Source organism: Butyrivibrio sp. AD3002, assembly GCF_000420905.1.
Lineage (GTDB): Bacteria > Bacillota > Clostridia > Lachnospirales > Lachnospiraceae > Butyrivibrio.
This window is the reverse complement of sequence record NZ_ATVV01000017.1, coordinates 1-82,898: the sequence shown is the minus strand read 5'-3', so window position 1 is coordinate 82,898 and position 82,898 is coordinate 1. Positions and strand designations below refer to the sequence as shown.

The window sequence follows — 82,898 nt, the reverse complement described above, 5'->3', positions numbered from 1 at the left end:
GGCATGACCCTGGATAGGAGCAAAAGCGGCACCCCACTATGGGTAGGCTGGACGAAGGAATTTAGGACACTCCTACGGGAGAAAGATCCTGTTAGACATGAGAGGTTAGCAGCCATAGGGAAGAATGGGACACAGATTCGCCTTCATAAAAAGGATGACGTTATCTTTCGTGCACCCTTCTGACTGGAAACACATATGCATTGTACCTGAAATGACATGGTTTTCGCCCATTATTTAATGCTTATCATTGTTTGTAACTTATTAACCAATTGCACATAGGGCTTAAATACTGGTTCTTTTGTGCAAAATATATAAGAAAGTATAGAGAGACATATATGGACTTACTGAAAAAATTTATCCCATATTACAAACCATATATCGGAGTATTTTTGCTGGATTTAGTGGCGGCATCGATTTTGTCGCTGATCGATCTTGTCTTTCCGCAGCTGCTGAGGGTTCTTCGGCAGACGCTTTTTCTTGAGGCTCCTGAAAAGATAGTTGCCGGAGTGATTAAGCTGGCGGCAGTGTTGCTTATCATGTACATCGTGAGATTTCTGTGTAAGCACTATGTAACTTATCAGGGACACATGATGGGAGCCCGCATGGAATCGGGGATGAGAAGTGATCTCTTCGAGCAGTTCGAGAGATTCTCATTTTCCTACTATGATAAGAACAACACCGGCGAGATGATGAGTAAGCTCGTATCGGATCTTTTTGATATATCGGAGCTTGCACACCATGGTCCTGAAAATATCTTTATATCTACAGTTAAGCTCTTGGGCTCGTTTACTATTCTTATGACAATGAACGTGCCGATGACGCTGATCCTGGTTGCAATCGTAGCGTGTATGGCGATTTTTTCATATGTGCAGAACGGAATTATGCGAAGGACTTTTTTTGATAACAGGAAAAAGATTGCCGGCATAAATTCTTCTCTCCAGGACACTCTCGGCGGAATTCGCGTGGTGAAATCCTTCACCGGAGAAGACATAGAGAAAGCGAAATTTGAAAAGAGTAATGAGGCCTTTCTTGAATCAAAAAAGGCAAATTATAAGACGATGGCAATGTTCTTTGCAGGAAACAATTTCTTTGAAGGACTTATGTATATCGCGGTAATTGTTTTCGGCGGACTCTTCATTGCGAAGGGTACCTTGTCAGTAGAGGATCTGGCGGTCTATGCGCTGTATATAAACGTGTTCATAGGGCCGGTCATGATACTTATCGAGTTCACTGAGCAGCTTCAGAAGGGCGCTGCGGGATTCCAGAGATTTCGCGATGTAATGGATGTGATTCCGGAGATAGAGGATGCTCCCGATGCGGAAGTGCTGACAGACTGCAAGGGAGATGTGGATTATGAGGATGTATCCTTTGCTTACGATGATGACGAGGAGAGAGTTCTTGACCACATAAATCTTCATATTGATGCGGGAAAAAAGGTTGCCATAGTCGGTCCCTCCGGCGGAGGAAAATCCACGCTTTGCAGCCTGCTTCCGAGATTCTACGATGTTACCAAGGGTGCTGTGAAAATTGATGGCAAGGATGTAAGAAGTCTTACGCAAAAATCTTTAAGAGGTGTCATTGGTATCGTACAGCAAGAGGTGTATCTTTTTAACGGAACCATTCGTGAGAACATCGCCTACGGGCGGGAGGGAGCCAGTTTTGATGATATAATGGATGCAGCGAAAAAGGCTGACCTTGATGAGTTCATATCCTCTCTTCCCAACGGATATGACACTATGGTTGGCGAGCGCGGAGCAAGACTTTCCGGAGGACAGAAACAGCGAATTGCTATTGCAAGAGTATTTCTTAAGAATCCTCCGATACTGATCCTTGATGAAGCTACCAGTGCTCTGGACAATGAATCCGAGCGCTATATACAGGAGAGTCTCGACAGACTCGCAGCTGGCAGAACCACAATCACAATTGCCCACAGACTTTCTACTATTAGAAATGCAGACGAGATTATCGTTCTGGATTCCGAGGGTATTCAGGAGAGGGGCAACCACAGACAGCTTCTTGAAAAGGATGGAATCTACGCAAAGTATTTTTATATGCAGGTAGGGATTGCGTAAATAAGCCTTCTCCTAAGGAGAAGGTGGCACGAAGTGCCGGATGAGGTAATATACATGTCATTTGCACACTTACACGTACATACAGGCTATTCTCTGTTGGATGGATCCAACAAGGTTGCCGATTATGTAAAAAGAATAAAAGAGCTCGGAATGACTGCGGGAGCCATAACGGATCACGGAGTCATGTATGGCGTTATAGAATTTTATAAGCTGGCTAAGCAAGAGGGAATCAAGCCAATAATCGGATGCGAGGTATATGTTGCACCCGGCTCCCGTTTTGAGAAAGAGATGGGAGTTAATGAGAACAGATACTATCATCTGGTACTTCTTGCAGAGAATAATAAGGGATATGAGAATCTTTCCCACATTGTAAGCCGGGGATTTACTGAAGGATATTACTATAAGCCGAGAGTTGATCTTGAACTTTTAAGAGAGTTTCACGAGGGAATAATCTGCCTTTCCGCATGTCTTGCAGGTGAGGTTCCGAAGGCTATAACAAGAGGCGACCTCGAGGAAGCAAGGGCAGCAGCTCTTAGGTACGATGAGATATTCGGGCATGGCAATTTCTTCCTGGAGATGCAGGATCACGGAATTCCGGAGCAGCACACAGTGAATTCCGCTATTTTAACTCTGTCCAAAGAACTTGATATTCCCATGGTTGTGACAAATGACTGCCACTATACCAACGCGGAGGATGCTGAGGCTCATGATCTTCTGCTGTGCATCCAGACCGGTAAGAAGGTCACGGATGAGGACCGTATGCGCTACGAGGGCGGACAGTACTATGTGAAAAGCGAAGACGAAATGCGTCTTCTTTTCCCTTATGCACAGGAAGCAATTGAGAATACCCAGAAGATTGCGGACAGATGTAACGTGGAGATTGAGTTCGGCGTGACAAAACTCCCGCATTTTGATGTGCCTGAAGGATATAATTCCTGGACATATTTAAATAAGCTCTGCGATGACGGATTAAAAGAGAGATATCCGGACGATGACGGAACCATCAAGAAACAGCTTGACTATGAGCTTTCTGTAATCCAGAAGATGGGATATGTCGATTACTTCCTTATAGTATGGGATTACATCAACTTTTGCAGAGAGAGTGGGATAGCGGTAGGCCCCGGAAGAGGTTCGGCGGCGGGATCTGTAGTTTCTTACTGTATCCATATCACAAACATTGATCCTATTAAGTATGATCTGCTGTTTGAGCGTTTCCTTAATCCGGAACGTGTATCCATGCCCGATATAGACGTGGATTTCGAGTATGAGCGCAGGCAGGAGGTTATTGACTACGTCACAAGAAAATACGGCGCAGACAGAGTCATACAGATAATTACTTTCGGAACGCTTCAGGCCAAGGGTGTAATAAGGGATGTTGCCAGAGTGCTGGATCTTCCCTACAGCTTTGGCGATAACCTTGCTAAGATGATCCCGACCATTCCAAATGAAGCGATGGATTTGAAGAAGGCTCTTTCAATAAATCCCGAGCTTAAAAATATGTATGAAACGGATTCACAGGTACATCACCTGATTGATATGTGTATGAAACTGGAGGGATTGCCGAGGCATACTTCCATTCACGCCGCCGGAGTTGTAATCTGTCAGAGCCCCGCAGAGGATCTCATTCCTCTTTCAAGATCTGCGGAAGGAAATATAACAACCCAGTTTGATGCGCCTACGAGTGAGGAACTGGGACTTCTGAAGATGGACTTTTTGGGTCTTAGGACCCTCACCGTAATAAAGGATGCGGTCGCTTTTGCTAATGAATCGATAGGAGCAAAAGAGGGCGATCCTGATTTTATTGATATAGAGAAAATCGATTATGATGATCAGAATGCACTCGGAGCACTCGGACTTGGAAAAACCGAAGGCGTTTTCCAGCTTGAAAGTGCAGGAATGACATCGTTCATGAAGGAACTTAAACCACATTCCTTCGAGGATATTATTGCGGGTATTTCTCTTTACCGTCCGGGACCGATGGACTTTATACCTAAGTATATAGCCGGAAAAACGGACGTCCAGAATATCACGTATTCGACACCGCTCCTTGAGCCTATTTTGTCTCCGACCTACGGATGTATTGTGTATCAGGAGCAGGTTATGCAGATAGTTCAGCAGCTTGGTGGTTATACGCTCGGACGAGCTGATCTTGTACGCCGTGCCATGAGTAAAAAGAAGCAGCACGTCATGGAGGTTGAAAGGGAAAACTTTGTCCACGGCAATGCGGAAGAAAATGTTCCCGGCTGTGTATCCAAGGGAATCGGAGAGGATGTTGCAAATGAAATCTATGATTCAATGATGGATTTTGCAAAGTATGCGTTCAATAAATCCCATGCCGCCTGCTACGCAGTGGTTGCGCTTGAGACAGCATGGCTGAAATACTACTATCCGGTAGAGTTTATGGCTGCGCTTATGACTTCTGTTATAGATGTTCAGGCTAAGGTTTCCTATTATATTATGGCCTGCAGAAGTATGGGGATTGAGGTTCTGCCGCCTGATATAAACGAAGGCTATTCGGGATTCTCGGTTGCCAAAACATCGGATGATGATGAGAATAAGGATCCCAGACTTCGCGGAAAGGCAATAAGATATGCGCTTACCTCCATAAAGGGAGTAGGCCGTCCTGTTATCGAGTCTGTTGTCAGGGAGAGAGAAGCCGGAGGAAAATTCAAAAGCATTAACGACTTCCTTACAAGGATGGAGCCTTACGGAGATATAAACAAGAGAGCTGTCGAAAACTTCATCAAGGCCGGTGCACTTGATAGCCTTGGCGGAACAAGAAAACAGATGATGTGTGTCTTCGGACCGCTTCTTGATCAGCTTCACAACAAGAGCAAGAACACCTTCGCAGGACAGATGTCGCTCTTCGACCTCGCACCTCAGGAGGTGAAGGAACAGTTTGAGATAAAACTGCCGGATGTAGGTGAATACCCCAAAGATATGCTTCTCGAATTTGAGAGGGAAGTCCTTGATGTCTATGTCTCCGGACACCCGCTTGAGGAATACGAGGGATTTTGGAAAAAGCATATCACTGCAAAGACGACGGATTTCTATTTTGATGAGGAGACAGGCGAAACCGTTGTAAGGGATAACTCCACTGTAACCATCGGAGGAATTATTTCAGCCAAGACCACGAAGTACACTAAGAAGGATCAGCTTATGGCCTTTCTTACAATAGAAGATCTCGTGGGAAGTATAGAAGTAATCGTATTCCCCAAGACCTACGAGGGCAACCAGGGAAGGCTTAATGAAGATGGCAAGGTATTCATCCAGGGACGCGTCAGCGCTGAAGAAGAAAAGAATGCAAAACTCATTGCATCCAAAATTCAACTCTTTGATGAAGTGCCCCGCACCCTCTGGGTTCAGTTTTCCAATAAGGAGGACTACGAGACCAAAGCAAAACTCCTCGAAGACACCCTCCTCTCCACCGTCAAAGGCCCCGGCGCCAAAGACCAGGTAGCAGTCTACCTCAAGGACACCAAACAAATAAAGAAACTGCCTACTTCACTCAAAGTAAACGCAAATGAAGACACACTTGCTATACTAACGGCAGCATTTGGTCAAGACAATATTAGAGTGGTATAAGGATATCGTAAGATTTATGAAGGGAAGGTCCGTAGCCGTAAACATCCATTTCTCAACCACACCCCGGCGGCAGAACCCCTAACAAAAAATTATGAAAAATTGCTAAATTTATGGGGGAACGTAATTGCAGATTGCCGAAAATTGCGCTAATATATAAATCGTAAAAGTGACAAAGATTTATCAATAACGAGGTACAACCTGATATGGCAAAAGAAATTAAAACTATCGGAGTTCTTACAAGCGGTGGTGATGCGCCTGGAATGAATGCCGCTATTCGTGCGGTTGTTCGTAAGGCTCTTGCAAACGGACTTAAGGTTAAGGGTGTTAAGAAGGGCTACATGGGACTTCTTAATGAAGAAATTTTTGATATGGATCGTAGAAGCGTAGCTGATATCATTCAGCGAGGCGGTACAATCCTTGGAACTGCAAGATGTATGGAGTTCACAACTGAGGAAGGCCAGAAGAAAGGTGCTGAGATCTGCAGAAAGCATGGCATCGACGGAATGGTTGTAATCGGTGGTGACGGATCCTACAGAGGTGCACAGAAGCTTTCAGCTCAGGGAATCAACACAATCGGACTTCCCGGCACAATCGACCTTGATATTGCATGTACCGATTATACTATCGGTTTTGATACAGCTATTAACACAGCAATGGATGCTATCGACAAGATCAGAGATACATCCTCATCTCACGAGCGAGTAAGTATCGTTGAGGTTATGGGACGTCATGCAGGTTATATCGCACTTTGGTGCGCAATCGCTAACGGCGCTGATGACATCCTACTTCCTGAGAAATACGATTACAATGAGCAGAGAATCATTGATAACATCATTGATAACCGTAAGAAGGGTAAGACACACCACATCATCATCAATGCAGAGGGTATCGGACACTCAGCATCAATGGCACGTCGTATCGAGGCTGCTACAGGTCTTGAGACCAGAGCTTCTATCCTCGGTTACATGCAGCGTGGTGGTAGCCCGACCTGTAAAGACCGTGTATATGCTTCCATGATGGGATGCTACGCAGCAGACATTCTTACAGCAGGTAAGACAAACCGCGTAGTTGCATACAGAAACGGACAGTTCGTTGATTACGATATCGACGAGGCTCTTGCAATGAAGAAGTCCATTCCTGAGTATCAGTTCGAGATCAGTAAGATATTATAATAGAAACTTAAAGCCATACAGGCTTTGAAGAAATAAAAGCCTTCCCAACCCGGGAAGGCTTTTTGTTAAAAAATGAGGTCCCCATGCTTACAAGTACAAACAACACCCGTGTTAAACAGATAGCAGAATACAGCAAGAAATCAAAAGCCCGTCGCAAGGACGGCGTATTCTTAATAGAAGGAATCCGCATGCTCAGGGAAGTCCCTCTTGAAGCTATGAGAGAGGTGTACGTAACCGGGCATTTCCTGGAGAATCTTTCACCTGAAGATAAGACGCTCATCAGGAATATTCAGCAGGATGACGGAGTGAGCTTTGAAGAGGTTTCGGATGATGTCATGAGGAAGATGGCTGACACGCAGACTCCTCAGGGCGTACTTGCGGTTGTTAAGGAAAAAAGGTGGGAGCTTAAGGATCTCCTGGGAGAGACACCGCTTCTTCTTATTCTTGAGAATATTCAGGATCCCGGGAATCTTGGCAATATGTTCAGGACGGGTGAAGGGGCTGGCGTTACCGGAATAATAATGAGCAGCGACATGGCGGATGCCTATAATCCGAAGGTTGTCAGATCCACAATGGGTGCCATCCTGAGAGTCCCCTTTATATATGTGGATTCTATCCCGGACACAGTGAAGGAACTTCGGGAAAAGTACAACGTTACAAGTTATGCTGCTCATCTGAAGGGTACAAAGAACTATGATGAGATAAGCTACAAGGAAGCGTCCGCTTTTTTGATAGGAAATGAAGGTAACGGGCTTACAAAGGAAGCTGCAGATGCGGCATCTGAGTATGTTCTGATACCCATGCTGGGTAGGGTGGAATCGATGAATGCGGCAACCTCCGCAGCGATTCTGACTTTCGAAGCGGCAAGGCAGAGAAGACAGTAGGACTTTACAAAATAATAATTTACAGAAAAGAAATAGGAGGAGCAGTTATGGTATTAGGTTTTATCGGACTTGGAAACATGGCAAAGGCACTCATGGGCGGAATAATCTCCAAGGGAATCTTCGACCCTCAGGACATAATCGGATCAGATCCTATGGAGGCTGCAAGGGACAGCGCTGCCAGAAAATTCGGAATACAGACTAAGGACAACAATGCTGATGTCGCAAGGGAAGCGGATGTAATCCTTCTTGCCGTTAAACCGCAGTTTTTAAAGGTAGCAATTGCTGACATCATGGATGAGATTGATGAAAACAAGCTTATTATCAGTATAGCTGCGGGCAAAAGTCTTGAATGGATTGCAAAGGAATTTGAAAAACCCGTTAAGACAATAAGAGTTATGCCCAACACTCCCGCGCTTGTAGGTGAGGGGTGCGCCGCTGTATGTCCCAACAATTTGTGCAGTGATAGCGATTTAAATCTTGCTTTGGACCTTTTGAGAAGCTGCGGTACCGCAAACGTAGTAACAGAGAACCTTATGGATGTTGTGACCGGTGTAAGCGGCTCATCTCCTGCATATGTTTTCCTTTTCATAGAGGCAATGGCCGATGCAGCTGTACTTGGAGGTATGCCGAGGAAGCAAGCCTATGAATTTGCTGCACAGGCTGTACTTGGAAGTGCGAAGATGGTACTGGAGACTGGAAAGCATCCGGGTGAGCTCAAGGACATGGTGTGTTCACCTGCCGGTACAACCATAGAGGCAGTGAAAGTTATGGAAGAAATGGGCTTTCGCGGAATTGTCATGAACGCAGTCCAGGCAGCTACTGAGCGCAGCAAAGAATTGTAAATTGAATACGAAATTCGGATAATTAAGTGCTCGATAAAATATGAAATATTTATTAACATGAAGAATCCGCATGGACTCCCCGATTATTAGGGGAGTCTTTTTTTAGACAATTTGTGTAAAAATTTGACAAAATAACACTCATTTGTTACAATCGTGGAGTATTTTGTTTTAACAATTTGTAATAATTTTAAAAAGGAAGCAAAAATAACATGAAAAAAGCAGGCACGTTAATGCGTGGAATCCTGGCTGTCACAATGATGATCATCATGCTGGGAACTTCCAACTGCAAGACCGTACAGGCAAGGACTACAAATATATTGAACAGCAACGATGTGGGTGTTGGTAACTTACTCAATCCTACTGAAGTAGCTGAGGTTTCCGATGAGGAGAGAGCTAAGGCTCATGATGTCGCTGAGGATATAAATGATAAAGCGGCAGAAGATGCTGAGGACGAAGAGGAACAGGAACAGGAAGAAGAGGATTCCTCTAAACTTGTTATGGCAAATGTTAATCAGGTAATGAACATTCGCATTTCACCTGATGACAGCTCTGAGAAGGTCGGAGTTCTTTATAAGGACTGCGGCGGTAAGATTATCGAGCAAAAGGATGGATGGACTAAGCTTCAGTCAGGAGATCTTGTTGGCTGGGCTAATGACGAATATCTTCTATTTGACGAAGAAGCAGAGGAACTCGCAGAGGAAGTTGGTGTACAGCTTGTAACAAGTAACTGCGATGCACTTCGTATCCGCGCAGAGGCAGATGAAAATGCCGAAGTACTTGGTGTTATTACAAATAACAGTTTTGTGGATATGGTAGAAGATCTTGGCAATGGTTGGATTGCCGTTGACTACAACGATGAGACAGGCTATGTGCAGGCCGAATATGTTGATACTGATTTCAGAATCGACGAAGGTGAGACCATGGCCGCTATTCAGAAGAGGGAAGAAGAGGAAGCCAAGCGGAAGGCCGAAGAGGAGGCCAAGAAAGCGAAGGCGAAGCTTACACAGAATACGGGTGCTGTTTCTGCGGGGGCAGATGAAGCAAGACTTTTGGCAGCGCTTATATACTGTGAAGCGGGGAATCAATCTTATGAGGGTAAGGTTGCTGTAGGCGCAGTTGTTATGAACCGTGTAAAGAGCAGCGCATATGCGAGCACAATTTCCGGAGTTATATATGCTTCCGGTCAGTTTACACCGGCTCTTAACGGAACTGTAGACAGAGTTTACGCAGGAAATATTCCTGACAGCTGTGTACAGGCTGCGCAGGCGGCACTTGCAGGTGAGACTACCTGTGGTACTGCACTTCACTTCAGACGTGCGGGCGGACACGACGGACAGATTATCGGAGCTCACGTATTCTGGTAATCAGTACTCAATAATATGTTTTTATGATAAAATAAAGCCTGATTGTAGATTGATTCTGCAGTTGGGCTTTTCCTATGAAAAAGGAAAAGAAAATATATAGCAGGAGGAGTACATACCATGGCAGTGAATTTACACGGAAGAGATTTTCTAAAGTTACTTGATTTTGAACCCGAAGAGATAGAGTATCTTCTCGATCTTGCAGCTGACCTTAAGCGCAAGAAGAAAAACGGCGAGCTTCATGATGAATATCGTGGAAAAAACGTTGCTCTTATCTTTGAGAAGACCAGCACACGTACGAGATGTTCTTTTGAGGTTGCAGCTCACGATCTTGGTATGGGAACGACCTACCTTGATCCCACAGGTTCACAGATTGGTAAGAAGGAAAGCATCGCTGATACAGCGCGTGTTCTTGCGAGCATGTATGATGGAATAGAGTATCGCGGCTTCGAGCAGACAATCGTAGAAGAACTTGCAAAGTATTCCAAGGTACCGGTGTGGAACGGACTTACAAATGAATTCCATCCGACTCAGATGCTGGCAGATCTTTTGACGATCCGCGAACACTTCGGAAAGCTCAAAGGAATTCACATGGTATACCTCGGAGATGCGAGATATAACACAGGCAATTCTCTTATGGTTGCATGTGCAAAGATGGGTATGCACTTTACAACCTGTGCGCCTAAGAAATACTGGCAGAATGAAGAACTTGTTAAGATCTGCAAAGAGATTGCAGCTAAGACCGGCGCGGTTATAGAGCAGATTGAAGATCCGATGGAGGCAACCAAGGGTGCTGACGTCATCGCTACAGATGTCTGGGTATCAATGGGTGAGCCCGATGAGATCTGGGAAGAGAGAATAAATGATCTTAGGGCCTATGCTGTTACAAGCGACATTATGAAAAATGCGGGCGAGCAGGCAGTATTCATGCACTGTCTTCCTGCTTTCCATGATCTTGGTACAGGTATCGGCAAAAAGATTAAGGAGCGCTTCGGCCTTGATGAGATGGAAGTAACGGATGAAGTTTTCGAGTCCTCACAGTCCATAGTTTTTGAGGAAGCCGAGAACCGCATGCACACTATCAAGGCGGTAATGTACGCTACAATATAACAGGCAGAATCGAGAGTTAATATATGAATTTGGAACGAATTCGTGGTTCCTTAAATACAGAGTGGATAGCAAGGGATGCGGAATTTTTTCCTGTGATTGATTCCACAAATAACGTTGCCAAGGCAGCAGGAATGGAAGGGCGTGAGTCAGGATTTGTTGCGGTGGCCGACAGACAGGACGCCGGGCGAGGAAGCCGCGGCAGAAGCTGGGTCAGTCCCGAGGGCTACAACATTTTCATGAGCCTTATGATAAGACCCGGGATTCCGATGGATAAGGCAGCAGGGCTTACGCTGGTTATGGCGCTTTCCATATCGGAAGCGATTGATAAGCTTGTCAGTGATGGCGGAATTAGCGAGGATGCGAAACGCACCTTTATAAAGTGGCCTAATGATATCGTGCTTAATAAGAGGAAGATCTGCGGCATTCTTACGGAACTTCACCAGATGCCGGATCAGAAGGACTATTTTGTTGTAATAGGTGTGGGAATAAATGTTAATCAGCCCATAGAGCTTTTCCCGGAGGAGATAAGGGATACCGCCGGCTCGATTTTTTCAGAGACAGGAAAAGAGACGGACAGGTCCAAGCTTGTTGCCTGTTGTATGAAGTGCTTTGAGGACAATTATGAGAAGTATGTGGAAAGACAGAACCTCTCGGCACTTAAGGACAGCTACGAAAAACGACTTATAAATATTGGCAAGGAAGTAAAGATACTTGATCCAAAGGGTGAGTATGAAGCTGTGGCAGAAGGGATTACCGATGACGGGTCTCTTTTGATAAGTCTGGCAGATGGAAGAAGAGAAACGATAAATGCCGGGGAAGTCAGTGTTCGCGGCCTTTATGGATATGTATAAATTCCATTGTGCAAGAAACTATAGAAGTATAAAGTATTGGCAGCTGATGCTGAGGAGGTGCAGATGCTTTTAGCGGTTGATGTAGGAAATACAAATATTGCATTCGGTGTTTTAAAAGGAAAGAAAATCGTAGGATCTTTTCGAATGATGTCCCAGACGGCGCATACTTCGGATGAGTACGGTAACAACATCATAGCGATGCTTAGAAATAACGGGATAAATAAAGAAGAGATCAGCGGAGTAATTGTTTCCAGCGTAGTTCCTAATGTGATGCATGCGCTGGTGAATGCCATGATCAAATATCTGGGAAAGCAGCCGTATATTGTGGGTCCCGGAATCAAGACAGGCATTAAAATACTTACAAAGAATCCTGCAGAGATAGGACCCGATCTGGTGGTAGGCGCGGTTGCCGCGTATGAGATGTATGGCGGACCAGCAATTGTTGTGGATTTCGGAACAGCCACCACTTACGTGCTTATTACGGAAAATGGCGATTTTATCGCAGGTGTCGTAAGTCCCGGAATAAGAATCTCCGCCAAGGCACTCTGGCAGGATACAGCTAAGCTTCCCGAGATTGAGATCAAGAAGCCTGACAGTATCCTGGCGCAGGAGACTATCAGTTCCATGCAGGCAGGACTTGTTTACGGACAGATAGGACAGGCCAAGTATATTATTAATGAGATGAAGCGCGAGTCAAAACTGGAAAACGTCAAGGTTGTCGCAACAGGCGGACTTGGACGACTCATTTCCGAGGAATGTGACGAGATCGATATTTACGATCCGAACCTTCTGATCCAGGGACTTCGCATCATCTATGAAAAGAACAAGAGAGTAAAGCCGAAACTTGAGGAGTTTGAGGGCGGAGAATAAAGAATAGCCTTCCCCCCACAGGTGGAAGGTGTCTGCGAAGCAGACGGATGAGGGAAATATGGATAACAAAAAAGAAACAAGAAACATATACAACGACGAGGCGCGCCCCGGTGATGAGGAGAAACTTCATTCCGATACTTTGAATGCCGATAAAACAAAAGGCAGACGCCTTATCATAAATAAGGAAACAGGAAAAATCACAAATGCCGAAACAGGTGAAGAGGTTTCCGACATCCAGGTTGTGACTGAGGACGGATCACTTGGAAGCGTATCAGCGGGAGGAAGGATTATCCTTTGCGGAGCAAACGCGTACGAGATGAAGTATTACTTTAATCCGCTTTTCAAAAAGATCCCCGAGAGCATCCAGAAGGAACTCCATATCATTAGCGTCCTGTTTGCACAGGAAGCCGGTGGAATTTTCACAATAGAATTCGAGGATGACGGAATGATCACCATGGAGACCACGAGAAGTGAGGAGGATATCACTTATGATGAGGTAAGTGCGGGACTCCTTATCGGCGAGGTCAGAAGACAGAGGCAGGACCTTTTCGAGGCGCTGCAGATGTACTACAGAGCAATGATTCTGCATGAAGACATGAGTGATATTTTAAGTGAAGAAGAGTAAACTGTGGTCAATTGTTAATAGTAGAAATTTCCGCAGTGATTGGAAGGAAATAAGAAATGTACAGGCCTTCGAGTGGTTTTAATAGTGAAGGAATAAGATATAACGATTACCTGCATCCCTTGAGAATAGGAGATGTGGAGCTGAAAAATAATATAATACTCGGACCTATGGCAGGTGTATCCGACCTGCCATTTCGTCTGCTCTGCCATGAAAACGGAGCGGGACTTGTGTGTATGGAGATGGTGAGCGCCAAGGCGATTACCTACCGCAACCGCAACACCAATAATATGATGGAGATTCATCCGGAGGAGAGGCCCGTATCGCTGCAGCTTTTCGGAAGTGAGCCGGAGATTATGGCGGAGGCTACAAGAATGATAGCGGATAAGCCCTATGACATTCTGGATGTGAACATGGGATGCCCGGTGCCTAAGGTCGTTGGTAACGGAGAGGGCTCAGCCCTTATGAAAAATCCTGAGCTTATAGAAAAAATCGTGAGAGCGATGGTAGCTGAGACAGACAGACCGGTCACTGTGAAAATAAGGAAGGGCTTCAATGAATCAAGCGTAAATGCTGTGGAGTGTGCACAGGCAGCAGAACAGGGTGGCGCCGCGGCAATAGCAGTTCACGGCAGAACCAGGGAGCAGTATTACAGCGGGGAAGCCGACTGGTCCATAATCAGAAAGGTCAAGGAGGCAGTCAGAATTCCTGTAATAGGAAACGGAGATGTCAAAGACGGCGCCAGTGCGAAGGCCCTTATGCAGGAAACCGGCTGCGACGGCGTTATGATAGCAAGAGCTGCAGAGGGGAATCCCTGGATTTTCAGAGAGGTGATAGCTTATCTGGAAAAAGGAGAGATATCGGAACGCCCAACAATGCAGCAGATGTATGAGATGGTGATAAGGCATGCGGATCTTCAGCTCAAGTACAAAGGTGAGTACATCGGAATAAGAGAGATGAGAAAGCATGTATCCTGGTATACCACCGGACTTCCGGGTTCTGCAAAATTCAGGGCACTCATAAATACCATGGAGGACATGGATTCTCTCAAAGCCGCTTGCGCCGTGGTTTTCGGAATAAAGGATTGAGTTATAATACATAGAGCAATAAGAAAATAATAAAATTTTGACTTTATACCATTATTCATATATAATTCTATGGATTGTAAACACATATAACATTGACACAATTTATTTGCAGTGCAGGACATGCGTGCAAAATTCTATTTTTATAGAAAGGATATATATAAAATGGAAGAAAAGAAGAACTTATTAACCTATGAAGGACTCAAGGCTTACGAGGATGAGCTCCATGATCTCAAGGTTGTAAAGAGAGCAGAGGTTGCTGAGAGAATCAAGGAAGCTCGTGAGCAGGGAGATCTTTCAGAGAACGCTGAGTACGATGCAGCCAAGGATGAGCAGCGTGACATCGAGGCTCGTATCGAGGAGCTTGAGAAGATCCTCAAGAATGCAGAAGTTGTAGTTGATGAGGATGTTGATCTCGGTAAGGTCAGCGTTGGTGCCAAGGTAAAGCTTCTTGACATCGAGGCAGGTGAAGAGGTGCAGTACAGCATCGTTGGTTCATCAGAGGCTAACAGCCTTAAGGGCAAGATCAGTAACGAATCACCTGTAGGTAAGGCTCTTATCGGAGCTAAGGTTGGCGAGGAAGTTACCGTTGAGACACAGATGGGTGACTTCAAGTACAAGGTTCTTGAGATCGTTCGTAAATAAGAAATAACAGATACTTAAGAGCGGGGGTGATTTTTTTACCCCCATTACTTTTTTATAGGAAAGAGGAGAAAAAGTGGCAGAGAATCAGAATCAGCAAAAGAATCAGCAGAAGACAGAAGACATTAACCAGCTCAAGAAGGTTCGCCGTGAGAAGCTTGCAAACCTTCAGGCAGAGGGCAAGGATCCTTTTCAGATTGTAAAGTATGATCAGACACATCACGCACAGGAGATCAGAGACAACTTCGAGACATTAGAGGTTGTTCCCGAGACAGACGCAGAGGGTAAGCAGATCACTCCTGAGCTTTCAGAGATCCCCGCAGAGAAGGTTGTATCTCTTGCAGGTCGTATGATGAGCAAGCGTGTAATGGGTAAGGCATCTTTTGCTAACCTTCAGGATAAGTCAGGACGCATGCAGCTCTATGTTTCAAGAAATGATCTTGGCGAGGAGTCTTATGCAGCCTTCAAGAAGATGGACATCGGCGATATCATAGGTGTTAAGGGATTCGCATTCAGAACAAAGACAGGCGAGATTTCTGTTCATGTAAAAGAGCTGACACTTTTATCCAAGTCACTTCAGCCTCTTCCGGAGAAGTTCCATGGACTTACAGATACAGAGATCCGTTTTAGACAGAGATACGTAGACCTTATCATGAACGAAGAGGTTAAGGATACATTCATCAAGAGATCTCAGATAATCCAGGAGATCCGTAACTTCCTGTCAGCAAGAGACTTCATGGAAGTTGAGACACCTATGCTGGTTGAGAATGCAGGCGGTGCTGCAGCAAGACCTTTCCTTACTCATTACAATGCACTTGATGAGGAGAGAAAGCTTCGTATCTCACTTGAGCTCTACCTTAAGAGACTTATCGTTGGTGGTCTTGAGAGAGTATACGAGATCGGCCGCGTATTCAGAAATGAAGGTACAGATACAAGACACAACCCTGAGTTCACACTTATGGAGCTGTATCAGGCATATACAGATTATGAAGGAATGATGGAGCTCACAGAGAGCATGTTCAGATACCTTGCTGAAAAGGTATGCGGTACAACACAGGTTCCTTATGGTGATCACATCATCGACCTTGGCAAGCCCTTCGAGCGTCTTACCATGAACGATGCTATCAAGAAGTATGCAGGCATTGACTTCGATGCTGTTAAGACAGATGAGGAAGCTAAGGCTATCGCTAAGGAGCACCACGTTGAGTTTGAGGATCGCCACACCAAGGGCGACATCATCAACCTCTTCTTCGAGGAGTTCTGCGAGGAGAAGCTGATCCAGCCTACATTTATCATGGATCATCCTATCGCAATTTCACCTCTTACAAAGAAGAAGCCCTCAGATCCTGAGAAGGTTGAGCGTTTCGAGCTCTTCATCAACACATGGGAGATGTGCAACGCATACTCAGAGCTTAACGATCCTATCGACCAGAGAGAGCGTTTCGCAGCGCAGGATGCCAATGCGGCAGCAGGCGATGACGAAGCAGAGCATACAGATGAGGACTTCCTTAACGCACTTGAGATCGGTATGCCGCCCACTGGTGGTATTGGCTACGGTATCGACAGATTGTGTATGCTTCTCACGAACAGTGCTAACATAAGAGAAGTTTTGCTCTTCCCGACACTTAAGTCCATGAAGCAGTAAATCCAGTATTTATGCGGGTTTTAGAGACACAAAGTCATGTTTTGACAAACTCCTGACAAACGGGAGATGAATTTAGAGGTTTGTAGATGCGCTCAGAGGCGCACCGTTAAAAACAGAAAACTTTTTTTCGATAACTTTACAAAAGGTTATAAGAGCTACTTTTTAGAAAACAAAATTCTAAGAAGTAGCTCTTTTTTGTTGGCTAATTCATGGATGGTTCTTCAGCACATAAAAAATAAGGAGGACATCATACATGAAAAGAAAAAAAGAAGACAGACCGTATTTTGATGAGAACCGTGATTACGTTGGCGAACTTGAAAATGAGAATGAGAAAAACAGTCCATTTAACCGGGAAGTTATAGTCCAGGAAAAAGTAGTGATGCGTACTTTGAGGAAAAAGTGGCTCAGATATAGGGATGCAGAAATTGTTTACAGCCTTGAGCACAAGAAAATCCTTGAGATGGCAGACCAGGCAGGAGCGATTTACAGGAGAGAAGGAACTGTTCTGATCAACAGAGACATCTTTGATGAGTACCTTGAGAGATTCCACCAGCCTGCAGGAATGTATCAAACAAATGGTAATCGGGAGAAAAAAGTTTTGGAAGAGAGGGAGGGCTGAATATGTTCGGAACAATATGGATGTTCTCTGATCAGATTGATGATGAAGATATTCTGTTTGCCCAGAGAAGTTTTATCACCTACAACATGGCCATCGATTACTACAAGATGAGCTACAGGGCAGTTACTCGTGTGGCAGACAGGTCCGGTGCCTTTTACAAACTTCATAAAAAGGTTCTCATAAACAGGGCAATCTTTGAGGACTACTTAAGAAAAAATGGAAAAGATGGGAGGAAAAAAGTATGTGCAAAGTAATCGCAATCGCAAATCAGAAAGGTGGCGTAGCTAAAACCACAACTGCAATGAATCTTGGAATAGGACTTGCTAACAAGGGGCATAAGGTACTTTTAATTGATAACGATCCACAAGGGAGCCTTTCTATCTGCATGGGATATAAGGATCCTGACAGCCTTGAACTCACTATTGTTGATGTTATCGAGAAGATTGTTAATGAGGAAGATATTCCGGAAGGTTTCGCTATCATGCACCACAGCGAGAACGTAGATCTTCTTCCTTCAAATATTGGATTATCCGCTGCAGAGGTATCACTTGTAAACGTAATGAGCAGAGAACTGGTACTTAGGGATTATGTGGAACAGATAAAGGACCAGTATTCATACATCATTATTGATTGCATGCCATCTCTGGGTGTTATGACTGTAAATGCACTTGCTTGTGCTGACACTTGCCTCATACCCTGTGCCGCAGCGTTTCTTCCTGTAAAGGGTCTTCAGGCACTGCTTAAGACCATCTATACAGTAAAGCGCAGGCTTAATTCAAAGCTTGAGATTGAGGGAATCCTATTAACAATGGTTGATAAGAGAACCAACTATGCTAAGGAAATTATTGCAGAGGTTAATGAAGTATATGGTAAAAGCCTTCGAGTCCTTCCTACAGAGATTCCGCTATCAATCAGAGCAAGTGAAACATCTGCTATGAGTAAAAGCATATATGAATATGATCCAAAAGGCAAGGTGGCAAGTGCCTACAGTGAACTTACAGATTTTGTCGCAGATAATTCATGAAGGGGGTAATTAGATATGGCTGCTAAAAGAGAAAAGATACATTTTGAATCAGTAGATGAGCTTCTTGGAGCTCCTTCAATTAAAGATGGTACAGAAGAAATAAGGATTGATAAGATACATCCATTTAAAGATCACCCTTTTAAGGTGGTTGATGATGATAAGATGGCGGAACTTGTAGAGAGCATCAAGGCTAATGGTATTTTGTCTCCGGTTCTTGTAAGACCAGACAACCAGGGCGGTTATGAAATGGTTTCAGGTCACAGAAGGATGCATGCCGCTAAATTAGCGGGGCTTGAGGTTGTGCCGGCAATTGTAAAGGAAATGACAGATGATGAATCGGTAATAGTTATGGTTGATTCCAATGTACAAAGAGAAGAGATTTTGCCTAGTGAGAGAGCATACTCACTGAAAATGAAGATGGATGTTGTTAAGCGACAGGGAAGAAGAACTGACCTCGAAGATACTTCTGGTACTGAGTGCCGAAAGTTGACTGGCGATGCCGTTGGTGAAGAATTTGGTCTTAGAGATAGGCAGGTCAGAAAATATGTAAAGCTCACAGATCTGATTCCTGAACTTATGCAGATGGTTGATGAAAAAGTTATTTCAATAGGAATGGGCTATGATATTTCTTTCTTTGATAAGGAAGTCCAGCAATGGATTTATGAATACAGAAAAGAAAATGGCATTCTCAGACCAGAACAGATAGAAGCACTTAAGGCGCAGAAGAATCTTGAAAATATGCAACAGTACCCAGTTATACAGGTTTTGAACAGTGCATTGCCTGAGCCTAAAACAAACGGAAAGGTCTCATTGTCAGAAAGAAAACTAAATAAGTATTTCCCTTCCCATATGCCTTCAAGGGAGCGTGAAAAAGTTATCCTTGAGCTTCTTGCAAAGTGGAAGGAAGAACAGGAGGAAATGGCAGATGAAACTTGATTATCATTACGGACGACAGGCATTCCAGTATGCCATGGTAGAAATTCCACTGCTTATGTTTATTGACGATGCGTTTGAACCACTGTCTATAGAAGCAAAGGTTGTATATGGAATCCTACTACAAAGGATAAGGCTGGCAAATAGAAATGGCTGGCGGGATGAAGAAGGCAGGCTTTACGTGGTATATCCGCTTGAACAGATGCATAAAGATATAGGACTTTCAACAAGAACAATCAGCACAGCACTGAAGCAATTGGAAGATATCGGAATTATTGATATCTGTATAAGAGGTCAGGGAAAACCAAATCTGTACTACGTGAAGAACTTTATTTACAAGGATGAGGAAAACTGTTCCAGAGGTGCAAAAATTGCATCTCTGGAATAAGGAAGGGGGAGAATAAATAAAATGAAATTTGAGTATTTTAATGGGAGGGAACCGATATCAAACAGTTATATGGCACTTCCCAAATGTTTTCACAGTGATCCTGTGCTGAACAAGGTATCGGTCAATGCAAGATATCTGTATGCGTTACTATTGGACAGAATGAAACTTTCTGCCATCAATAACATGGTTGATAAGGAAGGAAAAACCTATGTTTTCTACGATTGGGAAGATGTTCATGAGGCAACAGGCTTAAGTAAGAATACAGTATATAAGCTTTTTGACGAACTGGATTCTGAAAAAGGGATTGGTTTAATAGAGCGTGTGAAGATGGGGCAGGGCAAACCATCACGAATATATGTCATGAGGATTGTTGAGGCAGAACATAACGTGGATGCAAATGAGTCTGAAAACCAAAAATTGGAAAAAGCCCAGAAGTTCACAATTTGTGATTCAAGCAAAAAAGAGGATGTTTCTGAATACCAGGAATTGAACCGCCGAGGTCAGAATCGGGACTTGGAAGTCACTGATCTTGGTTCTCCAGAGTACCAGGAATTGGGACGTAATAAAAATAATATTAATAAAAATAATTATAATAATAATCTTATCCGTATCTATCCCAGTAACAGTATGGCTTCGCAGATGGATGGGATGGAATCAGAGGATGAAGAAAAGGCAACAAGAGCTTATGTCAGAGAGGATATTGGGACTGATGTACTGTGTGAGAGATTCCCTGACGATGAAGGGATAATAAGGGGCATAGAGGACCTTTTGGTTGACGTTCTCACTTCAAACCGCCCAAAGATATGGGTTGGAAGTGAAGAAAGGGAAACCAACTCGGTAAAGGGGAGGCTCATGAAGCTTGATAATATGCTTCTCGAGGACGTTGTGGCAAGCTGGAAAAGCCTTACCGAAGTGCCAAAGAATCCAAGGGCATATATGCTGACAATGCTGTATAACGTGTCCACAACACACGTTGCTCAGATAACAGCGGAGGTCAATCATGGCATGAAATATGGCTTCGGTGTAACTGAAAATCAAGAATTGATGGAGGGTTGATTATGTTTATCTTAAAGCTTTTAGTGAAAATTGTATTGTTTCCGGTATTTTTGATCATGTGCTTTATCAAGAGTTGGGTAGGTCTTCTGTCCAAGATTGGCTGTTTGATTCTTGGTCTGTTTTACTTGCTGATGCTGGGAATAATCGTGATGTACATTAGTATGAAAATGTGGGATGCAGTGTTTATGGGAGTTGCATTCTCTTTTGCGGCATTCCTTGTGACTTTTGGTGCAGTTGCAGTGGGTGTTGCGATAGAAGATATTACAGACAAACTCAGCAATATACTAGCGTCTTGAAGAAGAGGGGGAGATAGCGATGAATTTATGGGATGTTAAGGGAGTACCGCACAAAGGATGGAAGTGTGAAGGAGTAATTGATGTTGGGGATGGAACTTCGTCCAGCGATGAAATCGAATATGAGCAGTGTGAGATGTGCGGAAATGAGAAAATCCGCTATGTGCACATCATGAAGCATGATAACTATTTCAGGGAACTGAGGGTTGGCTGCGTGTGCGCAGAAAAGATGTCTGGGGATTATGAGAATCCAAGAAAGGCTGAGAATGTTTTGAAAAACAAGCTTCTCCGCAAGAAGAATTATCTGAGAAAGCCCTGGAAATATAATCCACTAAAGGGAACATACAGTAAGAAATACAAAGGGGTCTACATAACGCTTGTGAAGGGGAGATATGACAGTTGGGGGATATATTGTGATAAATACAGATTATGGCAGGTCAGAGGACAGAAGATAAAAGACTTTAAAGCTGCAGAGGAACTGGCATTTGAACTGTACGAGCTTTGCCATAAGAGGCAGGAACCAATAGCAGCTTAAAAATATAATAAATTTCCCAAACTTGCGCCAAACGCAAATTGAAAATGATAGCATGGAATTATCAAAGACATTCGGAGGATAATGATGAAAAACACAAATGATAATTCTGATCTTATGCTATTGAAGATGGTGGCAGTGAAAGAGCCCGATATTACAAAGGCATGGGCAAAGGCTCTGGCTAACTATATGTTTAGAGAAATAATTGAAGATGCACATGTTAAGTATGGAATCTCGCAGGAAGATATGAAAGAAATGAACAAGAAAGCTGCAAACAGAGCAAGGGCTTTCCTGGATGTTATTGTCCAGGATCCGAAGATGTTCCAGGCATTTGCTTCTTACGCAGCTCTTGTTTTGGATTGGGATGCTCCTGAGATAACTGAGGATGAGCAATACATAATTGAGATGCTTGGCAATATGGCAGATTTATTATAAGATTTTGATACTTTTTGCGGGGCGGACTAGTTATGTCCACCTCGTTTTTTATTATATGCATATAAGTAGTTGGGGGCTGATACTGTAAGCGTGGATTGAAAGGAAAAGGAAAGAGATATGAAACGATTACTGTTTTGGATTAACAACTGTCTATTATCAAATAAAAGAGGCTGTAAGCAGTGCTGTCTTACTTGCGAATACTACGATATTTGTAGGCATGACGGAGAGTGATAATTCGGGAGGCAATTATGTACGGAGCAATATTAGGAGATATCATTGGATCTCCATATGAATTTGCACATTGGGAACGAAATAAGAACTTTGAACTATTTAGCAAGTACGCTAGTTTTACAGATGATACTGTTATGACGATAGCAATTGCTGAAGCATTATTGTATTGCGGCAAAGAATCAGATGAGACCACTTATGAAAAAGCATTTGTTGAATCAATGCAGAAATGGGGACTTGAGTACATTGATGCCGGCTATGGAGGATTATTCTACAGATGGATTTTAAGTAAGAATCCACAACCATATGGTAGTTTTGGTAATGGATCTGCTATGAGGGTTTCACCAGTAGGATGGATGTTTGACTCTATAGAAAGGACTAGAAATGTTGCAAAGTGGTCTGCAGTGGTTACGCATAATCATCCTGAGGGTATTAAGGGAGCTGAGGCTACGGCCTCTGTAATATGGATGGCTCGGAATAATGCGACTAAGAAGAAAATCAGAGAATATATAGAAAAAGAATTCCACTATGATCTATCACGAAGTTGTAATGATATTAGACCGGGCTATGAATTCAATGCAACGTGTCAAGGAAGCGTACCAGAAGCTATAATTTCATTTTTGGAGTCAACTGATTACGAGGATTGTCTAAGAAACGCTGTGTCTCTAGGTGGAGATACAGATACCTTGGCTTGTATTGCTGGCGGAATGGCAGAGGCGTTCTATGGTATACCAGAGGAAGTGCTTCTTGAAGGGAAGAAAAGACTTAAGCCTGATCTTATAGAGATAATGGATAAATACTATGATTACACAGTAAATAATAAGTAATGAGGTGAGGCTTGTGAAGCTAAAGAGTACGTATGATGACTACTTTCTGCGAGCAGTCAAACGTTTTGATTCAGATATCTTAGGGCAGAGAACAAAAGCTTTTGAAATGTTTAAAGAACTTGAGAAAGTTGGTCATATCGGAAGCATAAAGTATTTGGGGAAATGCTATTACGACGGACGTGGGTGTGAAAAGAATCTGGATAAGGCTCGGGAATACTATCTGATGTCGATTGCATTTGGGTATTATAATGCCAATCCTGGACCTACATCATATGAAATGCTTAGAAATATTGATGATGAAATAATTGGTGCATTTGAAATTGCGGAAGAAATATACAAGAGCGGAGACCGTTCAGAACTCTATACAAAATCTGCGTATGTTGGATATGTTAATACAATAGTTTATGGAAGAGAAAAAGGCCTTGCTTGGCAAAGACTAGGCGATATGTACTACGATGGCCTCTACGTAGATAAGAAGAAAGAATGGGCTGTCTACTGTTATAGAAGGGCCTTTACGACAGGCGGCATGGATTATTATGAGGAGGGTAGCAATTCTTGTAAGCTAGGAAAATGCTTGTTTTATGGCGAAGGGATTGATAAAAGTATTGTTTTAGCAAAATATTTTTTGAACTGGGCTTATTATAGCTTTTGGGATTGGGAGGATGATGAACAGGCACTACTGGCGGAATCTTTGCTTTCATCAATTGGAACTTTAACGGAAGACTATTTGATTGATGGTGATAGATTGATGGAAGAGGACGATATTATAGATGATACGGCATCGGAGTGGCTATATGAACGCCCACAATATATTAAAACTACAGCAAAAGGGACGTGATAATAAAGTCACGTCTTTTTTTATTACATGGACGAATTCTGTCTTGCGTATTTTGTAATATGAATCCACAAGAAAGGAAACATGCCATGGAATACAAGGTTTTATATGTACTAACCGTGAAGTGTACAACTGAGAAGTGTGAAGAGGATCTAGAAGCCCATTTGGTGAATGACTTAGATGAAGATTATATTTATGTGGATGTTAGAAAGTGGAAGCGTTCTGCATTGATGGAGATCGAAGCCATTGAGAAGGAAAGGGATGAAATCATTGTCCGAGTACCTTTTTTTATTAAAGAAGCGGCCATCGTATGGGTAAGACAGTGCTTATTGTATATTAAGGCCAATGGCTCACCGGAGATGTTTGAAAGAGCAAAAGAAGAATGGCTGCATATTCTTCATCCTAAATATGATAAACAGTGGTTTACTGGTGGTAAAAAAGTTGAGGAATGGCGTGAGGAAATGCGCAAAGTCGCTGAAAAACTGTAAAGGAGATTAGGTTGTGGCAAAGATGACAGGAAAGATGGATTTAAAGATTACTAATCCAGAACGAAGAGGATTTCCAGGAATGCTTAAGTTTTGGTTGCCCAAGTACATAACAAAAAAGGTAACAGTAATGAATATTAGTGAACTTGATTCAGAAAGGGAAAAGAATGCAGACAAATAAAGGGTTAGACTATTGTGATTGGGATGGTGATAACACAGATGATAAGGTGGCTAAAAGAGCTATTTTTTCATCAAGGGATGATAGAATCTTCTATCTATTTGGTGAGATAAATGCAAGAAATTGCGCTGATATTGCCTATGATATCTCCATGATAAACCATGAAGATGATGAAAAAGATGATAAGGAAAAGGATTTTAAGAGAAAACCTATAAAGGTATATTTCAATTCCTTTGGCGGCAGCGTCTATGATATGTGGCTTTTGGTAGACACCATCATGGGCTCAAAGACACCGGTCCATACATATTGTACAGGATATGCTATGAGTGCTGCATTTATCATATTTTTATCTGGGCATAAGCGATATATGAGTCCGCATGCGACTTTAATGTATCATCAGATCTACTGCTGGCGCTCAGGAAAGTATCAGGATTTGGTTGATGACAGGGAGCAGACTGACCATCTTAATGAAATGATAGAGAGCTTTGTAGTTGAACGTACTAGTTTGACTAAGGATGACCTTTTAAACATACGAGAGAAAAAGAGGGATACATATTTTTCTGCAAAAGAAGCTGAAGAATTGAAGATTATTGATGAAATAATGTCCCTGTCAGCATGAGAGGTTATTTAATGGATAGTCACAAGACCAATTCTGTGGAGCATATATTTAAAGAGGCTATGAGGAATTATCATGATAATAATGACTCAAGAAAAGTATATGCTGTATGCTGGTATGCATATCTTAACGGCTTTGCAGGTGAAGAATCATACGAGTATGCCGGAGATCGCGATTCAAATATGTATAAGATAAGGGCCAAGAGCAGAAAAGAGGCTGTTGAAGCGTTTCTATCTGCGAAAGCAAAACAATTCTATTTTTCTTCACCGTCAGACTTGAAAAAGGCATGCATTAGAGAGATTGTATCTAGTATATATAAAAATGGAAAAATGAAATGCCTAGATAATAATTCTGTTCTTAAAGACTTTTCTTATGATATAGAGATTGTCATTGATGGTGAGTATTATAGCGTTGATGAAACGGATATGGTGGATACAGAAGCGTCTAGGACAGAGGCAATTATCAAAAATGTAGATTACGATGCTGTGTGGGATGTTTTGACACCAGAATTATTTGTAGATGTTTATATTGAGGCTCATCTATATGATGTAGCAGTTGTAGAACTTATCCATTTTGGGGACAAGACATGACGTAATATCTTCCTAGTTATGTAGAGGGCAGGTGAAATGCTGAGGAATTATGTCGTATGCTTTACTGATGTTATCGAACACCGTATTAATGATGATGAGATTTATTTTGATGGGGATAATCTTGGTTCAGAAGTGGACAGTGTTTTTGATGTTTTTGCTAAAGATGAAGATGATGCCAAAGAAATATACCTAAGATCATTCATAGAAAAGATTTATGAAAGAAATAACAATGTTGCGGTGATAAAGCGAGAATGTGCTGCTAGGATTATAAGAAGGATAGTTGCTGGTGAAATACTGATGCTGCCGCGTGAAGTGGTTGCAAGTAAGCATTTCGGCAGGATGGTAACTAATGTATATGATGTAGTTGGAAATAGGCCACTAAATAAGGATAAGACTTATTCGAATCAAGATTTTAGGCGCATTGCAGAGGCTATAAATTTGAATGAGTATTCTGAGCTTTTGGACAAAGAGGCTGTAACTGCTTTGTATGTGGAAATCCGAAAGAAAGACGTTTTTGTACAGGATTTGAAGGACATTCTATGAGGATTTTGCAAAAAAATAAAAAAGATTTATAGGCTAGACTAGATTTGTCCAATCAATGTGATATACTGCTAAATGTAACAAAGAAATTCAACTTGCTCATGAGGAGCAGAAAGGAGGACGATCATGAAACACATGACGACTTTTGCAACTATTAACTTTACATATGACAGAGGCATGATTGTCCGCCGTCTATTTTACTGATTATTCAATCAGATTTTCATTGATTAAAGGAATGGTAGGACAGATGTAAGCCTCTGAAGATTCAAGAGGTGTTTTTTGTGCGCTCAAAATGCACATGGCACTTCTACGGAGGTTTTATTTTGATACCAATAAAAGGAATATTTACAGAAGCACATATTATGTGCGACCAAGAACTGGAAGGTTCAGATGTAGACCAGTATGCCCTTGCTCAGGTGCAGATGATTTGCGATAACAAGGCATCCGAGGACTCTGTGATCCGAGTAATGCCTGATGTACATCCCGGAAAGGTAGGACCTATTGGACTTACCATGACTATCGGAGAGAGAATCCTTCCTTCACTTGTGGGCATCGACATTGGATGTGGGATGCTGGCAGTGAAAGTTGGCAAGATCCGCAACGATTACCAGAAGCTCGACACAGTTATAAGAGATAACGTTCCTGTTGGCTTCAAGGTGAGAAACACAGTGCATAGGGATGCGGATATTGATCTTAGTAGGCTCTGTTGCTATAAGCACATCCGCAGTGATAAGGCTCTTTTAAGCATTGGTACACTTGGCGGTGGTAACCACTTTATCGAGCTTGATCAGGATGATAGCAAGGAAACATACATGATTATCCACACCGGTAGCAGACATCTTGGAAAAGAAGTTGCTGAATACTACATGGCTGCCGGTCAGAAGGTGCTTAAAGAACAAGGGATTACAGATGTGCCATACGAAATGACATATCTTTCAGGTCAGCTTATGGAGGATTATCTCAATGATCTTTCTGTAGTTCAGGAGTACGCTGAGCTAAACCGCAAGGTTATTGCTTCAGAAATCATAAAGAGTATGAAATGGAAGGAGAAGGAAGTAATCACTTGCATTCATAACTATGTTGATTTTAGCGAGATTGTTCCAATTCTAAGAAAAGGAGCTATCTCTGCCAAGGAAAACGAAGATGTGATAATCCCTATCAACATGAGAGATGGTGTAATTCTTGGAAGAGGTAAAGGAAATGCAGAATGGAACAATTCAGCACCTCATGGATCCGGAAGAATTACATCAAGAGATGAGACTGTTAATACTCATACAGTATCTGAGTTTAAGGCTTCAATGAAGGGAATTTACTCTAGTTGCATTAGTAAGGATACATTGGATGAGGCACCTTTTGCCTACAGGGGAGTGGATTACATCAAGGAAGCAGTAAAGGATACTGTAGAGATTAGTAGAATCCTTAAGCCTGTTTATAACTACAAAGGAGGCAATGCTTGAAAATAAAGTTTGATAAGTATCATTGCCGCTTGGGAAAAGCAGAGCATACCATTCTTGTCCCACGGGATATAGATGTTTTGCAATGGAACACTATTGGACTTGATTGGGGTAATGAGCTTATTGGAGACAGGAGAGCTTTATATGCACTCATGTATACCTGTGCCATACTGACTTTTGATGAGATGAAAATAGTTTATTTTCCTATCAAAAAGAACGAGAAGCTCTATGAGAAGTTCTGGGATTATAGACATGATGTGGTATTTACCTGCAATAAGTCAGGTTTGCATACTGCGGATTGGAAAAAATACAGACAGATGATCAGCAAGATGCCACCGGAATCATACGAGTTTTATTATGACAGGGATAGAATCGATTTATTTGCACAGGAATACAAGGATAATTATTACAAAGTAATGGATAAGCGCGAAAAGACTTGCGTAGGATACGAAAAAGACCAGTTTGACACATGGATTGTGGCAATGGATAAATTTGCTTTTCTTTCTGGTTATGAGAATCTCAGAAAGCTTGCAGATAGAAATCTGGAGTTGGAATTCATAAAATGTGGAGAATATCCACCTTATGATATCTTTCTGACATATGAGCTTTCAACACGCTTATTTCACAGCTATAAAGCTGCATACTGCTATGGATTTATGTTTTATGATCCATCACTTCACAGACAGAAGGAACTGTATGAGGCAGCCAGAAAGCCTGAGGCTCCCAAGGTATTTCCTAAAAAGAAAAAGCTTGAACTAAACGAGCATGATACTACAAAGACAAGAGGACAAATCAAAAAGATTAACGAGAGTATAGCTAAAAAGAAGAGGAAAAAGAAGAATGATACTACAGATAAGCTCCGGAATGGGACCCGTTGAATGCAGGGCCGCAGTCGGAGGAATATATAAGGCATTGGAAAGAGAATTTTCTGATATCGAGATGATAACGTCAGTGAAAGGAGAGGTAGAAGGAGCGTTTTCATCAATAATATTTTCATCAGAGCGGGATCTTTCAGAGCTTGAAGGGACAATACAGTGGACATGTAAGAGCAAGTACAGGCCGGGACATAAACGAAAAAACTGGTTTGTTGACGTGAGTATAATCCCTGAAGTAGAAGAAATCGGCGAAAAACTCACTACTGATGTGATAAGAATAGAGAAGTTCCATAGTGGTGGTCCTGGTGGACAGAATGTAAATAAAGTAGAGACAGGCGTAAGAATCATACATCTGCCTACAGGAATCACTGTTTCGTCTACAAGAGAACGTTCTCAGTTCGCAAATAAGCAGGATGCTCTGAAAAAGCTCTCTACAGTGCTTAAAGAAATGAATGTAACAAGTAAGGACAGGCAGAAAAACGATGCCTGGAGCAAACATGCACAGATAGTGCGTGGAAACCCTATACGTATTTATGAAGGTGAAGAGTTTAACCTAACCTTCGCAAAAGAAAAAGAGGAGAAAGATACTTTATGAATTTACCAGTAACAGTTAATCAATCAGAATTACTGGACATATTGCTTAACATAGCACCAAGCCGCCCAGTTTTTATATGGGGCGCACCTGGAATCGGAAAGTCTGCTCTTGTAGAAGAGTTTGCCGTGGAAGTGGGACTTGAATGTATATCACTTCTTGGTAGCCAACTAGCGCCTGAGGACATAATCGGCATTCCACAGATAAAAGGCGACACATCTGAATTCCTTCCACCTAAAATGATTGCAAGGAAGGAGCCATATGTACTCTTTCTTGATGAGCTCAATGCATGCTCACAGGAAGTACAGAAAGCATTTTACAGCCTTATCTATGAGAGAAGGATTGGAGAATATCACCTTCCTGAGGGCAGCATTGTTATCGGAGCTGGAAACCGAACACAGGACTCTGCAATAGTTAAGACAATGTCCAGTGCGCTTATTAACAGAATGTTTCATGTTCAGCTTAAGCCTGATGTAAAGAACTGGCTTTCATGGGCTTATGAGAATGGAATCCATCCTTGGGTTACTGACTATATTAACCAGAGACCGGATCATCTTTTCTCAGAGCCTCCAAAGACAGAGGAACCATTTTCAACACCAAGATCATGGCATATGCTGAGCGATGCACTTAAAGAATTTGGTGCAGGCGAAAAGGAGATTTCAGACTCAACAGTAAGAATGCTTGCATATGGCAGCATTTCAGCATCACATGCCGGAATGTTTGCTGCTTTCATTAAGCAGATGAGCAATAGATACCTTCTTTCAGATATTATCAAGGGGGAAGCAAGATGGCCTGAAAAGCCTGAGGACAGGGATGTACTTTATTTTCTTGCTCAGTCTTTCAGGGCACAGCTCCTCCATGATTTTCCTGATCAGAAGACCGCGCTTGACAAGGAAACACAGTATCTTGCACACAGAGCAAAGGCTCTTATAAAGGATCTTGCAAAGATAAACTATGAACTTGCACAGATGGTTGTTTCTGATGAAGACGGCAAGGTGCTTCCTGACTGGTTCATGATTGAAATAGTAAGAGATCTCCCAAGGCTTGTAGCACAGGAGAAAAAGGATAATGGCAAAACAGCTTGAGAAAAAGATAAGTCAAAATGAAAAGCAACTCCGAGCTGGATACGATATCGTAACAAGCAGTAAGATTTTTGGTTTGTTTGCTTATCGTCAGGTTGGGATTTGTGGGAGAGAGAAGTTAGGAAAAAAGACTGCAGCATGCTCATATTCAAATGGTGAAGTTTTGATAAATAAAGAGTGTGCTCTGAGTCCTAGACAGTGGGCTTATGCTATAGCTCACTGTCTGCTCCATAATTGCTTCGGGCATTATGACCTTGAAAAGGTGCCTGGCTATTATGAAGAAGACTTTGAGGGAAATAAAGTAAAGAAAGCATCATTCAATCCTAAGCTTTGGAATATTGCCTGCGACATCTATGTAGATAAGTTTCTACATGATGTGAAGTTTGGAGATCCTATAGGGCCATCACCGGTTGGAATGATTCCACAGAGCATTATGACTGATGAATTAAAAATATATGATTATCTGGTTAGAGAAGGATGGGATGAAGATAACCATTTGTACGGAGTGGCGTCATCTGATTCAATGGATATGGTAGGGCTTGAAAAGCCAATTGAATACAAAATTGATAGATGGGGCCGTCAGACCAGAAATGAATATACGGCAGATTTTGCGGTGACTATTGCATGTGCTGTGAGAGGAGCAGTGTTTAGAGCATCAGGGCTTGAAGATGATAATACAGGTTACAGTGTAGGCAAAAGAGCTGCAGAATGGTTTGTTAATTGTTTCCCTCTGCTGGGAGCCTTGGCAGCATCATTTAAAATCGTTGAGGATATAAGTATCTGTCATGAAAATGATATAAGAGTTGCTGCAGTGGATGCGTGGGAAGGAGAAATATATATTAACCCATCTGCTCATTTGTCAGAGGAAGAGTGGAAGTTTGTTCTCGCACATGAATTCCTTCATGCGGCACTTATGCATCACCAGAGGTGTGAGGGTCGTGACCACTATTTATGGAATATTGCAACAGACTATGTAATTAACGGCTGGTTATATGAGATGAAAGTGGGAGTTATGCCTGCAGATGTTCTGTATGACGTTAGTCTTAAGAATAAGTCTGCAGAGGAAGTTTATGATCTTATTGTTGGAGATATGAGGACATATCTGAAGCAGAATACTTTTAGAGGAAATGGTAAAGGCGATATTCTTGGTAGAATGAGAGCATCTGCATCAAGAGGAGTATCTTTGGATGAGTTTTATAGGAATGCTCTTTCTCAAGGGCTTGAATATGAGGAAATGAGGAGAGGAAGAGGCTTTATTCCTGCGGGGCTTGCTGAAGAAATACGAGCGCTGGCTGTGCCGCCCATTCCGTGGGATGTAAAACTGGCTGAGTGGTTCAATGCACATATCAGACCACTTGAGAAGCATAGAAGCTATGCTCATCCAAGTAGGAGGCAGAGCAGCACACCAGACATTCCCAGGCCTAGATATACTGTTCTTGAGTCAGATCTCAAGTCTCGTACATTTGGAGTTGTGATAGATACTTCAGGATCCATGAGCCCTTCTGAAATTGGGAAAGCACTTGGAGCAATAGCTAGCTATGCTTCTTCCAGAGATGTAATGGCTGCAAGAGTTGTGTTCTGTGATGCTAATGCCTATGATGCGGGATTTATGACACCAGATGAGATTGCTGGAAGAGTAAAGGTTGTCGGGAGGGGTGGTACAAGGCTTCAGCCAGGTGTTTCACTTCTTCAGAATGCTAAGGATTTTCCAAAGGATGGACCAATACTTATAATCACTGATGGAGAGATCGAGGAACATCTTGATATTAAGAGAGACCATGCGTTTATTCTTCCTCAGGGATGTAGGTTGCCGTTCAAAGCCAGAGGAGATGTTTTTTATATGTAATTTTTGAGGGACGCTATTTGAAATCATAGCGTCTCTTTTTTATAGACGGATTTTGTCTTGATAGACAAAATGTTTATTAGAAGTTTACAGATATTTTACAAGCGGATAATTAGTAAATGATAGAATAGACATAGGCGCTTTTTCAGATATAGCCTGAAAAAGCTGAATTCTAAATATTTCATAAACACGTTGATACAGACATATTACGTCTACCGATTTTGGTACAGTAAACTTGGTTGAAATAGAGAGGTGACCGATGAGTAAAGCTGATACTGGTAAAGAGAGACGAATTTTAAGCATCTACACGGAACTTGTTAATGGAAAGGTCATTAACAAGGCTGAGATGGCTGAGAAATATGGTGTTGATGCTAGGTCTATTCAGCGTGATCTTGCGGATATCCGCAGCTTTATCGAGGAAAGTACAATTGAAACTGGCGTGGAAAATGATCTTATTTACGATGCTAAACAGAAAGGATTTAGGCTTGAGCAGACTAATAAGATGAAGTTCACCAATGATGAGGTCTTGGCGATTTGCAAAATTCTTCTGGATAGTAGGGCATTCAGAAAAGATGATATGAACATGATTCTTGATAAGCTTTTGGATTGTTGCGTGCCAAAGAAGAATCAGAAGATGGTTAATGATCTTATCAGCAATGAAAAATTCCATTATGTAGCTCCTAGACATAATAAACATTTCCTAGATAAAATGTGGAACCTTGGGGTTGCAACAAATGAAAAGCGGTTGGTGCAATTTGATTATATGGGGGTAGAAGGGCATACAGTTAAACATAGAACACTTGAACCGTACGCAATTATGTTTTCCGAGTACTATTTTTATCTAGTGGGTAATCTTCACGATTTCGATAAGAGCGTTTTTGCTGAGCCAGATGATATGTATCCGACTATATATAGACTAGACAAGATTAAGAATTTAAAGATATTGGATGAGCACTTCACTGTTCCTTATAGAACTAGATTTGAGGAAGGAGAGTTTAGAAAAAGGGTGCAGTTTATGTATGGTGGAAAACTTAGGCGGCTTAAGTTTGAATATACTGGTAAATCTGTTGAAGCCATCTTGGATAGACTACCTACTGCAAAGATAATATCTGAAGATGGAGGAAAATATATTATTTCGGCGGAGGTCTTTGGAAATGGAATAGATATGTGGATTAGAAGTCAAGGGGAGATGGTAAATGTAATAGGCTGATATTCAGTTTTGATTTCTGAACAACATTGTAATATCGCAAATGAGAGAAGGTGCTGCCGTGTCAAAAGAAAGTGATAACACAAAAGAAAACAAAAGACTGCAAGAAGGATTAGAGAGGTCTGTTATTGAAGGTGCAGCGGCTGAAACGGTACAACGTTTTGGTAATGCGAATAAGCAGCATTTCGTTGCTTATTCAGGAGTTGATAATGAGGTGGGAAAGAAACTCACTAAAGGGTTGAAGGAAATATCAGAGTATAATGTCAATCCTGATTATGAAACCCAAAATATAAAGCAGCAAGCCGGTTTTTCTGCGGAGATAAAGGCTAATGCGCGAAAAAATGCAGACAGGATAATCAACAAAGAAAACGTCAGATCATCTAGAACAGATGATTTGGGAAGTGTAAATGATCCGCTCTATGATTTAGTTGACGTTGACGAGAATGGATCAATAATTGCTGGTAGTGGCGCACAGATGAAATTTGTGGGCGCTTCTCCAGATGCACTACTAGATAAGCTTAATAGTAAAAAATATCAAAAGTACCTCGACGCTGATGCCTTTTTAGATATTGCAGATGATGACTATGAAGCCCTGATGGGGGTTAATGGTAGTAAAGGAATCATTGATCAAAGAATAGATTCATTAAAAAAGCAGCTTGAAAACGCCGAAAAAAAGGGAAATTCGGATCTAGCAAATGCTAAGCGGGAACAAATAGAAAAGTATGAGAAAATCAAAAAGAATCTCAGAAAGTCAGGAGTTACTCGAGAAGAAGCTATAGAGGCGAGGCTTCATCCTGAATTGTCAACGGCAAAAGATATTGTCAAAATATCCCATAAAGCTGGAGTGGAACAAGCAAAGTATGGAGCAGCTATAGGTGGGTCAATCTCAATTATTAAAAATGTCGTTGCATGTGCAAAAGGTGAAAAGGATCCAGGCGAGGCTGCTCAAAGCGTGGTTTTGGATACGGGGAAAGGGGCTGCGACTAGTTATGCAACAGCTTTTGTAGGTTCTACAGTTAAGGGAATGATGCAGAATGCGGGGTCTTCATACGTAAGAAGTTTAGCAAAAACTAATCTCGCATCAGGACTTGTGACGACTACAATTTCTGTAGGGAAAACAATGAAAAGGTATATCTCAGGGGAGATAGATGGCTCTGAGTGCATAGAAGAGCTGGGCGAGAATGGAGTTGGCGAGATCGGAGCATGTATGTTCTCATCTATTGGAATAGCGGTGGTTCCAAGTACAGCCCCAGCAATTCTTGGCGTAATTGGAGGTATAGCAGGTGCTACATTTGGATATGCAGCGGCTGTGGCTGTTTATCAAGAATTATCGTCTTCTTTAAAAGACGCAAAACTAGCTCATGAGAATAGGATAATAATTGAGGCCGAATGTGAGGAGGCCATAAAGCTCATCAGACAGTATAGGGAAGAAATGAATAGTATGGTCGAAAAATACTTGTCTGAAAATATACAAACATTTAATGAAGGCTTTGGCATGATGGACAAGGCAATTATTGAAAATGATGTAGATGGATTTATAAAGGGAAATGTTGAAATACAAAGGATACTTGGGAAGGAGGTTCAGTTTAGCACTTTTGATGAATTTGATGACTTAATGGGGTCGGACACACCACTTAAACTTTAAAGGAGGTATTATATGTCAGAAAATGTAAAGATATCGAAGGAGGATGCTATTAAAATTATTTATTATTTAATGGCGGTGGATGGAGAGGTTTGCCAGGCTGAAGAGGGAAAGTTTGATGCAATAGCGAATGAAATGGATGCTTCTTTTAGTGATTATAAAGAGAAAATAGTGTCTGAATGTCAGGAACAGTTGAAAAAAGTTATTGATGAAGATGAATACTACGATGTAGTTCAAGAAGGAGTAAGCAATGCGATTGATAATTCTGGTTCATCATCTTCATTTGATTTCTTCTCATCTAAAGTTAGCAACAGAGTTGTTGTTTGGAACCTGCTTACAATTGCGTTTAGTGATGGAAAGTATACAAGCGAGGAGAGAAAGCTTGTAAAGTATGTTGTTAGAAGAATGAATGTTGATAAAAGTGTTTTTCTTGAAATGGAAAATACAATAAAAGCTATATTTGCAATAGATAATGAGATTAAATGGATAAAAGGCACTTCAAAACCGTATGCTGCAATTGAGGCTATTGTAAACGAATTGGAGGATCGCCGAGGAGTAATCAATAATAGCATGAAAGAGCTTATTACACTGTAAAGGAGGTTGCTAATATGCCATTACCACTTTTATTTATTGGAGCTGCGGCTGCTACAGGAGCACTTGGAATTGGAAAAACAATTAAAGCTGGCATGGATAATTCTAATGCAAAAAGCATTAATGAGAGAGCAAATGAACGCATAGAAGACGCTAAAGAGCGACTTGATGCTGAAAGGAAAGCTGTTGGAGTCTCTTTGGATAAATTAGGAGAACTGAAGCTGTTTGTTCTGAATAATAGTATAAAAGAATTTCTGGAATCATTTGAAAAAATAAAGAATGTTGATTTTGCTGAATCAGAAGGACTGAGCGAGCTTAATAAGCTTCATATTGATCAAAAGACCTTTACTGATTTGAGGCAAATGGAGAATTTTGCAGCATCCTTTGTCGGAGGAAGTGTTGCTGGTGCAGCCGGTGGAGCTATGGCTGCTTTTGGAGCTTATGGTGCAGCTACAACGTTTGCTACTGCATCCACGGGCACGGCTATTGCTTCACTAAGTGGGGCTGCAGCTACAAATGCTACACTCGCATTTTTCGGGGGCGGATCATTGGCCGCTGGTGGACTTGGAATAGCTGGCGGAACAGCTGTATTAGGTGGATTAGTTGCGGGGCCAGCACTTTTGGTTATGGGCTTTATAACAGGTGCTAAAGCAAGCGCAAACTTGGACAATGCATATGCTAATAGTGCAAAGGCAGATGAAATATGTGAACAATTAAGTACTGCTTCAGTACAGTGTGATGCAATACGAAGAAGAACATACATGTTCTATAATCTGTTGACTCGCTTAGATTCTTATTACTTACCACTTATATTTAAAATGGAAAGTATAGTTGAAGAAGAGGGCACGGATTATAAAGAATACACTATGGAGTCTAAGAAGGCAGTTGCAGCAGCTGCATCTGTTGCGGGTACTATAAAGGCAGTCTTGGATACTCCAATATTGACAGAAGAAGGGGATCTTACGAAAGAATCTGAGGTGGTTGCATCTGATATTTCAGAAGCTTTGAATAAAAAAGATGATGAAAAAGAATGATAAAACAGAGTTTAGGTGCTTAAAGTGTGGAGAATGCTGCAGACATATTGACCATATTGAAGCACTAAGAGAGTACGATAGAGGTGATGGAACGTGCATTTATTTGGAAGATTCTATGTGCTCTATATATTACAATAGGCCGCTTATATGCAACATTGAATTAATGTATGAAACCTGTTATGTCAATTTATTGTCTAAAGCTGACTATTATAAGCTGAATTATCAAGGTTGTGCAGAGTTGATGAATATGTACAAAAAGGAGGATGGCTAAGTGCCATTCTCTTTTTTTGAAGTGATTGGAAATAGACAAAATGTGTCTTTGGGGTTTGTTACTCTGACTATAGATACATATAAATTGTTTAGATACATGGTGAGGGATGCTTATGATATATGAAAGCTTGCTTGAACATGGGAATGGAGGCAAAAGACTGAATTTGAATTTGCCTTTGAAAGTCATGGACAAAGAAATTTTTTGGGAAACTGTGCAGTCAAATAAAGGTATAAAACTTCAAAGAAACAGTATTACAGGCCATTCAAGAATAATTAACGGAAATGGTATCAGAGTTGCGTGGGGATCACACGAAGAAATGGTTAATATCTTGGAAAAAGTAATAAAACCTTGGAAGGGATGCAAAAAAGGCGATATATTAGCAGTTCAGAGGTATGGCGGTATTTACTCACACTATGCTGTTTATATAGGATACGGTAAAGTCATACACTTTGCGCAAGAAGAAAAAGATGGAATAGCTGGAGCTTGTAATATACATAAGGCAGATTTTTCAGAATTTCTTAAGACAGATACGTGTTATGAAATTATACATTTCCCTGAGGACGGTTCAGATCCTGTACATGAATGTGTAAATCTCAATGATATTGATAATAGGAATGCATATGAAACAGTGAATCTTATTCCGGGATTGAAAGCGGCTATGAGGAATTTGAAGGGATATCATCTTTATTCTGCAAAGGAAACGGTTGAGAGAGCAAAATCAAGAATTGGTGAAACTAAGTATAATCTTGCGTTTAATAATTGCGAGCATTTCGCGTTGTGGTGCAAAACGGGATTGAAGGAGTCTTCTCAAGTCGAGGATTTATGGAAATCGTTTTGGCTCGGACGGAATAAGACTGTTTCAGTAGCGAGGAAGGGTAGGAAGATTTCATATGCTTAATAAGGTTTAATGAGGTACAAAAAATCTATTTTGTGTGGACTAATTCTGTCTGCCTTGTTTGTTATCCTTCATATATGAAACACAGTTAAAGCACGATAATCACTGAAAAGAAGTGCTTGCAAGATTATAACGAGGAGGGAATCATGAATACGGAGAACATGAATTCAGAAGAGATGGCTACTACTTCAACTACAAGTGGCACATCCACTACAGAAACTAAAAAGAGCATATATTCACTGATAGAGGAAGAAATCAAATCAATGGATATATCAGATGAAGCAAAGAAGAGAAAGTTAAAGAAGCTGGCTAAGCTTAAGAATCAACAGCTGAATGTAATGCTTGTAGGTGCAACTGGCAGCGGTAAGAGCTCTACAGTAAATGCACTCTTTGATATGAGTGTAGCAAAGGTGGGCGAGGGCGTTGATCCGGAGACAAGAAAGGTTACAGAGTTCCAGCTTGATAATCTTACCGTTTGGGATACACCTGGCTTAGGTGATGGAGTTGATAAGGATCAGGAAATAGCTGATGAGATTCTCCTGAAACTTCAGGAAAAAGATTCTGAAGGTGAGCAGCTTATTGATTTGGTAATCATGGTTGTAGATGCATCTTCAAAGGATCTTGGAAACTACTACACTATCATAAATGATATCCTCATTCCTGAATTTGGAGACCTGGCAAGTAAGAAAATTGTAATCGCATTGAACCAGTCAGATATAGCTATGAAGGGCACACATTGGGATTCTGAGAATAACAAGCCGGATGATGTACTTGAAACGTTTTTGAAGAAAAAGGCAGCGTCTGTCAGAGCAAGAATCAAAGAAAACACTGGTCTTGACCTTAAGCCTGTATGTTACTGCGCAGGATATTCAGAGAATGGAGTTCAGAGAAAGCCTTACAATCTTACAAAGCTTCTCTACCACATTGTAAAGGCGGCGCCAAAGGCAAAGAGGCTGACTATCGCTGAAAATCTAAACAATGATAGCGCTAATTGGGCCTACAATGAGGATGTCAAATATTCTGAAAGTCTGAAAAAGGATTTTGGAGATATTGTTGTAGACTGTCTTGGCGAAGGTATGGACACGGGCTGTGATATAGGCGGTGATTTACTTGGAATCCCTGGAATGATAGTTGGCGCTGTTATCGGTGGTGTTATTGGCGGAGTGGCTGGAGTAATTAAGGCAATAGCTTCATAAATTATTGGTTGCAAAGGCTTTCAGGAGACATTAAGTTACTTTTGATATTTATATTTTTTTTAGGAAATGGTTACGGATTTGAAAGAAAGCAACGCTATACTGTAATCGAGAGAGTATTGCTGAAACTGTTTTTGATAGTTTTCATTATTATCTATTAGTTGATAGTGAACTGATTCGGGCGACTCCTAACATTGGCCTGTATCAGTTGCCTAGGAGGGGGGATTAAATCCCGCCCTCCATCATTAAAGGAGACGTAGATGAGAACAAGTAAAGAAATCCTTGAGCGTATTAGCGAGACTTATCAATACTTCAAAGAGGCTGGAGATACAGAAGATGAAAGATACAATAATGAAAAGAATATGTGGAAAGACTTGTTCATAAAGTTCTATGAAGGGCTTGAAAATGCTGAATTTTCTGATCTGGATGCAGAGCATTACACTGCTGCTTTTCGTTCTGTAATAGAAAAACGTAATGAAAAATTGAGCGAAATCTTTGAGAATAGATACAGTGAATCTCAAGATAAGGCTAATTCAAATGTAGAGGATATGGAAGATGTTGCAGACATTATGCAAGCAGGGATAGAAACACTTAAAGATACGAAAAATAATATGGAGTATTTTGGACTGGCAAATTCTGTGATGCGGGCTTTGATGTTCCTAGAAGATGATGTCCCACTTAAAGCTTTTGTCGATATAGTCAAGAATTATGATGAAAAAGACAAAGATAAGGAAGTTGAACTTCCAGATAATATCTTTTCAGGACATGGCGAAGAATATGCATATATAAAGGAGTGTGCTTGTTCTAGAAAGGGAGCAGCTCTTTTGGAAGAAAAGCTTGGGGTATTGCCAGAGTTTAATGAATTGTTTGGACGATAATAATACTTAGTATAATAGGGCTTCAATGGATGTGAATCTATTGGAGCCTTTCTTTATGCCACAATTCCATAAGTATCAATCAGTCTCCAGAAGTATGAATCGCTTCTTTTTTCCTCATCAACGCTGATGGTATTCCGGTTTCTCATCTGGTATTCGTCGTGGCCAACAATGTAGAGGATAGTATCGTATAGAGTGCCAAGATCAGTCTGGTAGTGGTATTCCTCTTCGATATGATGCTTGTGGTAAAAGGTGTAGCCGCCATATTCATATACAAGCTTCCAGCAGTGACCGGTATTGTTGGATTGAAGCTCCATGCTCTTGCCTTCTTTAGACAGAACAGTGAAGTACTGCTGCATGGGATCATAATTGATTCTGCCTGACTTAAGGTTGTGTTTTGAATAGGGTACAAAATAGGTGTACTGCATTGCCTGCAGATCTTCGAATGTAAACATAAAAATTCCTTTCTTGCGCACAGTAATAGCGTGCGTCTGTATACTGTAATAAAAGTGGAATGAAGATTATTACGATTGTAATAACCGCGCCTGTGAATTGACGCAGGTAACAATTTATCAAAATGAAAAAGTAATGTAAAGAGGTTTTGAATAAAAAATTATCGTAATTGAAATTCTATTTCTTGGATTATGGAAGATAGGTGAAAAAATTTTGAAAAGTTTACCTCAACTTTACCCCAAGTTTACCCTGATATTACCCCAAGTTTACCCCTCTCGTCACTTTTCAATCGATTTCAGGCATGATATTATTATAATGCGCCAAGTGATACGGATTACAGAAATGAAGTCCGAACCACGAGGCGTTTTCTTTTGCAAAAGAATATGTTTTTTGTTCCGGCACTGTGTTGTGATGAATGCGTCATGACCGGTGCTTTTTTCGTGTCAATAATTATTGAAAAGAGAGAGGAAAACAACATGGATTTTGAAACATTTAAAGAGAATCTGGTAAGGGACGTTAAGGAAGCGCTTGATGCAAGAAACGGTGGAGACACACTGGTAGAGACCAGAACTGTAGATAAGATGAACGAGACCTACGAGGCAATCACTGTAAAGCCGGAGGACAGCATCATCGGAGTAAATCTTAACGCAACAGCTCTTTACAAGGAGTATGAGGACGGAAGATCTTACGATTCTATTGTAGAGGGAGCTGCTGATATGGCGGACAACGCTCTTAAGTCCAGACCTGAGTTTGATGTGGATGCATTCAGTGATTACAGCAAGATGAAGGATTCACTTGCCATGGAGGTTGTTTCCAAAGACAGAAATGCGGACCTGCTTGAGACTGTTCCTCATAAGGATATTGAGGACATGTCAGTGGTTTATCGCTTCGTGATCGGAGATACAGCCCAGGGCACAGGAACAATCCTTGTGACAAATCAGATGATTGATAATTACGGAATCACTGCAGACCAGCTCCATGAAGATGCCGTGAAGAATGCTCCTGAGATCAGACCTCTCGTTATCGAGGGAATGGCAGAAGTACTTGCTAAGCAGATGGGAGTTGAGGACCTTGAGATGCTTGGTCTTAACATTCCACCTGAACAGGAGCAGATGTTTGTTGCATCTGTAGAAGGAAACGTTCACGGAGCCGGAGTTCTGGCTTATGAGGATTTCATGGACAAGGCTTCTGAAAGAGTTGGAGGTCAGAGCTTCTTCATTTTGCCCAGCTCTATCCATGAGCTTTTGATCATCCCTGACAATGGCAACTTTGACCTCAAGAGCCTTGAGAACATGGTAAAAGAGGTAAATGCCACAACTGTGGATCCTGCAGACCAGCTCACAGACAACGTATATCACTACGATGCTCAGGACAAGGTATTTGAGCTTGGTGAGAAGTTTGTAGAGCGTCAGGCTGAAAAGGAGACAAAGATCCACGAAGCTTCTGAGAAAAAGTCACTTCTTGGAGACCTTAAGGCAGCCAAGGATGAGGCGGCAAAGACACCTCACAAGGATGCTGCTGAGATCGGCACTAAGACAAAGGGTGAAGCAGCACTCTGATAAAACCATTCACTAATATGGGAATAAGATAACGGCGCCGGGCTGATGTGCACACTAAGCCTGGCGCTGTTTTTAAAGACATTTTCTAAGAACGGGGAGAGAAGAGGATGAGTAAAGGCAGAGAACGTCAGAGAGCCAACAAAAGGAAGGCTCAGGAGCGAAAAGCGCTGAACTGTTCAAGGTTTAGCTGCAGGGATTTGAATCCAATTCCGCAGGGAGGGATCAAGCCGCAGAATTGTAAAACGCCTTGTTCATATGGAACAGGAAAACCATTCTGCTATCCATGCATGGCTAAGATCTTGGACGAACACAGAAATTCAAGAAAGGCGGCTTAAAGATGGAAGAGCTAAAAATACAGATAGAGCTGGATCCGGTCAATGACAAGATAATCCAGTTTCCGGGGAACACAAGAAAAATAAAGAGCGATATCAGTAATCCAATGGCTCTTGTGGTAGGAACGGATAGTAATTTTCGTACAGTGAGTACCCGAGAGTTGGATAGGATGCTGGAGGCTCTGGGTGATGATGGATTGGCATATTCGCTTTGTGATGATTATGCAATGGTATTTTCAAGCAAAGCCATAGTATATACGGAGTTTGGAAACTACCTTGTGGGAAGTGCCGTGTTTATGAAGACGGGCAGAGATTCCAGGATAAAGGAACTTTCAGATTTGGACATAAAGGCGATAAGAACTCTGTTTGAGAGGAGTCTTGTAAAGCTGAGCTGCGCATCAGTCAGCTTTAAAGCATTTCCGCTTGAACATGACTATGGCGAAGCTGCATGAGGTAACTGCCTATGAATAATGGTGAGACTTCAAAGGAAGCCATAAGGTTTGTGATAAATGTTGCCAGAGTTTCCGGGAGTGGCCTCATAAAGGGAATAAAGATCTATATGAGGAACCATGAAAAGAGACATAATGCTCCGAAAGAAGGTAAGCAGACGGTAAAGGAACTTATTAAACAGGGGCAGGGTGCTTCAAGCATGGAAGTAAGCGGTGAGAGCATCGGAACTTTCAAGAAAATTGCTAACAAATACGGAGTGGATTTTGCGATTGTAAAAGACAAGACAGCAGATCCGCCACGTTATATGTGCTTTTTCAAGGCTAAGGACATGGATGCCATTACAGCTGTGGTAAAAGAGTATTCTGCAGAGATTGTAAAAAGAGGACAGAAGAAAGAAAAACCCAGTCTTGTGCAGCAGCTCCGTAAGCTTAAGGAAGAAATCTCAAAGAAGCCTCGCAAAGAAAAGACGAGATATAAGGAGAAAGTCAGATGAACAGAAAGCTGAAGAAGAAAATTATCCTTAATATCCCGTATGTTGCTGTGGGACTTTTCTGTACCAACCTTGGTGAAGCATGGAGAATAGCATGGGGAAGCAATATGTCTGAGAAAGTCCAGGGACTTGTCCTGTATGGCGGATTAAGTAAGGCATTTGCAAATATGCTTCCAAGTCTTCATCCGTTTGACCTTTGCGTTGGCATAGCTTTTGGAGCAGGGCTGCGGCTTGCAGTCTATATCAAAAGCAAGAATGCCAAAAACTTTCGTCACGGAAAAGAGTATGGATCAGCACGATGGGGAAAACAGGAGGACATAGAGCCATTTGAGGACCCAGTGTTTGCAAATAATGTGATCCTGTCACAGACAGAACGCATTACCATGAACAACCGGCCAAAGGATCCTAAACTCGCAAGGAATAAAAACGTCCTTGTAGTTGGTGGTTCCGGTTCTGGTAAGACAAGGTTTTTTATAAAGCCGAATCTTTTACAGTTCCACAGTTCCTACGTTTTGACTGATCCCAAGGGAACCGTCATCAATGAAGTGGGAAATGCTTTTGTTCAGGCTGGATACAGGATAAAGATATTCAACACTGTGAATTTTAAGAAAAGCATGCATTTCAATCCGTTCCAATATATCCATTCGGAGTCTGACATATTGAAGCTTGTAACAACACTCATGGCAAATACCAAGGGTGAGGGTACTCCCGGAGATCCGTTCTGGGAGAAAGCCGAGAAACTGCTTTATACAGCACTTATCGGCTTGATCTATTATGAGGCTCCTGAGGAAGAGAGAAATTTCAATACACTTGTTGAAATGATTAATTCCATGGAGGTAAGGGAAGACGATGAAACGTTCCAGAATGCAGTGGATATCCTGTTTTCAAGGCTTGAGAAAAAGAATCCTGATCACTTTGCAGTAAGGCAGTACAACAAATATAAACTTGCCGCCGGTAAGACAGCGAAATCTATTTTGGTTTCATGCGGTGCAAGGCTTGCTTGCTTTGATATAGAGCAGGTTCGTGAAGTTATGAGTTATGACGAGCTGGAGCTTGATACGCTGGGGGATAAGAAGACAATCCTGTTCCTTATCATGTCTGATACGGACAGTACTTTCAACTTTCTTATCAGTATCATCTACAGCCAATTGTTTAACCTCCTTTGTGAAAAGGCTGATGATGTGTATGGGGGAAAGCTCCCTGTACACGTTCGCTGCCTCATTGATGAGGCGGCGAATATCGGCCAGATACCTAACCTGGAGAAACTTATGGCGACCATCCGAAGCCGTGAGATATCAGCAGCGCTGGTGCTCCAGGCAAAGTCACAGCTGAAGGCGATATACAAGGATAACGCGGAGACCATCTGTGCAAACTGCGATTCGCAGATATTTCTTGGCGGATCCGAGCAGTCCACGCTCAAAGATATCAATGCTACTTTGGGCAAAGAGACCATTGACATGTACAACACGGGAGAGTCCAGGGGAAGTCAGCCAAGCTACAACATGAATTACCAGAAGCTTGGTCATGACCTTATGTCAATTGATGAGCTTTCCGTAATGGATGGCTCGAAGTGCATTGTGCAGGTAAGGGGCGTAAGACCTTTCCTGTCAGACAAATATGATCTTACGCAGCATCCGAACTACAAGTACACAGCGGATGCAGACCAAAAGAACTGGTTTGATGTGGAGAAGTTCCTTAGCCACAGAGTAGTTCTTAAGCCCGATGATGAGTATGAAGTCATCGAGGTAACTGATGAGGATTAAGATCTATTGCCATGTCGATAAAGGGCATGGCTCTAAAGATCTTTTCCTATAAACGCCTGTAAAAGGGCAGGTGTGGCCACACGCCGGAGATCAGTCGACGGGTTTCCAGCAGCAACTATTAACCGGCATCACGGTAAAACGAGTGGTGTCGCTGACAAACAAAAACTATTTGCAGAAAGGAGATACCGTGCTATAATACCTATAGATATTCATAGGGTTATTATAGTACGGTAGAATAATAGCTACTATGGCATTTTTTCAGAGTTCAATCACAACATTGCAGACAATCGTAATCGCCCTCGGCGCAGGCCTCGGAGTGTGGGGCGGAATCAACCTTCTTGAGGGTTATGGTAACGACAATCCGGGTGCAAAATCACAGGGAATGAAGCAGCTCATGGCTGGCGGTGGTGTTGCTCTTATCGGAACAACAGTCGTACCTCTTCTTTCAGGACTTCTTTGATTTGACCATGCGTATAATTCGTGCTACTATATTAGTGAAAGGCAGGTACTATCATGAATATAGACACGAAGACGCTTGTTTCAATCACTGATGCAAATCACAACTTTTCCAGAGTTACGAAGATAGTGGAAGAGCATGGATCTGCTCTTATCCTTAAAAATAATGCCCCTAAATATCTGATGCTTGATCTGACCACGGTAGATGAGAAGTCGGTCGAAAGCATAATGAAAAAAGCGAGCACGGGTAAAAAGTCATCCAAGTAACCTGTAAGAGGCTGCATCCTGAATAATGACAACTGAATATAGTAAATACTTTCATGGACTGGTCGTGTGGGAAATCCCATAGCCAGTCCTTTTTTGATTCAACAGAAAATGAAAAGGCCAGCGCTTTGCTGGCATTAGAAACAGGAGGGATATTTTGGAAAGAGTATGGCAGGAACTGGAAGAACATCTCAAAGAGTACATAATCCCTTCCCTTATGACGCTGTTCCAGACCATGTTTGGATATGTGAATGATGAAGTCAGTGGTATTGCTTCTGATGTTGCAATGACTCCATCGGCTTTTTCACCATCGGTCTTTGGCATGGTAAGGAATGTTTCGGAAAATGTGATAATGCCGATTGCGGGCATAATACTGACGTTTGTTGCGTGTTATGAGCTGATACAGCTTATCATCAGTTACAACAATCTGGCTAACTTCGAGACATGGTTTATCTTCAAGTGGATATTCAAGACAGCTATTGCGGTGGAAATCATTACACATACCTTTGATTTTGCAATGGCTGTATTTGATGTGGCAAATCATGTGATATCAAGTGCTGGTGGAGTCATAGCTGCTTCAACGGCGATAGATTCCTCGGCTCTTTCATCGCTGCAGTCCACGCTTGAAGCCATGAATATTTTTGAACTTTTCGGACTGTATTTTCAGGTATCAATCATCTTCATAACAACGCTGATATTATCAAAGATAATATTCGTGATCATTTATGTGAGGATGATCGAGATCTATATGTACGTTTCCATGGCTCCAATCCCATTTGCAACATTCGGAAACAGGGAGCAGAGTGCTATGGGAATGAACTACGTGAAGAGTCTATTTGCCCTTGGTTTCCAAGGATTTTTAATCATGATATGTGTTGGTATCTACGCGGTGCTTATACAGTCCATAGCATTTTCGGGAGATATAGTCGGATCCCTCTGGGGAGTTGTGGGCTATACGCTTCTGCTTGCATTGTCCCTATTTAAGACAAGCACAGTTGCAAAGTCGGTATTACAGTGTATTTAAGGGAAAGGAGTAACAGATATGGCAGCTTCGTACATAAGCGTGCCAAGAGACTTAACAAAGGTCAAAAGCAAGGTGTTCTTGAATCTGACCAAAAGACAGCTCATATGTTTTACGGTGGCGGCACTCATAGGAGTACCGTCATTTTTTCTTATAAAGAGCGTGGCTGCGGTCAATGTGGCAGTAATGGGAATGATGGTACTTATGATGCCGATATTCTTTTTTGCCATGTATGAAAAGAACGGAAGACCTCTGGAAGTTTATCTTGGCCATTTTATACAGGCCGTTTTCATAAGACCAAAGAAACGTCCGTACAAAACGGATAACTATTATGCAGCACTGGAGAGATGTGCTGCTACGCAGAAGGAGGTGGAGAAAATTGTTCGTGCTTCCATGGAAGAAAAAAGATAATTCCAGGGAATTTAAAATGCCCGAAGGATTATCACGAAAACAACAGGAAGAAGTAAAAGTAATCATAAAAAATGCAAGGAAAGACGATGGGACTCCAAGATCAGCCCAGCAGACACTTCCTTTTGAGAGAATGTTCCCGGATGGTATCTGCAGAGTAGGAGGGGATTTCTACACAAAGACGATACAGTTCCAGGACATCAACTACCAGCTTGCACAGCAGGAGGATAAAACAGAGATATTTGAGGAATGGTGTGGATTTCTGAACTTCTTTGACAGTTCGGTTCAGTTCCAGCTTTCATTCATGAACTTCGCAACAGAGATAGGGGATTTTGAGAAAAAGATAGCAATTCCCCATCAGGAAGACGGGTTCAACGATGTAAGGGATGAGTATTCTGGAATACTCTTAAAGAACATGCAGGCAGGTAATAACGGACTTACAAAAGTAAAGTATATTACTTTCGGTATCCATGCGGATTCAATGAAGTCCGCTAAACCAAGGCTGATCCATATTGAAATGGATATCCTTAACAATTTCAAACGTCTGGGAGTAATAGCTGAGACTCTTAACGGAGCACAGCGACTTGAACTCATGCACAGACAGACTCATATGGGAGATAGTGCAAAGTTCCATTTCGACTGGAAGTATCTTGCTGGCAGCGGTCTTTCAGTAAAAGACTTTGTGGCTCCAAGCTCGTTTGAGTTCCCTAATGGAAGATATTTCAAGATGGGAGATACATGGTGTGCCATGAGTTTTCTTTCAATTGATGCTTCCGATGTGAGCGACAGGATGCTTGCAGATTTCCTTGGAATGGAATCCAGTCAGATCGTCACAATGCATCTTAAGTCAGTAGACCAGAACGAGGCCATTAAGACTGTAAAGCACACAATCACCGAGCTTGACAGAAGCAAGATTGAGGAACAGAAAAAGGCAGTAAGAGCCGGATATGACATGGAGATCATACCAAGTGATCTTGCGACTTATGGCAAGGATGCAAAGGCACTCCTTAAGGAATTGCAGTCACAGAATGAGAGAATGTTTCTTCTGACTTTCCTTATCATGAATACCGGAAAGACAAAGGAAGAGCTGGATAATAACTTATTCCAGGCTTCATCCATAGCACAGAAGCATTCCTGTAATCTGATAAGACTTGATTTCCAGCAGGAGCAGGGCTTTGTAAGCACACTGCCTCTTGCATATAACGAAGTGGATATCCAGCGTGGTATGACAACTTCAAGCACAGCTATTTTCGTGCCTTTCACTACACAGGAGCTATTCCAGGATCACAGGGGTGCTCTGTATTATGGACTTAATGCACTTTCAAACAACCTTATCATGGTAGACAGAAAGATGCTTAAGAATCCTAACGGACTTATCCTTGGTACACCAGGTTCCGGTAAGTCTTTCGCTGCAAAGAGGGAGATTGTAAATTCTTTCCTTGTAACAGACGATGACATCATCATTTCGGATCCTGAGCAGGAGTACAAAGCTCTGGTGGATTACCTTGGCGGTCAGGTGATAAGGATCAGTCCTACATCCACGCAGTATGTAAATCCCATGGATATCAACATGAACTATTCTGATGATGATAACCCGGTCATGCTGAAGGTTGATTTCATTCTTTCACTCATGGAGCTTATCATGGGATCAAGGGATGGACTGCAGCCCACGGAAAGAACAGTCATCGACAGGTGTACAAGGGCGGTTTACAGGAAATATCTTGAAAATCCTGTGCCTGAAAACATTCCGATATTGGAAGACCTTTACAATGAGCTTTTAAAACAGGATGAGCCTGAAGCCAAGTATGTTGCAACTGCTCTTGAAATCTATGTAAGTGGTTCGCTTAGCGTGTTCAACCATAGAACAAACGTTGACATCAATAGCAGACTCGTTTGCTACGACATCAAGGATCTTGGTAAGCAGCTTAAGAAGATAGGAATGCTTATTATTCAGGACCAGGTATGGGGCAGGGTCTCAGCCAACAGAGAAATGGGAAGATCCACAAGGTACATCATGGATGAGATGCACTTGTTATTACGTGAGGAACAGACTGCAGCCTACACAGTGGAAATCTGGAAGAGGTTCCGTAAGTGGGGAGGCATCCCGACAGGCGTTACACAGAACGTCAAAGACTTTCTCGCAAGTGCTGAAGTTTCCAACATTTTCGAGAACTCAGACTTCATAATCATGCTTAATCAGGCCATTGGTGACAGACAACTTCTTGCCAAGCAGCTCAACATAAGTCCACACCAGCTTTCGTATGTAACACATTCGGGAGAAGGTGAAGGACTTATTTTTTATGGAAATGTCATTCTGCCATTTATAGACAGGTTCCCTAAGGACACCAAGATCTATAAGGCGATTTCCACCAAGTTCTCAGAATCTTCTGAGGATAAAGCTGCTTAAACAGACAGGAGATGAGTTATGGAAGAAGGATTATACACAAGGAATCCTCCGGGTGAGGAGGATTCTGCATCTCCGGAGGATAAAGCTCCGAGAGTGCATGGAAACAAATTAAAGAATAAGGATTCTGCCAGAAGATATTACGAACAGAAGCTCCGTACCGGTAAAGCTGATAACAGCATGACACCGGAGGAGAAACAGCACAGGGACAAGATAAAGAAGCAGACACAGAAGAAGGCTGCAGAGGTCGAAAAGACAAGGAAAGCAGAGGAAGCAAAGAAGAAGGACCGAAATGTGAGTAAAAGTTCGGGAAATCTTTCGGATGCAGCATCGAAAACCGCAGCTGGAGTCGGAGTCATGTCAGATGTTGTGAACTCTACGGATGATGGCAAAGGAGAGAGTGCCGTTGCTGAGGAAGTTTTTGATATTGGCGGATATGTTGCCAGCGGTGCAGTCAGTCACGTTACTTCGAAGGTAAAAAGCGGTAAGTACAGCAAGAAAGTACATGGGAAAAGAGAGCTTTCTGGTGGAAGTACAGATGCTGCCAAGGAAAGAGCAAGGAAAGAACTTCAGAGGAAAATGATACAGAAGCAGGCCAAGGCTGCAGAAGGCGGTGCCAAGTTTGGTGAAAAGGTAGGAGAAAAAACCAGGGATGTAGTAAGTGCAATCGGTGAGTGGATGAAGAACTTTGCCGAAGAGCATCCCGTGATCAGCATAATCGTGGTTCTGATACTTCTTGTAGTACTTGTGTGCGCTGGATTTCTTAATTCCTGTGCAGCGATCGGATCCGGAGTAGGCGATGTGACCATAGTAACCTCTTATACTGCAAAGGACGAGGATATCCTTGCGGTAGAAGATGATTACAAGGAACTGGAAGCAGGGCTTCAGGACGAGATAGATGAGATTGATACGGATGGATATGACGAAGTTAATTACTATCTTGATGAAGTAGGGCACAATCCATATCAGCTTGCAGCGATACTTACTGTGATTTTTGAGGCTTATACAAGGGATGAGGTCCAGGCTAAACTACAGGAAATCTTTGAACTACAGTATGAAATCACTACGGAAGAAGTTGTTGAGACCAGGGAAAGAGAGGTTGAAGACGTAAGGTGGGTTGAGGATGATTCCTACGAAGATGGCGGCTATTGGGAAGAGTATACCTATACCGAAGAATATGAGTACTACATCCTGAATGTCTATCTTGTAAATCACACCCTTGATGAAGTGGTTGAAGAGCTTGGCTTCACTGATGATGAGATGGCACGTTACGAAGTGCTGCTTGAGACCTATGGTAACAAGAAGTATCTCTTTGGCGAGGAAGATTATTACAACATCCCAGATGATCATCCCGGAGACAGAGACGACTATCATGTGCCGGGGGAATACCTTACAGATGAGCAGTTTGCAAGGATGCTCCATGAAGCTGAGAGCCATCTTGGAACACCTTATGTCTGGGGCGGTTACAGTCCTTCGGGATTTGACTGCTCAGGATTTGTAAGCTGGGTAATAAATCACTGCGGTAACGGATGGAACTTTGGAAGACTTACTGCAAACGGACTCAGGGCAAGAACAGACTATGTTCCAGCTTCAGAAGCAAAGCCAGGAGATCTTATCTTTTTCCAGGGCACATATGATACAGCCGGGGCCAGTCATGTCGGAATATATGTCGGCAACGGAATGATGATCCATGCAGGTAATCCTGTGAAATACTCATCGATCAACACGCCATACTGGCAGAGCCATTTCCTTGAATTTGGCAGGATTGGCGGTTAAGGGAGGACAGATATGTTTGAGAAACTGAATAAATTAAGAACTGAGCATGAAAAGGCCAAGGCAAGGTTAGAAGAAGCCAAGGCAAAGTATGAGGAAGCAGAAGAAAAGCTAAATGCAGAGCTGGCTACAAGCATACTTGATGTGGTTGCACGAAAAGACTTTACACCGGAACAGCTTGCAGAGCACCTTGGCGTAGCTGATAAGGAAAAGACTGCTTCATCCAAGAGTAAGAAAAAAGAAGCAAAGCCTACGAAGGATGAAGATGCCGAGCCACTGCCTTTTACAGATGATACATATGATCGTGATACTGAAAATGATGGAATTATGGAGGATATCTTAAATGAAAGCTTTTAAGTTAATAACTGCCAAGGCAAAGGTACTTGGCTGCTCAGTGGCTCTTATGGGGTCACTTTTTTGTTTTACACCGGTAACTGCATTTGCAGGTGGATATGACTGCACCTGTGAGACCAAGTGTACTGAGGATCATGTTGATGAAAACTGCAAACTCTGCAAGAAGGACTATCGTAACTGCGAGGGCAAGGAGCCTGAGATAGAGGAAAAGTGGGGACCACTTACTCCGGATGGAAACATGGAACTTGTTGATGATTACGGAAGTCTTGAAGCCGGTGGCAAGCAGTTCATTACTGTTATGACCAAGAACGGCAACTACTTTTACATCATTATTGACCGTGATGATGACGGTAATGAGAAGGTTCACTTCCTCAACATGGTTGATGAATCAGATCTTTTATCTCTGATGGATGATGACCAGGTCAGTGAATATATCAAAGTTACAGGAATAGGTAAGGAAGAGGAAAAAGAGCCTGAGGTTGTAAAAGCCGAACCACAGCCCGAACCTGAGCCGGAACCTGAACCAGTTGAAGAAAAGCCAGAGAAAGAGCCTGTGAATGTAACAGGAATCATGGCGATCATCCTTATTATTGCACTTGGTGGTGTAGGTGGATTCATGTATTACACATCAACAAAGAATTCAAAGAAGAAGTCCAGCGGTGAGGATCCGGATCAGGACTATGAAGACGAGGACTATTTTAAGAGCATGAGTTCAGATGATGACGATGATGAGATCCAGCTTGATAGTGAGCAGGCTGATGAGTCTTCAGGTGATGGAGGTGATGAGTGATGGCAAGAAAATCAAGATATGTTGCATACGCAAAGAAAGCAAAAAGCAGCGTGAAAGGTGTAAAGAAGCAGGAGCCGGTAAAGGCTCCTGCTGGCGTTAAGGGCGAAAGAAAGTAAGAGGAGAATCTTATGGATGAAAAAAGTGCAAAAAACGGCAGTGAATACCAGCGCCCATCCAATGAAGAAAAGCTGAAAGAGCTGACGGACAAGCTGCAGGATGGTGTAAAGGCAGTCCGTGACAGTGCAGAATACAAAAAGCTGCTTGCTACAATGGCAAAGTTTCCACATTATTCCCTGAACAACTGCATGCTCATAGCGATGCAAAAGCCAGATGCAACTTTATGTCAGGGATATAATGCCTGGAAAAAGATGGGGCGTTATGTAAGAAAAGGAGAGAAGGGAATAAAGGTAATAGCACCAAGCCCTTATACAATCCAAAAGGAAGTGGATGTGTTGGATTCCAATGGCAGACCAGTTCTTGATCATGATGGAGAGCCTGTGAAACAGACAAAGGAACTTAATCTTATGGGATTCAAGGCAGAGACAACTTTTGATGTTTCGCAGACGGAAGGAAAGGAACTTCCCAGAGTAGGCGTTGATGAGCTTAAGGGTAGCATTGATAAGTATGAGGTCCTTATGGGAGTTCTTAAGGATATCAGCCCTGTCCCAATCGGATTTGAGGACATCAAGAGCGGAGCCAAGGGTTATTACCACACAGAGGATAAGAGGATAGCAATACAACAGGGTATGAGCGAGCTGCAGACTCTTAAGACATGCATCCATGAGATTACTCATGCAATGCTTCATGGAGACAATGCAGCCGATATCAGCAAGAATAGGAAGGAACTTGAAGCGGAAGGTACAGCTAGCATAGTGCTTTCCTTCATGGGATATAACACAGATGATTACAGCTATCCATACCTTTGTGGCTACACATCTGATGCTGATATGAAAGAACTTAAGGCTTCCCTTGGAACTATACGGCAGACTTCATCAAGGATCATCAAGAAAATTGAGGATAAGCTTGGTGAGATCTACAAGGAGAGAAATCCTGAGATTGTAGCGGATAACGAGCCTGTTAAGAATGATGCAAAAGAATCTGTGAGGGTTGGTGATGATAGCCCTTTGAGGGATACAGCAGGCTGCACAGTGATAGGAACAGATGGTAAAGCTACAAAAGCGGAACCTGTTGTTGCGGAAAGAAAGATACTTGGAACGGTTCGTATTTTACCGGATGGCTGGGGAGGAATGAAGCAGTCGCTTCTTGATAATCTCAGCATACGGAAGAATCAGATAAAAAATGACACGGCTGCTAAAGTAGTAAAAAAAGATAGGGAGGTGTGTTGATGGGAACAGTAGATGATGGCTGGAAGGATGCTTCTGGTTTTGCAGATGAGCTTCCTTTCGGTAATTTTGAAGATGGCAGTGGTACAACACAGACTTATGAAGCCGATGATATTGTCGGTAACTGTCCTGTGTGCGGTACTCATGTTGTAGAACGTGAAAAGGGATTCTTCTGTAACAATATGGACTGCAACTTTGCACTCTGGAAGAATAACAGATTTTTTCAGGCTATAGGCAAGGAGATGACCAGAGAAGTTGCAGATGACCTTGTGAATGGTGGGACAGTCAAGCTCGTTGACTGTAAGTCACAGAGAACAGGAAATACATTCAGCTGCTACGTTGACCTTACAACTGACGAGGAGGGAAAAGCTCATTTCGAGATCCGATTTCCCAAAGGCGGGCGCAGAAGGGAGTGACATAATTATGGAAAGAAGAACAGGAACACCCATTGAAAAGTGGGATGATGTTAATGGTAAGACTACAGATGCAACGGCTGTTTCTGTAAATGATCTGTCACAAGGCGAGAGATTTATCCAGCTCCGTGAGAGTACAGGCATGAACAGAACAGAGTTTGCAGATTATCTAGGTATTCCTTACAGAACAATGCAGGACTGGGAGCGTGATGCACGTACCATGCCAAATTATGTTTTTGCTCTTATCGAGTATAAGGTTACTGCTGAGTTTGGGTTAAGGGTTCCGCAGGAGCTTGATCCCAACACAATCGGTAATGTAAGAAGAGGTCTTGAGGACCAGCTTGAGCAGAACGACAACATGATTGGTGATGGGGTGATCAATAATGTTGCTCCTCATAATCCTGTAGAGAACATGAAGGATGACAATGCCAATGGCATTCCTGATGAACAGGAAGAACTTGGTACGGTGGCATCACATGAAAAGAGCAAACCATTTCATGTTAGTGTGGCTGAGAAGGAAGAAAAGACATCTCTCCTGAAGGAGCTGCGCGATTGCATCCCGGAACCTTCAGAACGTTCTCACAGGGCATTACACCCTGAACTGGTACTGTGATATGGGAATCACATATGGCGAGAGCATCCTTATCAAAATGACTCCAGAGGATATCAATGCTATAAAAGCCAAGATGGAACAGGCTGGTATAAAGAATCGTAGTGCTTATATCAGAAAGATGGCAAGGGATGGTTACGTCATCATGCTTGATTTGTCTGATATTAAAGAGGTGATTCGCCTGCTCAGAATAAACAGTGACTTTCTTGCTCAGTATGTCCAAAAGGCAGATGAGAGCGGTGCTGTTTCTCTGGAGGACATAAAGGAACTCCAATCACAACAGGAAGAAATCTGGGAAGCCGTTAGAGGAATACTTGAAAGATTAGGAAATATAGCTTAGGTTTTGCGGCCATGGGGAAGGTTTATAACTTTTCTTGTGGCCGCTTTTCTGATTCTGTTTGATGGTATAATGTTAGAGAACTTATATTCCAGCATAATTGACGACGGAGCGATTGGGGAAAATGATTGAAAAATCTAAAAAGAATCATTCTTGTAAAAAACAAATCAGTGGTGCTATGGCATTCATAGTCTTGATGGGGATAGTCAGTCTGTTTTCTGATATGACTCATGAAGGTGCTAGGAGTATTTTGGGGGAATACTTGAATCTTGCTGGTGCTTCAGCAGCGACCATAGGATTCGTATCCGGATTTGGTGAATTATGTGGCTATTCTCTGCGTCTATTATCAGGATTTATAGCTGATAAAACCAAAAAGTATTGGACTTTGGTAATTGTCGGTTATACTCTTCAGGTTTTAGCAATTCCGGCTCTGGCGCTGATTCCTGAAAATGGCTGGATCATAGCATGCGGACTGATCATTATGGAGCGGATCGGAAAGGCTGTAAAGAAGCCGGCGAAGAATACACTTGTCAGCTTTGCTGCAAGTGAAGTAGGTACAGGTAAGGGATTTGCATTTCAGGAATTTTTGGATCAGCTTGGAGCTTTTCTTGGTCCGGTTATTCTATTTGTGATAGCTGCGGTGAAGGGCACTGGCAGCTTGTTTTCAACATATAGAGTTTGCTTTGCAATACTTGGAATTCCGGCATTGATTACGATTGCGCTGGTAGTTTTTTCATGGATCAGATATCCGAATCCTGAGATGTTTGAAAAAACGAAGGAAGAGTCAGAGGAGTTCCATCTTAAGAAGTCGTTTCTATATTATATGATTGCTATATGCCTGTTTGCCTTCGGATTTGCCGATTTTACGCTTATAACTCTTCATGCAGCGAATACGCAGGCATTTCCAGACTCGACACTTAGTCTTCTATATGCTGCAGCAATGGCAGTTGATGCTTTTGCCGCACTGTTCTTTGGATGGCTGTTTGATAGGATTGGACTTAAGGCACTAATTGCTTCTACAATCTGCAGCGCATTCTTTTCATGTTTTATATTTATTACAGGAAATCCGATACTTATTGGTATTGGTATCATTCTATGGGGAATAGGAATGGGTGCGCAGGAAAGTATAATGAAAGCGGCTGTCAGCAAGATAATCCCGCGAACAATGAGAAGTACAGGCTTTGGAATATTTGAAACAGGATTTGGAATAGCATGGTTTCTTGGAAGCTGGATGTTGGGAGCCTTGTATGATTTCAAGCCTGTGAGCCTTGTCGCAGTTTCTGTCACGGCCCAGCTTATGGCGGTTTTATTTTATGTGATATGCATAAAACGTCAAAAGAAAGAATAATATTGCAGGATAACTGACTAATAGGAGTGTTGATAAATGACAGTAAAAGAATTATTTGAGAAATATTGCACTAAAGACGAGTGGGGATATTGCTGCCATGGACATGGCATTAAGCTAACTCCGGCTTCAGAGGAAGAAATAAAAGCGTTCAGAGATTTATGCGATAAATATGGTGTAGAGCAGAGGGTAGTCTCTGAATTGGAAGAATACTACAAGCAAACTAATAACTTCTTTGATTACTTTAAGTGTGATGAAGAAGATTTATTTACATGGTGGGAAGATGATGATCAAAGATCCATATGGCTTGGCTGCGTGGATTGTGACAGTTTCATCTATGACGATATCACTCACAAATATGCAATTGGAGCGGCAGGCGACAATTCTATTGGAGAATACGATACATTAATGGAGATGCTTGAATCATATCTTAAAGAAGGCTACGAGAATGGTTGGAACAATTAAGATTATACCGGAATTTAAAGATTCGATAGCATTACAGTTAGTACCATTTTGCATTTGGTAAATTATTGGATTGAAGGTAAGGACAAGTAATATGGCTTTTCGTAGGACCCTTAGTGATCTTATTCGGCTGTATGCTGATGAGATTGCTGATTTGGATATAGATATTTGCCAGTATGATAAAAGATATGATGTGTGGGGATGCTTTTATCATGGCAAGCTAGATAAAGATAAGATACCGGAATGGGCACTCAGACATGAAGTTAAAGATGTCTATGAGTCTAAAGAGAATCATTCTTATACAATCTATCTTCAGCCTCTTGAATAAGATATGATTTTGAAATTAAAGAAATAATGCAAATGAATATTTAAGTGCAACTCTTCGGAGCTGCACTTATTTTTGTGGGGAAAACTATTATGGCAGCTACAAGACTTATTTCATTACACATGAACAAGGGAAGGACTCTTGCCAAGTGTCTGAAGGACAGGACGGATTATGAAATGAACCCGGACAAAACAGAAAAAGGGAAATACGTTTCATCCTATGCCTGTGATCCTAAGACTGTGGTGGAAGAATTTATTTTATCCAAAAGAGAATATGAACGTGTTACGGGCAAACATCCTAAGAACGATGTCATTGCATATCAGATCAGGCAGTCCTTCAAGCCCGGAGAGATCACACCGGAGGATGCAAACCGAATCGGATATGAGACAGCTATGAGATTTACAAAAGGCAATCATGCCTTTGTAGTATCGACTCATACTGACAAGGCCCACGTTCATAATCATATTATTTTCAACTCCACAGCTCTTAGTGGTGACAGGAAGTTCAAGGATTTTCTTTTGTCGGGCATGGCACTTGGGAGACTTTCCAATCTTATCTGCATGGAGAATGGATTATCTGTAATTGCTCCGCAGCCTTATCATAGTAAGACAACTTATATCCATGAAGAGCGAGGTCCTACTTTCAGGGACAGGCTTAGAGAATCAATTGACGTTGCTCTTTCAAAGAAGCCGGGCTCTTTTGAAGATCTTTTGTCTGAACTTTCCAAGCAGGGTTATGAAATAAAACGAGGCAAGCATACTTCCGTTAGAGGAAATGGTCAGCAGAGATTTATCCGATTCCGTTCTCTGGGAGATGGATACACGGAAAAAGATCTGATGAAAAAGTTGGAAGGAGTCGAGAAGGGAACTGCTCCTAAGGAGATGGCTCCAAAGGAAGAACAGAAACCATTTTATAGGGATGATAAGTTTGACCTTCTGATAAATATTCAGGATATCATTGCTCAAGGAAAAGGTCCTGGGTATGAGATGTGGGCGAAGAAGTTTAATGTGAAAAATGTCATGAAGGCTATTCTCTTTTTTCAAGAGAAGGGGCTAAGGACATATGCTGAACTGGAAAAAATGGCTGGAGATACTTCTGATAGATTCTCGCAGCTTTCCGAGGATATCAAAGGGTATGAGAGTCGTCTGAAGAAAATCTCAGAACAAAAGAAAATTATAAAGGATTATTCCAGTACAAAAGAAATATATCAGCAGTACAGGCAGTCAGGCTACAACAGAAAATTCTTTGAAGAGCATAAAGAAGAAATCATGACTCATAAAGCAGCGAAAGATGCTTTTGATAAACATAATGGTAAGTTCCCATCTTACAAAGAACTCAGTGCTGAGTATGACAAAGTGCTTTCAAAAAAGAGAGCTGCCTATGCCGAGTATAAGGAAGTCAGAAAAGATATGCAGACATATCAGACTGCAAAATATGATATTGACCAGATACTTGGTATTGGAAAAGAACAGGAACAGAATAAAAATCGTGAACGTTCACGATAATCTTTTTGAGGCAGTCCGTCGTGGCTGCCTCTTTCTATTAACGACAACCAAACGTCATTTGCCATCTTCTTGGCGAAATTTCTTTCAGCTCCGGAAGGAGCGTAGTCAGATTTTAATCTGAAGCGAGGGGATTGGGGATGTGCCCCAACAAGTGAGTTTCGATGGGTATATATCGAAACCCCACTTGCCACTTTACTCTACCCCTTTGGGGATGGGGATAACGCGCGGGGCTTTTGAGGGAGGAAAAAATAAAAATGATCAGGGAATTTGTAAAGGGTAACAACAAAACGGATGCCGGGGTAAAAGAAAAGACTCCGGCACTGAAGAAAAAATATGAAGTCATCTATGCGGATCCACCGTGGCGGTTCCGAGTCAGAACAGAAAAAGGGAAAGGCAGGAGCGCAGAGAATCATTATCCGACAATGAAGTTGGAGGACATCTGCAAGCTTTCGGTAAAAGAAATTGCTGCAGACGATTCGATTCTTTTCATGTGGGCAACGTTTCCGAATCTGAAAGAGGCGTTTGATGTGATCGATGCCTGGGGATTCGATTACAAGACCGTGGCCTTCGTCTGGGTGAAACAAAATAAAAAATCGGATTCACTTTTCTGGGGCATGGGTTATTGGACAAGATCCAACGCTGAGGTGTGCCTACTTGCAACCAAAGGTCATCCGAAGCGAATCGACTCATCGGTTCATCAGGTTATCATCAGTCATATTGAAGAACATAGTAAGAAGCCAGCAGAGACAAGAAATCGGATCGTAAAACTTGTAGGTGATGTCCCTCGGGTGGAACTCTTCGCAAGACAAAAGACTCCAGGGTGGGACACCTGGGGAAATGAACTTGAAAATGATCTGGAGCTTGCAGCATAAAAACAGCGAGGGATAAACCCTCGCCGGATCGATCAGCTCTCCTTTATTTGATTTTGTCTAAGATTTTTATATGAGCCTTGATCAGAGTATAGTATTTCTCACTGGCATCTTTTCCGTATTTGGTCTGCAAGGAAGACCGAAATGAATTGAGATTCTTTTTCTTCTTCCAGGTTTCAGTTACAAATTTCGGAAAATCAGATGGCATTGCAGTCTTGCCCTTGGCATGTGCAAAAACTATCTGACAGTAAGATTTCTGTTTGTCTGCAAGGCTCTTCTTTTTGTGGTTCTCAATGTAACTGTTATAAGTCGCATTAGACTTAAAAGCATTGTAATAGGTGACGCCCTGTTTTCCGTAAATCTGGTGCAGCGACTCGTGAAGTGGTTGCAGCTGATCCCGCCCTAAGATATAGAGGATCTCTTTTGCCTCATCAGGGATTCCATCGTCTTGGATTTCAACGGGCTTGGGCATAACAGTTTCTATATCAACAGGACCTGGTTCATCTTTTTTATCGGAGGACTGTTGTTTCTGCATACAGGCCTTTCCGGTGATACGCTTTAATGCAATTCCTCTGTCTTTCCAGTATTTAACAACTGCATCATAGCCAGTGTCATTGGTAACGATAATGTATTCATCATCCCCAATGTCATGGACCTGGTATCCAAGCTCTGTACATAATTGGAAATCAAGTGCATTGTTACCCTCGCAGCATTCGATGAATGTCACATCCTTAGGAGACTTCTTAAGTGTAATCAGATTTTTATAATTCATATGCGGACTTTTCGCAGTATAAAAAACAAGAATCTCATCTTCTTTTGCAACAGTATCAAGCAGAGATATCCAATTATCTCCGACGTTTTCACTATCAATAAAATATCTTTTGCTCATGTATACCTTAGCTGATCGAACGACTATATTATACAATAGGATATGTAGGTGGCTCACTAACATTTTTGTTAGGAGCTGTGATGTTCTATTGAAAAGTGAGTCATTATCTTATCTGAGGTCTGTGTGCAGTTGAATGCTTTTCAATTAACTCATCACGGCATGCTTCATAAAATAGTGTATCATAGCGGATTTCCTGAACTTCTCTGAGTTTAGGGTCATAGTAGTGCTCTTTTCCATATTTCAATAAATCATTGATTATATTCATCATTTTATTAAAGATTAAAGGTTGTTCCTGTTCTTCAGCTATCTCATAATCATGTGAAGCATTCTTAAGAGCTGATAGTTTTGGTAAAAGTTTATCTTGAGGCATTGTTTGTAAACAGTGTTGGATTAGCTGGTCTCGGTATGTCACTCCATCGAGCAAATATGAAAGATCTACGCCAAGATCGCGAAGGCCAAAGATGACATTAAAGGGAATGCCGGCTTTTTTGTTTTCGTATCTGCCATATTGGCGTGATGATACTCCTAACATTTCGGCAAATTCTTCCTGAGTATATCCATGACTCAGTCTTTCTAGGCGCATCCTATCAGCAATGTCGCTCATGTGTTTTTTCTCTTCTTCAGTTTTTGATTTAGCCATTATTGTTCACCTCGCGAAAAAAGAATAGCAGATGTGTATTGGTTTGTGTAGGACATGTATTCAAGTAGCACGTAATGTAAACCAGGGCAGTTTTTTTATTTGAAGGTGTACATGGCTCATCTTTTTGTTCGCAAAAAAATGCCTCAAACCCAGATGAATGCTGACTTCGTGAGCTGGTATTTTTATGGGACTCTTGATGTGTCATAAATAGAGTGTAAGGTGTAAGGTAAAAAGAGGTAATAAGAGTTCCAAGTGAGGTGGTGACTATGAGCAGACTGATTTACTGGATAAAGAAATGCATTCATAGAAATAATAAATTTTGCAGGCACTTCTGCGTGACTTGTGAGTTTTATGAATTCTGTAGTCGTGATGGTGATTTGTCTTAAGAGGTTGGCCATGGGTATGAAATAAAGAATAATTTTGGGAATAGTAACATACATACTGATGATAATTGCATACCCATTATGAGCTGAAGGAAGGAGCAATTATGTTCTTTGGAAAGAAAGACAAGGATGTAAGAATTTCAGATGACCAATACAAAGATTTGGTCAGCAAAATGAATAAAAGAGAGCGAAGGGAGTTCGAAAGAAAACAGGATGAGCTTCGTCGGGACAGAGAAGATGACAGACTTATGGGCTGGCTGTTTATGGAAGATGAGCTGGATGATATGTAAAATTAATCCCTTTTTTAGCAATCTTTAATAGGTCGAAACAGCAGCTGAGATTTATAATATAGCTTGAGGTATTTTGCGTATGGATATCAGTACAAATGGTGGAACGTCATTAGATTTTTCAGATGTTCTTTCAATGATAAATGAACAGGAACATGCCAACTTACACGGTGAGCAATACGATATTGTATCGAAGGTTGCTTACCTGCTTGGCATACATAAAAGAATATTTGAAAACGAATCTGAGCCACCTAAGCTTGAAATATATAAGAAGCTTGAGTTGGATAAAAAGGCACGAATAATAAGAAATCTTTGTAGGCTTAGAACTCAGCTTGAGCATAATTTCTTAAAGGTATGTCAGGGCATTCAGCAGGAAGGCAGAAGTATTCTTGGAATGCCGGAGTACATGCCACTGGATGCTATGCAGCAACTTTCTGATGATGGCATTGAGATATATGTTCATATGAAGGAGCCTACCCCTTATCTGATCAATCTTAATCAGAATATAAAGAGCCGTATCAACAACTGCAGAGACCTTTTTCCGGAATGGATTAACTGGAATTATCTATCAAACATTTTCGTTATGCCTGATGGTCTGTCAGAGGAAGGAACAAAAAGAGCAGCGGCATACTACTATGAAAACATGAACTTCTACCCCTACAAGCAGTATTTGAACTGGCCCGCACAGGATGAAGGGAACATTCTTCTTAATGACAGAAGGTTTGTAACGCTTTTATACCGATGGAATAACGATGAGTTCCAGCACCTAAGCTTGGTGTCGGATGTAAGCGAGAGAACCAAGGCCAATATTTATACATTTATAGAGAATAGCGAGAAGTGCGTTTTCATAGTTGACTGTGAAAATTCTGATCCATATAGCTTGTGTGCAGCAATCAGGAACTTAGAACCGAATCGGTTGCAGAAAATAGAGAAGATTATCCTTTTTGATGATATTCATGCTGCATCAGCATGGGAACTACTGGGATCTTATGTAAAGATTCCGGTTGAGTACATAATGATAGAACGTCTGAAGGATAATAAATCACTTGCAGATGTTAAAGTTGCAGCTCGTACCTGCAAGGAGTTCTACACCAATAATGTTGATTCCTTCGTACTAGTATCAAGCGATTCCGATTACTGGGGACTCATGGAGGAGCTTCCAGAGGCAAAGTTCTTGGTTATGCTAGAGCACGAGAAAACAAGCTATGCTCTGAAAGAGACTCTGATCAAGAATGACATCTTTTATTGTTACATTGATAGTTTCTATGCTGGTGGAGCTGATGATATTAAGAATGATGCTATTCAGAAGGAACTGGCAAGGTCGATAAAGGCATCGTTAGATCTTAATCTGAACGAACTTATGAGAGAGGTTCTGAATAGAACAAGGATTCAAATGACCGATGCTGAGGTTGAAAGCTTTATTAAGAGAAAAGTGAAAAATCAGTTAGAAATTGAAGTTTTGGAAAATGGAGAGGTTGATTTGAGCTATAGAGTTAGAAAGTAGGTAAATACTGGAAATCAATGTGCCTCTTAGGATGAATATAAATGCCGAAAATGGTATAATTTTAATGTTGAATTACAAACGAAAAAACAGGAAAAGAGGCTCGGAATGTCATCAGACAAATTGATCAGTCTTGGCGAGTATCCGGTGAATTGTGTTCTTAAGGAACTATTAAAAGATAGGACTACCGGTAAAAATATAATTTTTGCGACTAATACATATTCAGACTTTGACGCAGGGATAACGGAGAAAACTCAAATAACTGAAGATATATTAAAAGTACTTGGGGAGCGATTAATTCAGCCTCGTGTTTCGAAAGCTGCAGAGGAGCAGATGGAGAGAACGCGTAAGAAAGCTGAAGTTTTTACTCCCTCTTGGATTTGTAACAAAATGAATAACCATTGTGATAAAGAATGGTTTGGAAGAGATAACGTGTTTAATATCGAAAGTGAACAGGGATGGGAACCTGTTCTCGAACCAGTAAGGTTTGAAGGGTTAAGTGACTGGCAAAAATATGTTGATTCCAAACGATTGGAAATAACATGTGGAGAAGCTCCGTACATTGTTTCGAGGTATGATGCTTCAACGGGAGACAAGATTGATGTAACAAGAAGAATTGGTATCCTAGATCGAAAGCTAAGAGTAATAAATGAGAATACAGTCACGGAAAAAGAGTGGATGAAATGGGTTCTAAGAGCATTTCAAAGCGTATATGGATATGAGTTTCAGGGGGATAATTTACTAATAGCACGTATTAATCTGTTGATAACTTTTGTTGATTATATGCAATACAAATGGAATCGTATTCCGACCAATGCAGAGTTAAAGAAGGTGACCAATATTATTGTTTGGAATATATGGCAGATGGATGGTATTACTGGGACAGTTCCTTTTGGAAAACCGCAAGAAGAGTATAAGCAAATTACATTTTTTGACTTCATGCAAGGTATTAACGATACAGAACCTGAAGAAATGGATTGTGTAATATACGATTGGCAAAGTAATAAGCAAATTACGTTTAGAAGTATTAAGGAGGGAACATAAATGGTGCCACAGGAAAGCAAACTACTTAGCTTGCTATCAAATAATGATGTAACATTTTTTATTCCGCCTTACCAAAGAAACTATGAATGGACTGACGAGCAATGTAAGGTGTTTCTTGCAGATGTCATGAAGACATATGAGTCTAATTCAAGAGGAATAACTGCTGAGCATTTCTTTGGTTCCATTACATTCTTTCAGACGGAATCAACATTTGGACAGCCAGATAAATTAGTGCTTATTGATGGACAGCAACGTATAACAACTACGATGCTTTTTCTGGTAGCGCTTCGCGATATCTTGGACAATAACGATATGAGTAACTATGTTGATTCAAAATATCTCAAAAATAATAATGTAGCAGGAGATAGTGAATACAAGATAAAGCTTAAACAGGTTGAAACAGACTGGGTTGCATATAAGAAGATTATTCTTGAAGAGGAGATGACTACAAGAGAAAAAAACTCAGCTGTATATAGGAATTATCAGTATTTTAAAAATATACTTAAGAAATACAAAGAAGATGGTGTTAATCTCAGCGACATTATAGATAGGGGACTTAATAAGTTTAGTGTAATTACAATTGAATTACAGCCAGATAAGAATGCCTGGGAGAATCCTCAGGAGATTTTTGAGTCTATGAACTCTTTGGGAAAGCCATTATCACTTGCGGATCTGGTTAGAAATTATCTGTTACTAGGTCTTGATGCCGATACACAAAGTATGCTTTATAGCAAGTACTGGCTTAATATTGAAAACAGAATACCTGGGTTGGTTTCAAATTTTATTAGGGATTTCATGCAGGCTCATGAGAAAAGGGCATATCATAAGGCTTCAGAGAATAACTATAAGGAATTGTACAGTATATTTAAAAGTATTTTTTCAAAGCAAGATACTAGAGAACTCTTGCTTGAACTATCTGAGTGCGCAGAGATTTATTCATACATTGTTCCTGGCGGAGAAACAGGGAATAAAGTTATCGATGCAGAGCTTCATGACATTATTAGACTGAATGTGACGACTGCGTATTCCTTTTTTATGGTATTGCTAAGATACTGGAAAAAAGAATTATTGAATGAACAAGATACGGCAGACATTCTGTATGTTTTTAAAATATATTGCTTACGAAGAAGAATACTTGGAATAACACAGGCTGAGAATAAAAACTTCCCGGCTTTGGTTAACTATATTCCTGAATTAGTGGAAGCTCCAGACAAGAAACAAAAGATGTTTGAAATTGTTGCTAATCAGGAAAGTACTTTGAGATTGCCTAATGATGTAGAGCTTTCAAGGTACATTGAAACGATGAACTTTTATAATTTCAAGTACTGCAAATTCATTTTAGCCCTGATTGAGGAGAAGATAACTAAAAATCGCCCTAATTTGGAGGACGACAATCTTCAGATAGAACATATTATGCCACAGAAACTAAACGATGCTTGGATTGCTGAATTAGGCGAAAAATACGAAACAATTCATCAGGAGTATGTTCATAACATAGGTAATCTTACTCTTATTCGCCATAATCAGGAGTTGGGACAGAAACTGTTTAAAGATAAAAAGAAGATTTATGAAGAAAATGCCGGTCTTCAGATAGCAAAGACAAAGATTACTAATCATGAGAAATGGAATGAGAAATCCATTCAGAACAGAGGAAAATGGCTTATTAAGTATTTACTTGATGAAGTATTGCCTATTCCGGATAGTATGCGTAAGGTTAACAACTTCAAGACTAAGGTAGGCGGAGGCTTATCGTTCCAGGAACTACAATTGATAGGTTTGGACATAGAGTTTTTTGATGATCCATCAATTAGGGCACATGTCGTAAATGATAAAGAAGTTGAATTTGAGGGGAAGAAGTGGAGATTATCACCACTTACAGCAGAGATTCAATCTAGAAGAGGGAAATTAAATCCATCAGGAATATATTCTGGACCTCAGTATTGGAGCTTCGATGGAATAAGATTAACAGATATTATTTAGGGGTGAAGAGTTATGAAATTTGATTTTTGTATTGGGAATCCACCATATCAACAGGAGCAGGCATCTTCAAATGCAGATGGTTCATTAAAAAACTATGCGCCTCCCGTATATAACCTATTTATGGATGCGGCTAATGAAATAGCTGAAAAGGTTGAGCTAATACACCCGGCAAGATTTTTGTTCAATGCCGGAAGTACTCCAAAAGCATGGAATGAGAAAATGCTGAACGATGAGCATTTTAAAGTCTTAAAATATGAGCCCGATAGTGACAAAATCTTTCCAGGACTATCGACCCCAATTAAAGGTGGTATTGCTATTACATATCATGATAACAATCAAGAGTTTGGCGCTATCCAGGCATTTGCTCAGTATCCAGAGGCTAATTCAGTTGCACACAAGGTTACATCAAGACCAGATTTTGTTAGCTTTTCTAATATAGTCTATTCTAGGACGTCATATAGGTTGACGGAGAATATGCATAAGGATTATCCGAATGTTAGATACAAAGAGGATGAAAATGGAAAGAACATAGGAAGGCTTAGTAAAGGTCATGACTATGACATGGCTTCCAATATCTTTGAAAGACTTCCAATGGTGTTTTTTGAAGAAAAGCCGAATGATGGAAAGCCATATATACAAATTATTGGTAGAGACGATAATAAGAGAACTTATAAATGGATCAGACGTGATTATGTTAATGACGTAGAGAATTTAGAATTCTATAAAGTGCTTATTCCACAGGCTAATGGTAATGGTTCCTTTGGAGAAACTATTAGTAAGCCGTTGATAGAGGGCCCGAACGTAGGAAATACAGAGACATTTATAAGTATTGGAAAATTTACCTCTGCAGTTGAAGCGGAAGCGGCTGGAAAATATATTAAAACAAAGTTTGCTCGGATGCTGTTAAGTGTTCTTAAAGTAACTCAAAACGGCAACAAACCTGTGTGGAAAATGATTCCGCTTCAAGATTTCGGTTTGGGTTCTGATATAAAGTGGGATAAGTCTATTCCGGAAATAGACAAACAACTTTATAAGAAATATGATCTTTCACCAGAAGAGGTGGAATTCATCGAAACTAATGTAAAGGAGATGGTATAAATGTTGAAGCCTAATATAAAATCAACTGAAAAAGTAGTACCAATGATATATGCTTATACCACTCCAGGTATTACATATCACGATGGCTACATAAAGATTGGATATACCGAACAGGATGTGGATGTTCGAATAAAACAGCAAACCCATACTGCTGGAGTCAAAGCTCAGAAGGAGTGGCAAGGAAATGCGATTTTTGATGATGGATCAGGAATAGCATTCAAGGATCATGATTTCCATGCATATATGCGCAAGAAGAATGTAAAACAGCCGCAAGACCTAGGAAATGAGTACTTTGATGAAGAAGATAGAAATGAATGGTTTTTCATTTCTCCACAAGACTCTAGATCCATGTTTAATGATTTTCGTTCAAACCATGGAATTGTCTATAGTAATAAAACTGTAATTCCATACAGGCTTCGTGCAGAGCAGATAGATGCTGTTGATATGACTATTGATTATAAGAATAGTCATGAGAATGGTGAATTCTTATGGAATGCAAAGCCTAGATTCGGGAAGACATTAGCTGTGTATGATTTTATAAAACGAATAGAAGCATATACGGTACTTATTGTTACTAATAGGCCTGCAATTGCAAATTCCTGGTATTCGGATTATGTAAAGTTTCTGGGAACAGAGTCTGGGTTTGCGTTTGTTAGCGAGGTTGATGCTTTAAAGAACAGAGAAGGCGTTTTGACTCGTGCAGAGTATGTTCATCAGATGAATTCAGGTGATGGATTAAAGAAGCAGATAGAGTTTGTGAGCTTGCAGGATATGAAAGGCTCCATTTATTTTGGTGGTCAGCATGATAAGCTAAAAGAACTCAGCAAAAAAGAAGGCATGGAATGGGATGTCCTTGTAATTGATGAGGCGCATGAAGGTGTAGATACTTATAAAACTGATGTTGCTTTTGACCAAATAAAGAGAAAGTTTACTTTGCATTTGTCTGGAACGCCATTTAAGGCATTAGCTAATAATAAATTTGAAGCAGATGCAATCTTTAATTACACATATGCTGATGAGCAGCGAAGAAAGAGAGATTGGGATGTTTCTTCTGAAGAAGAAAATCCATATGCTGTATTACCAAAGCTTAATCTATACACTTATCAGATGTCAGAGATAATCAGGGATGAATTATCACAGGGAATTGAGATTAATGGTGAGACAGAGGAATATGCTTTTGATCTGAATGAATTTTTTAAGACAAACAATGGAAAATTTGTGTATGATTCGTCCGTTGATAAATTCCTGGATGCCCTTACTCTTCAGGAAAAGTTTCCGTTTTCGACTCCGGAACTTAGAGCAGAGTTAAACCATACTTTCTGGATTCTGGATAGGGTAGACAGTGCAAAGGCACTTGTTAGGAAATTGCATGATCACCCAGTTTTTAAGGATTATGAAGTGGTTTTGGCTGCAGGGGATGGAAAAATAGATGATGATGATGAGAATAAAAAATCCTACGACAAGGTAGTTACGGCTATAGAGAATCATGAGAAGACTATTACTGTATCGGTAGGTCAGCTTACAACAGGTATTACTATACCGGAATGGACAGCTGTACTTATGCTTAGCAATATGAAATCACCGTCATTGTATATGCAGGCAGCTTTTAGAGCTCAGAACCCCTGTCTTTTTAAGAAGGGTGCAAGCTATGAGAGAAAAGAGAATGCATATGTTTTCGACTTTGACCCTGCACGTACATTGATTATCTTTGAAGAGTTTGCTAATGATCTTTCTACTCATACGGTATCAGGGAGAGGAAGTGTTGAAGAACGGAAGGAGAATATTAGGGAATTACTGAATTTCTTTCCGGTTATTGGCGAAGATGAAAATGGTGAGTTGATTGAACTTGATGCGGAAAAAGTACTTACTATTCCACGAAAGATTAAGTCTGTTGAGGTTGTTCGCCGTGGATTTATGAGCAATTTCTTATTCCAGAATATAAACAATATTTTTTCTGCGCCTAAGGAAATTATAGAGATAATAGAGCAGTTTGAGGCTATTGAAGAACCTACAGGGAAGGTCAATCTTTCGGAGGAGGTTAAGGAGGAACTATCATTAGATGAAAACGGTGAAGTGACTCTTTCTGATGAATATGTTATTGGTAGATCAGCAGAGATTTTCGGTGATAAGATTTTTGAGGATGGAGTTGATTTCCAAACCGATGATTTTGTCATTGATATGAACAGTACTGCTAAAGCGCAGAATGAAGTTGCCAATAGGATTAAAGATTTTGTACATGCTGCAGTGGTAAGCGACATCGTTAATAAGACAAAAGAGACTTATGGCGATGATATGCGAGCTTCGGATAAAAGACAAATCGAGGCAAGACTTACTAATGATGCTGACAGAATGGTAGACAAGACGGTTACTGAGTACAAGATTGAGAAGAACATTATTGAGCAGGAGCGAAGTGAGGCTTTACAGTCAAGGCATGATACCGGAAAGACAACTGAAGAGATAAATAAAGAATTTGATGCCAAGCAGGAACAGGCTGATAACAGGTTTAAGGAAGAGCTTAATAATGTAGTGGACGATTTTGTTCAAAAATCCAGAAAGGAAACTGTTGATACTGTTGAGACCAAGATCAGAGAACGTGTTAGAGATGAGGTTGAAGATGGTATCAGAGACCATTTGAGAGGGTTCTCAAGAACAATACCGTCATTCCTTATGGCGTATGGTGATGAGAGTGTCACACTTGCTACTTTTGATCAGATTATCCCGGACAAAGTCTTTATGGAAGTTACCAGCATTTCATTAGATGACTTCAGACTTCTTAGAGATGGTGGTAAGTATATTGATAAAGAAACCGGAGAGGAAAAGGAGTTTAAGGGGCATCTCTTCGACCCAGTTGTATTTGATGACTCTGTAAAAGAATTCTTGTCTCTCAAGAAAAAACTTGCTGATTACTTTGATGAGAAGAGCGTCGAGGACATATTTGACTATATTCCGCCTCAGAAAACTAATCAGATCTTTACGCCTAAGGATATGGTAAAGAAAATGGTTGATATGCTTGAGGAAGAGAATCCGGGATGCTTTGATATGCCTGATAAGACGTTCATCGACTTGTATATGAAGTCGGGACTGTATATAACCGAGATTGTTAAGCGGTTATATCAGAGCGAAAAGATGAAGGAGCTATATCCGGACAAAAGTGTTCGTTTGAAGCATATTTTTGAGAAGCAGGTATTTGGATTGGCACCAACCGAGATCATTTATAAGATAGCTACTAGTTATATTTTGGGATTTGATGATGAAGTCAAGATTACAAAGCATAACTTTAAGCAGGTAGACGCGTTGCCATATGCTAAAGATGGTACTTTACAGCAAAAGATTGATGAGCTGTATTCATGGGGCGAGGATTAAGGCATAATTTAAAACAAAAGAGTAGGGGAGCGATGCCTCCCCTATTTTTGGCTTTTGATTAAGACAAAATAAGAACGTTTACGGAGAAGAACAATGATTCCATATGCACTATTTAATTCCAAAATAATATTTGAACCATTTCAGTATAAGCCATATTTTGAGTTTTTTGAGCATACAGATAGAGACTTGTATATTGCAGATGAGGTCGGAGTAGGAAAAACTATTGAGGCTGGAATAATTATTTCCGAACTAATAAATGCTGATAGAAACAGTACATGGATCAAGGAGTCGTTGTCAGATGTTCATTCTCCCAAAATACTTGTATTGGCTCCTCCAGCATTATGCGCCCAATGGAAAGAAGAACTCGAGAGTAAGTTTATGCTTAGGGTATATGATGCATATTCTACCAGCTTGGGAATGAGTTATAATGCCCAAATTGTCGTATATGCAGAAAGCTGGCAACAGTTGGTTAAGATAGAGGATGATGACACGGAATATGATCTGTTGGTTGTAGATGAGGTCCATAACTTTAGGAATCAGTATACAGAAAATCCATTCACTAAAGAAAAAACTGATAGCAGACGGTATAAATCGTTGCAGAAAATAAGCAAAAGGGCAAAGAGAAGGATTTTCATGAGTGCAACGCCAATTTTTAATAAGATGGCTGATTTAAAAAACGAAATAGAGTTACTCACACCGGAGTATTCCATAACATCGAGTACCAAATCAGTGTCAAAATGCTTGGATTTCCAGCCTAGAATTGAATCCGTACTTGTTGATCTGAATAAGCCAGAGAGGAAACTGTATAACGCTATAAAAGATGTTGATAATATCAATCCATTAACAAAGTCTGCGGTATATCTGCATGAAGGTTGTAGCAGTATGCCTTGCCTTGCAAAAACGCTTGTTGAAGCCCCGAGCAAGTTTATTAATTCAATTTTTGTTGATAATGAAATTACAGATACATATTATTCCAAAGTAAAAACAGACATATTAGAGTTGGTTGAAAAAGATGATTATGATGGCATACGTGAGATGCGTAGAAACACGGAAGATCCAGCTGTTTGGGGAGTTTTAACAGCATTCCTGGATAAAGAAGACTTGAGAAAATATGGTGAGGAGTATATTGCTGATAAGAATAGGGTGGAGGATTCAAAGCTTGAACAGTTAGATGTCGTTGTTAATACTAAGCTTACTGAAGAAAATGGATATGCTATGAAGAAAAAGCATATCGTGATTTTCGCACATTATATAGCGACATGTGATTATATTTATGAACATTTTGACTCAAAGTATGAAGATATAAAGCTGTTTCTTGCAACAGGAGATAATACGAAGCAGGAGATTGACAGGAGCATAAATGATTTTAAAGAGACATGTATCGAGGATTCCTGTGATTCAATTATGATATGCAGCGATGTGTGTAGAGAAGGTAAGAACATGCAGGAGTGCCAGGTAATAATAAACTATGATCTGCCATTCTCACCATCAATCATGCAGCAAAGGATAGGTAGAATAGATAGAAATGGGCAGAGACATACCCCTTTAGTTTTTAATCTGATCTGTAATGTTGACAATGATATTCATACATACTATGAAATCATATTTGAAAAAATACGCATAATAAACAGTACTGCAGGCATTTGTGGGATTGACGTGCTTCGAGAAACGAACGAAGGAGTTCAGGAACAGGTGCTGGAAGAGTGGAAAAATGCAGCACAAAAGTCAAAGAAACAGTATAAAAATGATTTATCTGCGCTGCAGAATTCCTACCTTAAATATTTAAGAAAAGAGAAAAGTAATACCAAAGATCAGGAGCAATCAAGAGATGTGATTGATGAGGAAATTGGAAACGTTCCTGGCTACAATGATGAAGAGATTCTTCAGAAAATGCGCAGGATATTGTTTACGATACCAAATGATGAACTTAAAACTATTCGTGAAGAAGCACACTGTGTAGGGAAGAGAGAAGTGGCATCAAAACTCTTTGACAGAGACTTTAAGGAAGATGAGGATTTACGACCATTATTCCTAAAATATATAGAAGATGTTGTTGAGCCATTCAAGGAAATGGGCCTCTTAAGTCACGATGAAAAAAACGATGTTTATGATGCTGACCTTTCAGAAGTAAAAGATGATTTTTTTAAAGCTGTTGCTTCAAAACAACTGTTTGAGTGCTTCTCAAATTTTGAAGATCATGATGGGCAAAGGGGAACGGGAGACATGTATTATGATGAGTTCCAAATTGCCTTTAATACAGCAGTTTATAAAGAAGTGGGCAATACAGGAAACACTAATGGTAAATCGGCTGCAGAGTTTGAGGAGTCAGTAGGAGAGCGGTTTGAGGATATATATGTCCCGCTATCGCCGCTTGTAGACGTCCTTAAGAAGTGCAACTGATACGTAGGAGATTAGTTTATGAATATTACCAAGGAGTTTCTTAGGGATATATTCTACAGAATGTATTTTTATATCCCGGAAATATCTGAAAAAATGCCGTCATACAAAACGGAATATGCGAAGTTCTGGAAGAAATACGGTATAGAAGTGTTAAATGCCAAAGTCAAATATAGTGACTCCGATAAAGAACAATTCTTTTCGGAGTATTCTGCATCTGCAAACAGTGTAGATGTAAGCATTGAATTTAGGGAAAACAAAAAGACAGATGCGAATGAAAGTGGAATAAATAATGATTTTAATGACACAATAAGAAATCTTTATAAGAAGAATCCTGAATTACCGTATGGAGTAAATGAATACTGGAAAGCTCATGCTGAGGAGCTTTTGTTTGTTATATCTACAAGAAATGATATTAAGAATCAAGCGATAAAAACTGAAGTCCAAAAGAGCCTTTCCGAATTCAATGATAATGCCCTTAGATTTATAAATGAACTGATTCAGAATGCTGATGATTGTCAGTATAAAGATGATGTCAATAAATTAACTATGATTTTTGATCAGGTAAAAAGTGAAATAGTTGTAAGTTATCCGGAGAATGGATTTACTTATGATGACATTATCTCGTTATCCAGCATAAATGAAACAAATAAAATGACTGACTTTGATAAGGCTACGAATACCATAGGCGAAAAGGGACGTGGCTTTAAGAGCATTTTTGTATATTTCAAAGAAGTCGAAATCGAAAGTGGCGGATATCATTTTAAGTACAATGTTGACGAGGCCAACATGTTTCAGCCTATTTATATGGGAAAAGCTAAGAAAGAATCTGGCACTACTCTTAAACTCAGGTTGAAAGATGAAATTGTACTTACAAGTGATGGAAATCAGGAGAGACATATTTCGGCTGGAATGAATGAGCTTATAAAGGATGTGAAAGATTTCTATGGCGCCAAAGATCCAGTGAAGCTATACAGAAATAATTCTATTTTCTTTACTAGGAATTTTACTGAGCTCGTTATGATTTTTTCAAATAAGAGCACTTCTGAGATTATACGCATTGTCAATACACACGAAATAAAGGATGCTGCAAATAGTAGTAAGGTTTGGTGGGACAACCCAGATAATAGTGAGCTTCATTATTGCGTGGGATCAATGGAATATCATTCAGGACAAGGGATAAAAAACAATGAAGTTAGCGTTAGAACAATAAATGCTTTGCCGCAGGATTATAAATTGAGTCTTGTAGGCATGGTTAAGTATTTGGATTTTGGAAAAGATATTATCGTAAGCAGATATGGTGACGTAACAGATGCCCAGGCCACGACAATAGGGAAAACAATGCCCATAATTATTTATGGGATAAAGGACGTTGAGACAAATGATAACATTAGTGCATTAGATGTGTCTGCCTTTAGTGGGCATATGTATACGTATCTACCAACATCTCTAAATATCAGCTTGCCTTTCATTTTTCAGATGCCATTTGACTTGGAAGATAACAGATCATGTCCTAAGAGCGGTAGTGCATGGAATATGTTTTTATTGGATAAAGTATGGAATCCGGACAATTCAGTAATAAAAGATTGGTATGAATATGTTGCTGAGAATGAGCTTGTAGATAGTATCTATAACTATCTTCCTACCTCCAAAAACAGCATAGGGAACAATTATAAGACTCTTGCATTTTATCTGGATGATGATTTTAATTTTGATCCACATGGCGGAAGTAAGTATGCAGCTGTTGCAAAAGATCAGATTACTACCTTTAATAATAATAATTCTGATAAGGCAAGAGCATTGTTTGAATGTCTTAAAATATTTGAAAATATTGATACCAGTGAGCTTGTTAGTGTTGGAACGCTTCAAATATTGGATAAAATATTATCCTTGTTTGATTGCGAAACTGGAAATGTATATTGGAAACACTTTAAAGTTGAGCATCCAACACTACATCGATTCATTTATGATGAGGAGGATCCTAGATCACATCAGGTAGTGGCATTTCAGAAATATATTGGCAAGTCTGGCATTGTCTTGAAATGGGATCAAGTCATGAAAAGCTCTTCAATTCAGAAGAAAATATCTAATGAGATGAAGGCTTGTGGTGCGGAGAAGAAATTTGATTATATGCAGGAGTTTACACAAAGGTTTTTATCAGAAACAGTGTGGATATCTGCATATGGTCTTAAGAATATTGCCGAATTAACTAAGGAACAAACGAATGTTATAAGGGCATGCGGCTCTAAGATACTATATTTTAGATTGCAATTCTTTGGTAATCGTAATAAATGGGTACCGTTTGATTGTTCAGAGAAGGCTTCTCCTGTCATATGGGTTACTAGTTCAAACCTTATAAATTCATATGAAATGAAGAGGGACGACGAGAATATTAGTCGCACTATTCGTGTTGGCGTGATTAAGAACTCCGATGAGAAATACAATGATTCTGTCATTGATCAATTAATTGGTAAAGAAATCAGTAATGTGGATGAAATATTAGCCTTGATTGAGAATTGGTCGGATGAGAGAGTTACCCTCGAAGATAAAATAACGATAGCAGGAACATACTATTTGAATTATCTTCGTGGCAACGACGGGATAAATACTCATTTAAGCAATCTGTTTAATAAAGTTCAGGATATTAATTCATCTAAAGTGGTTAATTGCCCACAAGAGGCAGAAAGTGAAGAAAATAGTGTTGAATGGGAGAGGCTAAGATTCTTTGCGTGGCATGGGGCAGGAAAGAAAAATGAATTCAAGCTTAATTTGATATATATATCTGAATCAATAGCTGAAATAATTAATCCTGCAGAGGAAAACATAATTACATGTAATGATAAGCATGTTTCGGTATTAACAGCGATAACAGGAAGATATTTAACAGAAGATGAGAAAAGTATTGGCTTAGAAAAGTTTAAAAGAACATACCATAACTGTGTGGTAAATCCAGATTATTTTAAGTTCTTGCCTAATAGGACATTTATAAAGCTCCCATCAACAGGATATCTCTTGTTAAAGTCAGAAGAATTCTTAAGTGATGCAATAGACTCAGAGACTATGTTGTCGACTGAGTTTATTCAGAATGTAAGGGACAAGTATGCTAAAGTTCAAGCAAACAACTATGAAACAGGAAAGCTTGGACGAAATATAGGGACAATTAAGGCAATACAGGCATACCAAATTTTCTCACTTATTGATAATAATAATTACCGAGAGATTGTTGGAAAAGAAGGTGATGTCTGTAATGAGCTTTTACAAAATATCAATGATTTCATTACACCAGGGAGTAATGCTGTTATATGCATTGATGAGGACGATGACGCTGCTTGGATGACATTGGTATATGAGGAAAAGAAGCATATTGAGGTCGTAAAAGGTCAAGAGGAAGAACGTCATGGCTTTTTGCCAAGCGATATACTTGCGCTAATATCCATAGGTAATTCCAATAAAGAGAAGGACGGAGATAAATATACAGGCAATAAAGGAATAGGTTTTAAAAACGTTTACAAGGTGTTTGATCAGGTCTTTGTTGATAGTAATGGATTTAATTTTTTGCTTGATGATTCAATTGGAGTTGATCCGGAAGCTTTATTTGAAGAGTTGACAAATAATAAAGTCGGAAACATATACAACGATAAAAATTGCAAGGTCGAGGCAATAATGCAGGATCTGGCTGATGATCAGGATGTTGTTGACGAAAAAGGTCTAAGGCGTAGATTCCCTATCGTCCAAGTTACCAAGGAAGAGATTGATAAGGCAATCTACTATGTGGACAGTGGACGAATAGGAAATGGTAAAAAAACAGTTGATAGTCTTACTGCATTTAGGTTCAGATTTCGTTCAGATGAAATGATTGAGCATTTCTATAATCAAATCGAAAGCTCTTATTTGCAATGGTTATTTGCTAAGAATAAGGATTTGCTGAATGCATTCAGGATGGTGGACATTGCAACAAATGACTATAATATGCTACCGCTATTCCTACACAATATGCATGAGATGGTTTTATATGAAAACGGTGCTAAAAAAGGATACAAGGTACTACCTATAAGCAAAGAAATGTCATCAGTTGATGATAACTGGGTGGAATCAGAACAATTTTTTAGTAATCGTGGATTCATGACGGAACTTAACCTAATATCAGCTAAGTCCAACAGATATGAAAAGAAAAAGAATACTGATTCTGATGGCGTGTTTGCGCATGTTGAAGTCAGGTTTATCAAAAGACCGGTCTTAGTAACAAAGAAAAATGAAAAAGTAACAATAAAGGATGGAAGACTGTATATCACGCTTCCTACAGATATTTCAACTGGAGGAGCGGTACATATAAATGTCCCGGCACTGGAAGCAAAAGCCAATAGGCGAGATGTCTTTTCTTTTGCATTTGATAAGACAAAAGAAGGAGAATGGAATCAGAGTATTGCTATGAAAGCCTTGGGGCTTGGCGGTGTTTTTGAAAAAATGTTTAATAGCTTCACAGAACAGTATATAGGTGAAGTTTCAAATTATGCCTTTTTATATGTTCCGGTTACGTTGCTTTCTACGTTTTCAGGGGAGTTTCCGCTGTTTGAGTCATGCTTGGAGGAGTTAAAGTATATTCCATGCAGAACAAATGCTGGTCTTAAAATGCGAAGTTTAAGGGAAATACGTGAAAACCCCAATGTATACATGTTAGACATGCATATGCGAGCATGGTTTGAACTGATGGATCCTAATTATGAAGTGTTTTATAAATTGGCAGTCCCCACTACGGAATTTGTTGAACTACTAGATCCTAATAATTGGGGCCTTTTGGATGAACTGAAGCATAGACGTGAGCTGATGCCGGAAATTAAAACATATTCGTCCAGAGACTTTTTTGAACATATATCAAAATATTGGAATTACTATTATTCACAGCTTGAAGTCAAGTATAAAAAAGAATGTGACAAATCATTTAGCAATAGGATTAATCTGATTACTGCCAAAACTGGGATTGATAATCACTACTCCAAGTGGCAACTTTGGAAAAGATTTTACAAGGATAGTATGGCTGGGAAGAGGAAATCATCATATATTGCTAATATGACAAAAGCCATTTGCTTTGATTGTGATGAATATTCTTTGGCGTTTTATTTTTCGGCTGATGACATTAATGACATTTTGGATAATGATAAGCTGATAATTCCCAATAGCATTGTAAAACACTATAAGAAATATCTGGTGGGCAAAGGTTATTTTGACTTCATGCCTTATTATGAGCTGCTTAAGCGAGAAATAATCAGTGTGGATGCTCCTATAGAAGAATCAACTGAAATTCAAATAGGTGAGCTATATTCTCTGGCAGCTTATACGGGTGAACATAAAGATGAGCTGGCTCCTATTGATATTCAAGCTGAAGATATTCTTGCATGTGTATATGAAAACTTTGGAGTTAATAGCCTTGAGGATCTGCGACAGGAAATACCGATACTTTTGATGAATAATACATTTATCGAGGCTGATGATCGTGAGTTTTTCATTGAACTTCCTAAAAAGCTGTTTATGGATAACTCCCTAGAACTGAAAGAAGGACAACTTTATGATGAGCTTTTGAACACATGGGTAGAAAAAGGGTTTGTAGTATCCCGTGCCAATATTGCTGAAGCAAGAAATATCTATGAATTGGATGTTTTAGACACAGAATTCTATGAATTGTTGCCGACTATTTCTGATTCTAGATTATTCCTGGAGCTTCTAAACAAGAATAACCTACACTCTGAGGATATGGTAAATAATATTCTTCAATTTTGGAAAGCAAGGGAACGGGTTGGCACTGGAAGTAGCAGATCGGATTATTTTGAATTATATGTAGATGCTTTGGATACGTTTTTGGAGAAAAACGGGAATATTACTATTCAAGAACCGGAATTAGAATATGATATTGAATGCCTGGTAAGCAAAAAAATAATTTCAAAATGCAATGAACTTAGCAGCCGCCATGGGGCTTTGGAAATCTTATTAGAAAACCAATATGATACAAATCCTGTAATGTATTGGAATGAGATTGAAATGAGCTTGACTGCTGAGCAAAGACGTACTGTTGCAGAGCTTTATACCGATGATGCAGAAAGTGATGAAGAAATTAACGAGGGTATAGAGTGCTTTTTGGATCACTTGTATATGTGTGATGACAATGTTTCTTTGGTATCGCATTATCCTTCAAGCCAGTATCTGAAGGTTGTAGTAGATAATGAGAAAGCATTCGTTCTTTTTAAGGATTATACGGAAAGTATCATACTTTTGCTGAAGGAAGTATTTGGTTTTTCTTTAGGAAGTAAGCAATTTAAACCATTTGTAAATCTGTATGAGTATAATTCATTATTGCCGTTGGGGTCACAGGAAGAGTATACATATGTGCGCGGAAATGTTTTTAATCTTTTGGATGAAGAAGATGATGATGATGCAAAAAGCAGACTAAAAATGCAACTAATGTCTTTACAGTTCCAGCTGCCGGACAATAAGATGATATGTGGATATGGTATGGATTGTCCTTTTATAAAGACTAACGATGTAATAGAACAATCATCTCTTCAGGTCTTCGAGTATTCAGTTTTTGGTTTCCATATTGCCATAACATTATATGGCTCAAAGGAAGCTAAAGACGTGCTTCAGAAGTATTCGGCTAAAACATTAGTTAAGATAATAGGAAAGAAAGGAAAGAAGAAAAAAGATAAAAAAGTTGAAGAATTTGAGGTTTGTAACGGAAAATACTCGTTTGATGGCCGAGAGTTAGTTCTTAGAGGAGCAGATATCGAAAAAGAGAAACTTCTAGTGGCAAGCATGCTTGATTATCTAATAAAAAAACTGGATGACATCTGTAATAATCTTATATTTGAAATCGAAATGCTGTCAGACAAAGGAGCCAGGAAAAAAGAAGTGCTAAAGTTGAATCTAACACATTGCCATAGAGCCATTATGGTATATGAGCTTCTTGAGGCTAAGAAACAATTTGAAAGCTAAAATGAATAATATAGTATAATGCGCTTCCCCACTGGTTAATGAGCAAAAAACAAACTGACGTACGAATATATAGTGACTTTTATTGGATAGCATATGTGGCAGAATGTAATCATCAGGAACAGCAAATTAGTCACGCGATATTTACAAAAGCTGATATATATCCTGAAGTAGTCAAGAGATATATTTAAGGTAGGTTAGAAGCTCTTTAACCGGAGATGGAGGTAATTATTATGAAGAGAACAGTGATTATGGCAATAGCAGCAACTTTCCTTTTTTTTACAGGCGTTGCGTACAGTGGCATTACAGCAAATGCATATGATAGATGTGGTTACAATGGATGTGAAGCCGAGAATACTCCTAATGGGACGGTTTTCTGTGACAGACACGCAGCTGAGTATGCAAGAGAAAAAGGATATAAAGCATGTGCTTACAGCGGATGCTGGGGATATGCATCTAAGGATAGCAGTTATTGTTCCAAGCATACTTGTAGCAATAGCAAATGTACTAGCAAGGTAGTTGATGGAACCAGGTATTGTTCAACTCATGCTGAAAAGACAAGCTCAACAATGTCTACTAGTAAAAGCAGTAGTAATAGCACGAAGAAATCGACTTCATCGGGTAAATCATCAACGAGCAAGAGCACTTCAAAATATTCTGGCTCTAAATCAACAACAAAGAAAAGCAGTTCAAAATCCTCTTCTAAGAAGTCATATGATCCATACGATGTGCATAGTTATAAGTCAGCACAGGACTTTGCGGATGATAAATATGAGGAATTTTATGATTATGAGGACGACTACGAAGATGAAGACGAGGCTTATGATGCAGCTGAAGATTACTGGAATGATCATCACTGATCAGAAAGGAGTATGTTATGACAGGACCTTTTGATAGATTATTTGGAAATGGACCGTTTGATCTGAACCATGATGGGAAAATAGATGCTGGCGAAACTGCATATATTAATAGCACATTATTCTCGGAAGAGGTTCATGATGAGATTGATGAAGAAGAGGAACTTAGAGACGAAATAGAGTTTATGGATGAGGATGAACGTAGGGAAGCCATTGAGGATGCTGGATTTGATCCAGATACTTTTGATGATTTCTGATGGTTGTTTTTGACACGATTGCAGATGCTGAATGTAATGATCCATCCTCTGTATAGTAGGTATCTGTAGCCTTTGTGCAAAATATGTCTGGTAGGGGATACGCGAGATCAGCCGGGCGCTCCTTTCTAAAAGTTTCACGAACTGGGATTAGTGATAATTCCAGTTCTTTTTAATTGGAAAAGCAGAAGCATGGTTTATAATGGAATTGTTATTGTGACCGCTTAGAATTGGAGTACAGATTATTAGGAATGATTGAAAGAGAGAACAATGGAATATTTTGATATAACAGACGATAACGGGATCCCTACAGGGGGAACTGTAAGCAGGAGCGAAGCCCATGAAAAGGGTATTCCTCACAGAACCGCACATATATGGATAGTAAGAAAAGAGAAAGATGCCTATCAAGTGCTTCTTCAGAAGCGAAGTGCTGAAAAAGAGTCTTTTCCCGGGATGTTTGATACTTCTTCTGCGGGACATATCCAGGCAGGTGATGATCCGCTTGAATCAGCTCAGAGAGAGCTTCATGAGGAACTGGGGATAAGAGCAAATGAAGGAGATCTTTCTTTTGTTGGGAAGTTCCACATCAAATATGAGATGGAGTTCCACGGAAAACTCTTTAATGACAATGAAGTGGCTTTTGTTTATGTGTATGAAAAGCCGGTAGATATTGACAGCCTCGTTCTTCAAAAGGAAGAGGTTGATGAGGTCAGATGGTTTGACATAAACGCAGTTCATGAGGGATGCATTCACAGAGATGGAACATTCTGTGTTCCAATGGAGGGGCTTGAAACTCTTATGAAGTATCTTGGTGAAAAACAATGAATCAGTCACAACTTATTAGCAGAGTAAACAGCTCTATGTATCAGCAGGTAAATAATACTGGCTACGCTACAGCAGTACAGACTCTTATGGATCTGGATATCCTGTCAAAAGAGGATTATGAGAGATGGCGTAATGGCCAGATCCCATATCTTGAAAAATTCTGTAAGATTAACCTGAAAAAGTTAGCAGGTGTTCTTGAAGAAATGAAGCGCTACGCTGGGAAGAATGACCTGAAACCAAGCTTTACTTTTTATAAGCAGTGGGGAAGGAAAAACAAATCTACAGTACAGCTAAGGTTTAGCAAAACCGGAAATGAATACATAGAGAAGCTGTATGCAACACATTATGTTAAGACAATAGATAAAACAAATTAAAAAGACAGCCGTTTGGCTCGGTTAGGGGATCACATCTAGAATAGATCCCAGGCTCTCGACTGTCTCTGATCACTATAACAGATGCTGACATGTTTGAACATATCATAAAAGATACTAAAACAATTAGACTGGCTTCGGCTGGTCTTTTTGTGTTATGAAAAAGTTTTACTGACATTTAAAAAAATTAGCCCGTATAATGAATTATGATTCAAATGAAGGAGGAAACCATTTATGAAATTTGCTATGTTATGTTGGACCTTTGGGTTCTTTGGGGAATTTCTATATCTGTTATAGGAGTTGTATTAACAAAGCAAAAAAGGAGATTTATAGATGGAATTTAAGACAGTTATAGAATCAAGAGAGTCTGTTCGTAAGTACAGTAATCAGAAACCAAATGAAGAACAGGTTAAATATATTTTAGAAGC

Annotated in this window: 79 protein-coding genes; 76 read left to right on the top strand and 3 right to left on the bottom strand. The window is 40.6% G+C overall.

All coding sequences use genetic code 11. The features are described 5' to 3' along the window. From G596_RS25410 to G596_RS0112680, 42 genes are all read left to right on the top strand, one after another. On the top strand, window positions 1–183 hold a 183-nt coding region (locus G596_RS25410), incomplete at its 5' end, for a hypothetical protein (RefSeq protein WP_026671329.1). Window positions 184–335: 152 nt separating this feature from the next. Beyond that, window positions 336–2,072, top strand: a complete 1,737-nt coding sequence (locus tag G596_RS0112890; protein ID WP_022762258.1) for an ABC transporter ATP-binding protein — start codon at window positions 336–338, stop codon at window positions 2,070–2,072. A 54-nt stretch (window positions 2,073–2,126) separates the two neighbouring features. After that, window positions 2,127–5,657, top strand: a complete 3,531-nt coding sequence (locus G596_RS0112885) for a DNA polymerase III subunit alpha (protein WP_022762257.1) — start codon at window positions 2,127–2,129, stop codon at window positions 5,655–5,657. Between the two features lie 203 nt (window positions 5,658–5,860). After that, complete coding sequence (pfkA, locus tag G596_RS0112880; protein ID WP_022762256.1) at window positions 5,861–6,829, top strand: 6-phosphofructokinase; 969 nt, start codon at window positions 5,861–5,863, stop codon at window positions 6,827–6,829. An 83-nt stretch (window positions 6,830–6,912) separates the two neighbouring features. Continuing rightward, window positions 6,913–7,713, top strand: coding sequence for a TrmH family RNA methyltransferase (locus G596_RS0112875; protein ID WP_022762255.1), 801 nt, complete (start codon window positions 6,913–6,915; stop codon window positions 7,711–7,713). Between the two features lie 47 nt (window positions 7,714–7,760). Further along, on the top strand, window positions 7,761–8,555 hold the full coding sequence (gene proC, locus G596_RS0112870) for a pyrroline-5-carboxylate reductase (protein ID WP_022762254.1): 795 nt from the start codon (window positions 7,761–7,763) through the stop codon (window positions 8,553–8,555). Window positions 8,556–8,764: 209 nt separating this feature from the next. Further along, a complete protein-coding gene (locus tag G596_RS0112865; RefSeq protein WP_022762253.1) occupies window positions 8,765–9,919 on the top strand; it encodes a cell wall hydrolase in 1,155 nt (384 codons plus the stop codon). Between the two features lie 123 nt (window positions 9,920–10,042). Next, the gene (argF, locus tag G596_RS0112860) at window positions 10,043–11,026 is read left to right on the top strand and encodes an ornithine carbamoyltransferase (protein ID WP_026499088.1); all 984 of its coding nucleotides are present in this window, start codon (window positions 10,043–10,045) and stop codon (window positions 11,024–11,026) included. Between the two features lie 23 nt (window positions 11,027–11,049). Continuing rightward, a complete protein-coding gene (locus tag G596_RS22115) occupies window positions 11,050–11,877 on the top strand; it encodes a biotin--[acetyl-CoA-carboxylase] ligase (protein WP_022762251.1) in 828 nt (275 codons plus the stop codon). Window positions 11,878–11,940: 63 nt separating this feature from the next. Further along, entirely contained in the window at window positions 11,941–12,747 is an 807-nt protein-coding gene (locus G596_RS0112850) for a type III pantothenate kinase (protein WP_022762250.1), read from the top strand. Window positions 12,748–12,805: 58 nt separating this feature from the next. Further along, window positions 12,806–13,372, top strand: coding sequence for a DUF6145 family protein (locus G596_RS25565; RefSeq protein ID WP_022762249.1), 567 nt, complete (start codon window positions 12,806–12,808; stop codon window positions 13,370–13,372). 56 nt (window positions 13,373–13,428) lie between these two features. Then, the gene (dusB, locus tag G596_RS0112840; protein ID WP_022762248.1) at window positions 13,429–14,457 is read left to right on the top strand and encodes a tRNA dihydrouridine synthase DusB; all 1,029 of its coding nucleotides are present in this window, start codon (window positions 13,429–13,431) and stop codon (window positions 14,455–14,457) included. 162 nt (window positions 14,458–14,619) lie between these two features. After that, on the top strand, window positions 14,620–15,099 hold the full coding sequence (greA, locus tag G596_RS0112835) for a transcription elongation factor GreA (protein ID WP_026499091.1): 480 nt from the start codon (window positions 14,620–14,622) through the stop codon (window positions 15,097–15,099). A 73-nt stretch (window positions 15,100–15,172) separates the two neighbouring features. After that, the gene (gene lysS, locus G596_RS0112830; RefSeq protein WP_022762246.1) at window positions 15,173–16,741 is read left to right on the top strand and encodes a lysine--tRNA ligase; all 1,569 of its coding nucleotides are present in this window, start codon (window positions 15,173–15,175) and stop codon (window positions 16,739–16,741) included. 253 nt (window positions 16,742–16,994) lie between these two features. Beyond that, window positions 16,995–17,360, top strand: coding sequence for a DUF6462 family protein (locus tag G596_RS22110; protein ID WP_022762245.1), 366 nt, complete (start codon window positions 16,995–16,997; stop codon window positions 17,358–17,360). 2 nt (window positions 17,361–17,362) lie between these two features. Continuing rightward, window positions 17,363–17,614 carry a DUF6462 family protein gene (locus G596_RS0112820; RefSeq protein ID WP_022762244.1) on the top strand — a complete coding sequence of 84 codons (252 nt, stop codon included), beginning with the start codon at window positions 17,363–17,365 and terminating at the stop codon, window positions 17,612–17,614. Then, complete coding sequence (locus G596_RS0112815; RefSeq protein WP_022762243.1) at window positions 17,602–18,384, top strand: ParA family protein; 783 nt, start codon at window positions 17,602–17,604, stop codon at window positions 18,382–18,384. The genes G596_RS0112820 and G596_RS0112815 overlap by 13 nt, the downstream gene beginning before the upstream one ends. A 15-nt stretch (window positions 18,385–18,399) precedes the next feature. Continuing rightward, entirely contained in the window at window positions 18,400–19,320 is a 921-nt protein-coding gene (locus G596_RS0112810; RefSeq protein WP_022762242.1) for a ParB/RepB/Spo0J family partition protein, read from the top strand. Further along, complete coding sequence (locus tag G596_RS22105) at window positions 19,310–19,705, top strand: replication initiator protein A (protein ID WP_022762241.1); 396 nt, start codon at window positions 19,310–19,312, stop codon at window positions 19,703–19,705. The genes G596_RS0112810 and G596_RS22105 overlap by 11 nt, the downstream gene beginning before the upstream one ends. A 21-nt stretch (window positions 19,706–19,726) precedes the next feature. Beyond that, on the top strand, window positions 19,727–20,761 hold the full coding sequence (locus tag G596_RS0112800; protein ID WP_026671327.1) for a replication initiator protein A: 1,035 nt from the start codon (window positions 19,727–19,729) through the stop codon (window positions 20,759–20,761). A gap of 2 nt (window positions 20,762–20,763) precedes the next feature. After that, window positions 20,764–21,057, top strand: coding sequence for a hypothetical protein (locus G596_RS0112795; RefSeq protein ID WP_022762240.1), 294 nt, complete (start codon window positions 20,764–20,766; stop codon window positions 21,055–21,057). A gap of 19 nt (window positions 21,058–21,076) precedes the next feature. Then, a complete protein-coding gene (locus G596_RS23890) occupies window positions 21,077–21,589 on the top strand; it encodes a hypothetical protein (protein ID WP_022762239.1) in 513 nt (170 codons plus the stop codon). Between the two features lie 84 nt (window positions 21,590–21,673). Continuing rightward, a complete protein-coding gene (locus G596_RS0112785; RefSeq protein WP_022762238.1) occupies window positions 21,674–22,021 on the top strand; it encodes a hypothetical protein in 348 nt (115 codons plus the stop codon). A gap of 248 nt (window positions 22,022–22,269) precedes the next feature. Beyond that, on the top strand, window positions 22,270–23,076 hold the full coding sequence (locus G596_RS0112780) for an ADP-ribosylglycohydrolase family protein (RefSeq protein WP_044928616.1): 807 nt from the start codon (window positions 22,270–22,272) through the stop codon (window positions 23,074–23,076). 13 nt (window positions 23,077–23,089) lie between these two features. Continuing rightward, entirely contained in the window at window positions 23,090–23,914 is an 825-nt protein-coding gene (locus tag G596_RS0112775; RefSeq protein ID WP_026671325.1) for a tetratricopeptide repeat protein, read from the top strand. An 86-nt stretch (window positions 23,915–24,000) separates the two neighbouring features. Then, window positions 24,001–24,399, top strand: coding sequence for a hypothetical protein (locus tag G596_RS0112770; protein ID WP_022762237.1), 399 nt, complete (start codon window positions 24,001–24,003; stop codon window positions 24,397–24,399). 13 nt (window positions 24,400–24,412) lie between these two features. Further along, entirely contained in the window at window positions 24,413–24,577 is a 165-nt protein-coding gene (locus tag G596_RS24925; protein ID WP_022762236.1) for a hypothetical protein, read from the top strand. Then, a complete protein-coding gene (locus G596_RS0112760; RefSeq protein ID WP_022762235.1) occupies window positions 24,564–25,193 on the top strand; it encodes a ClpP family protease in 630 nt (209 codons plus the stop codon). Before G596_RS24925 ends, G596_RS0112760 begins: the two co-directional genes overlap by 14 nt. Next, on the top strand, window positions 25,190–25,780 hold the full coding sequence (locus G596_RS0112755) for a hypothetical protein (protein ID WP_155829270.1): 591 nt from the start codon (window positions 25,190–25,192) through the stop codon (window positions 25,778–25,780). Before G596_RS0112760 ends, G596_RS0112755 begins: the two co-directional genes overlap by 4 nt. 36 nt (window positions 25,781–25,816) lie before the next feature. Next, a complete protein-coding gene (locus G596_RS0112750; protein WP_022762233.1) occupies window positions 25,817–26,323 on the top strand; it encodes a hypothetical protein in 507 nt (168 codons plus the stop codon). Window positions 26,324–26,682: 359 nt separating this feature from the next. Further along, window positions 26,683–27,777: an RNA-splicing ligase RtcB gene (locus G596_RS0112745; protein ID WP_026671324.1), complete on the top strand. Its 1,095-nt coding sequence runs from the start codon at window positions 26,683–26,685 to the stop codon at window positions 27,775–27,777. Further along, on the top strand, window positions 27,774–28,652 hold the full coding sequence (locus tag G596_RS0112740) for a hypothetical protein (protein ID WP_022762231.1): 879 nt from the start codon (window positions 27,774–27,776) through the stop codon (window positions 28,650–28,652). The genes G596_RS0112745 and G596_RS0112740 overlap by 4 nt, the downstream gene beginning before the upstream one ends. Next, a complete protein-coding gene (gene prfH, locus G596_RS0112735; protein ID WP_022762230.1) occupies window positions 28,615–29,244 on the top strand; it encodes a peptide chain release factor H in 630 nt (209 codons plus the stop codon). Before G596_RS0112740 ends, prfH begins: the two co-directional genes overlap by 38 nt. Beyond that, window positions 29,241–30,326: an AAA family ATPase gene (locus tag G596_RS0112730; protein ID WP_022762229.1), complete on the top strand. Its 1,086-nt coding sequence runs from the start codon at window positions 29,241–29,243 to the stop codon at window positions 30,324–30,326. Before prfH ends, G596_RS0112730 begins: the two co-directional genes overlap by 4 nt. Next, window positions 30,310–32,169 carry a vWA domain-containing protein gene (locus G596_RS0112725; protein ID WP_022762228.1) on the top strand — a complete coding sequence of 620 codons (1,860 nt, stop codon included), beginning with the start codon at window positions 30,310–30,312 and terminating at the stop codon, window positions 32,167–32,169. The genes G596_RS0112730 and G596_RS0112725 overlap by 17 nt, the downstream gene beginning before the upstream one ends. 256 nt (window positions 32,170–32,425) lie before the next feature. Next, the gene (locus tag G596_RS0112720) at window positions 32,426–33,376 is read left to right on the top strand and encodes a helix-turn-helix transcriptional regulator (protein ID WP_022762227.1); all 951 of its coding nucleotides are present in this window, start codon (window positions 32,426–32,428) and stop codon (window positions 33,374–33,376) included. 40 nt (window positions 33,377–33,416) lie between these two features. Then, window positions 33,417–35,018, top strand: coding sequence for a hypothetical protein (locus G596_RS0112715; RefSeq protein WP_044928614.1), 1,602 nt, complete (start codon window positions 33,417–33,419; stop codon window positions 35,016–35,018). A gap of 12 nt (window positions 35,019–35,030) precedes the next feature. Next, window positions 35,031–35,609 (top strand): TerB family tellurite resistance protein, encoded by a 579-nt coding sequence (locus G596_RS0112710; RefSeq protein WP_022762225.1) that lies wholly within the window; start codon window positions 35,031–35,033, stop codon window positions 35,607–35,609. Window positions 35,610–35,623: 14 nt separating this feature from the next. Beyond that, window positions 35,624–36,640, top strand: coding sequence for a hypothetical protein (locus tag G596_RS0112705; protein WP_022762224.1), 1,017 nt, complete (start codon window positions 35,624–35,626; stop codon window positions 36,638–36,640). Between the two features lie 383 nt (window positions 36,641–37,023). Further along, window positions 37,024–37,809 (top strand): lecithin retinol acyltransferase family protein, encoded by a 786-nt coding sequence (locus G596_RS0112690; RefSeq protein ID WP_022762221.1) that lies wholly within the window; start codon window positions 37,024–37,026, stop codon window positions 37,807–37,809. 143 nt (window positions 37,810–37,952) lie between these two features. Next, the gene (locus G596_RS0112685; RefSeq protein ID WP_022762220.1) at window positions 37,953–39,002 is read left to right on the top strand and encodes a GTPase family protein; all 1,050 of its coding nucleotides are present in this window, start codon (window positions 37,953–37,955) and stop codon (window positions 39,000–39,002) included. Between the two features lie 257 nt (window positions 39,003–39,259). After that, on the top strand, window positions 39,260–39,877 hold the full coding sequence (locus G596_RS0112680; protein WP_022762219.1) for a hypothetical protein: 618 nt from the start codon (window positions 39,260–39,262) through the stop codon (window positions 39,875–39,877). Between the two features lie 53 nt (window positions 39,878–39,930). On the opposite strand, the gene G596_RS0112675 is transcribed toward G596_RS0112680, so the two are convergent. Next, window positions 39,931–40,329 (bottom strand): hypothetical protein, encoded by a 399-nt coding sequence (locus G596_RS0112675; RefSeq protein WP_022762218.1) that lies wholly within the window; start codon window positions 40,327–40,329, stop codon window positions 39,931–39,933. A 369-nt stretch (window positions 40,330–40,698) separates the two neighbouring features. Between G596_RS0112675 and G596_RS0112670 the strand changes: the two genes are divergently transcribed. The 22 genes from G596_RS0112670 to G596_RS0112560 all read left to right on the top strand — a co-directional run bounded on the left by G596_RS0112670 (window position 40,699) and on the right by G596_RS0112560 (window position 59,603). Further along, entirely contained in the window at window positions 40,699–41,886 is a 1,188-nt protein-coding gene (locus tag G596_RS0112670) for a DUF5688 family protein (RefSeq protein ID WP_242829192.1), read from the top strand. Between the two features lie 107 nt (window positions 41,887–41,993). Next, window positions 41,994–42,221: a hypothetical protein gene (locus G596_RS0112665; RefSeq protein WP_022762216.1), complete on the top strand. Its 228-nt coding sequence runs from the start codon at window positions 41,994–41,996 to the stop codon at window positions 42,219–42,221. Between the two features lie 2 nt (window positions 42,222–42,223). After that, a complete protein-coding gene (locus tag G596_RS0112660) occupies window positions 42,224–42,670 on the top strand; it encodes a hypothetical protein (RefSeq protein WP_022762215.1) in 447 nt (148 codons plus the stop codon). Window positions 42,671–42,681: 11 nt separating this feature from the next. Continuing rightward, window positions 42,682–43,161: a PcfB family protein gene (locus G596_RS0112655; RefSeq protein ID WP_022762214.1), complete on the top strand. Its 480-nt coding sequence runs from the start codon at window positions 42,682–42,684 to the stop codon at window positions 43,159–43,161. Then, entirely contained in the window at window positions 43,158–44,921 is a 1,764-nt protein-coding gene (locus G596_RS0112650; RefSeq protein ID WP_022762213.1) for a VirD4-like conjugal transfer protein, CD1115 family, read from the top strand. The genes G596_RS0112655 and G596_RS0112650 overlap by 4 nt, the downstream gene beginning before the upstream one ends. A 247-nt stretch (window positions 44,922–45,168) precedes the next feature. Beyond that, complete coding sequence (locus tag G596_RS0112645; protein WP_022762212.1) at window positions 45,169–45,381, top strand: Maff2 family mobile element protein; 213 nt, start codon at window positions 45,169–45,171, stop codon at window positions 45,379–45,381. Between the two features lie 53 nt (window positions 45,382–45,434). Continuing rightward, window positions 45,435–45,644, top strand: a complete 210-nt coding sequence (locus tag G596_RS0112640) for a prevent-host-death protein (RefSeq protein WP_022762211.1) — start codon at window positions 45,435–45,437, stop codon at window positions 45,642–45,644. A gap of 154 nt (window positions 45,645–45,798) precedes the next feature. Then, window positions 45,799–46,665 carry a VirB6/TrbL-like conjugal transfer protein, CD1112 family gene (locus G596_RS0112635; RefSeq protein WP_022762210.1) on the top strand — a complete coding sequence of 289 codons (867 nt, stop codon included), beginning with the start codon at window positions 45,799–45,801 and terminating at the stop codon, window positions 46,663–46,665. 18 nt (window positions 46,666–46,683) lie between these two features. After that, a complete protein-coding gene (locus G596_RS0112630) occupies window positions 46,684–47,073 on the top strand; it encodes a PrgI family protein (RefSeq protein ID WP_022762209.1) in 390 nt (129 codons plus the stop codon). Window positions 47,074–47,089: 16 nt separating this feature from the next. Then, the gene (locus tag G596_RS0112625) at window positions 47,090–49,477 is read left to right on the top strand and encodes a VirB4-like conjugal transfer ATPase, CD1110 family (protein WP_026671320.1); all 2,388 of its coding nucleotides are present in this window, start codon (window positions 47,090–47,092) and stop codon (window positions 49,475–49,477) included. An 18-nt stretch (window positions 49,478–49,495) separates the two neighbouring features. After that, entirely contained in the window at window positions 49,496–51,250 is a 1,755-nt protein-coding gene (locus G596_RS22095; protein WP_022762207.1) for a C40 family peptidase, read from the top strand. Window positions 51,251–51,262: 12 nt separating this feature from the next. Then, window positions 51,263–51,604: a DUF4315 family protein gene (locus G596_RS22090; RefSeq protein ID WP_022762206.1), complete on the top strand. Its 342-nt coding sequence runs from the start codon at window positions 51,263–51,265 to the stop codon at window positions 51,602–51,604. After that, window positions 51,591–52,391: a DUF4366 domain-containing protein gene (locus G596_RS0112610; protein ID WP_022762205.1), complete on the top strand. Its 801-nt coding sequence runs from the start codon at window positions 51,591–51,593 to the stop codon at window positions 52,389–52,391. Before G596_RS22090 ends, G596_RS0112610 begins: the two co-directional genes overlap by 14 nt. A 128-nt stretch (window positions 52,392–52,519) precedes the next feature. Beyond that, window positions 52,520–53,737 (top strand): ArdC-like ssDNA-binding domain-containing protein, encoded by a 1,218-nt coding sequence (locus G596_RS22085; RefSeq protein ID WP_022762203.1) that lies wholly within the window; start codon window positions 52,520–52,522, stop codon window positions 53,735–53,737. Continuing rightward, the gene (locus G596_RS22080; protein ID WP_022762202.1) at window positions 53,737–54,150 is read left to right on the top strand and encodes a hypothetical protein; all 414 of its coding nucleotides are present in this window, start codon (window positions 53,737–53,739) and stop codon (window positions 54,148–54,150) included. Before G596_RS22085 ends, G596_RS22080 begins: the two co-directional genes overlap by 1 nt. 7 nt (window positions 54,151–54,157) lie before the next feature. Further along, window positions 54,158–54,760 (top strand): helix-turn-helix domain-containing protein, encoded by a 603-nt coding sequence (locus G596_RS25875; protein ID WP_022762201.1) that lies wholly within the window; start codon window positions 54,158–54,160, stop codon window positions 54,758–54,760. A gap of 1 nt (window position 54,761) precedes the next feature. Continuing rightward, complete coding sequence (locus G596_RS0112585) at window positions 54,762–55,097, top strand: plasmid mobilization protein (protein WP_022762200.1); 336 nt, start codon at window positions 54,762–54,764, stop codon at window positions 55,095–55,097. Between the two features lie 175 nt (window positions 55,098–55,272). Next, on the top strand, window positions 55,273–56,442 hold the full coding sequence (locus G596_RS0112580) for an MFS transporter (RefSeq protein ID WP_242829191.1): 1,170 nt from the start codon (window positions 55,273–55,275) through the stop codon (window positions 56,440–56,442). A gap of 36 nt (window positions 56,443–56,478) precedes the next feature. Beyond that, entirely contained in the window at window positions 56,479–56,904 is a 426-nt protein-coding gene (locus tag G596_RS0112575) for a hypothetical protein (protein WP_022762198.1), read from the top strand. 91 nt (window positions 56,905–56,995) lie between these two features. Then, window positions 56,996–57,229, top strand: coding sequence for a hypothetical protein (locus G596_RS0112570; protein ID WP_022762197.1), 234 nt, complete (start codon window positions 56,996–56,998; stop codon window positions 57,227–57,229). An 89-nt stretch (window positions 57,230–57,318) separates the two neighbouring features. Continuing rightward, the gene (locus G596_RS0112565) at window positions 57,319–58,731 is read left to right on the top strand and encodes a relaxase/mobilization nuclease domain-containing protein (RefSeq protein WP_022762196.1); all 1,413 of its coding nucleotides are present in this window, start codon (window positions 57,319–57,321) and stop codon (window positions 58,729–58,731) included. Between the two features lie 254 nt (window positions 58,732–58,985). After that, window positions 58,986–59,603, top strand: a complete 618-nt coding sequence (locus tag G596_RS0112560) for an MT-A70 family methyltransferase (protein ID WP_022762195.1) — start codon at window positions 58,986–58,988, stop codon at window positions 59,601–59,603. 43 nt (window positions 59,604–59,646) lie between these two features. On the opposite strand, the gene G596_RS0112555 is transcribed toward G596_RS0112560, so the two are convergent. Then, window positions 59,647–60,489, bottom strand: coding sequence for a PIN domain-containing protein (locus tag G596_RS0112555; RefSeq protein WP_022762194.1), 843 nt, complete (start codon window positions 60,487–60,489; stop codon window positions 59,647–59,649). 103 nt (window positions 60,490–60,592) lie between these two features. Continuing rightward, window positions 60,593–61,129, bottom strand: a complete 537-nt coding sequence (locus tag G596_RS0112550) for a helix-turn-helix domain-containing protein (RefSeq protein ID WP_022762193.1) — start codon at window positions 61,127–61,129, stop codon at window positions 60,593–60,595. A 487-nt stretch (window positions 61,130–61,616) separates the two neighbouring features. On the opposite strand from G596_RS0112550, the gene G596_RS0112545 reads away from it, so the two are divergent. The 12 genes from G596_RS0112545 to G596_RS0112490 all read left to right on the top strand — a co-directional run bounded on the left by G596_RS0112545 (window position 61,617) and on the right by G596_RS0112490 (window position 82,473). Further along, window positions 61,617–61,802 carry a hypothetical protein gene (locus G596_RS0112545; RefSeq protein WP_022762192.1) on the top strand — a complete coding sequence of 62 codons (186 nt, stop codon included), beginning with the start codon at window positions 61,617–61,619 and terminating at the stop codon, window positions 61,800–61,802. A gap of 79 nt (window positions 61,803–61,881) precedes the next feature. After that, the gene (locus G596_RS0112540; RefSeq protein ID WP_022762191.1) at window positions 61,882–63,303 is read left to right on the top strand and encodes an NYN domain-containing protein; all 1,422 of its coding nucleotides are present in this window, start codon (window positions 61,882–61,884) and stop codon (window positions 63,301–63,303) included. Window positions 63,304–63,408: 105 nt separating this feature from the next. Continuing rightward, entirely contained in the window at window positions 63,409–64,344 is a 936-nt protein-coding gene (locus tag G596_RS0112535) for a hypothetical protein (RefSeq protein WP_022762190.1), read from the top strand. Next, complete coding sequence (locus tag G596_RS0112530; protein ID WP_022762189.1) at window positions 64,345–66,324, top strand: DUF262 domain-containing protein; 1,980 nt, start codon at window positions 64,345–64,347, stop codon at window positions 66,322–66,324. Between the two features lie 12 nt (window positions 66,325–66,336). Then, entirely contained in the window at window positions 66,337–67,422 is a 1,086-nt protein-coding gene (locus G596_RS0112525; RefSeq protein WP_022762188.1) for an Eco57I restriction-modification methylase domain-containing protein, read from the top strand. Next, window positions 67,423–70,785 (top strand): DEAD/DEAH box helicase family protein, encoded by a 3,363-nt coding sequence (locus G596_RS0112520; protein WP_022762187.1) that lies wholly within the window; start codon window positions 67,423–67,425, stop codon window positions 70,783–70,785. 93 nt (window positions 70,786–70,878) lie between these two features. Then, on the top strand, window positions 70,879–73,185 hold the full coding sequence (locus G596_RS0112515; protein WP_022762186.1) for a helicase-related protein: 2,307 nt from the start codon (window positions 70,879–70,881) through the stop codon (window positions 73,183–73,185). 18 nt (window positions 73,186–73,203) lie between these two features. Then, window positions 73,204–80,166, top strand: coding sequence for a hypothetical protein (locus G596_RS0112510; RefSeq protein WP_022762185.1), 6,963 nt, complete (start codon window positions 73,204–73,206; stop codon window positions 80,164–80,166). Between the two features lie 230 nt (window positions 80,167–80,396). Further along, window positions 80,397–81,023 carry a hypothetical protein gene (locus G596_RS0112505; RefSeq protein ID WP_026671315.1) on the top strand — a complete coding sequence of 209 codons (627 nt, stop codon included), beginning with the start codon at window positions 80,397–80,399 and terminating at the stop codon, window positions 81,021–81,023. A gap of 17 nt (window positions 81,024–81,040) precedes the next feature. Further along, window positions 81,041–81,277 carry a hypothetical protein gene (locus tag G596_RS0112500; protein WP_022762184.1) on the top strand — a complete coding sequence of 79 codons (237 nt, stop codon included), beginning with the start codon at window positions 81,041–81,043 and terminating at the stop codon, window positions 81,275–81,277. Between the two features lie 267 nt (window positions 81,278–81,544). Continuing rightward, window positions 81,545–82,099 carry an NUDIX hydrolase gene (locus tag G596_RS0112495; RefSeq protein WP_022762183.1) on the top strand — a complete coding sequence of 185 codons (555 nt, stop codon included), beginning with the start codon at window positions 81,545–81,547 and terminating at the stop codon, window positions 82,097–82,099. Next, entirely contained in the window at window positions 82,096–82,473 is a 378-nt protein-coding gene (locus G596_RS0112490) for a hypothetical protein (RefSeq protein WP_022762182.1), read from the top strand. The genes G596_RS0112495 and G596_RS0112490 overlap by 4 nt, the downstream gene beginning before the upstream one ends. Window positions 82,474–82,898 lie beyond the last annotated feature (425 nt).

Coding starts and splice junctions, on each gene's coding strand:
- greA (WP_026499091.1), top strand. CDS start 14,620: ATGGAAGAAAAGAAGAACTTATTAACCTATGAAGGACTCAAGGCTTAC.
- G596_RS0112560 (WP_022762195.1), top strand. CDS start 58,986: ATGATCAGGGAATTTGTAAAGGGTAACAACAAAACGGATGCCGGGGTA.
- G596_RS0112725 (WP_022762228.1), top strand. CDS start 30,310: ATGGCAAAACAGCTTGAGAAAAAGATAAGTCAAAATGAAAAGCAACTC.
- G596_RS0112715 (WP_044928614.1), top strand. CDS start 33,417: ATGAGAGAAGGTGCTGCCGTGTCAAAAGAAAGTGATAACACAAAAGAA.
- G596_RS0112710 (WP_022762225.1), top strand. CDS start 35,031: ATGTCAGAAAATGTAAAGATATCGAAGGAGGATGCTATTAAAATTATT.
- G596_RS0112890 (WP_022762258.1), top strand. CDS start 336: ATGGACTTACTGAAAAAATTTATCCCATATTACAAACCATATATCGGA.
- pfkA (WP_022762256.1), top strand. CDS start 5,861: ATGGCAAAAGAAATTAAAACTATCGGAGTTCTTACAAGCGGTGGTGAT.
- G596_RS0112685 (WP_022762220.1), top strand. CDS start 37,953: ATGAATACGGAGAACATGAATTCAGAAGAGATGGCTACTACTTCAACT.
- G596_RS0112660 (WP_022762215.1), top strand. CDS start 42,224: ATGGAAGAGCTAAAAATACAGATAGAGCTGGATCCGGTCAATGACAAG.
- G596_RS0112495 (WP_022762183.1), top strand. CDS start 81,545: ATGGAATATTTTGATATAACAGACGATAACGGGATCCCTACAGGGGGA.
- G596_RS0112730 (WP_022762229.1), top strand. CDS start 29,241: ATGAATTTACCAGTAACAGTTAATCAATCAGAATTACTGGACATATTG.
- G596_RS0112570 (WP_022762197.1), top strand. CDS start 56,996: ATGGCTTTTCGTAGGACCCTTAGTGATCTTATTCGGCTGTATGCTGAT.
- G596_RS0112640 (WP_022762211.1), top strand. CDS start 45,435: ATGAATATAGACACGAAGACGCTTGTTTCAATCACTGATGCAAATCAC.
- G596_RS0112690 (WP_022762221.1), top strand. CDS start 37,024: ATGATATATGAAAGCTTGCTTGAACATGGGAATGGAGGCAAAAGACTG.
- G596_RS0112780 (WP_044928616.1), top strand. CDS start 22,270: ATGTACGGAGCAATATTAGGAGATATCATTGGATCTCCATATGAATTT.
- G596_RS0112665 (WP_022762216.1), top strand. CDS start 41,994: ATGAGTAAAGGCAGAGAACGTCAGAGAGCCAACAAAAGGAAGGCTCAG.
- G596_RS0112555 (WP_022762194.1), bottom strand. CDS start 60,489: ATGAGCAAAAGATATTTTATTGATAGTGAAAACGTCGGAGATAATTGG.
- G596_RS0112800 (WP_026671327.1), top strand. CDS start 19,727: ATGAAATTTGAGTATTTTAATGGGAGGGAACCGATATCAAACAGTTAT.
- prfH (WP_022762230.1), top strand. CDS start 28,615: ATGATACTACAGATAAGCTCCGGAATGGGACCCGTTGAATGCAGGGCC.
- G596_RS0112505 (WP_026671315.1), top strand. CDS start 80,397: ATGAAGAGAACAGTGATTATGGCAATAGCAGCAACTTTCCTTTTTTTT.
- G596_RS0112540 (WP_022762191.1), top strand. CDS start 61,882: ATGGATATCAGTACAAATGGTGGAACGTCATTAGATTTTTCAGATGTT.
- G596_RS0112525 (WP_022762188.1), top strand. CDS start 66,337: ATGAAATTTGATTTTTGTATTGGGAATCCACCATATCAACAGGAGCAG.
- G596_RS0112755 (WP_155829270.1), top strand. CDS start 25,190: ATGAGAGGTTATTTAATGGATAGTCACAAGACCAATTCTGTGGAGCAT.
- G596_RS0112520 (WP_022762187.1), top strand. CDS start 67,423: ATGTTGAAGCCTAATATAAAATCAACTGAAAAAGTAGTACCAATGATA.
- G596_RS22105 (WP_022762241.1), top strand. CDS start 19,310: ATGAAACTTGATTATCATTACGGACGACAGGCATTCCAGTATGCCATG.
- G596_RS22115 (WP_022762251.1), top strand. CDS start 11,050: ATGAATTTGGAACGAATTCGTGGTTCCTTAAATACAGAGTGGATAGCA.
- G596_RS25565 (WP_022762249.1), top strand. CDS start 12,806: ATGGATAACAAAAAAGAAACAAGAAACATATACAACGACGAGGCGCGC.
- G596_RS0112585 (WP_022762200.1), top strand. CDS start 54,762: ATGGGAATCACATATGGCGAGAGCATCCTTATCAAAATGACTCCAGAG.
- G596_RS0112630 (WP_022762209.1), top strand. CDS start 46,684: ATGGCAGCTTCGTACATAAGCGTGCCAAGAGACTTAACAAAGGTCAAA.
- G596_RS23890 (WP_022762239.1), top strand. CDS start 21,077: ATGAATTTATGGGATGTTAAGGGAGTACCGCACAAAGGATGGAAGTGT.
- G596_RS0112720 (WP_022762227.1), top strand. CDS start 32,426: ATGAGTAAAGCTGATACTGGTAAAGAGAGACGAATTTTAAGCATCTAC.
- G596_RS0112785 (WP_022762238.1), top strand. CDS start 21,674: ATGAAAAACACAAATGATAATTCTGATCTTATGCTATTGAAGATGGTG.
- G596_RS0112680 (WP_022762219.1), top strand. CDS start 39,260: ATGAGAACAAGTAAAGAAATCCTTGAGCGTATTAGCGAGACTTATCAA.
- G596_RS0112610 (WP_022762205.1), top strand. CDS start 51,591: ATGAAAGCTTTTAAGTTAATAACTGCCAAGGCAAAGGTACTTGGCTGC.
- G596_RS22090 (WP_022762206.1), top strand. CDS start 51,263: ATGTTTGAGAAACTGAATAAATTAAGAACTGAGCATGAAAAGGCCAAG.
- G596_RS0112875 (WP_022762255.1), top strand. CDS start 6,913: ATGCTTACAAGTACAAACAACACCCGTGTTAAACAGATAGCAGAATAC.
- G596_RS0112675 (WP_022762218.1), bottom strand. CDS start 40,329: ATGTTTACATTCGAAGATCTGCAGGCAATGCAGTACACCTATTTTGTA.
- G596_RS0112795 (WP_022762240.1), top strand. CDS start 20,764: ATGTTTATCTTAAAGCTTTTAGTGAAAATTGTATTGTTTCCGGTATTT.
- G596_RS0112580 (WP_242829191.1), top strand. CDS start 55,273: ATGGCATTCATAGTCTTGATGGGGATAGTCAGTCTGTTTTCTGATATG.
- G596_RS0112550 (WP_022762193.1), bottom strand. CDS start 61,129: ATGGCTAAATCAAAAACTGAAGAAGAGAAAAAACACATGAGCGACATT.
- G596_RS0112500 (WP_022762184.1), top strand. CDS start 81,041: ATGACAGGACCTTTTGATAGATTATTTGGAAATGGACCGTTTGATCTG.
- G596_RS0112820 (WP_022762244.1), top strand. CDS start 17,363: ATGTTCGGAACAATATGGATGTTCTCTGATCAGATTGATGATGAAGAT.
- G596_RS0112625 (WP_026671320.1), top strand. CDS start 47,090: ATGCCCGAAGGATTATCACGAAAACAACAGGAAGAAGTAAAAGTAATC.
- G596_RS0112705 (WP_022762224.1), top strand. CDS start 35,624: ATGCCATTACCACTTTTATTTATTGGAGCTGCGGCTGCTACAGGAGCA.
- G596_RS0112885 (WP_022762257.1), top strand. CDS start 2,127: ATGTCATTTGCACACTTACACGTACATACAGGCTATTCTCTGTTGGAT.
- G596_RS0112545 (WP_022762192.1), top strand. CDS start 61,617: ATGTTCTTTGGAAAGAAAGACAAGGATGTAAGAATTTCAGATGACCAA.
- G596_RS0112515 (WP_022762186.1), top strand. CDS start 70,879: ATGATTCCATATGCACTATTTAATTCCAAAATAATATTTGAACCATTT.
- G596_RS0112770 (WP_022762237.1), top strand. CDS start 24,001: ATGGAATACAAGGTTTTATATGTACTAACCGTGAAGTGTACAACTGAG.
- dusB (WP_022762248.1), top strand. CDS start 13,429: ATGTACAGGCCTTCGAGTGGTTTTAATAGTGAAGGAATAAGATATAAC.
- G596_RS0112750 (WP_022762233.1), top strand. CDS start 25,817: ATGCTGAGGAATTATGTCGTATGCTTTACTGATGTTATCGAACACCGT.
- G596_RS0112810 (WP_022762242.1), top strand. CDS start 18,400: ATGGCTGCTAAAAGAGAAAAGATACATTTTGAATCAGTAGATGAGCTT.
- G596_RS25875 (WP_022762201.1), top strand. CDS start 54,158: ATGGAAAGAAGAACAGGAACACCCATTGAAAAGTGGGATGATGTTAAT.
- G596_RS0112530 (WP_022762189.1), top strand. CDS start 64,345: ATGGTGCCACAGGAAAGCAAACTACTTAGCTTGCTATCAAATAATGAT.
- G596_RS0112760 (WP_022762235.1), top strand. CDS start 24,564: ATGCAGACAAATAAAGGGTTAGACTATTGTGATTGGGATGGTGATAAC.
- G596_RS0112815 (WP_022762243.1), top strand. CDS start 17,602: ATGTGCAAAGTAATCGCAATCGCAAATCAGAAAGGTGGCGTAGCTAAA.
- G596_RS0112745 (WP_026671324.1), top strand. CDS start 26,683: ATGTGCGACCAAGAACTGGAAGGTTCAGATGTAGACCAGTATGCCCTT.
- G596_RS22095 (WP_022762207.1), top strand. CDS start 49,496: ATGGAAGAAGGATTATACACAAGGAATCCTCCGGGTGAGGAGGATTCT.
- G596_RS0112510 (WP_022762185.1), top strand. CDS start 73,204: ATGAATATTACCAAGGAGTTTCTTAGGGATATATTCTACAGAATGTAT.
- G596_RS22080 (WP_022762202.1), top strand. CDS start 53,737: ATGGGAACAGTAGATGATGGCTGGAAGGATGCTTCTGGTTTTGCAGAT.
- G596_RS0112535 (WP_022762190.1), top strand. CDS start 63,409: ATGTCATCAGACAAATTGATCAGTCTTGGCGAGTATCCGGTGAATTGT.
- G596_RS0112490 (WP_022762182.1), top strand. CDS start 82,096: ATGAATCAGTCACAACTTATTAGCAGAGTAAACAGCTCTATGTATCAG.
- G596_RS0112865 (WP_022762253.1), top strand. CDS start 8,765: ATGAAAAAAGCAGGCACGTTAATGCGTGGAATCCTGGCTGTCACAATG.
- G596_RS0112575 (WP_022762198.1), top strand. CDS start 56,479: ATGACAGTAAAAGAATTATTTGAGAAATATTGCACTAAAGACGAGTGG.
- G596_RS0112650 (WP_022762213.1), top strand. CDS start 43,158: ATGAACAGAAAGCTGAAGAAGAAAATTATCCTTAATATCCCGTATGTT.
- G596_RS22085 (WP_022762203.1), top strand. CDS start 52,520: ATGGATGAAAAAAGTGCAAAAAACGGCAGTGAATACCAGCGCCCATCC.
- G596_RS0112645 (WP_022762212.1), top strand. CDS start 45,169: ATGGCATTTTTTCAGAGTTCAATCACAACATTGCAGACAATCGTAATC.
- proC (WP_022762254.1), top strand. CDS start 7,761: ATGGTATTAGGTTTTATCGGACTTGGAAACATGGCAAAGGCACTCATG.
- G596_RS0112655 (WP_022762214.1), top strand. CDS start 42,682: ATGAATAATGGTGAGACTTCAAAGGAAGCCATAAGGTTTGTGATAAAT.
- G596_RS0112850 (WP_022762250.1), top strand. CDS start 11,941: ATGCTTTTAGCGGTTGATGTAGGAAATACAAATATTGCATTCGGTGTT.
- G596_RS22110 (WP_022762245.1), top strand. CDS start 16,995: ATGAAAAGAAAAAAAGAAGACAGACCGTATTTTGATGAGAACCGTGAT.
- G596_RS0112565 (WP_022762196.1), top strand. CDS start 57,319: ATGGCAGCTACAAGACTTATTTCATTACACATGAACAAGGGAAGGACT.